The following is a 112,282-nucleotide window of genomic DNA, read 5'->3' as shown; positions in this document are numbered from 1 at the left end:
TTGGCGCATCGGCTGCTTGCGACGGGCAGATCCTCGTCTGCGACGACATGCTGGGCATATTCGAGGATTTCACGCCGCGCTTCGTCAAGCGCTTTGCGACCCTCGCGCCGCAGATTTCCGATGCAGCCAAAACCTATGCGCAGGAAGTAAAGGCCCGGAGCTTTCCGGGGCCGGAGCATGTCATGGGAGCCAAGCCCCGTTCGTAACAGCAAAAAGGGAGGCCGATGCCTCCCTTTATTTATTCATTCATTGGCCGGGCTTATTTTTCGACAAAAGCCTTTTCGATCACATAGTGACCGGCAGAACTCTGGCTGCCTTCCTCAAAGCCGCGTTCTTCCAGAATCTGCTTGGTTTCCGCCAGCATATCCGGGCTTCCGCACAGCATCATGCGGTCGTCTTCATGATTGAATTCGGGTATTCCGACATCCTTGAAAAGCTGCCCCGAACGGATGAGGTCGGTCAGGCGACCGCGATTGCGGTAAGGCTCGCGCGTGACGGTCGGATAATAGATGAGCTGCTTCTTCACCATTTCGCCGAGGAATTCATCCTGCGGCAATTCGGTGGAGATGAAATCCGTATAGGCAAGTTCAGCAACCTGACGCACGCCATGCACGAGAATGATCTTCTCGAAACGCTCATAGGCTTCCAGATCGCGGATGATCGACAGGAAGGGCGCAAGCCCGGTGCCGGTCGACAGCAGCCACAGATTCTTGCCGGGCTTGAGATTGTCATAGAGCAGCGTGCCGACCGGCTTCTTGCTCATGATGATCTGGTCGCCTTTCTTGAGGTGCTGAAGCTTGGAGGTCAGCGGGCCGTTGGGCACTTTGATCGAGAAGAATTCCAGTCCGTCTTCGTAAAGGCTCGATGCAATCGAGTAAGCGCGTGTCAGCGGCTTTCCGTTCACTTCCAGCCCCATCATGATGAACTGCCCGCTCTGGAAGCGAAAGCCCGGATCGCGCGTGGTGCGGAAGGAAAACAGCGTATCGGTCCAGTGATGGATGTCGGTGACGGTTTCCTGAAGAAAATTGCTGCTCATTTTGGAACTGTCTCTGTTTCGCTTTTTCACGGCTGCGCGCAACATAGGCTATTGCGCAACGAACTGCTTTGATCGCAATCAAGTGGATTGCCGAATGGATTACATGGGAGCGGCGCGCATTCGACCGCCATGCATATCGGGAACGCCTGCGGATGCGTGGTTGGCCGGATGGCTGAAGAAACCCGTCAGACAATCCGATCGATGATTACGGCCAACGAGATAATGATTATATTTCAACACATCAAGCCCCTATCCGGCATAGCTGGTGTGCAATTAAAATGAATTTGGTTGCACCAGCAAGGAACCGCTTTCTAATTCGCCGCAGCGTGAGGGTAGATTTTCCCGTTCGGCGTCTCAGCTTCTGCGCACAAGGGCGATGGCCGAGAGCAGCGCCAGTGCCGACATGAGGGCAAAGCTGCAAAACAGCCAAAGGGCTGCATTGGAAGCGCCCGCAACGCCGCCCGGATGGCTCAGCCCCGCCAGATTTGCGGCCATGCCCGCAAGGGCTGCACCCTGCGCGGTGGTGAAAAGCTGCACCATGGTGATCGATGCGGAAGCAAGATTCTGGTCTTCAGGCTCCGCGCGCTTGAAAATACGGGTGAGAAGATGCGGCCATGTCATGCCCACACCAAGCCCCACGACCGCCATGGCAAGGCAGATCGGCAGCAGGTCCTGCCACTGGCCGGTGCTGCCGGGCGGAACCAGAATGGCCAGCACGCCCATGCCCGCAATTCCCATGACGGGTGCGGCAAGGATGATGCGGTCGGCGCGCCTGCCCATAAGTCCCGATGAGCCGATGGAACCAAATGTCCAGCTCGCGCCCATGATGGCGGCAAGATAGCCTGCGACAAGCGGCGACTGGCCATGCAGCACCTGAAAGAACAGCGGCACGAAAACTTCCGAACTGGTGACGGAAGCGCTCAGCAAGCCCATGGTCAGATAAAGCGCGCCGAGCCGGTGCAGCCGGAATGAACCTTTGGGCATGATGCGCTTGGCCGAGCGCCGCTCGACGCGCACAAGCAGGACCAGCATGGCGAGTGCTGCTGCAACGCCCGCAACATTGAGGATGCCTTGCGTTGAGATGCTTGCAGCCGAAACCGCCAGCACCGATCCCGTCAGCAGCAGAAGCTGCCGCCATGCCAGGCGGTCGGTGCTGCCTGCGCCCGGTGCGCGAAGCGGCAGGATCGCCGTTGCCAGCAGCGCGAACAGGCCGATCACCGGCACCAGCGACCAGAAGGCCGCACGCCACACGCCCAGCTCCGCGAAAATGCCGCCCACGGCGGGGCCGACGAGCGTGGCCACGCCCCACATGCCCGAGACCAGCGCAATGGCGCGCGGCCATAGCCTTTCATCGAAGACGATGCGGATCATGGCATAAGAAAGCGCAAGCATCATGCCGCCGCCCAGCCCCTGCACGACGCGTCCGGCCAGCATGGCCGGCATGGAGGGCGCAAAGCCACAGGCAAGCGTCCCGGCTGCGAATATGGCTGCCGCCAGCAGATAGGCATGGCGCGGCCCCGTGCGCGAGAGAAGATTGGGCACCAGAGCGGAGCCCAATATCGAGGCGGTCACGAACAGCGCCGTGTTCCATGCATAATAATCCATGCCGCCAATATCGCGCACCACGGTCGGCAGGATCGTCGTCGCGATGAAGACATTGATCGCATGCAGTGCAACGCCGCCAACCAGCGTCAGCGCGCGTATAGCGTTCCTGCCTGCAAACAGTTCGCCCCAGCCTGCCGTGCCCCCGGTGGATGCCCCGGTGGATACATTGCTGGCCGGTTTCTGCTCCTGCATCTGTCTGTTCCTTTGTATCGCGCCGGGGCGCGCCGCCTTCACATTGCCCTGCAAAGCCCTATATGGGGCAATAAGGCGGATACGCTTTGTAGAAAAATTTGTCCAATTGCGTGTGACGGATTTGTGTTTCTGTCACAAGCTTCCTATAAGCCTGTCTCAACAGCAGCTTTTAAAGCTCGATAGTGAACCGGCCAGCCTTGCTGGTACGGTACGACTTCCCCCTGAATTGCACCGGAACGCTCATGATCCAGACGCCTTATTATCTGATCGACAAGACCAAGCTCAAGCGCAACATGGAAAAGATCGCCTATGTGCGCGAGAAGTCCGGAGCCAAGGCGCTGCTGGCGCTCAAATGCTTCGCCACCTGGTCGGTCTTCGATCTGATGAGCGAATATATGGACGGCACCACTTCGTCCTCGCTCAATGAGGTGCGTCTGGGCAACGAGAAATTCGGCGGCGAAACCCACGCCTATAGTGTCGCCTATGCCGATCACGAGATCGATGAAGTGATCGCCAATGCCGACAAGATCATCTTCAACTCCATCGGCCAGCTTGAACGCTTTGCCGATAAGGCCGCCAATATCACCCGCGGCCTGCGGCTCAATCCGGGTGTTTCGACCTCCAGCTTCGATCTGGCCGATCCCGCGCGCCCGTTCAGCCGCCTTGGTGAATGGGACGTGGCGAAGGTGGAAAAGGTCATGGACCGGATCACCGGCTTCATGATCCATAATAATTGCGAGAATTCCGATTTCGGCCTGTTCGACCAGATGCTGGATCAGATCGAGGAGAAATTCGGCTCGCTTCTGCATCGCGTTGAATGGGTGAGCCTTGGCGGCGGCATTCATTTTACCGGCGACAATTATCCCGTCGATGAATTTTGCGCCCGCCTCAAGGCATTCTCGGAAAAATTCGGCGTGCAGGTCTATCTGGAGCCGGGCGAAGCCTCGATCACCAATACCACGACGCTGGAAGTGACCGTGCTCGACACGCTGTTCAACGGCAAGAATCTGGCCATCGTCGATAGTTCCATCGAAGCCCATATGCTCGATCTGCTGATTTATCGTGAGAGCGCAAAGATGGAACCGAATACGGGCGAGCACCGTTACATGGTCTGCGGCAAATCCTGCCTTGCGGGCGATGTGTTCGGCGAATTCAATTTCGAGCGTGAATTGAAGATCGGCGACCGGCTGTCCATGCAGGATGCCGCCGGTTATACGATGGTCAAGAAAAACTGGTTCAATGGCGTGAGAATGCCTGCGATCGCCGTGCGCGAGCTTGACGGCACCGTGAATGTCGTCCGTGAATTCACTTTTGCGGATTTCGAGGGTTCTCTCTCCTGAACCCAACTCAATCAGGAAATAAGTAAGTTAACAAGAAAATGCGGGAAACCGCTGAAAGAGGAAGCATCGACATAAAATGAAGAAGAACGTTCTCATTATCGGCGCCGGTGGCGTAGCACAGGTCGTGGCGCATAAATGCGCTCAAAACAGTGATGTATTGGGAGATATACACATTGCGTCCCGCACGGTAGAGAAATGCCGCAAGATAGTCGATTCCGTGCACGAAAAGAAAAGCCTCAAGACTGACGTGAAGCTTGAGGCCCATGCGCTCGATGCGCTCGACATCGAGGCCACCAAGGCCCTGATCGAAAAAACCGGCACGCAGATCGTCATCAATGTCGGCTCGCCCTTCCTCAACATGTCGGTGCTGCGCGCCTGCATCGATACCGGCACTGCCTATATGGACACGGCCATTCACGAAGATCCCAAGAAGATCTGCGAGACGCCGCCATGGTACGGCAATTATGAATGGAACCACCTGAAGGAATGCGAAGAGAAGGGCATCACCGCCATTCTCGGCATCGGCTTTGATCCGGGCGTGGTCAATGCCTATGCGCGCCTTGCCGCCGATGATTATATCGATGAAGTCAAATCCATCGATATTGTCGACATCAATGCCGGCTCCCATGGCCGCTGGTTCGCCACCAATTTCGACCCGGAAATCAATTTCCGCGAATTCACCGGCCGCGTCTATTCCTGGCAGAACGGCCAGTGGCAGACCAACAAGATGTTCGAGATCGGCAAGACTTTCGATCTGCCGGTTGTCGGCCCCAGCAAGGCCTACATGACCGGTCATGACGAGGTGCATTCGCTCGCCAAGCATTATCCCGATGCGGATGTCCGCTTCTGGATGGGCTTTGGCGACCACTATATCAACGTCTTTACCGTGCTCAACAATCTGGGCCTTCTGTCCGAACAGCCCATCAAGACCGCCGAAGGGCTGGAAGTCGTGCCGCTGAAAGTGGTCAAGGCTGTGCTGCCCGATCCGGCTTCGCTTGCGCCCGATTATGAAGGCAAGACCTGCATCGGCGATTTCGTCAAGGGCACGAAGGACGGCAAGGAGACGGAAGTCTTCATCTATAATGTCGCCGACCACAAGGAAGCCTATAACGAGGTCGGTTCGCAGGGCATTTCCTATACGGCAGGCGTCCCCCCGGTCGCAGCCGCCATCCTGATCGCTTCGGGCGAATGGGATGTGAAGAAGATGGTCAATGTGGAAGAGCTCAACCCCAAGCCTTTCCTGCACATCCTCAACCAGATCGGCCTGCCGACCCGCATCAAGGACGAGAACGGCGACCGTCCGCTCGATTTCAGCTGATCGATCCCGATGAAAAGAAAACCCCGCAATCTGCGGGGTTTTTTGTTTTAGAAATTCTTTTTCAGCCGGGTTGTTTCTTTGCCCAACTCTGCTATCCATTCAGACAGAATTTGTGATCCCGGAACACATGAATAATTTCGGGACAGATCATTAATATATATGTGCAGATCGATGCGCAGCCCGCTTGGCTCCGGATCAATTTCAGGAACATCCACAATGTTCCCCGTCGAAATTGAGCAACCCGAAAAGCTGGGGCGTCATTACCCGCTGCGGTAATGAAAGGCCCTTAGCCGGCATGGGACGGTCGATGATCGTATGACACGCCATGCTCTCGGATCGACACGCTCTCTGACATCATGGCGCGAAACTTTCAGGATTATGAAGCATCCGGGGCCGATGGCCACGGCTGTTTCAGGAGCATGATGTGAACACGACAATGGATGCGGGCTTTCCCCGGCCCGATGAAACCGGCGCGAAGCGCTGGAGCACGGAAATCTTCAAGGCGCTCAAGCTGGGCTGGCCGCTGATTTTCACCAATCTTTCGCAGGCCGCACTCACTGCGACCGATGTGATCTTCATCGGGCGGCTGGGCGCCGATACGCTGGCTTCGGGGCTTCTTGCGACCAGCCTCTATCATACCGTGATGATTTTCTCGATGGGCCTTGTTTCGGCGGTCATGCCGATGATCGCCATCACGCTGGGCCGTCATCGCCATTCGGTGCGCGATGTGCGCCGCACCGTGCGGCAGGGCATGTGGACGGCCATCATTATCGTTATTCCGATCTGGGTTCTGCTCTGGCACGCAGAAGAAATCTATCTGCTTTTGGGCCAGCGCCCCGACATTGCCGCCCGCTCGACGGATTTCATGCACACGCTGCAATGGGCGCTGCTGCCCTATCTGTTTTATATCGTGTTGCGTTCGTTCTTCGCGGCGATGGAAAAGCCGATGTGGACATTGCTGGTTGCAGCCCTTGCCATCGGCTTCAACGCGCTTGCAGGCTGGACGCTGATCTTCGGCCATTTCGGTTTTCCCCGCATGGAACTGCATGGCGCGGGCATCGCCACCACCGCATCAAGCATGATGATGTTTCTCGGCCTTGCCTTCATCACCCTGCGCCATCGCCGCTTCCGCCGCTATCACCTCTTCGGGCGCTTCTGGCGTCCCGATTGGCCGCGCCTGATCGAACTTTGGCGCATCGGCCTGCCTATGGCGCTGACCTTCGTCTTTGAAACATCGATCTTCTATGCCGCGGTGATCATGATGGGCCTGATCGGCCCCACCGCCATGGCTGCCCATGCGGTGGCAATCCAGATCGCCTCGCTCACCTTCATGGTGCCGCTCGGCTTCGGGCAGGTGGCAACCGTGCGCGTGGGCCGGGCTTTCGGTCGCGGCGATCCTTCCGCAATCGCCTATGCGGGCTGGAGTTCCTATGCGCTCGGCGTCGGCTTCATGGCGCTGATGGGATTGCTGATCATTCTTTTCCCGCGCATGTTTATCGGCATATTCCTTGATCTGGGCGATCCGCAGAATGCCGCCGTGATCGAACTGGCCGTCGTCTTTCTGGCGCTCGCCGCCCTGTTCCAGATCGTGGATGGCGCGCAGGCGGTTGCCTCGGGCATGTTGCGCGGCCTGCGCGACACGCGAATCCCGATGTATCTGGCGCTGCTGGGCTATTGGGGTGTCGGCCTGCCGCTGGGTGCGCTGCTGGCCTTCTATTTCGATTTCAAGGGCGTGGGAATCTGGTGCGGCCTTGCCGCAGGTCTTGGAATGACCGCGGTGCTGATGACGACGCGCTGGCGCCGTCATCTGGCGCATATCACCGTCTCCGCCCAACGGGGCTGAGCGGCTATTTTGTCAGCGCGACGATGCGGTCGAACGCGGCACCGAAGCCTTTGAGCGAAACCTTGAAGGCAACGGGCTGGCTTGGGCTGAGTGCCGTGGTGGTGACGTTGAGATTGGAGCCGGTCTTGAGCGCTGCGACCTGTTTCGCGTCAAGGCTTACCGGCGTCAGGCATCCTTGCGGCAGGCAGGTGGAGAAAGCCAGTTGCGGGCCGTCAGCCTCGTCGATTTTGGTCGCAGCCCCCTTGGCAAGATCGAGGCCGAACGGCATCAGCAGAACGCCGTCGATCTTGCCGCCATCGACATTGCGAAATTCCGCCGTCAGAACGCGCTGCCCCGTCTGGGCGCTGCTCTGGTCCTGACGCATGGCGCAAACGGCATTGTCGTTCTGCGTCTGGCAGGTGACGGTCCAGTCCTGATAGGTTTCCTGAAGCGTATTTGCGCCGCCCGGAAGCGGAGCCGCAAATGCCGGTACGAAGGAGATTGCAGTAAAGGCAATGGCAAAGCCGATAGAATGATATTGTTTCATAAATATATTCTCTTTGAAGTGACAATTCTTAAAGTCGGCACGCCGCTGCGCCCGCCCGGACAATTGAGCATGGATCAATATATGGTTCAACCGCCAATATTTATATAAATCCCTTATATTACAGGGATTTATATAACATTCTCCGAATATGAAAATAATCGTCCGGGACCAAATCGTTTCGCTTAACGCGAAAGCTTCATATGACGATTGACATCCTTGTAGAGCAGATAGCGGAACCGGCCCGGACCGCCCGCATAACAGGCTTGCGGGCAGAAGGCGCGCAGCCACATGAAATCGCCCGCTTCCACTTCCACCCAGTCCTGATTGAGCCGGTAGACCGCTTTGCCTTCAAGCACATATAGCCCGTGCTCCATGACATGGGTTTCGGCAAAGGGAATGACGCCGCCCGGCTCGAAAGTCACCACGGTAACATGCATGTCGTGGCGCAGGTCTTCAGGATCGACAAAGCGCGTCGTCGCCCATGCGCCATTTGTGTCGGGCATGGGGGTGGGCGCTATGTCCTTCTCGTTGAGAAACAGCGCTTCGGGCACGTCAAGACCATCGACATATTCATAGGCTTTGCGAATCCAGTGAAAACGCGCAGTCTCTGTCCCCTCATTGCGCAAGGTCCAGCCGCTCTTGGGCGGCAGATAGGCATAGCCGCCTTCGGTGAGAACATGTTTTTCGCCGCCAAGCGTGACCGTCAATTCGCCTTCGACAACGAACAGAACGCCTTGCGCGCCCGCATCAGGTTCCGTCCGCTCGCTGCCGCCGCCCGGCTGCACTTCCATGATATATTGCGAGAAAGTCTCAGCGAAGCCCGAAAGCGGGCGCGCGATCACCCACGCCCGCGTTTTCTCCCAAAAGGGCAGATAGCTTGTAACAATGTCGCTGAACGTGCCTTTCGGGATGACCGCATAAGCTTCGGTAAACATCGCGCGATCGGTGAGAAGCTGCGTCTGCGGCGGCAATCCGCCCTTGGGTGCGTAATAGGTGCGATTCATGATGGGTCCAATCCGTAAATCACGAGGCTTAAAGTGTTTCCGGCAATATGTCCTTGAGGCGCAGCAGCGCGATGCGCTCGACCTGCGCGCAGGCGGTCGCAAATTCTGCATCCCTTTCATTGGAAAGGCGGCGCTCGAAGGCATCAAGGATTTCCTGTTTCGAGCGGCCTTTCACCGCGATGATGAAAGGAAACTTGAATTTCTGCATATAGGCTTCGTTAAGCGCGGTGAATTTCTGCCGTTCTTCGTCGGTCAGCGCGTCAAGTCCGGCGGAAGCCTGTTCAGCAGTCGATTCGGCTGTGAGGCGCTTTGCCTGCGCAAGCTTGCCCGCCAGATCGGGATGGGCGAGCAGAACGCCCAGTTTCTCGTCATTTTTCGCGGACCGAAAAACATGAACCATGGCCGCATGAAGCCCGGAAGCCGTATCCTGCCCGGCGCTCAGGCCGCCATCATGGGCGCGTTCGGCAATCCATGGCGAATGCTCGAAAATGCCGCCATAGCGCGCGACGAATTCGGCCCGCCCGGCTTTGGAGGGGATAACAGAAGCTGCGATCGGCTTGTGATGTTCATGCCAGTGCCGGGCAATATCGATGCGTCTGGCGACCCATACTTTGTCATGGCTTTGCACATAATCGAGAAAGCGCTCAAGTGCTGCCATGCGGCCCGGACGCCCGACAATGCGGCAATGCAGCCCGATGGAAAGCATTTTCGGCGCGCCTTCGTCACCTTCGCGGTACAGCACGTCAAAGGCATCCTTGAGATAGGTGAAGAACTGCTCGCCGCAATTAAAGCCCTGCGGTGTGGCAAAGCGCATATCATTGGCGTCGAGCGTATAGGGCACGATCAGGTGCGGCCCCTTCGGGCCTTTGACCCAATAGGGCAGTTCATCGGCATAGGAATCGGCGGAATAGAGAAATCCGCCTTCCTCCATCACAAGCTTCAGCGTGTTGTCGGATGGCTTGCCCTGATAAATGCCCAAGGGGCGCGAACCGGTGATTTCCGTATGCAGCCGCACCGCTTCGCGGATATGCTCGCGCTCGACCTCTTCGGGAAAGTCCTTGTATTCGAGCCAGCGCAAGCCATGGCTGGCGATTTCCCAATCGGCTTCCTTCATGGCTGCGACCGCTTCCGGGTTGCGCGCCATGGCGAGCGTCACGCCATAGACGGTGACGGGCATGTTGCGGCGCGTGAAAGCGCGCCAAAGCCGCCAGAAACCGGCGCGCGCGCCATATTCATAAATGGATTCCATATTGAGATTGCGCTGGCCCTGCCAGGCTTGCGCGCCGACGATTTCGGAAAGCAGGCATTCGGAAGCGGGATCGCCATCAAGAATGCAGCTTTCGCCGCCTTCCTCGTAATTGACGACGAATTGCACGGCGATATTGGCGCTGCCCGGCCATTTGGGGTCGGGCGTGTTGCGGCCATAACCAACGAGATTGCGCGGATAGTTCATACGGTTTCCCCGATTCTGCTTTTGTCCTATGATAGTAGGAGATTATCGGCTGTATTCCCCCTCATATTTTTGAAAGACATCCAAGGATAATTGTCTTTCACAACGCGCGCGAGGGGGAAATACTTGAAGCTGGCTCGGGGGAGGAGGAACAATTATGGCGCAGCATATGCGGGTCCGGCAAGCGATCCGCTTTCTACTCAATGGCGAGACGGTCGAACTTGACCATCTGTCGGCCACTGAAACATTGCTCGATTATCTGCGTCTTTCAGCAAGGCTGCGCGGCACCAAGGAAGGTTGCGCCGAGGGCGATTGCGGTGCCTGTACCGTGCTGGTGGGCAGGGTTGCAGGCGGCGAGCTGATCTATGAAAGCGTCAATGCCTGCATCCGCTTCATGGGGTCGCTTGATGGCTGCCATGTCGTGACCATCGAGCATCTGCGCGGCGCTGATGGCGGCTTGCATCCGGTGCAAAAGGCGATGATCGATTTTCACGGCTCGCAATGCGGCTTCTGCACGCCGGGCTTTGTCATGGCGCTTTATGCCTTGTGGATGCACAATCCGAAGCCCGCCGATCCGGCGATTGAAAAGGCGTTGCAGGGCAATCTGTGCCGCTGCACCGGCTATGAGGCGATTATCCGCGCGGCGCGCGCCATCTCCGATTATGGCAGCGTGGCGCAAGACCCGCTTGCAGTGGAGCGCGCGCAGGTTCTTGAGAAACTTTCCACCTTGCGCGACGGCAAGCGCGTGGAAATGGGTGAGGCGGGTGACCGCCTGATCGTTCCCGCCGATCTCGATGATTTCGCAAATGTGCTGGCGGCTGAACCCAAGGCGACCATCGTTGCAGGCTCCACCGATGTGGGCCTGTGGGTGACGAAGATGATGCGCGATATTTCGCCGGTGGTCTTTATCGGCCACCTTGAGCAATTGCGCGCCATTCGCGAAGAAAACAACATCGTCACCATCGGCGCGGGCGTCACCTATACGGAAGCCTTTTCCTTCCTCGCAAAGCATATTCCCGCTTTAGGGCAACTGATCGACCGCATCGGCGGCGAGCAGGTGCGCAATATGGGCACTATCGGCGGCAATATCGCCAACGGCTCGCCCATTGGCGACACGCCGCCGCCGTTGATCGCGCTCGATGCAAGGCTCACATTGCGCAAGGGTGACGAGCGCCGCACCATCGCGCTTGAAGATTATTTCATCGCCTATGGCAAGCAGGACCGTGCGCCCGGCGAATTTGTGGAAGCCGTGCATGTGCCGATCCCGCAGCCGGACGCGTATTTCGCAATCTATAAAATCTCCAAGCGTCGCGAGGAAGATATTACCGCAGCCCTTGGCGCATTCCATCTTTCCCTCGATGCGCAAGGCAATGTCGCTTCCATCCGCATCGCCTATGGCGGCATGGCAGCAACGCCAAAACGCGCCAGCGCGGTTGAAGCAGCGCTTATTGGCAAGCCATGGAACGAGGAAACGGTTGAAGCAGCGCTTGCTGCCTATGCCGCCGACTACCAGCCGTTGAGCGATATGCGCGCCAGCGCCGATTACCGCCTTATGGTGGCGCGCAATCTGCTGCGCCGCTTTTTCATCGAGACACAAGGCAGCGCTGAACCCGGCCTCGCCCGTATCGAAGCGGCATAAGGGGGGATGAGATGAACAAACATCCGGCAAACCCGATGAAGGCTTCGCGCATCAAAGGCGGCGTCGCCACCGACCAGAAGCATGATTCCGCGCACAAGCATGTCACCGGCACGGCGGTCTATATTGACGACATGCCCGAACCCGAAGGCACGCTGCATATCGGCATCGGCTTTTCGACGCTCGCCCATGCGGCCATCAAATCGATGGATTTTTCCGCCGTGCGCGCGGCTCCGGGCGTGGTGGACGTGCTCACCTGCAAGGATGTGCCGGGCGATAATGACGTCTCTCCTTCCGGCATGCATGACGATCCGATCCTTGCCGATGGCAAGGTGGAATTTCATGGCCAGCCGATCTTTGCCGTCCTGGCAAAAACCCGCGATCAGGCGCGCCGCGCCGCCCGTCTTGCAAAAATTGAATATGAGGAAATGCCCGGTATTTTCTCGATTGACGGGCTTGATGGCTATAAGGACCGGCTCGTTTTCACCCCCCTGACGCTCAGCCGCGGCGATGCGCGTGGGGCAATCGATCACGCGCCGCGCAAGATAAAGGGCCGCATGAGCCTTGGCGGGCAGGACCACTTCTATCTTGAAGGACAGGCATCCCTCGCGATCCCCGGCGAGGATGAGGATGTGACCATCTATTGCTCCACGCAGGGGCCGAGTGAAACGCAGCATCTGGTGGCCAATGCGCTTGGTGTGCCAAGCCATAGCGTCACGGTTGAAGTGCGCCGCATGGGCGGCGGCTTTGGCGGCAAGGAAACGCAGGCCAATCAATGGGCGGCGATTGCGGCAATCGCCGCCAAGAAACACCGCCGCGCGGTCAAGATCCGGCTCGACCGCGATGAGGACATGGCCTCGACCGGCAAGCGGCATGATTTCAAGATCGATTATGAAGTCGGCTTCGATGATGAGGGCAATATTCTGGGCGTGGACTTCATGTTCGCGCTCAATGCCGGTTTTTCCGCCGATCTTTCCGGGCCGGTGGGCGACCGGGCGCTGTTTCACTGCGACAATGCCTATTTTTACCCGGCTATCCATGCGCAATCCGCCCCGCTTTACACCAACACCGTGTCGAATACGGCGTTTCGCGGTTTTGGCGGCCCGCAGGGCATGATCGGTGCCGAGCGGGTGATTGACGAGGTGGCTTTTGCCGTGGGCAAAGACCCGCTCGAAATCCGCAAGCTGAATTTCTATGATGCGATGGGCGCGGAAGGCACCCGCAATATCACGCCTTACCACCAGAAGGTGGAAGACTGCATCATCCAGCGCATCGTAGCGGAACTGGAGGAAAGCGCAGATTATGCAAAGCGCCGCGAGGCGATCCGCGCGTTCAACGCAAAAAGCCGCTATATCAAGCGCGGCATGGCGCTGACGCCGGTTAAATTCGGCATTTCCTTCACCAAGACCGAATCCAATCAGGCCGGCGCTCTCGTGCATGTCTATAATGACGGTTCGGTTCACATGAACCATGGCGGCACGGAAATGGGGCAGGGGCTTCATATGAAGGTGGCGCAGGTCGTGGCGGAAGAATTCCAGATCGACATCGACCGGGTGAAGATCACCGCCACCACCACCGCCAAGGTGCCGAACACGGCTCCCACCGCAGCATCATCCGGTGCCGATCTCAACGGCATGGCCGCGCAGGATGCAGCCCGCCAGATCAAGAAGCGTCTCATCCATTTTGCCGCGCATCAATATCAGGTGCCGGAAGATCAGGTGGTCTTCCTGCCCAATCGCGTGCGCGTCGGCAATCAGGAAATCAGTTTCAACGATCTGGTGAAGCAAGCCTATATCGGGCGCGTGCAGCTTTCGGCGGCGGGTCATTACAAGACGCCCAAAATTCATTGGGATCGCGCCAAGGGGCGCGGCCACGCCTTCTATTATTATGCCTATGGCGCGGCCTGTTCGGAGGTTTCCGTCGATACGCTGACCGGCGAATATGTGGTGGAGCGCACCGATATTCTCCATGATACCGGTCGTTCGCTCAATCGCGCCATCGATATTGGACAGGTGGAAGGCGGCTTCATTCAGGGCATGGGCTGGCTGACGACGGAAGAACTCGTCTGGGACGATAAGGGGCGGCTGCGCACCCATGCGCCCTCGACCTATAAAATCCCGCTGGCTTCCGACCGCCCCCGAATTTTCAATGTGGCGCTCACCGATTGGTCGGAAGCCTATGAGCCGACCATCCACCGTTCCAAGGCGGTGGGCGAGCCGCCTTTGCCGCATGGCATGTCGGTGCTGCATGCGCTTTCCGATGCCGTTGCCAGCGTGGCCGATCACAAACATTGCCCGCGTCTTGATGCCCCTGCAACGCCGGAGCGCGTGCTTATGGCCGTCGAACGGCTGCGCGCCTTGAAGGGTTAGGACCATGCGGCGCGCGCGCGACGATATAAGGGCTTTTCTCAGCCGCTCTTCCAGTTGCGTGCTGGTGGAGGTTGCGCGCGTGAAAGGCTCTGCGCCGCGCGATGCAGGCGCGTGGATGCTGGTTTCGCGCGACGCGATTTTTCGCACTATCGGCGGCGGCCAGCTTGAATATATGGCCATCGATCACGCCCGAAAAATATTGGCTGGCGGCAGCAATGATCCGATGGACGTGCCCCTGGGGCCGGAAATCGGCCAATGCTGCGGCGGTCGCGTGGGGCTTGATTTCAGGCTTGTTGACCAAAGCCTGACCGCCGAACTCATTGGCCGCATCGATGCGGAGATCGCCACTCGCCCCCATGTCTATGTGTTTGGCGCGGGCCATGTCGGCGATGCGCTCGCTTATGCGCTGTCGCTGACGCCGGTGCGCGTGGTGCTGGTCGATACGCGCGAAAGCGCATTGATCGCCGTTGATGCGCCGGGAGTGGAAACCTGTCTTGCCGCCATGCCCGAAGAGGTGGTGCGCTCGGCTCCGCCCGGCAGTTCCTTCATCATTCTCACCCATGACCATGCGCTGGATTTTCTGATTGCAGCAGAAGCATTGCAGCGCCGCGATGCGGCCTATGTCGGCATGATCGGCTCGAAAACCAAGAAGGCCACCTTCAGAAGCTGGGCCAAACGCGAGATGGGCAGCGATACCCTGTTTGAAAATCTCGTCTGTCCTATTGGCGGTGCTGCTGTGAAGGACAAAAGGCCCGAAGTCATTGCCGCCCTGGTGACGGCGGAAGTGCTGGGCGCGGCCCTCAACGGCGCAAGAATGTCTCAAACCGCCTGAAATCCGGTTTTCAATCCAATATTTCGCGAATCAGCCGCTGGCAGCGCTCTGCCATGAAATCAATGATGAGCCGCACTTTCGGGTCCTGAAAGCGCTTATGCGGATAGATTGCCGCAAGCTGGATCGGCGCGGGCGGCGTCTGCTCCAGAATGGGCACCAGCCGCCCTTCGCGGATATAGTCCTTCACGTCGAAAAGCGGCTTGTTGATGATGCCGCGCCCGCCAAGCGCCCATTGCGTGAGCACATCGCCATCGTCGGAATCATACGGCCCCGTCACTTCGAATTTGCGCAGGCCCGCAGGCGTCTGCAAGGTCCAGTAATATTCCTTGGAACCGGGAAAGCGCAGCAGCAGGCAATGGTGCTTTTCGCCCAGAAGCTCTTCCGGCGATTGCGGAACCCCATGCTTTTCCAGATATTCGGGAGCAGCGCAGATGACGCGCTCGCAATTCATGATGCCGCGCATACGCAGATTGGAATTTTCCAGAACCCCCAATTTGAAGGCGACATCGACGCCTTCACTCATAATATCGATCTCGTGATCGGACAGGCGCAGCCGCACTTCAATATCGGGATATTTGTCGTGAAATTCCGGAATGCCGGAAGCAATAAGCCGCCGCCCGATGCCCAGCGGAGCGGTGATGCGAATCGATCCTCTGGGATTTTTGGCAAGCTCCGCGACCGCCGCTTCGGCCTCTTCCACTGCTTCGAGAATTTTCAGCGCCCCGTCATAAAACAACCGGCCATGTTCGGTGGGGGTGAGCTTGCGCGTGGTGCGGTTGAAGAGGCGTGCGCCCAGATGTTTCTCCAACTCCTTGATACGATTGCTTGCAACCGCCGGAGAAACGCGCTGGTCGCGGCCTGCCGCCGAAAGATTTCCCAATTCGACAACGCGCACGAAAACCCGCAGATTATCCAGATATGACATAGGCCCCTTGCACCATTGTCTAGATTTTTTTGAAAGTGATGGGCGTGATGTAATGTTCCCTCGACCAAGAAGCTTTGGCACATAATATACAAGCAAACAATGGGAGCGCCTGATGTATGATTTTGCCGTGGCCTGGGACTGGCTGGGCTTCGCCGCGCGATGGCTGCATGTGATCACCGCCATTGCGTGGATCGGTTCGTCCTTTTACTTCATCGCGCTCGACCTCGGGCTTCGCCAGCGTCCCGGCCTGCCGGAAGGCGCGCATGGCGAGGAATGGCAGGTCCATGGCGGCGGCTTCTACCACATCCAGAAATATCTGGTCGCGCCCGCGCATATGCCTGAGCATTTGATCTGGTTCAAATGGGAATCCTACGCCACATGGCTGTCGGGCTTTGCGCTTTTGTGCATCGTCTATTATGCCGGTGCTGATCTCTATCTGATCGACCCCAATGTGCTCGACGTTTCGGCGCCCGTGGCCATCGCGCTCTCGATCGCCTCGCTGGCGCTTGGCTGGCTTGCCTACAACACGATCTGCAACCTGATGCTTGGCAAGAGCGACACGCTTTTGATGGTGCTGCTTTATGTCGTGCTGGTCGTGGTGGCCTGGGGCTATACGCATTTGTTTACGGGCCGCGCCGCCTTCCTGCATCTGGGCGCTTTCACCGCGACCATCATGTCGGCCAATGTCTTCATGATCATCATTCCCAATCAGAAAATCGTGGTTGCCGACCTGATTGCCGGACGCAAGCCCGATCCCAAATATGGCAAGATCGCCAAGCAGCGCTCGACGCATAATAATTATCTCACCCTGCCTGTCCTGTTCCTGATGCTTTCCAACCATTATCCGCTGGCTTTTGCGACGGAATATAACTGGATCATCGCATCGCTGATGTTTTTGATGGGCGTCACCATCCGCCACTGGTTCAACACCCGCCATGCGCGCAAGGGCAACCCGACATGGACATGGCTGGCGACGGTCATTCTTTTCATCCTCATCATCTGGCTTTCGACGGTGCCCAAAATTCTGACCGGCGAGCCGGAAGAGCAGAAAATCTCCGCGCTCCAGCAGGGCTTTATTTCCGATCCGCATTTTGAAAAAGTGCGCGACACGGTGCTGGGGCGCTGCGCCATGTGCCATGCCAAAGAGCCGGGCTGGGAGGGCATTATCGTAGCCCCCAAGGGCGTCGTCCTTGAAACCGACCGCGAGATCGCGTCTCATGCGCGCGAGATCTATTTGCAGGCCGGGCGCTCCCATGCCATGCCGCCTGCCAATCTAACCGGCGTGACCGATCAGGAGCGCGAGCTTCTCGCCTCCTGGTATGAATCCGCCGTTTCTGGAGCAAAGTAAGAATGAGCAGACTTCTCATCCGTGGCCGCGTGCTGAGTTTTAACGACGAGCCGCAAAGCCTGGAGGACAGCAATTCCTATCGCTATATCGAAGATGGTGCAGTGCTGGTTGAAAATGGCCGCATTGCGCGTCTTGGCACCTATGCTCAAATCAGCGCGCATTCAGGGGCCGATGTGCCGGTCGCCGATCATCGCCCGCACCTCATCCTGCCGGGCTTTATCGATACCCATATTCATTATCCGCAAAGCCAGGTGGTTGCGTCCTATGCCGCCAATCTTCTGGAATGGCTCAACACCTATACATTCGTCGCCGAACAGAAATTCGCCGACGAACAGCATGCCGAATTCATCGCAGAACGTTTTCTCGACGAACTCATTCGCCACGGCACGACCACCGCTGTCGCCTATTGCTCGGTGCATCCGCAAAGCGTTGATGCCTATTTCCGCGCCGCGCAGCATCGCAATATGCGTATGCTCGGCGGCAAGGTGATGATGGATCGCAATGCGCCGCCCGCACTCTGCGACACCGCGCAATCAGGCTATGACGACAGCAAGGCGCTGATTGCGCGCTGGCATGGCAAGGACCGGCTTGATTATGTGATCACGCCGCGCTTCGCCATCACCTCGACCCCGGAACAGATGGAAGCCAGCGGCGCGCTGGCGCGCGAGCATCCTCAATGTTTCATCCAGACCCATCTTTCGGAAAATCACGACGAGATCGCCTTCACGAAGTCGCTTTACCCCGATGCGCCGGATTATCTAGGCATTTATGAGCATTACGGGCTGCTGGGCGACAAGACGCTGCTTGGCCATTCCATCCATCTGGAAGAGCGCGAAGTCAAGGTGATGGCGGAAACAGGCTCCGTTGCCGTATTCTGCCCCACCTCCAACCTGTTTTTGGGTTCGGGCCTGTTCGACCGCGACCGGTTGAAGGCTGAAGGCGCGCGCATGGCGGTTGCAACCGATATTGGCGGCGGCACCAGCTTTTCCATGCTGCGCACCATGGATGAGGGCTACAAGGTCTTGCAATTGCGCGGACAGCGCCTGAACCCGTTCCAGTCTTTTTACATGATGACGCTGGGCAATGCGCGCGCGCTTTCGATGCAAGACAGGATCGGCACGCTTGATGAAGGCACGGAAGCCGATATTGTGGTGCTTGATTCATCCGCCACCTCGCCGATGCGGCTGCGCATGGCGGCGGGAGCCACACTGGAGCAGGAACTGTTTTTGTTGCAGACGTTAGGCGATGACCGTGCCATAGTCGAAACCTATATCGCCGGAAAGCCGCTCAAGGCGGGACTTTTATAGCCATCGGAACAAAATGACCGTAATCGCCGATCCGAAGAAATTCCTCACCAGCCTTTTCGATGCGGCAGTCGCCGCAGCAGACCCCGAATTGACCATCCGCGCCAACCTGCCGCAAAAGCCCAAAGGCCGGACCGTGGTGATCGGCGCGGGCAAGGGATCGGCGCAAATGGCCGCGGCCTTCGAGAAGGCGTGGGCCGAAAAACATACGGATGCACCGCTGGAAGGCGTGGTGGTGACGCGTTATGGCTATGGCGCACCCTGCGAGCGCATCGAAATCATCGAAGCCTCCCATCCGGTGCCGGATGCGGCGGGGCAGGAAGCAGCGAAGCGGCTTTTTGCGGCCGTCTCCGGCCTCACGCAAGACGATCTGGTGGTGGCGCTGATTTCCGGCGGCGGTTCGGCGCTTCTGCCGTCGCCGCCCGAAGGCATGACGCTGGAAGATGAAATCGCGCTCAACGAAGCACTGCTTGCATCCGGCGCGCCGATTTCGGCGATGAATGCCGTGCGCAAGCATCTCTCCACCATCAAGGGCGGCAGGCTGGCCGCCGCCGCCCATCCGGCGCGGGTGTTTTCGCTGGTGGTTTCCGATATTCCCGGCGACAATCCCGCTTTTGTCGCATCCGGCCCGACCGTGCCCGACGCAACCGATCGCGACGACGCGCTGAAATTCATCGAACGCTACCGGCTTGATCTGCCGCAGGCAGTCCTTGCCCATATCAAAGGGGAGAACTGCCATGCGCCGAAGCCGGATGATGCGGTTTTTGCCAATAACGAAGTGCGTGTGATCGCATCTGCCGCCGTGTCGCTTGAAGCGGCTGCGAAAGAGGCAAGGCGTCATGGCGTCGAGGCGGTGATCCTGTCGGATGCCATGGAAGGCGAGGCGCGCGAAGTGGCGCATGTCCATGCCGCAATCGCGCGCGAAGTGGCGGAGCGCGACCGTCCGTTCAAAAAGCCGGTGGTCATCCTTTCGGGCGGCGAAACCACCGTCACCATTCGCGAAAAGGGTGGCAAGGGCGGGCGCAACAGCGAATTCCTGCTCTCATTTGCGCTCGATATTGACGGCTATGCGAATATTCACGCGCTTGCCGCCGACACTGACGGCATCGATGGCTCTGAAAATAATGCCGGGGCCTTTGCCGATGGCGCGACGGTTTCACGTTTGCTGGAGGCTGGTGAAGAAGGTGCTGCACGGCTTGACGCCAATGATGCATGGACGGCTTTCAACGCGATCGGCGATCTGTTCGTACCGGGGCCGACCGGCACCAATGTCAACGATCTTCGCGCGATTCTTGTTCAGGACTAGAATCGTCGTCGAGCAATATGCGATTGGCCGCGCCGTCGAGATCTTCATACTGGCCGCTTTTCAGCGACCAGAGAAAAGCGCCAAGCCCCAGCGCGCCTAAAAATAGTGCGATGGGAATGAGGAACAAAAGTCCGCTCATTCAGCAGCCTCCTGCATGAGAGCGGCTGGTGTGGGCTTTGGCGTCGTGCGGGCGGTCTTCCGGCCCGCCCTGAGCCGCAGCGCATTGGAAATGACGACAATCGACGAAAACGACATCGAAAGTGCGGCGACAAGCGGCGTCACATAGCCGAAAATCGCAATCGGCACGGCGATCATATTATAGCCGATGGACAGCGCGAAATTCTGCCTGATCAGCCTGCCTGCTTCGCGTGAGACCGCAAGGGCAAGGGGGACTGCGGCAAGGCTTTCACGCAGGAACACGAAGTCGGCGGCGTTGCGGCCAATATCCGCAGCCGTCGCGGGCGCCATGGAAACATGGGCTGCAACCAGTGCAGGCGCATCATTGAGGCCATCGCCGACCATCAGCACCTTGCCGCCATCGCTGGCAAGCTCCTGCACCAGCTTCGACTTGTCGGCAGGCAGAACCTCGCCGCGATAATTCTCAACGCCGAGATAGCTGGCAAGCTTCTGCACTGCTGGCAGCTTGTCGCCCGACATGATGCCGAGCTTCACGCCCTCGCGCTTCAACGCGCCAAGCGCTGCCGCCGCATCCTCACGCGGACGATCCTCGAAATGGAAGGTCTCCACGAGCCTGCCGTCGATGGCAAGACAGGTCTGCGGCCCGGAAGCGACAATGGCATCGCTTTCCCCGCAGGCCCATTCGCGCTTGCCAAGCCGGTAGACAGTGCCATCAAGTTCCGCCTCGATGCCGGAACCGGGCACTTCCTCGATGCGGGTGAAGGCGCTCATCGGCTTGCTGCCGGAGAAGGCGGCAAGCGCGCGCGACAGCGGATGGCGCGAATAAAGCGAAAGCTCGGCTGCAATTTCAAGATGCTGCGGGTCGATGCTTTCCAGATCGATCAACCTCGGCTGTCCGAGCGTCAGCGTCCCGGTCTTGTCGAAGATCGCCGTATCGATCTCGGCCATGCGCTCCATTGCCGAGCCGTCCTTGATCATGATCCCGTTTTCAAACAGGCGGCGCGCGGCTACCACCTGCACGATAGGCACTGCCAGCGCCAGCGCGCAGGGGCAGGTGATGATGAGCGTGGAAATCGCGATATAGATCGAGCGATACCAGTCGCCGCCCGTATAGACCATCCAGCCGGCAAAGGCGAGAAAGGCGATGGAATGCACCAGCGGCACATAGAGTTCGGATGCGCGGTCGGCGAGGCGGCGATAGCGCGCGCGTCCGCCTTCGGCCACATCCATGAGCCGCACCATTTCGGCCAGAAACGAATTTCTGGCTTCTGCGGTCGCGCGAATGGTAAGCGGCGCGGAAAGATTGAGCGTGCCTGCGCGAATATCCGACCCCGGGCCGACCGGCACGGCATCGCTTTCGCCCGAGGCGATGGCGCAATCAAGTTCCGAGCGGCCTTCCTCGACGCGCGCATCGACCGGCACCCGTTCGCCTGCCGCCAGAATGATGCGCATGCCGGGGCGGATTTCATTGACCGGCAGGTAATTGCGTTCGTCGTTTTCGCCGATCACCACCGCGCCGCGCGGGCTGAGTTGCGCCAGCCCGCGCACAGCCGAGCGCGCCCGCTCGCGCATCATGTAATCGAGCGTGCGACCGATCAGCAGGAAGAACAGCAGCGATACCGATGCATCGAAATAGGCGTGCTCGCCATGATGCATGGTTTCATAGACGCTCATGGCGAAGGCCAGCGAAATGGCGAGCGCGATGGGCACGTCCATGTTCACGCGCCGCGCCCGCAGTGCGTTCCATGCGGATGAATAGAAAATACGGCCTGAAAAAATCAGCGTCGGCAGGGCGATCAGCCCGGAAATCCAGTGAAACAGATCGCGCGTTGCCGCATCCGCCCCCGACCACACGGCAACCGAAAGCAGCATCACATTGGAAGAGGCGAAAGCCGCAACGCCAAGTGCAATCAAAAGCCGCGTGAAGGTCGGGTCCTTCTCCTGCGCCATGTCGAATATATGCGCTTCATAGCCGATCTTGCGTAGCTTGTTGACCACATCCGGCGGCGTTTCGCCGTCCTTCCAGCGCACCGAAACCCGCTTGGACGTGAGGTTGACGCGCGCATAGACAAGACCCGGAACGTCCTTCAGCCCGTCTTCGATGGCCTTGATGCAAAGCCCGCAATGCACATCGGGAACCGAAAGTTCCAGCTGGCGCAGCCCATTGCCCAACACGCGGCTTGAAAGCGCCATTTCATCCGTTGAGACCGCCTGTGCGGCGACCGCTAGCTGGGCATTGTTGGCACAGCAGCTCATAGCATTCTTCCATTGCGGATGATGATGCGCAGAACATGGCGATAGGGATTGTCCAGCCCGGCATCGGTGTTGACTTCCATGATCCAGCTTCCCTCGCCAAGCTCGACGGGCGCGCGCAGCACACCTTGATCGATCACGGCCAGCTCGACCACCGTGTCATGCGCATCCCCCACCGGCCGCTTGAACTCCACCGTCGCGCCGGTGGCGGCAACCGCATTGCCGTCGCGGTCGGAGAGCCGGTAGGTGAAGACGCCGTTTTCATAGCTGGGCTTTGCCTGCCATTGCAGCGCTGCCTGCTCCTTGCCGGTCGCCGCTTTCGCATTGAACTCCTGGCTGGCGACATAGGTATTGGGAACCACCAGTCCGCTCCAGCTGTTGACGGCATTATAGGCCATCACGAGATTGACCGCGATGATGACACCGAAGAATGCCAGCATGATGCCCAGCATGTGCCAGCCGGTGAAGGTGCCTGAAGTTTTCGTTTTGACCGACATCATTTCTTCTCCGGAGCTATGAAAATTGCCTTGTAGCTGGCGTTTTCCGAGCCGTCATCGCTGCGCACTTCAATCCTGAAGTCGGAACGATGATCATGAATAGCATCTTGCGGCATGGTGACAAAGACGCGCAATGTCTTCAGGCGGTCGGGGTCGACCGGCACTTCATAAGTTTGTCCATCCGGTCCGGCATTTTCATCCTGTACCGCCAGGCTTGCCTCGGGCAGCCCGTCGATGGACAGGTGGAAGGTGCGCGGCGTCGGGATCATGTTGAGCAGCTTGACCGTATAGCCGTTACGGATCGATCCGTCGGACAAAAGCACATATTGCGGCGTGCGGTCATGCAGCACGTTGATGCCGATACGCTGGCGCATATTGAGCGAAACGACCAGCGACAGGCCGACCAGCGCCCAGATGATGAAATAGATCAGCGTGCGCGGACGCAGCACTTTCTTCCAGGACAGCGATTGTACCTTGTCCGAAAGCCTGTTGGGCGCTTCATAAACGCGGGCCGGATCGATGGACGCCGTGCCATTATTGGTGGCGAGCGCCATATTGGCGCTGTAGTCGGAAAGCGTCGCATAGGAAATCAGGCCGCGCGGCTTGCCGATCTTGTCCATGACGGAGTTGCAGGCATCGATGCACAAGGCGCAGGTGATGCATTCAAGCTGCTGGCCGTCGCGAATATCGATGCCCATCGGGCAGGCGGCGACACAGGCATTGCAATCCACGCAATCGCCCACCGTCTCGCCTGCGGCTATGGCCTTCTTGGAATGACGCGAACGCGGCTCGCCGCGCCAGTCATTATAGGTGACGGTCAGCGAGTTCTCGTCCATCATCGCCGCCTGGATACGCGGCCATGGGCACATATAGGTGCAGACCTGCTCGCGCATCAGCCCGCCGAAAACATAGGTCGTCCCGGTCAGGATGGCGACGGTGAAATAGGCGATCGGCTCGGCATGGCCGGTTACGAAATCCACCAGCAGCGTCGGCGCATCGGCGAAGTAGAAAATCCACGCACCGCCGGTAAGAACGCCGATGGCGATCCAGATCGAATGCTTGGTCACGCGCTTCCACAGCTTGTCGAAGGACCATGGCGCCTTGTCGAGCTTCATGCGCGCATTGCGGTCGCCTTCGATGGCGCGCTCCACGACCAGATAAAGATCGACCCAGACGGTTTGCGGACAGGTATAGCCGCACCATGCCCGTCCTGCGGCGGAAGTGGCGAGAAATAATCCCAGCCCCGCCATGATGAGCAGCCCCGCCACATAATAGAATTCCTGCGGCCAGATTTCGATGAAGAAGAAATAGAAGCGGCGGTTCGCCAGATCGATCAGCACCGCCTGATCGGGCGCATAGGGACCGCGATCCCAGCGCAGCCACGGCGTCAGGTAATAAATGCCGAGCGTCACGAGCATGACGAGCCACTTGAAGCGGCGGAATTCGCCCTTGACCCGCTTCGGGAAGATTTTTACGCGCGCCGCATAAAGCGACTGGCGCGTCTTGGGGGAATTGACTGCCTGAACGTCAATCCGTTCGACATCGTCTGTCATTGCCTTGCTCCTACCGCATCGGCCTGAGAGACGCATCGTTGTTGCCGTTTACAGACGATGCGTCTGTTATCGTGCCTACTGAAAAAACTGAAATTTCAGAACAGAAATTCCCTCTCAGAAGGCGTTTGGGTGAAAGACCCCGCGCAGGCTTGCCTCCACACATGCGCGGCGGCTCGATGTGCCGTGAGCTTCAATCGTGCTGAGGCACGATCAGCGCCGGTCCTTGTTCCAGTTTTCTCATGCCCCATTTCGGTACCGATATAAGGCTTGTGCAGTCGGGTTTCGAGCCGTGCGACCTTTCTGCACGCTAACATAACATCCCGCTCCGCTTGTTCGCGGAGCGGGATGCGATTATTCACCGCCACCCAGCGAGTGGACGAAAATGGCCAGCTGCTTGACGGTGGCATCGCCAAGGCGCGCTTCCCATGCGGGCATGACGCCGTGCTTGGGGCGGGCGACCTGACGCGCGATGGCGTCTTCGCCCGAACCGTAGAACCAGATCGCATCGGTGAGATTGGGAGCGCCGAACTCGCGCAGGCCCTTGGCGTCATCGCCATGGCAGACCGCGCAATTTTCTGCATAGACCTGCTTGCCGTCCGGAACCATTGCCGGATTGTGCGGCGTGCCCGAAAGGCTCACCACATAGGCTGCGACATCGCGAATCTGCTGCGGCTCAAGCACGTCGGCAAAGGCCGGCATTTCCGAAACGCGGGTTTCCCCGTCGTCGGTCGAACGCACGCCGTGGCGTATCGTCGCCAGAATATCGTCGACCGAACCGCCCCACAGCCAGTCGTCATCATTGAGGTTCGGATAGCCGGGAGCGCCTTGCGCGCCGGAGCCGTGACATTGCACGCAATTGACGCGGAAGGCGGCAGCGCCGCCCGCAATGGCGTATTGGCGCAGATTTTCATCGGCCAGGATTTCATGCACGTCCTTGGCGTTGATCTGGTCGATAATACCCTGACGCTCATTGTTGATCTGGGTGTTTTCCGCCCAGAAGGCGCCGCGGCTCGACCAGCCCAGCATGCCTTCCGTGGAACTGGATATGAGCGGCCATGCCGGATAGGCGATGACGTAAAGAAGCGACCAGAAGATCGTTGCATACCAGGTCCACAACCACCAGCGCGGCATAGGGTTGTCGAGTTCCTTGATGCCGTCCCATTCGTGACCGGTGGTCGAGACGCCGCTGACTTCATCAATCTGTTTTTCACTCATCTTTATCGTCCTTGAACGGGATATTCTTCGCATCATCCGCCTTCTTCTTGCTTCCGGGTCGGAAGGCGAAGAGAACTGCGGCGATAAAGAAGATCACCATGGCCAGAAGGCCCCAGCTATCGGCGAAAGTGCGCATGGTGTTGTAATCCATAGCCGCGCTCCGTCTTATCGTGCCTGGGGCGATTGGTCGTAGGTCGAGAAATCAACCAGCGTGCCGAGCATCTGCAAATAGGCGACCAGCGCGTCCATTTCGGAAATCACCTGCGGATTGCCGTCGAAATCGCCGACCCTTGCCTTGGGATAACGTTCCTCGACGCCGGATGTGTCGGCATTCGGGTCCGCCTGTGCCTGAAGATCGTTGAGCGCATTGTCGATCATGTCCTGCGTATAGGGCACGCCCACGGTGACATTGGCCTTGAGATTGGCGGCGATGTTGGACGCATCAAGCGGCTTGTTCATCAGGAATGCATAGCTTGGCATGACCGATTCAGGCACCACGTCGCGCGGGCGGATGAGATGCTGTACGTGCCATTCGTTGGAATAGCGTCCGCCCACGCGCGCAAGGTCCGGCCCCGTGCGCTTGGAACCCCACTGGAACGAATGGTCATACATGGATTCGGCAGCCAGGCTGTAATGGCCGTAGCGCTCCACCTCGTCGCGGAAAGGCCGGATCATCTGGCTGTGGCACAGATAGCAGCCTTCACGCACATAGATGTCGCGCCCCGCCAGTTCCAGCGGCGAATAGGGGCGCATGCCTTCCACTTTCTCGATGGTGTTTTCGAGATAGAAGAGCGGCGCGATTTCAACGATGCCGCCCACCGTGACGACCGCGAGCGAAGCGATCAGCAGCAAGGTGGCATTCTTCTCCAGTTTGGAGTGTTTATCCAGTACAGACATAAATCACACGCTCCTTATTCGGCAGGCTGGACAGTTGCGCCGGAGATTGAACGAGCGCCGCCCATGGGGGCCTCGCTGCGCAGCTCGCCGCGAATGGTCTGGTAGACGTTCCACGCCATCACCAGGCCGCCGGCAAGATAGAGCAGGCCGCCAAGCGTACGGATGACATAGTAAGGGAACATCGCAAGCACGGTTTCCGCGAAGGAATAGACGAGGAAGCCCTGATCGTCATATTCGCGCCACATCAGGCCCTGCTGGATACCGGCAACCCACATGGCGGCGGCATAGAGCACGATGCCGAGCGTCGCGAGCCAGAAGTGCCAGTTGACCATGCGGATCGAATAGAGCCGCTGGCGGTTCCACAGCCGCGGCGCAAGGTAGTAGACGGCGGCGAATGTGATCATGCCGTTCCAGCCCAGCGCGCCCGCATGAACGTGACCGATGGTCCAGTCGGTATAGTGCGACAGCGAGTTGACGGCCTTGATCGAGAGCATCGGGCCTTCAAAGGTCGCCATGCCGTAAAAGGCGATTGCCGCGACCATCAGGCGGATGATCGGATCGGTACGGACCTTGTCCCATGCGCCCGAAAGCGTCATCAGACCGTTGATCATGCCGCCCCAGGAAGGCATCCACAACATGATGGAGAAGACCATGCCCAGCGTCTGCGCCCAGTCGGGCACGGCGGTATAGTGCAGATGGTGCGGGCCTGCCCAGATATAGAGGAAGATGATCGACCAGAAGTGCACGATGGAGAGCCGGTAGGAATAGACCGGACGTTCCGCCTGCTTGGGCACGAAATAATACATCATCGCAAGGAAGGGCACGGTGAGGAAGAAGGCGACCGCATTATGCCCGTACCACCATTGCGTCACCGCATCCTGAACGCCTGCGAAAGCCGAATAGCTCTTCACGCCGAGGAAGGAGACCGGAACCGCCAGGTTGTTGATGATATGCAGCATGGCGATGGTGATGATGAAGGACAGGTAGAACCAGTTCGCCACATAGATATGCGGCTCCTTGCGTCGGAACAGCGTTCCCATGAACACGATGAGATAGGCGACCCAGACGATGGTGAGCCAGATGTCGACATACCATTCCGGCTCCGCATATTCACGCGATTGCGTGATGCCGAGCAGGTAGCCGGTCGCAGCCATGATGATGAAAAGCTGGTAGCCCCAGAACACGAACCACGCCAGATCACCGCCGAAAAGGCGCGCGCGACAGGTGCGCTGCACGACATAGAACGACGAGGCGATCAGGATATTGCCGCCGAATGCGAAGACCACGCCGGACGTATGCAGCGGGCGCAGACGGCCGAAATTGAACCAGGGTTCGAGATTGAGGTCGGGGAAAGCGAGCTGCGCCGCAATCAGGACACCCGCCAGAAAACCGACCACGCCCCAGAAAACTGTCGCAATCACACCATAGCGGATCGGTCCATCCAGATAGGTGGACTGATCGACTTTTTTGGGTGCCAGGCCGTAATCGGCATTGCGCATCAGCAAAATGGTGAAGATCGCAAGTGTTGCGAACAGAATCCACATATGGGTTCTGAACAGTTCATCATGAGAAAATCCGGCCAGAAGCACTGCGAAAAGTGCTCCAAGACCGGAAATGACGGTTCCAGCGGCGTAGTTCATGAAATCCCCTCGCAGCGCATGACAAAGGCTGCCCGACCGGACAGCAGTACAATAACTCCATATCCGCGATCAGCGAATATCTGTCATTGATCTAAATCAAATAGAACAAAAACGGAATGCGACCAAATGGATGCCTGAACGGGATTGCCATGTCGTAATTGCACAAGCGAATCAGATGGCGGGGCTGCTTGTCAGGCCGGAATCTATGGCCGGGCAGGGGGATTGAGTTCTGAAACAGCCATCGACGGGCCGGGTTGAACCCGGCCCGTTCTGGCCAGTGCTGGCCAGTACTGGGAGGAGCTTGACCCTTGCTGCCACCCGCACGCTGGATAGTGCAGCGGTCAAGTTACGCAACCCCGGTATCGGCATAAGAGTCCGGCTCCGACGCAATATGCCGGTGTGAAATATACCGGGTTGAAGCGTAGCGAATTATCACGGCTTTTTGCAAATAGTTCGCAATTGCATAATAAGGAAAAAGGCGCACCAGTCAACAGGAATATGGGTGGGTTCAGGCGCATTCCGAAAAGCATGAAGCGCTTTCGCAATAAAGCGTCCCCGCTGATTGGGGGAAAAGGAAAAGATTCTACAGGGGCTGGTTGGGAATGCTCAGCACCGCCAGCAATCCGCCTTCGGCACGATTGCTCAAATGCACGCCCCCGCCCATGCGCTTTGCCGCCATGGCCACGATGGCAAGCCCCAGCCCGCTGCCGCTGTCGTTTTTATTGGCGCCGCGAAAGAAACGCTCGGTGACATGCGGCATGTCTTCGGGTGCGATGCCGGGGCCGTCATCTTCGACGATGAAGGCCAGTTTTTCCCCGCCTGCTTCGAGCCTGCATCGCACACGGCCATCGGGTGGCGAATGGTTGACCGCATTTTCGATCAGATTGCGGGCGGCAATCATGAAAAGATGCGGATAGGGCAGGGAAAGCGGCGGCGGGTTCTCCGGTAATTCGATGGAAACATTGCGCTGTGCGGCCAGCATGCGCATATCCATCGAGATCGCTGCCAGCAGCGCGCCCGCAGGCTCGCTTGCGCCCGGTTCCATTTCATCTTCGGCTTCAAGCGCTGCCAGATCGAGCAGCTGGCTGACGAGGCGGCTGGTGCGGTCGACGCCCGCCGCAATCTGCCTTACGGCATTGTCACGGATATTTTCATCCGCGCTTCCAGCCGCAATCTGCGCCTGCGTCTTCAGCCCCGCAAGCGGTGTCTTGAGTTCATGCGCGGCAAAAATTGCAAAATGGCGTTCGCGTTCGCGCGCTTCCTCCACGCGGTGAAACAGCCCGTTGAGCGCCGTAACCACCGGGGCGATTTCAGATGGCAGCCTGTGTTCGGACAGGGGGCTCAGGTCTTTTGCCTCGCGCCTTGAAAGGATGGCGGCAAGGCGGCTGAGCGGTTGCAAGCCGCGCCGCACGCTAAGCCAGATCAGGATTGCAAACAGCGGCAGCATCAAAAGCGCTGGCAGGCCGACGCCTGTCACCACCGTCTGTACCAGCCTGTCGCGCACTGCGAGACTGTCGCCCACCATGACGCGCATGCCAAGCTGCGTGTTCTCGACGGCAAAGACCCGCCAGCGCTGGCCTGCGACGACGGTGGTGGAAAAGCCGTTGCCCGCCTGCGTCAGCTGATCGCCCGGCGCATGTTCGGACCGTCCCAGAAGCTTGCCGTCCAGCGACCATATCTGGCAGAAAAGCTGCCGGTCATAGATCGGAAAACCCGGCAATGGCTTGAGCGAAAGCTGTGCGCCGTCGCCATCCGGCGTGACACCCACGCGGCGTTCGGTCAGCAGCGAATTGACCATGCGCGCGGCTTCCATCAGCCGCGCATCGAGCACTTTTTCAAGCTGCGACTGTGTGCTTGCATGAATCCAGACCACGGCAAACAGCCACACCAGGCAGGTAATGCCGATCAATATGCCGGTTAGACGACCGCGGATCGAATTCATCTCTATGCCCTTGCAAGCCGGTAGCCGACCCCGCGCACCGTCTCTATGAAGCCTGCGCCGAGCTTGGATCGCAAATGATGGACATGCACTTCCACGGCATTGCTTTCCACTTCCTCCTGCCAGCCGTAAAGCGTTTCCTCCAGCGTGGATTTGGAGATTGTCGCTGTCGGACGCTCCATCAGGGCGCGCAGGATGGAAAACTCGCGCCGCGTCAGCCGCAGCGTTTCGCCATGCAGGCGCGCGGACATCTCCGCCGGATCAAGCTCCACGCCGCGCCAGTTCAGCGTCGCGCTGGCGCGCCCCGTGCCGCGGCGGGCGATTGCCCGCACCCGTGCCGCCAGCTCATGCAGGTCGAAGGGCTTGCCGACATAATCATCCGCGCCCGCATCCAGACCGGCAATGCGCTCGGACACCTGGTCGCGTGCAGTCAGCAGCAGCACCGGCGTTTCGTCGCGCGCCTGCCGCATGGATTTGAGAACATCGAGGCCCGAACCATCCGGCAGCATGAGATCGAGTACGACGGCATTATAAGTCTGCGCGGCAATCGCTGCTTCCGCATCGCTGCAACTTGGCACCGTATCCACCGTGAATCCGGCCAGCCCGAGGCCGACGCTCAAGCCATCGAGCAGGATTGGATCATCTTCGATCACCAGAATGCGCATAGGTTTCCGTTCCAACTCACTTGAGCGTGAAGTCTCTGAAAAAGACCGTTCCGGCGGTTTCTCTCCCTGCCAGCTTAAGACTGCCTTAAGGTGGCGGCCTTATCCGCGATTTACAACCGTCCTGTTCTTGCGGCCGCGCGAATCGACTAAGAGCGCGCGAGACTGATATTCGAAATTTCACCATGACAGGCTTTTTAAATGACCGGCTGGGGGCATCCATTGCACGCTGCAAACAAGACGAAAACAACCCGCATTGGAGCGGCCCGGCTCGCTGTGATCCTCGGCCTGCCATTTCTCGCAGCCGCCTGCACGAGCGTCCCCGTGGTGGAAACCGTTCCCGTCATCATGCCCCAGCCGGTCGCAGCAGCCCCCGCGCCGGAACCCGTAATTGAAGCGCAGCCGGAAGTTCATACCGCAAAAAGCGAATATGAAGTGATGTATGGCGCGGTCAATGATGGCGGCAATCATATTCCAGCGCTTGACCTCGACAAGATAGCCGACCGCAATCTGCGCAGGCAGGTCAGCTACAATACCCATTATCCGGCGGGAACCATCGTCGTCGATCCCCATGCGCGCTATCTTTATCTGGTGCAGCCGGGCGGCAAGGCCATGCGCTATTCGATCGGCGTCGGGCGCGCCGGCATGGTTTTCACCGGCGAGGCGGAAGTCGCCTACAAGGCGCGCTGGCCACGCTGGACCCCGACGCAGAACATGATCAAACGCAATCCCGAGCATTACGCGAAATATGCCAGGGGGCTTGAAGGCGGCATCCGCAATCCGCTTGGTGCGCGCGCGCTTTATCTTTATCGTGACGGTAAGGATACGCTCTATCGCATCCATGGCACCAATGAGCCGTGGAGTGTGGGCAAGGCCGCATCCTCGGGCTGCATCCGCCTTTACAATCAGGATATTCTCGACCTGCACAAACGGGTTTCCAACGGAAGCCGCGTGGTCGTTCTAAGCAAGTCTCAATCGGGACAGGGGGCAAGCTGATGATCGCTCGCCGCCAGATATTGCTTGCCGGTGCCGCCGGCGCCGCCGCATTGGCCTTCGGCCCCCATAAAAGCCTTGCCCAGCGCTTTCCGGGCGTGGCGGAAGTCCTTTATGATCCGGAAAACCCCGTGCTGGGCAATCCTCTTGGCGATGTCACCATCGTCGAATATTTCGATTATCAATGCTCTTATTGCAAAAGCGGCCATGCCGGTCTGATGCAGGTCGTCAAGAATGACGGCAATGTCCGTCTGGTCTTGAAAGACTGGATAATCTTTGGCGAGAATTCCGCCTATGCATCGCGGCTGGTTCTGGCCGCTGAAAAATCCGGCAATTATATCAAGGCGATGGAAGCCTTGATGCAGACGAAAGGCCGCCTTTCCAAAGAGCGGGTGCGCGCGGCGCTGGAAGAGGCGGGGCTGGATCCCGGAAAGCTGGAAGCCGATTACGGGGCGGATTCAGAGCGGATCAACGATCTTCTGAGCCGCAATATGGATCAGGGTGAAGCCTTCAACTTCAGCGGGACGCCGTCTTTCGTGATCGGCACGCGACTTTATGGCGGCGTGATGCGCGAGCAGCAATTGCTGGATGCGATCCGCGCAGCGCGCAAGGCGTGAACGACAATAAATTTGAAAGCAGGCAGCGGAGTGCGCACATTATTGTGTTGAATTAGGTTTTCTTCATAGTGATTATGAGGATAACGGACATGAACCTGATGACGACACATAAGCACGAACTGGGGCACGATCTTGACGAAAGCCGCTGGCAGAAAGTGCTGGCGCGCGATCACGCATCGGATGGCGAATTCGTCTATGCGGTGCGCACCACCGGCGTCTATTGCCGCCCATCCTGCCCGTCGCGGCGGGGAAAGCGCGAAAATGTGCAGTTTTTTCAATGTGTTGAAGAGGCAAGGCGCGCGGGCTTCCGGCCCTGTATGCGCTGTCATCCTGATCTCAACTCAACGCTTGCCGCGCAGAACAATGCCCGCCACGCCGATATGGTCGCAAGCGCCTGCCGTTTTATCGAAGCTGCGCAGGAAATACCCGCATTGGAGGAAATCGCCAGCGCCCTCAACACCAGCCCCGCGCATTTGCATCGTATTTTCAAAGGCTTGACGGGCTTGACGCCCAAAGCCTATGCGGATGCGCACCGCGCCGGTAAAATGCGCGCAGCACTCAAAACCCCGCAGACGAGCGTAACCGAGGCCATCTATGATGCAGGCTATAATTCCTCCAGCCGCTTCTATGAAGCTTCCGATAAGATTCTGGGTATGAAACCAAAGGCTTATAAGTCAGGCGGCGACAATGAAACCATTCGCTTCGCGATCGGCCAGTCCTCGCTTGGGGCGGTGCTGGTGGCGCAAAGCGATCACGGCGTCTGCGCCATTCTGATGGGCGACGAGCCGGAAGAACTCATCCGCGATCTCGAAAAACGTTTCCCAAAGGCCGAACTTGTCGGCGCCGACCGGGATTTCGAGGATCACATCGCGCAGGTGATTGGTTTTGTCGAAAATCCCCGCATCGGGCTTGACCTGCCGCTCGACCTGCGCGGAACCGCATTCCAGCAGCGCGTCTGGCAGGCGCTGCGCGAAATTCCCGCAGGCGAAACCCTGAGCTATAGCGAACTTGCGCAAAAGCTTGGCCTGCCGAAATCCACCCGCGCGGTCGCCGGAGCCTGCGCCGCCAACAAGATCGCAATCGCCGTTCCCTGCCACCGCGTGGTGCGCAATGATGGTGGCTTGTCCGGCTATCGCTGGGGCGTCGAACGCAAGCGCGATTTGCTGGAAAGGGAACGAAAAAGCTGAAAAACAGAGCCGCAAAATGCGCATTTTTGCACTTCAGAAGCCCGTTTTGAGATAAATCAGGCTCGATTTTCCAAAAACGCCATGCGCAATTGTGCAAATTTTGTGGCGAAGCCGCTTTGCGTCTATAGAGTCTCCAATCGCGGAATCATCAAAGGAGAGTTCTCATGCGCGTGACCATCTATGGCATCAAAAATTGCGACACCATGAAAAAGGCGCGCAACTGGCTGGATGATCACGGCATTGAATATGCCTTCCATGATTACAAAAAAGATGGTCTCGATGCAGACACACTCGATGGTTTTTTGAAAAATATCGAATGGGAAAAACTGCTCAACCGGGCAGGCACCACCTTCAGAAAACTGCCCGAAGAAGAGCGTCAGAATCTTGATGAAGACAAGGCGCGTGAACTGATGCTGGCGCAGCCTTCCATGGTCAAGCGCCCGGTGCTCGAAAAGGACGGTGCAATGACGGTTGGCTTCAAGCCGGATCAGTATGAGGCCTTTTTCAAGTCCTAGAACATTTCCAGCAAAAGTGTGAAACACCTCCGCAGGAAAATCAGTTCACTGGACTGATTTCTCTTCCTGCTTCGATGTGTCAGGATAATGCGTGAAAACAAATATCTTGAGAACGCCCATGCGCCAGCGATTGAACAAGGTTTTTCAGCAATGGTCGGTTAGCTGGCGCGATTCACTGGTCGCAGCGGTTGCGGGCGGGGTGGCGTGGCTGCTCTGCCAATGGATGCTTGGCCAGCCGCGACCGGTCTTTGCCATGGTGGCGGCGGTGGTGTGCCTGGCGCCAAACCTGCCCAATCATGGCAAGCAGGCCATCGGCATCATCATCGGGGTAACGACCGGGGTGTTGGTGGGCGAGCTTTCGCTTTTATTACCCGAAACGACGCCCGTTCTGCATATGAGTGCTGTAACCTTTGCGGCGATGGTGCTGGCCACGACTTTCGGCCTGGCCCCGGCTATTGCCATCCAGTCGGGCATTTCGGCCATACTGGTTCTGGCACTGGGGCCGCAGGCGGCGGGTGTGACGCGCCTGATCGATGTGCTGGTTGGAGCAGGCGTGGGGCTGTTATTCAGCCAGATTTTGCTGACCCCCAATCCGGTGCGGGTGATCGACCGGGGCGTCCGCGGCCTGACGGACAGAATCGTCTCGGGCCTGAAGCAATGTGCCATCGCACTTGAAAAACAGGATATGGTGCGTGCGCAAAATGCCGTCAATCAGTTCGCAAGCGCCCAGCAGGCGGTCGTCGCGCTGGGTGAGGGTATTGCGCTGGCGCGCTCCAATGCGCGCTGGTCGCTGCGCGGCCGTCTCATTGCACGCGAGATCAGCGAAATGGCCGGGCGCTATGACCGGCGCGGCATTCGCCTTTATGCCTGTGCCTTGCTGTTTGGCGAAGCGGTTGGCAATGCCTTGCGCAAGAAGGAAACTCCGCCGCCGGAATGGGTTTTGCGTTCGTTGCGGATAGTGATCGACAATTGCGCGGTGGAGGAAAGCGAGGCGGCGCAGCGTCTTACACCCATGCCGGAGAATATCGCTTTTGGCTGGCGTGACACCGCTTTCCGGCTGCAAGCGGTCAATGAGGCATTGCTGCATTTCCTCCATTCGGCCCACCCGGACAGTATGACGGTGCCCGAACGCAAGGCATAGTCGGAATGAATATTCCGATCAGAAAAATTCAATTGCCCACGAATAGGCGAGGCGTATGTTGCCGCCCATGAATCAGATATACGCCTCACAAGACCCGCACCAGACCGCCTTTCAATATGCCTTAGGCGGATTTCTCACCATGGCGGCGGCCATGGGCATCGGGCGCTTCATCTATACGCCGAGCCTGCCCGGCATGATGGCCGATATAGGCTTCAATGCCGCCGATGCGGGTTTCATCGCTTCGGCCAATTATATCGGCTATCTGCTGGGCGCGATCGCGGCAGGCTATGGCTGGTCGGCGGGGATCGAGCGCGCAACCGTGATTACCGGTCTCGCCGCAAGCGCGCTTTTATGTCTTGCAATGGCCTTCTTCAATGATGTCTGGCTGTTTTCCGCAATCCGCCTTGCCGCAGGTTTCATCAGCGCGGTCACCATGATCCTGTGCACCGCCATCGTTCTTGGCCATGTCGCGACCGCGGGACGGACAGGATTGGGGGCGCTGCATTTTGGCGGGGTCGGCTGCGGCATCGCGCTTTCCGCCATGCTTGTCGCAGGCGGCAGCTATGCCGGGCTGGGCTGGCGCGCGGACTGGATCGGATCGGCGATCCTCACCGCACTGATTATCGTGCCGGTGGCCTTGCTGGTCAAAAGCGGACCGGTCGGTGGCAAGAATGGCACGCGCGAGCCAAAATTGCCCAAAAGCTTCGCTTTCAATGCGCTGGCGCTGGCCTATGGCATTTTCGGTTTCGGCTATGTGATTACCGCGACCTTCCTGATCGCAATCGTCCGTTCCAGCGAGGGCGGGGCGACGATGGAAGCCGCCGTGTGGATCGTGACCGGCCTTTGCGCCGCCCCATCCATCTGGCTGTGGTCGCCATCGGCGCGAAAACTGGGCCTGTTCACCGCATTTGCCCTGACGGCCATACTCGAAGCCATCGGCGTTGCCGCAAGCGTGGTGCTGCCGCCACCCATCGGCCCTCTGGTCGGCGGCGCGCTTTTAGGCGGAACCTTTATGGCATTGACGGCTTTCGGCCTTCAGGCCGCGCGGGTGCTGGCGCCGCTTTCGCCCAAAAAAGCCCTGGCGCGCATGACGGTATGTTTCAGCATCGGCCAGATCATCGGGCCGCTGGTGGCGGGCTTGATGGCGCAATATTCCGGCTCGTTCACATTGCCCAGCCTCGTTGCGGCCTTCTCGCTGGTGATCGCGGCCATGATCGGCCTTGCTGCGGGCCGTAAACGATAATTGATTATGAACGATGCGGCTCGCCTGCCTGCTGGTCGATGCTGTCAAGATAGTTCTTGTAAGTCGTGCATTTGACATCGGCCATGGTGCAGACTTCTCCGACCAGCCGTTCCATGGCGCGCCAGTAAGCGCCGTCATTCATCAGCACGAAATGAAAGCCGAGTTGAAGCGGCACGCGCTCGCCCGCATATTGTTTGTCGAAGGCTGCGCGGAACGCCCTATAGGTGCGCTCCTCGAATTGCGCCGATTGCAGCGGCGCTTCCTTGCCCTTGGAATGGCGCACATAGAGATTGTAATCCATGCCGATAATGGGTCGCTGCGAAGGGCCTTCGGGAATGAGCGGCAAGCCGAAAGAGGCAAAGCTGCCAGAAATTTTGGGGTGTTCCGGCCCGCTTGTCACGGCGGAAGCCTGATAGCGGAAGCCGCTGGCTTTCAGCGCCTCCTGCACCGGCCTCGCGCTGGCCAGATAGGGCGCGCGAAACCCCTCGATGCCGTTGCGAACGAGCGCCTGCCAGCCTTCCGGCTCGCCCTTGATGCCGTTGTTGCGATAGGCCCCGGCCATGATACGGCGAAATTCCGCGATTTCCTTGCTCCAGTCGGCGGTGGACCACTCGGAGCCGTCGAAATGGCCGCAGCCATGGCTGGCCATTTCATGGCCTTCCAGATGCGCCTGCCAGATATTGTCGAGCCGGGTTACGACTTCTTCATGGCTTAAGGCAAAGCCGACATTGGAGGCTCCCGCCTTTCTGCGCGGCGGCTGATAATCGCGGCGGTCCTTTTTGGTCATCAGAAAGACGCAGGACAGGAAATAGGTGAAATGCGCGTCATGTTTCCTTGCAAGCTCGCGCGAGCGTGTCCACAGCCTGTTGTCATGCGCACCATCAAATGAGATGAGCACATATTGCGGCTTGGCCGTCTGCGCCTGCGCCTGCGCCGGATGGGCGGCAAAAGCAAGGACGGAGGCAACAGCAAGGATGGACCGAATAATACGCATGGGAAATGAACGCCGGGCTGGGGGAAAGATTGCTTTGTGTATCTTGAATGTGGCGAAGGTCGGACAGAAATGCATATTGTATGGCCGCTGGCTGCTTATTTCGCGCTCGGGTCTTACATATGGCGCGAATTACGACTAAAAGCGCCGGAATAGACCTATCCAAGATCAACAGAATGGCGGACCATGGCAGACGACAGTTTCATTCGCGAGGTAAACGAGGAACTCCGTTCAGAACAGATGAAATCGATCTGGCGGCGTTTCGGGCCGATTCTGATGGGCGGTGCCGTTGCTCTGGTTCTGGGAACCGCGGGCATGGTCGGCTATCAGCATTGGTCCGACAGCAGGGCGTCGGCTTCGGGCGACAAGTTCCTTGCAGCGCTCGATCTTGCCGCAGAAGGCAAGAACGACGAAGCGCTGGCGGCTCTCGATGATCTGGAAAAGACCGGCTATGGTTCCTATCCGGTGCTGGCGCGTCTGCGCGCGGCTGCGGTTCTGGCCGAAAAGGGCGATGCGGCGGCAGCGGTTGCGGCTTTCGACAAGGTTGCTGCGGATAATGGCGTGCCCTCGCAATTGCGCGATGTCGCGCGCCTGCGTGCGGCCTATCTGCTGGTCGACAGCGGTTCTTACGAGGATGTGGCAAGCCGCGTCGAGACGCTTTCGGCGGACGGCCACCCGATGCGCGGCAGCGCGCGCGAGGCGCTGGGGCTTGCGGCATGGAAGGCCGGACGTTTCGACGATGCCTTCAAGCTGTTCGACCAGCTTGCCAATGATAATCTGGTGCCGGCGAATATTCGCCAGCGCGCCAACACCATGCTCGATCTCATGCGCGGCGCAGGCGTTGCCGCGCAAGGCTGAGATCGGACGATCCGAATTCTGGAGTCACTTCGTTTCATGGGTATTCAATGAGTTTCACCCTCGCCATCGTCGGGCGTCCCAATGTCGGCAAGTCCACGCTGTTCAATCGCCTCGTCGGTCGCAAGCTGGCGCTGGTGGACGATCTGCCGGGCGTCACGCGCGACCGGCGTATCCATGACGCAAAGCTTTACGACCTCAAATTCGATGTCATCGACACGGCGGGTCTTGAAGAAGCCGCCAATGACAGTCTGGAAGCGCGTATGCGCGCCCAGACCGAAGCGGCCATTGCCGAAGCCGACGCCATTCTTTTCATCATCGACGCCAAGGCGGGCGTAACGCCCGCCGATGGAACTTTCGCCGAATTGGTGCGCCGTTCCGGCAAGCCGGTGGTGCTGGTCGCCAACAAGGCCGAAGCACGCGGCGCGCATAGCGGCCTTTATGACGCCTTCCAGCTCGGCCTTGGCGAACCATGCCCGATTTCCGCCGAACACGGACAGGGAATGCCCGATCTGCGCGACGCCATTGTTGAGCTTCTTGGCGAAGAGCGCGTCTTTGCGCATGAGCGCGAAGAGGAAGAGGCGGATGCAGCCTTTGCGCCCGCCGCCGTTGGCGCGCTGGTCGGCGACGACATCGAAGACCCGGATGAGGAAGTCATTCCGGCCTATGATGCAACCAAGCCGCTGCGCATCGCCATTGTCGGACGCCCCAATGCGGGCAAGTCCACCATGATCAACACGATGCTGGGCGAGGACCGCCTGCTGACCGGGCCGGAAGCAGGCATCACGCGCGATTCGATCTCGGTCGATTGGGAATGGCGTGGCCGCAAGATCAAGCTGTTTGACACCGCTGGGCTGCGCCGCAAGTCGCGCGTTCAGGAAAAGCTCGAAAAGCTTTCCGTCGCCGATGGCCTGCGCGCCATCCGCTTCGCCGAAGTGGTCATCATCGTGCTCGATGCGACGATTCCCTTCGAGAAGCAGGATTTGCAGATCGTCGATCTCATCATCCGCGAGGGCCGCGCGCCGGTCATCGCGTTTAACAAATGGGATCTGATCGAAGATCGACAGATGGTGCTGGCCGATCTTTACGAAAAGACCGCACGCCTTCTGCCGCAGGTGCGCGGCCTGCGTGCCGTGCCGATCTCTGGCGAACGCGGGCAGGGCCTCGACAAGCTGATGGAAAATGTGGTGGCGACCCATGAAATCTGGAACCGCCGCATTTCCACCGGACGCCTCAATCGCTGGCTGGAAGGGGTGATCGCCCATCAGCCACCCCCGGCGGTATCGGGCCGTCGCCTGAAGGTGAAATATATGACGCAGGTCAAGACCCGCCCGCCGGGCTTCGTGGTTTCCTGCTCGCGCCCCGATGCGATGCCGCAATCCTATGTGCGCTACCTCATCAACGGGTTGCGCGAAACTTTCGACATGCCCGGCGTGCCGATAAGGCTTTCCTTGCGCACCTCCGACAATCCCTTTGCCGGACGCGCCAAAAAGCGGAAATGATAAAAGCCCGGATTTTCCGGGCTTTTCTATTAGTGGCACAATGCTTTTAATCAAAAATTAATCAATCTTTTCAAATAGTAAACGCTTATCTGTTAACCAGTCATCAAGGTTAATACTCCATTATCGGGACAGTAAGTATCCCAGTTTCGAGTGGAGTTTCCGGTGCGCCTTGTATCCATACGAGGGCTGTTTGGCCGATCAAAAGCGGTTGCCGAGCCGGTATGGCATTATCCTGTCACGGGCTATTGCCCTGAGGATGGTCGCTATTATGGCGTGCGGGCAAGGCCGCGCCAGTTGCGTCGCAAGCATCGGCTTGCGCCTTTGCTGATCGCGTCCGTCGCCTGGATTTCCAACTCCGGCACGATCGCCTTGCAGGACATGGCAAGCCTTGTTCCCGCCGCCGATATTGCCGGTCATCGCTGGACGGCCTTTGTCGCAAAAGCCCCGGTCGGCTCGCTGCATCAGGCGGAGATGCCCTTTGTCGATGCAACGACCGTAACGGGCAGCATCGCCACCGCGGGCATCGAAGTGCCGGGCATCGGTCGCGTGGCGCTTTCGGGCGGGCATAAAAATGGGAAACTGGGCATCGATGATCCCAACCCTGACGAAAACCGCATCAATCGTTCCGACAAGACCAGCCGTATCGTCTCGGTAAAACCCAAGGCTCCGGCGCGCGCTTTCAGCGCGGGCAGCATGTTTGAAAAAATCAGCATGATCACCCATCCGCAGGAAAAGACCGATGCGCTGATGGCTTTCACCAATTCCGACATCGAGGGCAAGGAAGTGCAGATCGCGATGGCCTTCCATGCGATCAAGCGGCAAAAACCCAAGGCCGACCTGCCGGTGCAACTGGCAAAACTGGTCAATAATCCTCAGCCCGACGTGCTGGCGCTCGGTTATGCGCCCGCAAAGCCCGATTACGGCAAGACCTCTCCCTTTGAAGCCATTCTTGAACCCGAAGCCGATGCGGGCCGTTTTGTGCCGCCCATCGGCGAGGAGGATCATGCCTGGGCTGCAACACCGCTGCCCGCCGAATCATTCGGCAAAAAAGAACAGCAATGCCTGGCTGAAGCGGTTTATTATGAAGCGCGCGGCGAAACGGTCAAAGGGCAGGTGGCCGTGGCGCAGGTGGTGCTCAACCGCGTGCGCAACCCTGCCTATCCCGGCACGATCTGCGGCGTCGTCTATCAGAACCGCAACTGGCGCAATGCCTGCCAGTTCTCCTTCGCCTGCGACGGGCAGAAGCATCGCATCACCGAACGGCCGCAATGGCGCATGGCGCAGCAGGTCGCAAAAACCGTCACCGCCGGACAAATCTGGCTGCCGGAAGTAGGCTCCGCCACCCATTATCACGCCACCTATGTCCGCCCCTTCTGGGCGCCGACCATGGAGAAGCTGACCAAGATCGGCCTGCATATCTTTTATCGCACCTATGGCGGCGGCTGGAGCTGATGGCCGCACACGAATATTTGTCCATCCGGGCGCTTGAAGCCGCTTGCGATTGGTGAATCTATGGGTGAGCGTGCCGTGAATTGATTCCAATTTTTGCCCCTATCGTGTGGCACTCATGCGACTCTGGCCGGAAAATGAGTCGCACTATCGGCTAAGCATCTAATTTTCCATGATAAAAAACCTCTTGCAGCAATTGCTTGAGCGCCTTGACTAGCGCGCACTGTGTCAATATGTTGCGCGCAACTTGGAAATGGGGTCGATGCCCTGCATTTCTTGCAAAAAGGAGCTGACATGGCGCGCGGGACTGAACCCGGAAAGCCATCCGGAGCCGGTAAGGATGCGGACAGGAAACCCGTTTCAGGGGAGCTGGACCAGCGTTTGAATCGCCTTGAGACCGAACTGGTCAAAAAAGGCGTTTTAAAGGTGCCGGCCCCTCAAGAGGAGCGATCAGGATCATCGGCTTCGATCGCGCAGGCCATGAAGCTGTCCAGCGAATTCATCGCGGGCATCGTGGTCGGGGCGCTGATCGGCTGGGCACTTGATCGTTTTGCCGGAACGAAGCCTTGGGGATTGATCATATTTCTCCTTCTGGGTTTTGCTGCCGGCACCCTCAATGTGCTGCGATCGTCAGGATATATTGCCGAACAGGGCAATATTAAGTCTGACGGGGAAAAGCACGATAAGGATTAAGTCTTCGCGGACAGGCGCAAAATGTTCGCGTATAGACACATGAGACAACGGGACGCTATGTCCAGAGTGAAACGCCTTCGGGCAGGCAATTGCCTTTCGGCAGGCCGATTGCCTACCGGCAGGGATGACAGACGAGGTTAAGGTGGCGAACGATCCGATCCATCAGTTCCAGGTTTCCCGGTTGATTCCCATCGATGTAGGTGGTCTGGACCTCTCGTTCACCAATGTTTCGGCCTTCATGGTCGCAACCGTGGTGCTCGCATCAGGCTTTCTTTATTTCACCTCGACCAGTCGCGGCCTCATTCCGAGCCGTCTTCAGTCGGTTTCGGAAATGGCCTATGAATTCGTGGCGACCAGTCTGCGGGATTCGGCGGGTTCGAAGGGCATGAAGTTCTTCCCCTTCGTCTTCTCGCTGTTCATGTTCGTGCTGATTGCGAATTTCATCGGTCTGGTGCCCTATTTCTATACGGTCACGAGCCAGATCATCGTGACTTTCGCGCTCTCGCTGCTCGTCATCGGCACGGTCATTTTCTATGGTTTCTTCAAGCACGGCCTGGGCTTCCTCAAGCTTTTCGTGCCGCAAGGCGTGCCGGGCATCATCGTGCCGCTGGTTGTCGCCATTGAAATCATCTCGTTCCTGTCGCGTCCGATCAGCCTCTCGGTTCGTCTTTTCGCCAATATGCTCGCAGGCCATATCACGCTCAAGGTCTTTGCGGGCTTTGTGGTCTCGCTGGCTGCGATCGGCAATGTCTGGGGCATTGGCGGCGCTGTGCTGCCGCTGCTCATGACGGTCGCGATCACGGCGCTCGAATTCCTGGTGGCGTTCCTCCAGGCATACGTCTTTACCGTTCTCACCTGCATGTACATCAACGACGCGGTACATCCGGGACACTGAGTTCTAACCGGCGGGCGACCGCCAGAACAGAAATCCGCACTTATTTCTATCCAGAAGGAGCTTAACATGGAAGCGGAAGCAGCAAAGTACATCGGCGCCGGTCTCGCCTGTTTCGGTATGGCCGGTACGGCTCTCGGCCTCGGCAACATCTTCGCAAGCTATCTCTCCGGCGCCCTGCGCAACCCATCCGCCGCTGACAGCCAGTTCGGCCGTCTGGTGTTCGGCTTCGCCGTGACGGAAGCTCTGGGCATCTTCTCGCTGCTCATCGCGCTTCTGCTCCTCTTCGCCGTCTAATATAACGGCTGCAAGGAACTGGCCTGCCGCGAAGCGCTTTAATGGGTGCATAAGCGGCTGGCCTTTGCATAAGAGACGTCTGAGTAAGGCATGATCCCGACAAACCGGAGCCGGTTTACGGACAAGGCCATGTCTGATTGAAGGGGAAATCTGGATGTTCGTGTCCACGGCGTTCGCCCAAACCGCCACCGAATCTCAACCGGCCAGCGAGCAAGGCACTGTCCCTGCCACCGGTGAGGTGCACACCGAAACCGGGGTTGCGCAAGAGGCCGGGCACGGCAGCGGCGTATTTCCTCCGTTTGATTCCACCCATTACGCTTCGCAGGTTCTCTGGCTTGCGATCACGTTCGGGCTTTTCTATCTGTTCCTGTCGCGCGTGGTCCTGCCGCGTATCGGCGGCGTGATCGAAAGCCGTCGCGATCGTATCGAGCAGGATCTCGAACAGGCTGCCCGGCTCAAGCAGGATGCGGACAACGCCATCGCTGCCTATGAGCAGGAATTGGCTGCCGCGCGCGCCAAGGCTTCGTCAATCGCCGAAGCTGCCCGCGAAAAAGGCAAGGGCGAAGCCGATGCCGAACGCGCTTCTGCCGAAGCGCAGCTTGAGAAAAAACTCAAGGAAGCCGAAGAGCGCATCGCCGAAATCAAGACCAGGGCCATGAGCGACGTCGGCGCGATCGCCGAGGAAACCGCGGCCTCGATCGTCGAGCAGATTCTCGGAACCAAGGCCGACAAGTCCGCGATCACCGCGGCTGTCAAGGCATCGAACGCCTGAGGAGAAGACAATGGACGCTACATTCTGGGCATTTGTTGCTCTCGTCATCTTCATCGCGATCATCGTTTATATGAAAGTTCCGGCCATGATCGGCCGCTCGCTTGACGAGCGTGCGGACAATATCCGCAAGGAACTGGAAGAAGCGCGTACGCTGCGCGAGGAAGCACAGCAGCTTCTGGCGGAATATCACCGCAAGCGCAAGGAAGCCGAAAAGGAAGCGGGCGACATCGTTGCCAGCGCCGAACGCGAGGCAAAGGCGCTGCTTGAAGACGCCAAGCGCGCGACCGAGGAATATGTCACGCGCCGCAACAAGCTTGCAGAGCAGAAGATCGCGACTGCGGAAGTGGACGCCATCAACGCGGTTCGTTCCTCTGCCGTCGATCTGGCGATTGCCGCAGCCGGCAAGGTCGCTTCCGACAAGATGGACGCAACGCTTGCCAGCAAGCTGTTCAAGGATGCGCTCACACAGGTCAAGTCGAACCTGAACTGACGTGCCCTTATAAGATCACAAAACGCCGCCCATCGGGCGGCGTTTTGCGTTATGGTATTTCAGATATTGAAGCGCCCCTTGATGGGGGAAAAGCTGTAACGATGAATGCCCGGCACAGGACCGTCATTTTCAATGGCGGCACGGTGCTTTGCGGTTCCATATCCGGCGTGAACCTCAAGCCCGTAGAGCGGATGGGCAAGCCCTGCGCGGATCATCATGCGGTCGCGGGTAACTTTCGCGACGATGGAGGCGGCGGCAATGGAAACCGAGCGCTGATCGCCCTTGACCAGTGCCGATCCGGGACAGGGCAGGCCGGGCGGCACGTCGCGACCGTCGATGAGGGCATGGCAAGGCTGGCGGGTAAGGCCGGTAACGGCGCGGCGCATGGCTTCGAGTGCGGCCTTGCGAATATCGCTTTTATCGATGCTGCGCGCGCTCAGGCTGGCGATTGAAACGGTGATGGCTTTGGCAAGGATCGTGTCATAAAGCGTTTCACGCCTCGCCGCCGTAAGCCGCTTGGAATCATCCAGACCTTCGGGAAGATCATTGCCGTCGAAAATCACCGCTGCCGCAACCACCGGCCCCGCCAGCGGGCCGCGACCAGCCTCGTCAATGCCTGCGATATACTGAAGCCCCTGCGCCAGCCGCCGCCGCTCTTCAGAGAAATCGGGGGCGAGCGGAATATCGAAAAGAAGCGGAGAATCAGAAGCGGAGCGGGTCATGGGTGTAATGCTCGCATTGCTTCGGATTCTCCGCAAGGGTTCCTGCCTGAGGATGGCGGCGTGGAGCAGGAAACCCCGATGCGTGAACGAGAAATCACGCGGAAGTGATGGTTACAATTCGCGCCTTTACGAAACGGGATCAAAAAAGCGAAAGCTGTTTGCCGCCCTTTTCGACCGGCGCGAACAGATCGGTGCGCAGCGCCGTGCGTCGCTTGTTGAGGCCCAGCTTGCGCGCCGCGATCTCGAAGCGCCGTCCGATCTGCCATGCATAAGGCCCGGTGCCGCGCATGCGCTTGCCCCATTCCGCGTCATAATCCTTGCCGTCGCGCATGGAACGCACCAGCGACATCACATGGCGATAACGGTCGGGATAGTTGCGCAGCAGCCAGTCCTTGAACAAGGGGGCGACTTCCAGCGGCAGCCGCAGCAACACATAGCCTGCCTCGCGCGCGCCCTGCGCATAGGCCGCGTCGAGAATGCGTTCGATCTCATGATCATTGATGCCCGGAATGACTGGCCCCATCATGACGCTTGTGGGAATGCCCGCATCGTTGAGCTTGCGGATCGCCTGTAGCCGCAGGGTAGGGGTTGCGGCGCGCGGCTCCATGCTGCGGGCAAGCTTCGCGTCGAGCGTGGTGACGGACAGCGCGACCCTTGCCAGCCCTTTTTCGGCCATGCGGCCCAATATATCGATGTCCCGCACCACCAGCGCCGATTTCGTGACGATGCCGACCGGATGATTGGCCGCTTCCAGCACTTCGAGTATCTCGCGCATGATGCGCCATTGCTTCTCGATGGGCTGATAGGGATCGGTATTGGTGCCGATGGCGATGGTTTTGGGCTGATAGCCGGGCTTGGCCAGCTCGCGTTCCAGCAGGCGCGGCGCGTCGGGCTTGGCAAACAGCCGCGCCTCGAAATCCAGCCCCGCCGAAAGCCCCATATAGCTATGGGTGGGCCGGGCGAAACAATAGATGCAGCCATGCTCGCAGCCGCGATAGGGGTTGATCGAGCGGTCGAAGCCGATGTCGGGCGAATCATTGCGGGTGATGATGGTGCGCGGCTTCTCCACCTGCACTTGCGTTTTAAAGGCGGGCAGTTCTTCAAGTGTCGCCCAGCCGTCGTCAAACTCCTGCCGTGTGACTGGCTCGAACCGGCCCGTGGGATTGATGCCCGCACCGCGTCCGCGCCGTCTTGCGTGGTCGATACGCAATCCGGCCTCGCCGATCATCGCATTGGCATATTCCGCCCGGTTCGTTCCGGTCGCGGGTCCGAATGCCACCTTGTCTGCCTGCTGGATGATGTCCATGTCCGATTCTCTCGTTGCTGAATCTATTCCTATCGCAAGGCACAGAACAAATCAAGAACATTTAAATTGCGGACAAAGAAAAAGGCGAAGCCGAAGCTCCGCCTTTGGTCATGTCAGGCAGTTTTACCTGATTAGTTCTGGTAGCTCGAAGGCGATGCATCGCCAAAACGATGCGCCGAGCCGTCGCTGAAACCGGCTTCGCCGATGGATGCAGGCGCGGTGTAATCGACGCCCTGTGCGGCAACCGGCGTACGGTCGTTTGCATAAAGATCGGCTGGTTCGCCGACATATGGGTTTTCAGCGAAAGCGGCACCGGCACTCAGGGCAACAGCAACGGCGGCAAGAGCAAACTTCTTCATTTTTCATCTCCTTGATCGCGTTTCCATCCAAAGTGGAAATCGGCTTGTTGTGGATCGGCGTTTCTTTCTGCCGTCCCGATGCACAAGAGATAGGCTTTCCTTGTCGCCGGGCATAGCCCCGGTTTGGTTCACAGATTGTATGCCATATTGTGAACGATAACCGGCAATATGGATGAAAAAGGCTGGAAGGTGGGAATAAACAGCAGGATCGTTAAACAATAAAGGGCAAAGAATCAGCCCTGGGAGCCTGTCGTCCGGGTGGCGGCGATGAACCAGCCGGGATGTTTCGACCGCAGCGCCATGGCGGCTTGTTCTGCGTCTTCCTGCGTGGCGAAGATCGCAAAGCATGTCGCGCCGGAACCCGACATCTGCGCATGAAGCGCCTGATGGCCGCGCAGCATATCGAGCTTTTGTGCAATATGCGGCGCAAGCGTCAATGCGGCGCCAAGCAGGTCATTGCGGGTGGCGCGCAGATAACGGCACAGGCTTTCGAGAGAATGAAATGCGGGCTGCGGCATTGCGGGATTGTCGCGGCTTTGCAGCGCGCGGAAAACCTCGGGCGTCGAAACGGCGGTGCCGTCATTGACAAGCAGCATCGAGAGCGCGGGCATATGAGCAACCGGGCTCAACTCTTCGCCGATCCCGCGCGCGACAAGCGGCGTGCCGGAGGCCGCGCCATGCAGGCACATGGGCAGATCGGCCCCAAGCGCGAGGCCGAGGGCTGCAAGTTCGTCAAGGCCCAGCCCCAGTTCCCAAAGATCGTTGAGCGCGAGCAGCGTGGCTGCGGCATCGCTTGATCCGCCGCCAATGCCCGACGCGATGGGCAGGTTCTTTTCCAGATGAATGGTGACGGCAGGCAGGACGCGCCCGAATTTTTCGCGCAGCGCATCGCGCGCCTTGAGCACCAGATTGCCACTGTTAAGCGGAACGCCATCCTTATAGCGCCCGCTTACGTAAAACTGGTCTGCTTTGCTCTTTTCAATATGGATCAGGTCGCCGGTATCGGCAAAGGCCACCAGCATGTCGAGCAGATGATAGCCATCATCCCTGCGGCCCGTCACATGGAGCGCCAGATTGATCTTGGCCGGGGCAAGCCGGGTGACGCTCTGCCCATCCATGGCCGCAGCCGGTTTGGCGTCCATAAGAATATTCGTCATCGATGCGAAGCGCGTCAGTCTTTTTTGACGTAATATTCGCCGGTCTTCGGGTCCTGAACCAATGTGCCATGGGCACGGTTCTGCGCTTCTTTTTCGGCCCGCCGCACGCGTTGGGTAACGCGCACCGCCTCGCGCTTGAACGAGCGGTAGCCGTACCAGGCGGCGGCGATGATCAGCAGCAGGAATATGAGCTGGGGCATGGCCTGTGTCCTTCGGCTTGCACATGGCCCCGAATGCCTTTCCGGGATCATGATCTGAAAATTCATGCAAATGGCAATGGATGCCTGTCTGCCTTGACAGCATATCATGGTCAAACCATGAAATTCAAAGCCCGTAACGCGCCCAGAGGGCTTTTTCTTCCGCGACCGACAAAAGACCCGCGCCGATATTGGCCCCCAAGCCCTGATCAAGCGCAAGCTCGACGCCCGGCATCTTGCGGCCCAGCATACTGCGCTTGGGCTCGACCAGCTTGAGTCGCACCTTGCTGCCATAGAGTTTGCGCAGAAAGCTGCGCATATCGCCAAGCCCGTCGATCAGGCCGAGTTCCTTCGCTTTGGTGCCGGTCCAGAACAGGCCGGTAAACAGGTCCGGATCGCTGGCAAGCTTGCTGCCGCGCCGTTCCTGCACCATGTCGATGAAGGTCTGGTGGATTTCCAGTTGCAGGGTCTTGAGCCGGTCAATATCGGCTTCTTTTTCGGGCTGGAACGGATCAAGCGAAACCTTGTTCTGCCCCGCCGTATAGACGCGCCGCTCCACACCGATCTTTTTGAGCAGTTCGGGAAAGCCGAAAGAGGCTGAAACGACGCCGATGGAGCCGACGATTGATGAGGAATCGGCGATGATTTCATCGCCCGCCAGCGCGATCATATAGCCGCCCGATGCGGCTGCATCCTCGACAAAAACAAAGACGCGCTTGTTGTGCTCATCGGCCAGATCGCGAATGCGGCGATAGATCAGCCGCGACTGCACCGGCGAGCCGCCGGGAGAATTGAGCGATATGGCGACCGCTGGTGTTTCCTTGTCGCCAAAGGCTTTTTCCAGCACTTCCGCGCTGCTGGCAAGCGACAGCATCGGTCGCAGCGAGGTGCCGCCGGTCATGATCGCGCCATGCAGGCGTACGACGGGGATCTCGATGAATTTGGGGCGGAAGCGGCGCGGAATGAAGCGGTTTAAAATGCCGAACAAAATGAACTCCGGTTTCAAAAAACATGTTGAAACCAATGTAGGAAGCAATCAGGGCAATAGAAAGAGAAATGCCCGGAAATTATTCCGGGCATTTAAGGATCAGATATTGATCAGGCTTTTTTCGGCCGCGACAACATCCGCAGCATGACATAGCCGCAAATGGCGGAAATCGCCGAACCGGTCAGCACGCCGATCTTGGTTTCCGCCTGAAGCAGATCGGAGTCGAACGACAGCAGGCCGATGAAGATGCTCATGGTGAAGCCGATGCCGCACAGGATCGCAACGCCGTAAAGCTGCGCCCAGCTTGCGCCCAGGGGCTTCTGCGCAAGGCCGGACTTGATCGCAAGCCACGCCGCGCCGAATACGCCAAGCTGCTTGCCGACGAAAAGGCCGAGCATGATGCCCAGCGGCAGCGTATCAAGCATGATGGAAGGCGTCATGCCGGTAAAGGAAATGCCCGCATTGGCAAAGCCGAACAGCGGCACGATGAAGAAAGCGACGGGCTTTGCCAGCGCATGTTCGAGCCTGTGCAGCGGCGAACTCATATCATCGGGTTTTGCCTTTGCGGGTTTGAGCGGGATCATGAGTGCGGTGACGACGCCCGCAACCGTGGCATGAACGCCGGAATTGAGCACGAAGAACCACAGGAATATGCCGCCGATCAGATAGGGCAGCAATTTTGCAACCCCCATACGGTTCATGATGAACAGCACGATTGCCGTGGCAAAGGCCGCGCCCAGATAGCCCATCGACAGTTCCGCCGTATAAAATATGGCGATAATGACGACGGCGGCGAGATCGTCGAGGATGGCAAGCGTGGCGAGAAAGATTTTCAGGCTGGATGGCACCCGCGATCCCAGCAGCGAGAGCACACCCAGCGCAAAGGCGATGTCGGTGGCCGAGGGCACGGCCCAGCCATGCACCTTTTCAGCGTCCTGATAATTGAACGCGACGAAGATGATGGCAGGCAGGATGACGCCGCCTGCGGCTGCGATGCCGGGCAACATGCGGTTGGGCCAGCTTGCAAGCTGGCCGTCGAGAAATTCGCGCTTGATCTCCAGCCCGACCAGGACGAAGAAGATCGCCATCAGCGCGTCATTGATCCAGTGCGCGACGCTGAGCGGCCCGATATAAAGATGCAGGGTCGCAAAATAGGTGTCCGCCAGAGGCGAATTGGCGACGATCAGGGCGAGCGCCGCCGCGATCATGAGAACGATGCCGCCTGCCGATTCGCTATCCAGAAAACGACGCATGACGGATACGGGGCGAGCGGGCTTCGGGCTATAGTTCATTGATCTGCATTGGCTCTTTTCTGGAAGGCTTGGTTAGCCCTCGATTGGCGTGTGGGTGCAGGAATATTGGCTTGATCGCGCCGCTGCAACCAAAATCGGTCAGAAAAGCCCACTCTGTCCGTTATTGATGGCATCCGCGCGCGATGTAAAGCCATTGCCTTCATCCCTGTGCAGGATGAGGGGCGGCATCAGCGTCAGCGCCGCGCGGCTGCCGCGTATGCCGGTAATGACGATGCGGATGGCGGCACTTTGCGCGCGCGGCTGGACGGCCACGATCTTCAATCCGCCGAAGCGTCCCTTGAGGGCATCGAGTATCTGCGCGATGGATGTGGGCCGGGCGATGATGCCGACGCCGCCACCCGGCCTGACGATCGCCGCTGCCGTCCGCAGCCATTGCTCGAACATGCCTTCGGGCATGACATGGGCTTCTGCCTTGAGCGGATCGGGCGTGCTGCGGTCGCGCGGCTCGTTGAAGGGCGGGTTCATGATCGCGAAATCGAAATTATTATCGGCAAGCCCCGCAAAGACGCGCGCCTTGCCGACCAGCGCGACATCCGCTTCGATTATATCGACGCGCCCGGCCAAAGCCTTATTGAGCGGATGGGCGAGGGTCTTGCGGGCAAAGCCCGCCATCAGGGCGGAGCGCTCGACAAGGGCAATGCGCGATTGCGGGCAGCGCGCAGCCACCGCCAGCCCCGCAGCACCCGCGCCGCTGCCAAGATCGGCCAGCCGCCCGGCAAAGCCTTGCGGCACGCTGCTGGCAAGGATCATGGCATCGACCCCGGAACGATGCCCCTTCATGGCGGGCTGGACGAGATGGAACGCCCCGCGATGAAATACATCGAGCGTCTCTTCGATCTCTTCGGGGGCGGATGGATTATTTGCCGACATCGCGTAATTCGTGTCCCAGTCCCGCATCGACCAGATAGGTACGGGCTTCTTCCAGCCTGTCGTCTTCGACCAGAAAGCGCCGCGGCAGGATGCCGAGCGACCCCTCGACGATGCTCATATTGGTATCGGCAATGAAATATCCGATTCCCGCCTCTTTCATCAGGGATTCGGCAACAGACAGCAAAACGGAATCATTTGTGCGCATGAGTTCGATCATCCCGACACTGTGTAACCAATAGACCGCATTGACAACTGCTTCCTTCAATGATGAACAGGCGTCGGAATAATCGGCTTCACAGGTGTTTGAGAGCATATGCGTCTTGAGCAATCCGATCCGGTTAAATAGTGTGGCCCGGTCCGGGATCGGAATCGGTCGATGCATGGTTTACATCTGTGCCGCCATGCACTGAATGCGCTAGCTTCGGAGAAATGATATTGGGTGTCGTGCTGAATCTTGACGGGAAAGAGAAACGGGAAGGATCGGTGCAGCCGCTGGTCGACCTGACGAAGGCCGATATGGGTCGGGTGAACGAGATGATCCTTTCGCGCGCCGGTTCCGACGTCGAAATGATCCCCGAAGTGGCCAATCATCTCATTTCGTCCGGCGGCAAGCGCCTGCGCCCGATGATGACGCTCGCTGCGGCGCGCATGTTCGGCTATGAGGGCGACGGCCATGTGCGCCTCGCAACCGCCGTTGAATTCATGCACACGGCCACATTGCTCCACGATGATGTGGTCGATGAAAGCGACCTGCGGCGCGGCAAAAGCACGGCGCGCATGATCTGGGGCAATCAGGCCAGCGTGCTGGTGGGTGATTTCCTGCTCGGTCAGGCTTTCAAGATGATGGTCGATGTCGGCTCGCTTGCAGCCCTTGACGTTCTGGCGACGTCCGCTTCGGTGATCGCCGAAGGCGAGGTGATGCAGCTTGCCGCCGCCAAGAACATGGAAACCACCGAAGACGAATATCTCGCCGTCATCAAGGCCAAGACCGCAGCGCTTTTTTCGGCTGCTGCCGAAGTGGGGCCGATCATTGCCGATGCGCAGGATTCCGATCGCGCGGCCCTGCGCGATTACGGGCTTTATCTGGGCCTTGCCTTCCAGCTTGTCGATGACGCGCTTGATTATGGCGGCTCGGCGGTGGATCTGGGCAAGAATACCGGCGATGATTTCCGCGAAGGCAAGATCACGCTGCCGGTTATTCTCAGCTATAGCCGCGGCAGCGAAGAAGAACGCGCTTTCTGGAAACATGCCATCGAAGATGGCGCAAGCGATGATGCATCGCTGCAAAAGGCCATCGGACTGATGGCGCGCCATGGTGCGATTGCCGATACGGTGCAGCGTGCGCGCGACTTTGGCGAAATGGCGCGCAATGCCTTGGCGCCGCTTGAGGCGAGCGCTCAGAAAGATGCGCTGGTCGAGGTTATCGATTTCTGCATCAGCCGCGTTAATTAATGTGTTTTCCGCTTTGCCATCCCACAAACGCCATGCTTGGGGTGCCTTGTTCCAGTGGAGGAAAGCGATACTCGCCGGGGTCGCCAAAGGAATAAAACGCAAGAGGAATGGAAGGACAGGCTTTATGCGGCAAGGAACGAAATATCGCTCCATTTACGGTTTGCTGCTCGCGCTTGCGGCGGGGATGGCGCTGCCGGCAGGCGGCGCGCAGGCGAAAACCGCAGCCGAGCCTGCAACGCAGGTGCGCGCGGGTTCTTTCGCCGGGGCCTATCTTGCGGCGCGCACTGCCGAATCCGAGAATGATCTTGGCGCGGCGGTGGATTTCTACCGTCAGGCCATGGCTTTCGATCCGAAAAATGAAACGATCCGGCAGAATCTGCTGCTTGCCCTGCTGACGGAGGGCCAGTTCCAGGACGCCCTGCCGCTGGCGGAAGAACTCAAGAACATCCCCGAAATCGAGCGCTTTTCGCGCGTGGCGCTCGCCATCGACGCTATTTCCCGCAAGCAGTACCGCAAGGTCGGGCCGCTTCTGATGCTTTCGCTGCAATCGGACATGGACATGCTGGCGACATCGCTGATGGCCGCATGGGTCAAGGTCGGGCAGGGCAATCCGAAACAGGCGCTGGCCGATGTGCGCGCCATTCAGGGTCCTGAATGGTATGCGCTGTTTCGCACCTATAATGCCGCTTTGATTGCCGATATTGCCGGTGAGAAGCAAAATGCGCGCAATTTCTACCAGCAGGCCGTCGATGACCGCCCCGGCGGCGGGGCAGCCCCCGACACTTATGAGCGCATCGTCATGGCCTATGCCTCGTTCAAGCTGCGTCAGGGCGACAAGGACGGCGCGGTCAAACTTCTGCGTGAGGCGGAAGAATTGCTCAATGGCCGCATGACCATCACCGAAATGCGCGAGAAGATCGAGGCGGGCGAGAAATTTGGCCGTCTGGTCCAGAGCGCGCAGGACGGGGTGGCCGAAACGCTCTATATGCTGGGCACTGCGATCAATCGCGGCGGCGCGGAGGCTTTCGCCAAGCTTTACTTGCAGATGTCCATGCCGCTGCGTCCCGATTATGATGCGACGCTCTATCAGTTGGGCGATATTTCCGCAAAATTGCGCCAGCCGGAAAAGGCCATCGAATATTACGGCGAGGTGCCTGAAAAATCGCCCTACCGGCGCGATGCGGAAATGCAGCGTGCGCTCAACCTTGCCGATAGCGAGCAGACGGATGAGGCGATCACGCAGCTCAAGACGCTTCTGGAACGCGACAAGACCGACATGCGCACCTATCTGGCGCTGGGCGGCGTCTATGCGCAGGACAAGAATTTTGCAGAAGCGGCCAAGGTCTATGACGCTGCGGTGGAGCAGATCGCGACGCCTGAACGCAAGGATTGGCCGCTGTTTTATCAGCGCGGCATCGCCCATGAACGGCTGAAGGAATGGGATCAGGCGGAACCCAATTTCAAGAAGGCGCTGGAGCTTTATCCCGATCAGCCGCAGGTGCTCAACTATCTGGGCTATTCCTGGGTCGATATGGGCATCAATCTTGATGAAGCGCTCGATATGATCCGCAAGGCGGTCGAACTGCGCCCGCAGGACGGCTATATCGTCGATTCACTGGGCTGGGCCTATTACAAGCTCGGACGCTATGACGATGCCGTGGTCGAGCTGGAAAAAGCGGTGAAGCTGCGCCCGGAAGACCCCACCATCAATGATCATCTGGGCGACGCCTATTGGCGTGCCGACCGGCAGCTTGAAGCGACCTTCCAGTGGAAGCACGCCATTGCAGGCAAGCCGGAGCCGGAAGAACTCGCCAAGATCGAGGAAAAGCTCAAAAAGGGCCTTGAGCTGGAACCCGCGCCGACAAAAGCCGAGGCGGTCAAGCCGGATACGGACTGAACGGGCCGGATAGAGCGGATTCTGTCGCTTGTCGCGGCTCCGCGCTTGACCCTGCGGGGCTGACAAATTAGACCGGGCCATCATTTCAATTACGAGGCCCGCACGGTGTCCAGTTTGTCCAGCACGTTGCCAGCACATATGCATCCCACCCGTTCCTTTCAGGGCTTGATCCTGACGCTCCATAATTACTGGGCGGAACGAGGTTGCGCGATCCTGCAACCTTATGACATGGAAGTGGGCGCGGGGACTTTTCACCCGGCAACCACGCTGCGCTCGCTGGGACCGCGCCCGTGGAAGGCGGCCTATGTGCAGCCTTCGCGCCGCCCGACCGATGGCCGCTATGGCGAAAACCCGAACCGCTTGCAGCATTATTACCAGTATCAGGTGATCCTCAAGCCGTCGCCGCCGGACCTGCAGGAGCTTTATCTCGGCTCGCTCAAGGCCATCGGTCTCGATCCGACGCTGCATGATGTGCGCTTTGTGGAGGATGACTGGGAAAGCCCGACGCTCGGCGCATGGGGCCTTGGCTGGGAATGCTGGTGCGACGGCATGGAAGTCTCGCAGTTCACCTATTTCCAGCAGGTCTGCGGCATTGAATGCTCGCCCGTTTCCGGTGAACTGACCTATGGTCTGGAGCGCCTCGCCATGTATGTGCAGGGCGTGGATAATGTCTATGACCTCAATTTCAACGGGCTGGAAGGCGACGAGAAAGTCACCTATGGCGACGTGTTCCTGCAAGCCGAACAGGAATATTCCCGCTACAATTTCGAGATGGCCGACACCGACATTCTGCACCGTCATTTCGAGGATGCCGAACGCGAATGCGAAGCCATCCTGAAAGCGGGAAGCACAGGCGAGGCATCACTGCATAAATGCGTCCTGCCCGCCTATGACCAGTGCATCAAGGCATCTCACGTCTTCAACCTGATGGATGCGCGCGGCGTGATCTCGGTGACGGAGCGCCAGAGCTATATTCTGCGTGTGCGCAACCTCGCGCGCCAGTGCGGCGAGGCGTTTCTGCTGACCGCTGCCGGTGGTTTTAATTTTAAACCGTCCGCCCGCAGCGAAGCGAGGACGGACAAAGTAAATAATGTGCATGCGGAAGGCGTACGCTGATGCCTGATTTGTTGCTCGAACTTTTCTCCGAGGAAATTCCGGCTCAGCCGTCCGCCCGCAGCGAAGCGAGGACGGACAAAGTAGATAATGTGCATGCGGAAGGCGTACGCTGATGCCTGATTTGTTGCTCGAACTTTTCTCCGAAGAGATTCCCGCTCGCATGCAGCGCAGGGCTGCGGGCGATCTCAAAAAGATGATCACCGATGGTCTGGTCGATGCTGGCCTCACCTATGAAGCGGCGACCGCCTACTGGACGCCGCGTCGTCTCGCGCTCGATATTCGCGGCCTGACGGTGCGCTCGAAGGATGTGCATGAAGACATCAAAGGCCCGTCGGTCTCGGCCCCCGAACAGGCGATTGCCGGTTTTCTGCGCAAGGCGGGATTGAGCGATGTTTCGCAGGCCCATGTGCATTCCGATCCCAAAAAGGGTGATTTCTACGTCGCCCATCTGACGAAACCGGGCCGGGCTGCGGAAGAGATTATCGCGGAACTGGTGCCGCAGACCATCCGCAATTTCCCGTGGCCGAAATCCATGCGCTGGGGTGCCGCTTCCGCAAGGCCGGGCAGCTTGCGCTGGGTGCGTCCGCTGCAATCCATCCTGTGCACCTTCGGTCCCGAAACCGAAGAAACCGTGGTCGTCGATTTCGATGTCGATGGCATAAGGTCGGGCAATGTCACCTATGGGCATCGTTTCCTGAGCGACGGCGAGCCGATCAAAATCCGCCGCTTCGATGATTATATCGCAAAGCTTGAAAAAGCTTTTGTCGTGCTCGATGCCGAGCGCCGCAAGGAAATGATCGCGCAGGATGCGCGCAATCTGGCTTTTGCGTCGGGCCTTGAAATGGTCGAGGACGAGGGCCTGCTGGAAGAGGTTTCCGGCCTTGTCGAATGGCCGGTGGTGCTGATGGGCGAATTCGAGGAAGAATTCCTTGAAATCCCGCCGGAGGTCATTCGCCTGACCATCCGCGCCAACCAGAAATGCTTCGTCACCCGCAAGCAGGGTGAGGCGGAAGCGCTTTCCAACAAATTCATTCTGGTGTCGAATATCGCCGCGCGCGATGGCGGCACGGAAATCGCCTATGGCAATGGCAAGGTCGTGCGTGCGCGCCTTTCGGATGCGCTCTATTTCTGGCACTCCGATCAGGGCGATCTGCCCGATCTCGACAAGCTTTCCGCTTCGGCAGAAAAATTCAGCCTCGATCTGAAAAAGCCGCTCGACCAGCGCATGGCCCGTCTGGACGCATTGAACGTCACCTTCCATGCCAAGCTTGGCACGCAGGGCGCGCGCGTTGAACGCATTCGTTTGCTTGCAGAGCAGATCGCGCCGCTGGTCGGTGCCGATCCAAAACTTGCCGCGCGCGCTGCCGTGCTTGCCAAGGCCGATCTGCAAACCGCAGTCGTGGGTGAATTCCCCGAACTTCAGGGCGCGATGGGCCGCAAATATGCAAGCCTTCAGGGCGAAGACGAAGCGGTGGCGGCAGCGCTTGAAGAACATTACAAGCCGCAAGGCCCGTCTGATTTTGTGCCAAAAAATCCGGTTTCGGTTGCAGTCGCGCTGGCCGACAAGCTCGACACGCTGGTCGGTTTCTGGGCCATTGACGAAAAGCCGACCGGCTCGAAAGACCCCTATGCGCTGCGTCGTGCGGCACTTGGTGTCATTCGGCTGTTGCTGGAAAATGATGTTCGAATTGGGCTTGTCGAAATTTGCACCAAGGCGATGGACAATCATGCCCAGCTTTCGGACAAGGCGAAGCGTGAAGCAATTATCGCCGATCTCCTCTCCTTCCTGCATGACCGTTTCAAGGTCTATCTGAAAGACGAGGGCGCGCGTTATGACGCCATCGATGCTGTGCTTTCACCCGAGGCCGACAATCTGCTGCTGGCCGCGCGCCGCCTTGAGGCGCTGATCGTCTTCATCAATGAGGAAGACGGCAAGAATCTTCTGGCCGGCACCAAGCGCGCCGCCAATATTCTCGCCGCCGAAGAAAAGAAGGGCACCAGAATTGCGCAAAGCGTTGATGTTTCTTTGCTGAAACTCGATGAGGAAAAGGCGCTGTTTGAAGCTTCAACTCTGGCCTCCAAAGAGACTGAGGCAGCAATCGCGCAGGAAGATTTCCACGGCGCCATGCTGGCGCTCGCCCGGTTGCGCGGCCCGGTTGACAGTTTCTTTGAGCAGGTGCTGGTCAATGACGAGGATGAGAATATCCGCGCCAACCGGCTGGCATTGCTGGCGCAAATTCGCGAAGCCACCGGCAAGGTGGCTGATTTCTCGAAAATCGCAGGTTAGGACAGAAGGTTTTGGCGCGGATTCTGGAATTTGATGACAATGCTATCGCGCCCGCAGTGGAGATATTGCGCCGCGGCGGGCTTGTCGCAATTCCCACTGAAACCGTCTATGGCCTTGCAGCCGATGCATCGCATGGCGAGGGTGTGGCAGGTATTTTTGCCGCCAAGGGCCGTCCGCAATTCAATCCGCTCATCGCCCATGTCGCCAGCATCGATATGGCCGAACGCTATGTGACCTTCGATCCTCTCTCGCGCAAGCTGGCCGAACGCTTCTGGCCGGGGCCGCTGACCCTCGTGCTGCCGCTTAAAAAGCAGCAGGACACAGACCGGCCCATTCATCCGCTGGTGACGGCAGGGCTGGATACATTGGCCATCCGTATGCCGCATGGCCGCGTGCGCGATGTTATAAAGCGCCTCGACAGCCCGGTCGCTGCCCCCAGCGCCAACCGGTCGGGCCGCATCAGCCCGACAAGCGCTCAAGCCGTGGCGGGTGATCTGGGCGAAAAAATCGATATGATTCTGGATGGTGGTGCCTGCGGCGTCGGCGTGGAATCGACCATTGTGCGGGTCGAAGGCGAGAGCGTGCGCCTGCTGCGCCCCGGCGGACTGGCGGCGGAAGAGATCGAAGCGGAAATCGGCAGAAAACTCGAACGCCTTCCCCACACTGCCGCCATTCAGGCGCCGGGCATGATGGCTTCGCATTATGCGCCAAATGCGCTGATGCGGCTTGATGCGAGCGAGGTTATGCCGGGAGAAGCCCTGCTGGCTTTTGGTCCCGCTCGCGCACGAAATGCCGATGGAGCCACGGCGCAGCTTAATCTGAGCGCAACCGGCAATCTGCGCGAGGCGGCGAGCAATCTTTTCGATTACATGCGCAAACTTGACGCGACGGGTGCAAAGTCCATCGCCGTCGAACCTGTTCCTTTTGACGGTCTCGGCGAGGCCATCAATGATCGTCTGAAACGCGCGGCGGCCCCGCGCGAATAACATTCTCAAGAGAAGCACATGCTGGACCAAACACTGATTGAACGTTTTAGCGCCATCGTGGGCGAAAAGAACGCGCTGACCGCGCCGGACGATATTGCCCCCTATCTCATCGAGCAGCGCGATCTTTATCAGGGCCGCTCGGCTCTGGTCCTGCGCCCCGGCTCGACGCAGGAAGTTTCGGCGATCATGAAGCTGGCCAGCGAGACGAAAACGCCGGTGGTGCCGCAGGGCGGCAATACCGGCCTTGTCGGCGCGCAGACGCCCGATGAAAGCGGCGCGGCAATCGTGCTGGCCCTTGGCCGTATGAACAAGATCCGCAATCTCGATCCGGTCGGCAATCTGGTGACGGTCGAGGCGGGCGTCATTTTGAAGAATTTGCAGGATGAGGCGGAAAAATCAGAGCGGCTGTTTCCGCTTTCGCTCGGCGCTGAAGGATCCTGCCAGATCGGCGGCAATCTCGGCTCCAATGCTGGCGGTACGGCGGTGCTGGCCTATGGCAATATGCGCGAGCTTTGCCTTGGCCTCGAAGTGGTGCTGCCGACCGGCGAAATCCTCGATGATCTTCGTTATGTGAAGAAGGACAATACCGGCTACGACCTCAAAGACCTGTTCATCGGCTCGGAAGGCACGCTCGGCGTTATTACGGCGGCGGTGCTGAAAATCTTCCCCCAGCCCAAGGGCAAGGGCGTGGCCTATGCGGGGCTGAAAAGCCCTGAAGATGCGCTGCGCCTGTTCCAGCTTGCCACCGAACATGCAGGCCCGTCGCTGACGGGGTTTGAACTCATGCCGCGCATCGGCGTGGAATTTACGGTTGCCCATGTCGATGGCGTGCGCGATCCGCTCGAAAGCCCGCATGAATGGTATGTGCTGATCGATATTTCGTCGTCGCGCTCGGAAGAAGATGCCCGCACCACGCTCGAAACCATTCTGACGGAAGCGTTCGAGAGCGACATCATTCAGGACGCGGCCATTGCCGAAAGCGTGGCGCAGGCGCAATCCTTCTGGAAAATGCGCGAGGAAATGTCCTGGGCGCAAAAGCCGGAAGGCGGCTCGATCAAGCACGATATTTCCGTGCCGGTGGCCTCGATCCCCGCCTTCATCCATGAAGCGGATGAGGCCGTGCTGGAAATGATCCCCGGCGCGCGCATCGTCTGCTTCGGCCATATTGGCGATGGCAACCTGCACTATAATATCACGCAGCCGGTGGGCGCGGATAAGGAAGCCTTCCTTGCGCGCTGGCATGATATGAACCACCGCGTTCACGAGATCGTTGCACGCTTCGGCGGCTCCATCTCGGCAGAGCATGGTATTGGCGCTCTCAAGCGCGATGAACTGGCGCATTTCAAGTCGGGCGTAGCACTTGATCTGATGCGCCGCATCAAATCGGCCTTCGATCCGGCGGGCATCATGAACCCCGGCAAGGTGCTGTAGTTCAAGCCAAATACAATTTTCAAGGGCGGGCGAGTGATCGCCCGCTTTTGGGAAACATGTTTTAGTAAACACAAATTTAGAAGCATTGCCGAATTCTTACACCCGGTTGCAATCTGATAACCAAATGAAAAAGCAGTAAAAAGTTAACCCAACTCGTTAAGGCGACCGGTAAGGATCAGCGCCTATTCTCTGTCTCGACAAGGGCGAAAAAACAGCCCGCAGCCGCAAAGACGGCTTGATAAACAGAGAGACAGAGGCGTTGAAAATGATGAGCAAGGGACTGAGAAAGCCGGAATGGGCGGGCCGTGAATTGCGGCTTGATCCGTTTCACTTCCCGCAGGTCGTAACCTATGCCGCCGATGACGGACAGGCTGATGTAACCTTTACGATCAACGAGCGCGGCGCGGTCATCCGGCAGGTGCTGCCTTCGAGCGGCCTGCCCATGTCGCTTGCCTTGCCGATCAATGCCTTCAAAGGCGTCGCGGCGCGCGCGGTGGAAGACGAATATGGCGAAATCACCGTCACGCTGGAACTGATGCATGAGGATGCCGACCTCTCCGTGCCGCTGCTTGTGGCGCATGACCTGACCGATGTTGCCGCCGACTGGCGCGCATGGGCGCAGGCTTTCAATCTGCCGATGTTGCTGGTGGAAGAAGACGGCATTGCCCGCCCGCTTTATGAAAGCACCGGCCCCGTGCGCACGAAAGAGCCGCAGGCCCGCCGTCAGGGGCAGGAACCGCGCCGTCGCCGCCCGCGCTTTCTCGCCCGCCGCAAGACCGGCACGCTGGGCGTGCGCATGGTGATCGAAGGCCGGGAAATCATCGCCAGAAACTGACGAAAAAGGCCCCGGATGTTTTACCGCATCCGGGTTTATTTCTTGCGCGCAAAGAAATTCATTATTGCCTCGCGCGCTTCGTTCGATGCGAGTTGTGCGCCAAAATGACGGGCTTCGCGCGCAATGCGTTCTGCGACAGGTTCGGCTGGCATGCGCATCAGGGCGCGCGCGATCCGCATGGCCTCTGGCGGCTTCGACGCGATTTCATCTGCGGCCTTCATCACTTCCGCTTCAAGTTCTCCGCTTTCCACGATCCTATAGACCAGCCCCGCTTCCTGTGCCGCCTGCGCATCAAAGCCATGGCTCAGCGCCAGCAGCGCAAAGGCTTTCTGATGGCCCAACAAGGACGGGGCAAGCAGGCTGGAGGCGGCTTCCGGTACAAGGCCGAGATCGACGAAGGGCGTGCGAAACAATGCGTGGCTTGTCGCAAATGTCAGGTCGCAATGCAGATGAATGGTGGTGCCGATGCCGATGGCCAGCCCATCGACGCCGGAAATAATGGGCTTTCCGGCTTCCGAGAGTGCTGCAAGAAAATCGAGGATTTCCGGCCCCATATTGCCATCCGATGCAGCAGCCATGAAATCCTGCATGTCATTTCCCGCCGAAAAAGCGCCCGGCACACCCAAGAACACATGCACCCGAATGGTGTCGTCTGCATCGCCGCTTCTGAGCGCCTCGGCCATGGCGGCATACATGGCGCGGGTGATGGCGTTCTTTTTCTCGGGCCGGTTGAGGCGGATAAGCTGCGCTGCGCCTTTACGCTCAATCAGGATATGTTCGGTCATGGTCACGTCTCCAGCAGGGATTTTGCAGCCGCAAGGCTGGATGCGCCGCTGATGACGGTGTCTTTCAGGGAAGAGGTTTCCGCCAGCATGTTCTCGGCATAGAAACGGCAGAGGGTGGCGCGTCCGCCATCATTGTTGCCAAATGCAGTGCGCGCAAGATAGCCGCCGCCTGCGACAAGCGACAGCAGGCGCAGATAGGGCGTGGCCCCGGCCAGCGCTTCTTCCGTGCGGCCTTCCGCAACGCATTTTTGCAGAAAGCTTGTTGCCTCGCGCGCCTGCGTGATTGCCAAGGCGAGACGGCTTCCCGTCTCGCCCAGTTCCGCGCGCTTGGAAGCCGAAGCCTCGTCGGCCTCCTGCTGCAATTCATCGAGAAAGCCCGCCACATGCGCGCCATCTGCAAGCGGCAATTTGCGCATCACCAGATCGATGGCCTGAATACCGTTGGTGCCTTCATAGATCGGCGTAATACGCGCATCGCGCAAAAGCTGTGCCGCGCCGGTTTCTTCGATGAAGCCCATGCCGCCATGCACCTGCACGCCGAGCGAGGCGACCTCGACGCCCGCATCGGTGGCAAAACTCTTGGCAAGCGGCGTGAGCAGCCCGGCGCGATCCGCCCAGAATTGGGCCTCTGCGCCTTCGCTGGCACGGCTCATATCGATGGCATGGGCGCAGGCATAGGTGATGGAACGCGCCACCTGCGTCAGCGCCTTCATGGTCAAAAGCATACGCTGCACATCGGGGTGCTCGATGATGGGACTCATCGTTTCCTTTGCCCCGGCCGCGCGGCCCTGCTTGCGCTCTTTCGCATAGGCGAGCGCCTGCTGGAAGGCTGCTTCCGCAACGCCCACGCCCTGAATGCCGACAAGCAGGCGCGCATTGTTCATCATGGTGAACATGCAGGCCAACCCGCGATTTTCCTCGCCGATCAGATAGCCGACCGCACCCGCCTCCGCGCCTTTCACAAAACCGTCGCCATAGATCATGGTGCAGGTGGGGGAGGCGTGGATGCCCATCTTGTGCTCAAGGCCGGAGCAGAAAACATCGTTGCGCCGGCCGGGCGAGCCATCCTTATTGACGAGAAATTTCGGGACCAGAAACAGCGAAATGCCCCGGGTTCCGGCAGGAGCATCGGGCAGGCGCGCCAGCACCAGATGCACGATATTCTCGCTCAGATCATGCTCGCCATAGGTAATGAAGATTTTCTGGCCGAAGATGCGATATGTGCCGTCATCATGGCGCTCGGCACGCGTGCGCAAGGCACCAAGATCAGACCCCGCCTGCGGCTCGGTCAGGTTCATCGTGCCCATCCATTCACCGGAAATGAGCTTTTCAAGGTAAATATCCTTGAGCTCTTTTGTGGCGTGTTTTTCGAGTGCCTCGACCGCGCCCATGGTGAGCGTGGGCGCAATCGCAAAGGCCAGCGAGCCGGAATTCCACATCTCGCTGACAGCCACCGACAGCATCACGGGCAGGCCCTGTCCGCCATATTCGGGCGATCCGGTCAGTGCATTCCAGCCGCCTTCGATCCAGTCGCGGTAAAGCTCTTTCCAGCCCGGCGTGGTGGTGACGACGCCGTTTTCGAGCGTTGCGCCCTCACGGTCGCCGACACTGCGCAGCGGTTCGATGCGCTCGGCGGCAAATTTGCCTGCCTCTTCAAGAATGGCCAGCGCCAGATCGGCGGAGAAATCGGGAAAACGCTTTTCGGCGAGTGCTTTTTCAAGACCCGCGACCTGCATCAAGGTGTGGAAAATGTCGGAAACCGGCGCGCGATACATGCTTTCTCCTCCCGTTTTCTGGTCCGTACCCAGTGCCAGGGCATGGAATGAATGACAGGAACTGGCCACTCATTACGTAAACGTCAATATTTTTCATGCTTGTGCAAGCATTATTATTGCGACACCGATGAAATAGTTGAAGCGGGCGCATCATAGTTTAACGAAATTTTTTCAGCGTTGTGATAGATTGCGCCACGGCTCGGAGGGGGACTTGATCATGCCGCTTGTCTCGTTTTTTCTAACGGTTCATTTGACGGTCGCATGTCTTTTCGTGCTGACATTCGCATTTGTGTCTGTTCAGGAACGCGGCCATCGGGCACCGCGCTGGTTCACCCTCGCTTTCTTCAGCTCTGCCACTATGCCGCTTCTGGGCTTCTGGATACCCACGGCACCCCATCCCCATCTGATCAATCTGGCCTCCTTTGCCGCCCTGATGACGGCCTTGACATCGGTCATGATCGGCCTGTGCAGGATTTACAAGCAGACACCGAACTGGCTCTTGCTCGGATTGCTCTTTGCAGCGGCGCTCACCGGCAATGCATTGTTTGCGGAACTTCCGCGGACATCGCTGCCATCCCGTCTTGTCTATCAGCTTCCGCTCTGCCTGATCGAACTGCTGGTCATCGGGGTTATCTACCGCTCCGGCATGCCGCGCTTGCTGGACAAACTGCTGATGGTGCTGGCGATTATCTGTTTTTGCCATTTTGCATCGAAAATATTCGTGGTCGTCTGGCCCGGCGTGGATGTGCGCCCGCAAGACCAGAGCGGCCGGATACCGGTGCTGCTTTCGCTTGTGGTCGGGCTGATTATCCATGTCGCCATGGGGCTGCTTTTGCTGCTGCGGACATTGTCGCGGCTGGTGGGCGATGCCAGCGAGCAGTCCGAGATCGATGCGCTGTCGCAAATCTATAACCGGCGCGGTTTTGACCGCCACGTCTCGCGCGTGCTGGCGCGCAACATTCCCGATGCATCCTATGCGGTGATCATGAGCGATCTCGATCATTTCAAGCGCGTCAATGACACTTATGGCCATGATGGCGGCGATCGCGTCATTGCCGCCTTCGGGGGATTGCTCAAGGCGCATCTGCCAAAATCGGCCGTCGCCGCGCGCATGGGCGGGGAGGAATTCATCGCCTTCCTGCCCGATACCGATATTGTCGGTGCGCATGGGCTGGCCCAGACGCTATGCACCGCAATGGCCGCGCCCGGCTTTACCGATACGAAGGCAGGTTTAAAACCAACGGCGAGTTTCGGCGTTGCCGGGCAGATTCCCGGCGAAAGCCTGTATGAAACCATGCGCCGCGCCGATGGCGCGCTTTATGAAGCCAAGAAGGCGGGGCGCAACCGCGTTCACATGGCAGATGATCAACTAGCGGATTTCTCGCGCTCGACGGCTCTCCAGCCAATGTCGGAGCGATAAAAACCTTCCGGCCAGTCGATTTTGCGGATCGTCTCGTAAGCCTTGGCCTGCGCTTGCGACACGCTTCTGGCAACGGCGGTGACATTGAGCACGCGACCGCCATTGGCGACAAGCTGGCCGTCTTTTTGCGCGGTGCCTGCGTGAAAGACCTTGACCCCGTCAACATCTTCGAGCGCTTCAAGGCCGGAAATGACGCTGCCTTTCTTCACATCGGTGGGATAGCCCGGTGCCGCCATCACGACGGTGAGGGCCGGTTCATCCTTCCAGTCGAGTGAAACCTCATCGAGCCTGCCATCGACGGCGGCATTGATGATTTCCAGCAGGTCGCTTTCAAGACGCATCATCAGCACCTGGCATTCCGGATCGCCAAAGCGCGTATTATATTCGATGAGTTTGGGGCCGTCTTTCGTGATCATCAGTCCGGCAAACAGCACGCCCGAAAAGGGCGCGCCGATCTCGCTCATGCCGCACATCGTGGGTTCGATGAGTTCGCGCATGGTGCGTTCGACCATCTGTGCCGTCATGACCGGGGCCGGTGCATAGGCACCCATGCCGCCCGTATTGACGCCGGTATCGCCATCGCCCACGCGCTTGTGGTCCTGCGCTGAGCCAAGCGGCAGAGCGGTCTTGCCGTCGCAGATGCAAAAGAAGCTTGCTTCCTCGCCATCGAGGAATTCTTCCACCACCACTTCCGCACCGGCAGAGCCGAACGCGCCCTCGAAACAGGCATCCACCGCATTGAGCGCTTCATCGAGTGTCATGGCCACCACCACGCCCTTGCCTGCGGCAAGGCCATCGGCCTTCACCACGATGGGCGCACCCTGCTGGCGAATATAGGCTTTGGCCTTGGGCGCATTGTTGAAGCGGCCATAGGCTCCGGTGGGAATATCGAAGCGGGCGCAAAGATCCTTGGTGAAGCCCTTGGAGCCTTCAAGCTGGGCTGCGGCCTTTGAGGGGCCGAAGATGCGGATATTCTGCGCGCGAAGATCATCGGCAAGACCGGCAACGAGCGGCGCTTCCGGCCCCACGATGACCAGATCGATCACCTTTTCCTTGCAAAAGGCGATCACGGCCTGATGATCGCTGACGTCGAGCGAGACAAGCTCGGCCAGTTCCGCAATGCCCGGATTGCCGGGCGCGCAATAAAGTTTGGAAAGCAAGGGCGAGGCCGTCAGTTTCCATGCCAGCGCGTGCTCGCGGCCGCCCGAACCGATCAACAGGACTTTCATGCCTTGCTCCCTGCGCGTGATGTCAGTAAACATTTATATAACTTGGCTCTCTATTGCCCATCGCCCGTGCGGGCAAGGGTGGGTGCGCGTTTTTTTCATGGAAAGCGGGCAGAGCCGGATCATTTTCAGGAAAGCAGACGTCATGCAGCAATCTCGTCCCGGTATCGAGGGCAATTCGAATATCCAGTCGCGCGATACGCGCGGACGGGTCAAGGATGCCCCTTCCGGCCATTGGGTCTATCGTGTCTTGCCGGAAATGCTCTGGCCCTATGCGCAGCTTGCGCGCTGGGATCGCCCCATCGGCTGGCAGCTTCTGCTCTGGCCCTGCTGGTGGTCGGCAGCGCTGGTTGCCGGTGCGGGCGCAAGGCCCGGCGACGACATAATGTCGGTCATGCCTTCGCTGTGGCATCTTGTGCTGTTTTTCATCGGGGCGGTGGCCATGCGCGGCGCAGGTTGCACCTATAATGATCTGGTCGATCAGGATATTGACGATCAGGTGGACCGCACCCGTTCGCGCCCGCTGCCTTCGGGGCAGGTGACGCGCGCGCAGGCCAAGCTCTTTCTGGTCATCCAGTCGCTGGTCGGCCTTGCGGTCGTGCTGCAATTCAACTGGTTTACGATTGCGCTCGGCATGGTCTCGCTGCTGGTTGTCGCAGCCTATCCTTTCATGAAGCGCATCACCGACTGGCCGCAATTCGTGCTGGGTATGGCTTTTTCCTGGGGTGCGCTGATGGGCTGGGCGGGGGTGGAAGGCTCGCTCGCGCTGCCTCCGGTGCTGCTTTATATCGGCGCGATCCTGTGGACCATCGGCTATGACACGATCTACGCGCATCAGGACAAGGAAGACGACGCGCTGGTGGGCGTGCGCTCGACGGCGCGGCTGTTTGGCAAGCACACAAAAACCGCGCTGCTGGTGCTTTATGGCGGGGCACTGGCCTTCTTTGCCGGGGCTTTTGCGGTCGCTCAGGTGCCGATGCCAGCCTTGGCGGGCCTGCTGGCGGCAGGCGCGCATATGTATCGCCAGATTCTGGTGCTCGACATCGACAATCCCGACCAGTGCCTGCGGCTTTTCAAGTCCAACAGCTTTGTCGGCCTGCTGGTCTTCCTCGGCCTCGTGCTGGGAAGCCTCTGGGCCGTGGTCAAGCCGTTGCTATGATTAAGGCCGCTGGTATGATTAAGGCCGCTCGTATAATTAAGGGAAGAGCCGTTCCTTATTCCAGTCGCCATCCGGCTCGGGCCGGGTGAAAAGCACCCGGTCATGCAGGCGGAAGGGACGGTCGTGCCAGAACTCGATCGATACCGGGCGGATGCGAAAGCCCGACCAGTAGGGCGGGCGCGGAATATCGCCAATGGCATATTTGGCGGTATATTCGGCCACCGCCTTTTCCAGCGCGAAACGGCCTTCGAGCGGACGCGATTGCTTGGATGCCCATGCGCCGATGCGGCTTCCGCGCGGACGCGAGGCATAATAGGCGTCGGCTTCCGCGTCGCTGACCTTCTCGACCGGCCCGCGCACACGCACCTGACGGCGCAGCGACTTCCAGTGAAAGCACATGGCGGCTTTTTCGGCAGAAAGAATTTCCTGCCCCTTGCGGCTTTCATAATTGGTGTAGAAGACAAAGCCCTGCTCGTCGAAACCTTTCAGCAGCACCATGCGCACATTGGGCAGGCCGTCGGGATCGACGGTGGCGAGCGCCAGCGCATTGGGGTCGTTGGGTTCGCTTTTGCCTGCATCGTCGAGCCATTGCGCAAAAAGCTCAAAGGGATGGGCGCTTTGGGTAAAGTCGTCGCTGGAATTTGTCATTGCCGGTATTTTCGATTCGGTGCCAGATTTCATACCAGGCGGAGCTTCTTCCAATTCGCAGCCTTTGTCCATGCCGCCCGGCCCGCTCCCAAAAATGGGGGAAGATTTTTATAGGCATTGTGCCGCGATAACGTTTTGTTTACCGTGCCGCCACACCGCTTGTTAACTCCAGATTGTCATAATCCCCGCATCCAGAGCATATATCCAAGGGAAGAACGTTGGCCGCCCAGACCGCTCGCCACGAAAAGCACGATTCGACGTTGATGCCGGGCAGGGGGCTGCTGCGCGCCGCTCAATTGGCTGCGGTCGTTTTATCGCTCGCCGGCTGCGCCATGGGTGGTTTCAGCATCGACAAAGCCGTCCCCGACACCTCGACCATCACCGGCTCGGTCAAATCCGCGCAGAAGACTGAGGCTGTAACGGAGACGAACCAGCTTTCCGATCAGTCCACGATCAAAAGCATCGTGTCGGCGCTTGATTTCACTCAATGGGGCAAGAAGCCGGTGCCATGGGCCAATCCCGATACGGGCAGTCAGGGCACGATCACCACAATTGCCGAAAGCCGGGCTGGCGATGTGCTGTGCCGCCAGTTCCAGACCTCGCGCGAGGCTTTCGACGGCGTTTCCATCTATCGCGGCGAAACCTGCATGCAGCGCGGCGGCAACTGGACGCTGACCTCTTTTGCACCGATCTGATTGTTTTCATACAACATCTGGAAGTTTTGCGTTTCCGTGCGCATATTAAGATCAAAGAGTCTTACGACTGATAATACAGTCAAATTTCCTGAATGAGGATTATATGCGCGATCCCTATAGCGTGCTGGGCGTCGCCAAAACGGCGAAGCCAGAAGAAATAAAATCGGCTTTTCGCAAGCTGGCCAAGAAGCATCACCCGGATCAGAACAAGGATGATGCCAAGGCGCAGGAGCGTTTTGCCGAGCTTAATCAGGCCTATGAAATCATCGGCGACAAGGACCGCCGCGCACAGTTCGACCGCGGCGAAATCGATGCCGAAGGCAAGCCGCTGTTTCAGGGCTTTCCGGGTGGCGGCGGCGCGCATGGCGACCCGTTCGCGGGCTTTCGTCAGGGCGGCGGCGGCAGCAGCCATTTTGAATTCCGCACCGGCCCCGGCGGCACCCATCAGGGCGGTTTTGGCGGCGCGGAAGACATTCTCAACGATCTTTTCGGCGGCGCTTTCGGCAATGCCCGTGCGGGAGCGCGCACGCGCGGGCCAGCGCAAGGTCCGGCAAAGGGGGCCGATCTGTCCGCTTCCATCACCATCAGTCTTTCGCAGGCGGTGGGTGCGGAAAAGGTCGAGGCTGTTTTCCCCAATGGCAAGCACCTCAACATCAAGCTGCCAAAATATGTCGAGGATGGGCAGACGATTCGCCTCAAGGGGCAGGGCGAGCATCTTGTCGGCGGAACGCCCGGCGATGCGCTGGTCACGATCCGCTTCAAACCCAGCGCCCGTTTCCGCCTTGAGGGGCGCGATGTGCATGTGGACCTGCCGGTCGGGCTTGCCGATGCGGTGCTGGGCGGCAAGCAGGAGGTGGAAACGCTCGATGGCCGCATCGCCGTCAGGGTTCCGGCATGGTCGAGTTCCGACCGCATTCTGCGCCTCAAAGAGAAGGGCCTGCCGCTTAAAGCGGGCGGGCGCGGCGATCTTTATGTGCATATCCGCATCATGCTGCCCGAGGGCGGCGATGCGGAACTGGAGGAATTCCTGCGCAGCCGTCGCGAGGATTGAGCTGCGCAAAGCGACAATACCCCGCTTTTTATCGCCTGCTGCTTGAAGGGAATGCAAGCCTGTGCGATAGGGCAACAAGCTGATTATTTTCAATGAGGACCCTTAATGACCGCAAAGTCTGGTTTGTTGCAGGGCAAGCGCGGATTGATTCTGGGCGTAGCCAATAACCGTTCCATCGCCTGGGGCATTGCCAGGGCAGCTCACGAAGCCGGTGCTGAACTTGCATTCACCTATCAGGGCGATGCGATGAAAAAGCGGGTCGAGCCGCTGGCCGAAGAACTGGGCGCCTTCGTTGCGGGCCATTGCGACGTCACCGACGACGCAAGCATGGATGCCGTTTTCGAGGCGATTGAGCAGAAATGGGGCAAGATCGACTTTCTGGTGCATGCGATCGGCTTCTCCGACAAGGACGAGCTGACCGGGCGCTATATCGACACGACCGCTGCCAATTTCTCGAACACCATGCTGATCTCGGTCTATTCGCTGACGGCGGTTGCGCGTCGTGCGGAAAAGCTGATGAGCGATGGCGGCTCGATCCTCACGCTCACCTATTACGGCGCTGAAAAGGTCATGCCCAATTACAACGTCATGGGCATCGCCAAGGCAGCACTTGAAGCCAGCGTGAAATATCTTGCCGTCGATCTGGGACCGCAGAACATTCGCGTCAATGCCATCTCGGCAGGGCCGATCAAGACGCTTGCCTCTTCGGGCATTGGTGATTTCCGCTATATTCTCAAGTGGAACGAATATAACGCGCCGCTGCGACGCGTCGTCACCATCGAGGAAATCGGCGATGTCGGAACCTATTTCCTCTCCGACCTCTCGCGCTCGGTTACCGGCGAAGTGCACCACGCCGATAGCGGCTATCATGTCATCGGCATGAAGGCGGTCGATGCACCGGATATTTCGGTGGTCAAGGACTGAGGAAAGAGCGTGGCACGGGAAATCATCTACTTCTCGCGTCACGGCGAGACGGACTGGAATGTTTCGCAGCGCATTCAGGGGCAGCTTGATATAGACATCAACGCCCATGGCCGCGCGCAGGCGGACCGGAACGGCGATATGCTCAAATCGCTGATCGGCGAGGGCGCGGGCTTCGACTTTGTTGCAAGCCCGCTTCGCCGAACCCGCGAAACCATGGAGCGCATCCGCCTGCGCATGGGGCTGGACCCCTATGATTTCCGCACCGATCCGCAATTGATGGAACTCAATTTCGGCGACTGGCAGGGCTTCATGCTCGAAGACATCGCCCGTGAAGGCGACGTGCTGGTGAAAGCGCGCGCCCATGACAAGTGGAATTTCGTGCCGCCGGGCGCTTCGGCTGAAAGCTATATGGCGCTCTCGCGCCGCATCGGGCGCTGGGTGGAGGCGGTCGAATGGCCCACCGTCTGCGTCACCCATGGCGGCTGCATGCGCACATTGTTCTATCTTTATGGCGATATGGATGGCCACGACGCGGCCAATCTCTCCATCCCGCAGGATAAAATCCTCAAATTCGAAAATGGCAGGCTTGAGTGGGTCTGAGCCATAAGGCTCAGCCTGCTCATTCCCGGTTTCTATTCTTGTCCATTTATTTGCCATTTGGCATAAAACTGTTATAATCATGCCAGAAAGCGAGGTGCGCAATGGAGCTTCAGCCCATTATTGCCACGCCGGCAGGCGACCGGGCCACGATCAGCGATGATGAGGCGGGCGCCTTGGCGCGCACCACTGTCAATCTTTTCCGGGTGTGGAAGTTAACCGATGCCGAAGCCTGCACATTGCTGGGCGGCATGTCGCCGCGCACATGGGCGCGTTGGAAAGAGGGTTCCACCGGGCGGATCGACCGCGATCTGCGCATGCGCATGGCGCATCTGATGGGTATTCACAAAGGCTTGCGCTATCTGTTTCGCGATGCAGCGCGCGGCTATGCATGGATCAGAAAACCCAACGCGGCTTTCGGTGGCATGTCGGCGCTCGATCTCATGCTGCGCGGTGAAATTGCCGATCTTGCCACCATGCGCGACTGGCTCAATGCGGAGCGGGGTGCGTGGTGAGCGCCCCCCGGCGCACCGTCCGCTGGCCGCAGACCTATCGTATCATTCGCTCCATTCATCCACCAATCGATCTGTTCGAGGATATTGCCGACCCGCGTGACTGGGAAGCGCTGGCAGCGGTTGAAGAAAAGACCAATCCGCGCATTCGTCTTGAAATTGGCGATCTTGGCAAGGTGCCCGTCCACAGGCGGGTTTCGGGGCAGGGCGCAAGCTATGTGATGGCGCCTTTTGTTCATTGCTCGACGCAACGTCCCGGCCGCTTTAGCGATGGCAGTTACGGCATTTATTATGCTGGAAACCGCGAAGACGTGGCTTTGGCGGAAACCATCCATCACCATGAAAAATTCATGCGCGCCACGCAGGAGGAGCCGGGCTGGACCTCCGATTTCCGGGTTCTGGTGGGCAGCATCGACTGCGACCTGCACGCGGTGGGCGCTTTGCCCGGCGTGCTCGATCCTGATGACTATAGCGCGTCGCAGGTTGCAGGCCGTGCGTTGCGCGCTGCTGGCAGCGACGGGCTTTTATGGCCCAGCGTGCGGATGAGGGGCGGGCAGTGTGTCGGCCTGTTCTGGCCGGATGTCATGACGGTTCCCGTTCAGGGGCGGCATTACAGCTATCACTGGAATGGGAGCCGGGTCGATTTCGTCCGCCAATATGATACCGGCAGGGTTCTTTCGGTGAACTGAAGCGTTCTTACGGCGCTTCCTGAATATCGGTGATGAAGCGCGTATTGTCGGCAACATCATAGATGATGAAGACTTTCATGCCTTTGTCGATGGCCGAATAATCGAATTCGCCGGGCAATTTATAGACATTGCCATCGTCGAGCATGAGCGTTTCCTCATCGGGATTGATACCCGTGATCTTGCCTTCGGCATCATCCGCCATGGCGACGGTCGAAAAAAGCGAGGCGATGATGAAGAGCAGTCCCACCAGATAATGCATGGCTGTCTTCCTTCTCCTGATTCGGCGTGTCTGACTGTTGCCGGTCATTTGCGGCAACGCGATTGTGAGGTTATTTTAGTGGGTGGAATGTGTCAAAAAGAATGCGGGATAAGGATGATCCGAAGGAAATTCCTTGTTCGCGCAAGCCTTGATTTGACCATGGCTGAAAAGCCCAATAAAACCAGCCTTGTCTTGCTTGAAAAAGCGCCTCCGTAATCGGGTCTGGTAATGTCTCATAATAGTTTCGGTCATTTGTTCCGCGTAACCACCTGGGGTGAAAGCCATGGTCTCGCGCTTGGTTGTGTGGTGGATGGATGCCCCCCCGGCATCAGTTTTACGGAAGCCGAAATTCAGGCATATCTCGACAAGCGCAAGCCCGGACAGTCCAAATACACCACCCAGCGCCGCGAGCCCGATCAGGTGCGCATACTTTCGGGCGTGCTTCTGGGCGATGACGGCGTGACCATGACCACCACCGGCACGCCGATCTCCATGATGATCGAAAACACCGACCAGCGTTCGAAGGATTATGGCGACATCGCCCGGCAATATCGTCCCGGCCATGCCGATTACACCTATGACGTCAAATATGGCATTCGCGACTATCGCGGCGGCGGGCGTTCCTCTGCGCGCGAAACGGCGGCGCGTGTGGCCGCGGGCGCAATCGCCCGCAAGGTCGTGCCGGGGCTTGAAGTGCGCGGCGCACTGGTTGCAATGGGTATCCATGGCATCAATCGCAACCGCTGGGACTGGAACGAAGTCGACAATAATCCGTTTTTCACGCCCGATGCGGGTTCGGTGGAACTTTTTGCTCAATATCTGGATGACATCCGCAAGGCCGGTTCCTCGGTCGGCGCCGTGATCGAGATCGTCGCCGAAGGCGTGCCTGCGGGCATCGGCGCGCCGATCTATGGCAAGCTCGATCAGGATATTGCAAGCCTGCTCATGTCGATCAATGCCGTCAAGGGTGTCGAAATCGGCAATGGTTTCGAGGCCGCGCGCCTGACCGGCGAGGAAAATGCCGATGAAATGCGCATGGGCAATGATGGCAGGCCGGTTTTCATGTCCAATCAGGCCGGCGGCGTGCTGGGCGGCATTGCCACGGGCGCGCCGGTCGTGGCGCGCTTTGCGGTCAAGCCGACATCATCCATCCTCACGCCGCGCAAATCCATCGACAAGGACGGCGGCGAAGTGGACGTGATGACCAAGGGCCGTCACGACCCTTGCGTGGGCATCCGCGCGGTGCCGATTGGCGAGGCGATGGTTGCCTGCGCGATTGCTGATCATTATCTGCGCCATCGCGGACAGACGGGACGCATCTGAATTATCGAGGTCGATATGAGCTATAATCAGAAACAGGTTGTCGATGCATTGCGCGCTTTCGAGCGCGGCGAAATCGTTGTGGTCATGGATGATGACGGGCGCGAGAACGAGGGCGACCTGATCGTCGCCGCCGTCCATTGCACGCCGGAAAAGATGGCCTTCATCGTGCGCCACACCTCCGGCATCGTCTGCACGCCGATGACGCGCGAGGAAGCAAAGCGGCTTAATCTCGCGCCGATGGTTGCGGAAAACGAATCCGCCCACACCACCGCTTTCACCGTCACCGTCGATTATCGCCATGGCACCACCACCGGCATTTCGGCGGAAGACCGCACGCTGACCGTGCGCAATCTGGCCAATCCCAATGCGGGCGCGTCGGATTTTGTGCGTCCGGGCCATATTTTCCCGCTGGTGGCGCGCGAAGGCGGGGTGCTGATGCGCTCCGGCCATACCGAAGCCGCTGTCGATCTGTGCAAGCTTGCCAACCTGCCGCCCATCGGCGTCATATGCGAACTGGTCAATGATGACGGCAGCGTCATGCGCGGCCCCGATGTGACGGCTTTTGCGGAAACTCATAAGCTCCACCGCGTGACGGTTGCAGACCTCATCGCCTATCGCCAGCGCAAGGAAACGCTGGTCAAGCGCGTCGCGGAGGCCGAAATCACCACCTGCGCCGGGCAGGCGCGCGCCAATACCTATGAACTGCCATGGGAGCCCATGCAGCATGTGGCCGTTGTTTTCGGCGACATCCGCGATGGCGAGGAAGTGCCGGTGCGGCTGCATCGTGAAGACGTGCTTAGCGACGTGTTCGGAAAGGGCGGCAACGATCTTGACGCGATCATGCGGCGCATGGGCGAAGAAGGGCGCGGCGTGCTGGTTTACCTGCGCGAAGGCTCGGTCGGTGTGCGTTCCGATCACCACGATACGCGCACGCGCGATGCATTGGTGGGCGATCATGAAAGCCATGCCGAAGCGGTCGCGCGCGAAGAGGAATGGCGTCAGATCGGGCTTGGCGCGCAGATTTTGAAGGATCTGGGCATCTCTTCCATCGTGCTGCTTGCCTCGCGCGAGCGCCATTATGTCGGTGTTGAAGGCTTCGGCATCCGCATTGCGCGCACCGAAATCATCTGACGGTTCAACCGGAAGCGGAACCGCTCTATACTGACGGTATGACGACACGGCTTTACTGGCACGAAATCTATCTCGAACATCTTGCGCCGCCCGGCCATCCCGAGCGGCCCGACCGCATCCGCGCGCTGATGAGCGAACTGGAAGGCCCCGACTTCTACCGGCTTGATCGGGTGGAAGCGCCGCGCGCCGATGAGGCCGCGATCCTGCTGGCCCACCCGCAAGAGCACCTGCGCGCCGTCCTTGCCGCATTGCCGGAGCCAGTGGAAGAAGAGGACGCGCCGCAGCCCATCGTCCGGCTTGATGGCGATACTTATTTAAGCCCGAAAAGCTGGGATGCGGCGCTGACGGCAATCGGTGCCGCGACTGCCGCCGTCGATGATGTCTTTACCGGCGCGGCCAATAATGGGTTCGTGGCGGCGCGCCCGCCCGGCCATCATGCCGAACGCAGCACGGCCATGGGCTTTTGCCTGTTCAACAATATTGCGATTGCCGCCCGCCATGCGCAGCGTGTACATGGGGCCGAGCGCGTCGCGATCGTCGATTGGGACGTGCATCATGGCAATGGCACACAGGATATTTTCCAGTCCGATCCGGGCGTGCTTTTCTGCTCCACGCATCAATATCCGCTTTTTCCGGGAACGGGGGCGAAGGATGAAACGGGTATCGGTAATATCGTCAATGCGCCGCTTTCGGCCCACACCGGAAGCCGCGAATTTCGCGAGGCGTTCAACAGCCGCATTTTACCGGCGTTGGACAACTTCCGGCCCGATTTGATCCTTATCTCGGCGGGCTTCGATGCGCATTATCGCGATCCGCTGGCACAGATCAATCTCGACGTGGCGGATTTCGACTGGGCAACGGGCAGGCTCATGGAGCGGGCAGAAAAATTCTGTGATCATCGCCTGGTGAGCGTGCTGGAGGGTGGATATGATCTTGAGGGCTTGTCACAGTCCGCGTCTGCGCATATTACGCGGCTGTTGAAAGGATAAATTATGGTAACCGAACCGTCCAACGCCGATATTGCAGTCATGAGCTTCGAGGAAGCACTCAAGCAGCTTGAGAAGATCGTTGACGATCTGGAGCGTGGTGACGTGGCTTTGGAAGAATCCATTCGTATCTATGAGCGCGGCGAAGCGCTGAAAAAACATTGCGATACGCTTCTGAAATCGGCGGAAGACAAGGTGGAGAAAATCCGTGTCGGACGCGACGGCCAGCCGGCAGGCACCGAACCGCTCGACGCGGAATAATCAGAATAAGGATTTAAGCTGCGCGGCATAAGGCGCGAGAATGCCGCTCAGCAGATAGGGGCCGAGGCCCCAGACCAGCGTCCATCCGGCGGCGCCCACTATATTGGCGCCAAGAAAATGCAGCGGGTTCATTTTCACCGTACCCGCGACGATGCCGTTGAGTTGCCGCAGCAGCACGACGAAGCGCGCCGTTGCGACCACGTAAATCCCCTTGCGCTCGAATAAGTCTTCGAGCTGCTTCAATCGCTCCGGCGTCAGTTTCACCGTGCTGCCATAGCGCAGGATCAGCCTGCGACCGCCGAAACGCCCGATCATATAGCCGGTGCAATCGCCAAGCACCGCGCCGATGAAGACCGCAATCAGCACCGCCTCGATATGCAATGTGCCATGCAGCGCCAGCAGCGAACTTGCAATCAGTGCGCTTTCTCCGGGAAGTGGCGCGCCGAAAGATTCAAGATAGATGATCAGGAATAATGCCAGCGCTCCATAGGCCGCGATGTAAGATTCCACGAAGCCCATCAAGAACGCATCCTGAAAAGTGAAAATGTATTTTTGTTCAAGATGCGCTATAATCCATCAGAACAGGGAAACAAAGACCTGTGAAGCGGACCGGATGACAGGTTCGAGAGGCTCTGCTTCAGCCGATTGAGCGTTTGCCGGTAATCTTGTGATAGGCCCACAGGACGATCACCGACCCGATAATGGCAATGATCAGGCTGAACGGATCGAAGGCTCCCGTGACGCCGCGTCCAAACAGGAAGGACGATAATACGCCGCCAACGATTGCACCGACAATGCCCAGCGCAATGTCGAAGAATAGTCCCTGGCCGCTTTTATTGACGATCTTGCTGCCGATGAAGCCGGCAATAAGGCCGAGGATGATCCAGCTTATAATAGACATCTAATATCTCCTGTCGCGCATATACAAATTTTCTATCACCAGTTAGAAAATATTCACAATAGTTTCGATTTTGCAAGGTATAATGCTTGTCAAACTGGCAAACCTATTTAAATTCAACTTATTGCATGTGGGTAAACATCCAGAGAACAACAGGGAGTATTGTGGCATGGTAAATTCCGACGACAGTTCGAATAATTCACCCATCCCCGGCGGCAGTCTGGCAAAGCCCGTCCTCATCGCATTGGGCGCGCTTCTGGTCGGCAGGATGCTCAAGGGCAATAGTGACGAGCCGGAACAACCCGCATCCATTCCGGGCCAGCCGCAGGGGCAGGAGGCAGGCGGCGGCTTGCTGGGCAATATTCTCGGTGGCCTTGGCGGCCTGCTTGGCGGTGCTGCCGCAGGCAATGCATCGCCCGCTTCGGAAGCTGCACCTGCGCCCGGTCCGTTGAGCGGCGGGCTTGGCGGCCTGCTGGAGCAGCTTGCACAGGCCGGTCATGGCGACAAGGTCGATTCATGGCTCGGGCAGGGCGATAATGCGCAGATCGAACCGGGCCAGCTTGGCGATGCTCTGGGCCAGAAGACGCTGAGCGAAATCGCCCAGCATGCCGGTATTGACCAGCAGGAACTGCTCAACCAGCTTTCGCAGGTGCTGCCCGGACTGGTGGACAAGCTCACCGCAGGCGGCAAGGTGCCTGATACGAGCGAACTCTCCAGGCTGTTGCAGAACCGCTGACCGGGCATCATATTAGTCCGGTGATTATGGTCGCGCCGGTGGGTCGCCTCACCGGTGCGCTTTCATTTGCAGGCGCTGTGTCCCAAAGCTGGAGTGTCCGATGAGTTTCTTTCCTTGCCCCGATCCCGTTCTTGGTGACAAGACTTCGGTCGATGCCATCGAAACGCTGGTCATTCCGCGCACCAGCGATATTGGCGGTCTGGAAGTGCGCCGCGCGCTTCCCACGGTCCGCCGCAGGCTGGTGGGGCCGTTCATCTTCTTCGACCGCATGGGCCCGGCAATATTCCGCGATGACGAGGCGCTCGATGTGAAGCCGCATCCGCATATCGGGCTTTCGACCGTAACCTATCTGTTTGACGGCCATATTCGCCATCGCGACAGTCTGGGGACGCAAATGGTGATCCAGCCGGGCGACGTGAACCTGATGACGGCAGGCCGCGGCATCGTGCATTCCGAGCGCTCGCCGGAAGAAGAGCGCAGCGGGCCGAGGCCGGTTTCGGGCATCCAGACATGGCTTGCCCTGCCCAATGCGATGGAGGAAATGGACCCCGCCTTCTTCCACACCATTGCGCCCGATCTGCCGGTGATGGAAGATCGCGACTTCAGGGGCCGTCTCATCATGGGCTCGCTGCATGGGCTGACCTCGCCCGTGGTGCAGCATGCCGAAACGCTTTATGCGGATATTGCGATCAATCCGGGCGGGCGTTTTCATATTCCGCCCACCACCGAAGAACGCGCGATCTACACGCTTGAGGGCAATGTGGGCATTGGCGGCGAAGTCTTTCCGCCCGACCGGCTGCTGGCTTTTCGCGCCGGAGACGACATTATAGTTGAAGCGGGGCCGGAAGGCGCGCATATCATGTTGTTCGGCGGTGCCGCCCTTGGCTCGCGGCGCTATATCTGGTGGAATTTCGTGTCGTCATCGAAAGAGCGCATCGAGCAGGCCAAGGAAGAATGGCGCACTGGCCGTTTTGATATTGTGCCGGGCGATGAGGAAGATTTCATACCTTTGCCGGAATAGGCGTCTATTCCGGCCAAGCTTGATCTTCGACCCCGGATTGTTATAGGGCCTTTCATACTGCCGTTCGGTTCAGGTCCCAATAAACAGATAGGCTAAACGAATGTCCCGACCCATAACCCCCTTGCTGGATAAGGCGCCCACACCGGAGCGCCTGCGCGCCTTGCCGGAATCGGACCTGCCGCAACTGGCGCGGGAATTGCGTGAAGAACTGGTCGACGCCGTTTCCACCACGGGCGGGCATCTGGGCGCGGGGCTTGGCGTGGTCGAACTCACCATTGCGCTCCATCACGTCTTCGATACGCCGCATGATCGCATTATCTGGGATGTGGGCCATCAGGCTTATCCGCACAAGATCTTGACCGGACGCCGCGACCGCATCCGCACATTGCGGCAGGAGGGCGGTCTGTCAGGCTTCACCAAGCGCGCCGAGAGCGAATATGACCCGTTTGGCGCGGCCCATTCCTCGACCTCGATTTCCGCTGGTCTTGGCATGGCCGTGGCAAGCGCGCTTTCCGGCAAGAAGCGCAATGTGATCGCCGTGATCGGCGACGGCTCCATGTCGGCGGGCATGGCCTATGAGGCGATGAACAATGCCGGTGCGCTCGATGCGCGCCTGATCGTCATCCTCAACGACAATGACATGTCGATTGCCCCGCCTACGGGGGCTATGAGCGCCTATCTGGCGCGCCTTGTTTCGGGCCGCACCTACCGCACCATGCGCGAAGCCGCCAAGCAGCTTGCCAAAAAACTGCCGAAATTCCTGCAGGACAAGGCGCGCAAATCGGAAGAATATGCGCGCGCTTTCTTCACCGGCGGCACGTTGTTCGAGGAACTGGGCTTTTATTATGTCGGTCCCATCGACGGGCATAATCTCGACCATCTGCTGCCAATCCTCAAAAATGTCCGCGATACGCAGGAAGGCCCGGTGCTGATCCATGTGGTCACGCAGAAGGGCAAGGGCTATGCGCCCGCTGAAGCTGCCGCCGACAAATATCATGGCGTGAGCAAGTTCGACGTCATCACCGGCAAGCAGGCCAAGCCACCGGCAAATGCGCCGAGCTATACCAAGATTTTCGGCACCAGCCTGATCGAGGAAGCCCGCCACGACGGCAAGATCGTGGCTGTCACCGCCGCCATGCCCACCGGCACGGGGCTGGACCTGTTTGGCGAAGTTTTTCCAAAACGCGTTTTTGATGTCGGCATTGCCGAACAGCATGCCGTGACCTTTGCCGCCGGTCTTGCCAGCGAAGGCTACAAGCCGTTCTGCGCGATCTATTCGACCTTCTTGCAGCGCGGCTACGATCAGGTCGTGCATGATGTTTCGATCCAGAACCTCCCCGTGCGCTTTCCCATCGACCGCGCCGGTCTGGTGGGGGCGGACGGCCCGACCCATGCCGGTTCCTTTGATACGGGCTTTCTTGGCGCGCTCCCCGGTTTTGTGGTGATGGCTGCATCCGACGAGGCGGAACTGCGCCATATGGTGCGCACGGCTGCCGAATATGATGAAGGCCCGATCTCGTTTCGCTATCCGCGCGGTGATGGTGTCGGCGTCGATCTGCCCGAACGCGGTTCGGTGCTGGAAATCGGCAAGGGCCGCATCGTGCGCGAGGGCACCAAGGTCGCGCTTTTGTCCTTCGGCACGCGTTTGCAGGAATGTCTTGCTGCGGCGGAAGAACTGGGCGCTGCCGGGCTTTCGACCACGGTCGCCGATGCGCGCTTTGCCAAGCCGCTCGATCATGATCTGATCCGCCGCCTTGCGCGCGAGCATGAAGTGCTGGTGACGGTGGAAGAGGGCGCGGTTGGCGGCTTTGCCGCCCATGTGCTGCAATTCCTGAGTTCCGACGGGCTGCTTGATCGCGGCCTCAAGGTGCGCGTGCTGACCCTGCCGGACGTCTATCAGGATCACGGCAAGCCGGAAGCCATGTATGCGGCAGCGGGGCTTGACCGGGCAGGCATCGTGCATACGGTCTTTGCCGCCCTTGGTCGCGAGGAAATGGGTCGCGCGGAAATCGCCACACCCTTTCGCGCATGAGTGAGGCTGCCGAGAGCCGTCCGCGCCTCGACCAGTTGCTGGTGGAGCGCGGCCTGTTTGCCACGCGCTCACGCGCACGCGATGCAATTGCGCGCGGCACGGTCAAGGTGGATGGCAAGCCCGTAACCAAGCCGGGGCAGACGGTGGCGCGCAATGCAGCCATTGCCGTGGACGATCCGGCAAGCGCCTATGTGTCGCGCGCAGCGCTCAAGCTGATTGCAGCACTTGATCATTTCAATCTTGATGTGACAGGCCGCACGGCGCTCGATATTGGCGCATCGACCGGTGGTTTCACGCAGGTGCTGCTTGAACGCGGCGCAAGCCATGTGATCGCCATCGATGTCGGCCATGAGCAACTGCATGAAAGCCTGCGCAGTGACCGCCGCGTGACCAATAAGGAAGGTCTCAATGCCCGTTCGCTGGCAATCACCGATCTCGACGGGCGCGCTGTCGATTGCGTGGTGTCGGATGTCAGTTTCATTTCGCTGAAACTTGCTCTGCCCCCGGCATTGGCGTTAGCGCAAAAAGATGCTATCTGCGCGCTTCTCGTAAAGCCGCAATTTGAGGCCGGACGTGAGGCCATAGGCAAAGGCGGCATTTTGCGCGATCCCGCGCAGGGTGAACGCATTGCGCAAGAACTCCGAAACTGGCTGGATCTGCTGCCCGGTTGGCGCGCTTTGGGCATTTGCCCGTCGCCCATCGAAGGCGGCGACGGCAATCGTGAATATTTGCTGGCAGGAAAGAAAGACAAATGACGCCGAATATGGGGCAAGTAACGATCCGCGCAATGGGCGCGGGCGGCGATGGCGTCGCCAATCTTCCAGACGGCCAGATATATGTGCCGTTCACGCTGCCCGGCGAAGTGGTCAATGTGGCGCGCGAAAAGAACCGCGCGACGCTGATGGCGTTGCTTCAGGCCTCGCCCGAACGGCAGGAGCCTGCCTGCCAGCATTTTGAAAGCTGCGGCGGTTGCGCGCTGCAACATTGGCAGGATGAACCCTATCGGGCGTGGAAACGCGATCTTGTGGTGCAGGCGCTCAAGGGGCGCGGCATCGATGTGGAAATCGCCCCGCTTGTCGCATGCAACCCGCGCTCGCGCCGCCGCGCCGTTTTTGCCGCGCGCAAGACCGAGCGTGGCCTGCTGCTCGGCTTCAACCGGCATCTGAGCCATGAAATCATCGATATTGCCGAATGCCCGGTCACAACGGATGAAATCACTGCGCGGCTTGATGATCTGCGCGAAGTGGCAAGCCTGCTCGCCCCCGGCTCCAAGCCTTTCAGGCTTGCGGTCACGCTGACCGAATCTGGCCTCGACCTTGCGGCAAGTGATTGCGGCAGATTGACCGACGATCAGCGCCAGGCGCTGACGGCGCTGGTCATGAAAAAGGGCTTTGCGCGGCTTTCCCACGAAGGCGAGATCATTGTCGAGCCGAAAAAGCCGCTCATCCATTTTGGCAAGGTTCCGGTGCCGGTGCCGCCCGGCTGCTTCCTGCAGGCGACCAGCGAAGCCGAAGAAGCGATGGTTGCGCTCGTGCTCGCCCACACCGGCAAAGCCAGGCGCGTGGCCGATCTTTTCTGTGGCGTCGGCACTTTCGCACTTCGCATGGCTGAAAAAAGCGCGGTCCATGCCATTGAAAACGATGCGCCGGCTCTCGCGGCCCTTGATCGCGGCATTCGCCATGTGCAGGGCTTGAAGCCCGTCTCGGTCGAGCGGCGCGACCTGTTCCGCCGTCCCCTGCTGCCGCGTGAGCTTACGCCGTATAACGCGGTCGTGTTCGATCCGCCGCGCGCAGGCGCTGAAGAACAGGCCATCGAGCTTGCCAGATCGAAGGTGGAAAAGGTGGTCGCGGTTTCATGCAATCCGGTGACGCTGGCGCGCGATCTTTCCATTCTGGTGAAGGGCGGTTATCGCATCACTCGCGTTACGCCCATCGACCAGTTTTTATGGTCGTCGCATGTGGAAACGGTCGCGACGCTGGTGAAGAGGTAGGGGAATAGGGGAATAGGGGAATAGGGGAATAGGGGAATAGGGGAATAGGGGAAGAAAAAGCTGTGGCAATAATGCTGTCAAGCATAATCTACTCCCTTACTCCCTTACTCCCTTACTCCCTTACTCCCTTACTCCCTTACTCCCTTACTCCCTTACTCCCTTACATCTTCTCGATGATCGCCAGATCGCCTTCGCGCGGCCTGCCATTGACCTTGAGGATAGCGGGAACCACGTCTTCGGCGCGGTCGATCACCAGCGGCTGCACCTGATGGGCGGTGTGCAAAAAGCCTTCCGCACGCATATGGTCGAGCAGCGCCAGCATCGGCGCCCAGAAATTGTTGATATTGGCAAAGACCATTGGCTTGCGATGCTTGCCAAGCTGCGCCCATGTCATCATTTCCACGATTTCTTCCACCGTGCCGATACCGCCGGGCAGGGTGACGAAAGCATCCGAGCGCTCGAACATCAGATGCTTGCGCTCGTGCATGTCGCCCACCACGATGAGTTCACTCAGCTCTTGCGCCTTCTCAAGGCTGGCTTCCTTGTCGAGCAGGAAGGTCGGGATGATGCCGGTGACTTCGCCGCCAGCCTCCATCACGCCCTGCGCCACCGCGCCCATGATGCCGCGCGTGCCGCCGCCATAAACAAGGCGGATGCCATGCTGGGCAATCGAGCGGCCAAGGGCCAGCCCGGCCTCGCGATAGATGGGGTTCAGGCCCGTGGAAGAGCCGCAATAAACGCAGATGGATCGAATCTCGGACATGATGTTTTTTGAGCCTTTCCCGCCTCCGCGTCAAGCACCGGCTGGCCGCAAATCGGCATATGCGGGTGGACATTCCGGCTGGAGCCTATATTGGAGAAAGAGGGTTTTGACAGGAGACGAATGGATATGAAAAAGTGGATTTCACTGCTCGCTTTCTCACTGGCCGCCTCGACGGCCATGGCCGGAGAAATCACCATTGCACTGCCTGACGACGTGGAAGTGAGCGTCAATTCTGTCCTTTATAAATGCGGCGAGCAGAACATCTCCGCCACCTATTACAATGCGGGCGAGATTTCGCTGGTCGAACTGGAAATGGAAGAGCACTCGGTCGTCGCAGCCAATGTCATTTCAGGGTCGGGCGCGCGCTATGCGGGCGGAATCTATATCTGGTGGACCAAGGGTGAAACCGCCGATCTCTACAATCTGATGGATGATCCGGAGCAGGAAAAGCCGCTAAGCTGCACGGAAGAGTAAGATTCACGCAGATTTCTTGTCGGTTGAACAAAAAAGAGATAAAGCCGATAATATAATAATCTGATGTGGATTTCGGAACGAAATGCAAAAGTACCGCTATGGGTTGCTCGGCTTTCTGCTCGTCCTCGTGCTTGGGGGCGGCGCACTCTACTGGTCTGCGCTAGAACCGCAGGACGAAGCCGCTAAAGGACAGGTGGCGGCGTCCGTCGCCGTGCCCGCGCAACCCCTGGCCCAAACCGCTGAGCAACCCGTCGACCAGACGCAGAAGACGCAGGAAAAGCCCGAGCCTGCGCAGGCAGCGCCCACGCCCGCCGGGCCGCAAGATCCTGCCGCGCAGCCGCAGGATGCAGCCCCGGATCAGGCTTCGGACAAGGCTTCGGACAGGGCTTCGGACAGGGCATCGGTTCCCGTTTTCGATATTCTGCGTGTCGAGCCGGATGGTTCGGTGGTGATTGCCGGGCGTGCCGCAGCCAATGCCGAAGTCGACGTGGTGGCGGGATCGAAAATTCTGGGTTCCGCAAGGGCAGGCCAGAACGGCGATTTCGCCATTGTTCTCGACCGCGCCTTGAAACCGGGCGATCACCAACTCGTCTTGCGGGCCAGCGGCGCAGGGGCCAATGTCGCCACCTCGTCGCAAACGGCGATCGTATCCGTGCCGGAAACATCCGCCGGTCAGGTGCTGGCTCTGGTGGAAGAACCCGGACAGGCGAGCCGCCTCATCACAAGGCCGGAAAGTCAGGCGCCAGCTGCATCCGCGCCTGCGACCGACGAGGCGGAAGAGGCAAAGCCTGCGCCTGAAGCGCCAGCCGCAGCCGATGCGCCCCTCGCAATCGAGGCGGTGGAAATCGAAGGCCAGTCGGTCTTCGTGGCAGGCAGCGTGAAGGCGGCAAATGACAAGGGCAACAGCGTGGCGGTCAAGGCCAATGAAATAGCGCTCGGCTCCAGCGTGGTTTCGCCCGAAGGCCGTTTTCTGGTGCAAAGCCAGAAGCCGCTTGCGGTGGGCGATTATATCATCCGCGCCGATCTGCTCGACAGCACCGGGCGTGTGATTGCGACCGCGCGCGTACCGTTCCGCCGCGTGGCGGGCGAAAATATCTCGGCGGTAGCGCCGGGCATGGCCGCTGCGACCCCCGGACCGGCTGCACAGGGCGAAGACCCCACATCCCCTTCCGCGCTGCAAAAGGTCGAAGGCTCGGTCATCATCCGCCGCGGTGACAATCTCTGGACCATATCCCGGCGCACCTATGGCCATGGCACGCGTTATACGACGATCTATCTTGCCAATCGCGATCAGATCCGCAATCCGGACCTGATCTGGCCGGGACAGGTCTTCGTCATGCCGCAGGAACCGCTCGCCGATGAGGAAGTGCAGCGTCGGCTGAATGGACCGGCACAGTGACCGGCGCATTGACTGGCGGCAAGTGCGAAAAAAACTCCGCCGGATATTGATGCCCGGTGAATAATCGTATATCGTCGATATACGATGAATAAGCCGGTAGAAAAGCGATCCGACGCTCTCGCCATGGTTCCCGAAGGCGAACCATGCGCGATGAAAGGCGATGAGAAGGCCGCACGCGTCTATGCAGCGCTGGGTCATCCTGTGCGGATTGCCATTCTCAGGCAGCTGATTCTCGAAGAGGCTTGTTGCTGCAAGGATATTGTCGGGCGCGTCGACCTTGCCCAGTCCACCGTTTCGCAACATCTCAAGGTGCTGGTGCAGGCAGGGCTTGTCGATTACAGGCCGCAGCAGCGGACTTCGCGTTACAGCGTCAACCGGCTTCAGCTTCATGCCATTTGCGACCATTTGACTGCGCTCACAACCGATTGCTGTAGCGCTGTTTGACTTGAAAGAATAAATCATGAGTTCCCCCAAGACGGTTTCAGCCGAATCCGGCGAGACGTTCAAAACCCTGCGCAATCTCTGGCCCTATATGTGGCCATCCGAGCGCCCCGATCTGCGTATGCGCGTCGTCTGGGCGACGGTTTTCCTCGTTCTTTCCAAGATCGTCCTGATCCTCGTTCCCTATTTTTTCAAATGGGTGACGAATGCGCTCAACGGCCAGTTGGACGCGCCCGATTACATCCCGCTGTTTCTCATTGGCGCGGTCATGCTTGTGCTGGCCTATAATGGCGCCAAGATCGTGCAGGCGGGGCTTAACCAGTTGCGTGATGCGCTGTTTGCCAGTGTCGGCCAATATGCGGTGCGCCAGCTTGCCTACAAGACCTTTGTGCATATGCACCAGCTTTCGCTGCGCTTTCATCTGGAGCGGCGCACGGGCGGTCTTTCGCGCGTCATCGAGCGCGGCACCAAGGGCATTGAAACCATTGTCCGCTTCACCATTCTCAACACGCTGCCGACCATTCTGGAATTTGCGCTGACGGCGGTGATTTTCGCCTTCGCCTATGGCATTTCCTATCTGCTGGTGGTGGCTGCGACGGTGTGGGCCTATACGTGGTTCACCATCAAGGCGAGCGACTGGCGCATCAATATCCGTCGCGAGATGAATGATTCCGACACCGATGCCAACACCAAGGCCATCGACTCGCTGCTCAATTTCGAGACGGTCAAATATTTCGGCAATGAAGCCATGGAAGCCAAACGCTTCGATGCTTCCATGGCGCGCTATGAAAAGGCGGCAACACAGACCTGGACCTCGCTGGGCTGGCTCAATTTCGGTCAGGCGGTGATTTTTGGCCTCGGCATGGCGGCAGTCATGGTCATGTCGGCGCTGGAAGTGCAGAAAGGCACGCAGACGCTCGGCGATTTCGTGTTCATCAACGCGCTTTTGATGCAGCTTTCCATCCCGCTCAATTTCATCGGCTTCATCTATCGTGAAATCCGTCAGGGCCTGACCGACATCGAGCAGATGTTCGATCTTCTGGATGTGAAGCAGGAGGTCGTAGACAAGCCGGGCGCGCCGGATTTGCGGGTGGACAAGGGCGCAATCCGCTTTGACGACGTGCATTTTGCCTATGATCCCAACCGCCCGATCCTCAAGGGGATCAGTTTCGAGGTTCCCGCTGGCAAGACGGTGGCCATTGTCGGCCCGTCGGGCGCGGGCAAATCCACCATCTCGCGGCTGCTGTTTCGCTTTTACGATATTCAGTCCGGCGCGATTACCATAGACGGGCACGACGTGCGCGATGTGCGGCAGGAAAGCCTGCGCAAGGTCATCGGCATGGTGCCGCAGGACACGGTACTGTTCAACGACACCATCGCCTATAATATACGCTATGGCCGCACCGATGCGAGCGAGGAGGAAGTGGAAAAGGCTGCCGAGTTGGCGCAGATTTCCGGCTTCATCAGCCATCTGCCCGAAGGCTATCAATCCATGGTCGGCGAACGCGGGCTGAAGCTTTCGGGCGGCGAAAAACAGCGTGTGGCCATTGCCCGCACCATCCTCAAGGCCCCGCCCATCCTTATTCTCGATGAGGCGACTTCGGCGCTCGATACGGCGACGGAGCAGGAAATCCAGTCGGCGCTTGATATTGTCAGCCGTGGCCGCACCACGCTGGTCATCGCGCATCGCCTTTCGACCGTCATCGGGGCCGATGAGATCATCGTGCTGGAAGGCGGACGGATCGCCGAGCGCGGCACCCATCGCGAATTGTTGCAGCATGGGGGGCTTTACGCTTCCATGTGGGATCGCCAGCGCGAGGCCAGCGAGGCGGAAGAGCGTCTGCGCAAGGTGCGCGAGGACGACGATATGGGCGTGGTCATCCGCGGCACGCCTGCGGCAGAATAAATACGGAAAAGATCACGCCGTCTGACAGTCGTGAATAAATTGCGAAACCGTTTTTGATTTCGGGCGGGATAGGGTAAAACCGGCGAAACTCAAAGGAAGAGCGATGAGCCTGTCTGACACTATCCGTAATACTTTTGTGCCGATCCACCGCGAAGGCTATCCGTTTATCGCGGGCTTTTTCGTGGTTTCGCTCATTCTGGGCTGGCTGTGGGAGCCGCTGTTCTGGATCGGTCTGGTTCTGACCGTCTGGTGCATCTATTTCTATCGCGATCCCGAACGCGTGACGCCCATAGATGACGACCTCGTCATCAGCCCTGCTGATGGCAAGGTTTCCTTTGCCGGCCTCGCGGTGCCGCCTGCCGAACTCGATCTGGGCGTCGAGCCGCTGATGCGCGTTTCGGTTTTCATGAACGTGTTTTCCGTTCATATCAACCGCGCGCCGGTGCGTGGGCGTATCGAAAAGGTCGTGCATCGCCCCGGCAAGTTTCTCAATGCCGAGCTTGACAAGGCCAGCACCGATAATGAGCGCAACAGCGTCTTGATCGACGCCACGCATGGCAGGATCGGCGTGGTGCAGATCGCAGGTCTGGTGGCGCGCCGCATCGTCTGCTGGTCGCGTGAAAGCGACAGCCTGTCAGTGGGCGAGCGCTTCGGCCTCATCCGCTTTGGTTCCCGCGTCGATGTCTATCTGCCTGCCGGTGCCGCTGTGCGGGTCGCGGTGGGCCAGACGGCGGTTGCGGGCGAAACCGTGCTGGCTGAATTTGGCAGCGAGCGCGCTGAACCCATTGTGCGGATTGCCTGAGCCGATGGAAACGCCTTTTCCGCCCTTCGAGCCCAATGGCCGCGCCGATTCCTCGCGCGGCCCAAGATTGTCGCAGATACCCCTGCGCATCGTCATTCCCAATGTCATTACGGTCCTTGCGATCTGCGCCGGGCTGACCGGCATCCGTCTTGCCTTCGAGCATCGCTTCGAGATGGCCGTCGTCATGGTGCTGGTTGCAGCCTTCCTTGATGGCGTCGATGGCCGCGTGGCGCGCATGATGAAAGGCTCGTCCAAGTTCGGCGAGCAGATGGATTCGCTGGCCGATATTGTCAATTTCGGCGTGGCGCCAGCGCTGGTGCTTTATGCCTTCGTGCTCGATGAAGCGCGGTCCTTCGGCTGGATCGCAGCGCTGCTTTACGCCATTGCCTGCTGCCTGCGTCTGGCGCGCTTCAATGTGATGCTGGAAGACGCCAACCGCCCTGCCTGGCAGAATAATTATTTCATCGGCGTGCCTGCGCCAGCGGGCGCGATGCTGGCACTGTTGCCGGTCTATCTTGGTTTTCTGGGGCTTACGCCGGGCAAGGGCGTGGCCTATGGCGTTGCGATCTATACCGTCGCCATCGGCTTTTTGCTGGTCAGCCGCCTGCCGGTCTATAATGGAAAGACGGCGGGAAGCCTGATCCGCCGCGATTTCGTCGTGCCGCTGATCCTGCTTGTGGTTGCCTATGTGGCTTTCCTGATGAGCTTCACCTGGTACACGCTGACCATTACCGCACTCACCTATGTCGCCTTCCTGCCCTTCAGCCTGCTGGCATGGAACCGCCGCGAGGCGGCAGACCGCAAGGCGGCGCAAGCATCTGCTTCAGATGAAGGCTGACGACCAATATTTCCCTTTTGCCCTAAAGCGTGTCGCGATCTTTCAGATTCGCTCCTTACGCTTTAAGTGGTTTTTTTTTTCATGTCGTTATCCCGAAACCGGTTCCCACTTTCGGGCGACATGCTTCCGAATAGCTTAATCAAAGTGATGGGGGAGCAGAAGCAGCAAGCGCCCAGCCAGCGGGCGCGTCGGGGAGGATGAGCCGCCCCGACCTTAGAGCATTTCCAGCAAAAGTGTGAAACGGTTTTGCGTCCGGATAATGCGTAAAAACAAATAGATAGAGCGGTTCCGACGATTCCGTTTAAACAGGAACCGCTCTAGGCAAAGGCTTTGCTCTTTCTTCGGAGGTGAACGATGTGGCTGATACCCATCCGGTTCACGCTTAGAATAAAGAAAACCCGCACAGGCTGGCAAGCATATGTGCGGGTAAAATTCTTTATCTAAGTACACGGCGGCTGGAGTTCACGCTTCAGTCGCCAATCCGAATATAGCGGTTTGGGACCGGATTTTCAATCCGGCATGTGATAGTCGAGGAAGCGGTCCTGACGCACATCGAACAGCTTGCCGCTGACATCGAGCGCCGGATCGGCGAGCCTGACGATCTTTTCAGCCACCGATTGCGGGGTGGGCAGGGTATCGGGGTCTTCGCCGGGCATGGCCTGCGCACGCATGGCGGTGCGGGTGGCACCCGGATTGACCGAATTGACCTTGAGTTTCATCTGCCTGGTTTCTTCGGCCCAGCTTCGCGCCATCACTTCGACCGCAGCCTTGGAAGCGGCATAGGGCGCCCAGAACGCACGGCAGGAATGAGCAACGCCTGATGAAAGCAGGATTGCGCGCCCCGCATCGGACAAGCGCAGCAGCGGGTCGGTCGAGCGGATCAACCGCCACACGCTGGTGACATTGACATTCATGACCTTCTCGAAAGTCTTGGCTTCGACATGGCCGATGGGCGAAATCGTGCCGAGCACGCCCGCATTGGCGACCATGATGTCGAGCTTGCCCCAACGCTCATGAATGGAGCCGCCAAGCCGGTCGATGGCTTCCATATCGGTGAGGTCGAGCGGCACCAGCGTGGCGCTGCCGCCGATCTTGCGGATTTCGTCATCGAGTTCTTCCAAGCCCCCGACCGTGCGCGCGACCGCGATCACATGCGCGCCGCGCTTTGCCAGTTCAAGCGAAAGGAAATAGCCGATGCCGCGCGATGCGCCCGTTACCAAAGCCAGCCGGCCCGTAAGGTCGATAGTCATTTCTGTCCCCGGATTACCTGTTGAAAAGACGAGGCGGCCTTTGGGGCCGCCTGCGTGAAGGATGGTGATCAGCCATTGGAGGCGAGAAGCGACAATGTATGCACATTGCTTTCGCCTTGCTGATCGAGAAGACGGGTCGGATATTCGCCCGTAAAATAATGATCGGTGAAGGCGGGAGCCTTGGGATCGCGCGGCGCTCCGCCAACAGCCCGGTAAAGCCCGTCAATGGAAAGGAAAGCCAGCGAATCTGCACCGATATAGCGGCACATGGATTCAAGGTTTTCATGCTGATTGGCGAGCAGCTTGTCGGCATGAGGCGTATCGATGCCGTAAAAATCCGGATGATAAATCATCGGGCTTGCCACACGGATATGCACTTCGCGCGCGCCCGCATCGCGGATCATCTGCACGATCTTGACCGAGGTGGTGCCGCGCACGATGGAATCATCCACCAGCACCACGCGCTTGCCCTCGATCATGGCGCGATTGGCCGAATGTTTGAGCTTCACGCCAAGCGCGCGGATCTGCTGCGTCGGCTCGATGAAGGTGCGGCCCACATAATGATTGCGGATGATGCCATATTCAAACGGAATGCCGCTGGCCTGCGCATAGCCGAGTGCAGCCGGTGTGCCGCCGTCAGGCACCGGCACGATGACATCGGCCTCGACGCCTGCTTCCTGCGCCAGATTCATGCCCATATTCTTGCGCGCCAGATAGACGCTGCGGCCGCCCACGACCGAGTCGGGACGCGCGAAATAGACATATTCGAACAGGCAGAGCCGTTCGGGCTGCGGATTTTCCGGCTTGATGGATTCGGTGGTGATGGAGCCGTCCTGCTGGATTTCGCAGACGATGACCTCGCCATTCTCGACGTCGCGCACATAGGTCGCGCCGATAATATCAAGAGCACAGGTTTCCGAACAGAAGATCGGCTTGCCGTCAAGCTCGCCCATGACGAGCGGGCGGATGCCGATGGGATCGCGTGCGGCGATCAGCTTGGTGCGGGTCAGCGCCAGCATGGCATAGCCGCCCTCCACCTGCCGGATCGCCTCGACAAAGCGGTCGGTCGAGGAGGAATGGCGCGAACGCGCGATCATATGCAGCACGACTTCGGTGTCCGAGGTCGCCTGAAAGATCGCGCCCGAAGCGATAAGCTCGCGGCGCAGCGTCAAGCCGTTGGTGAAATTGCCATTATGCGCAATCGCGATGCCGCCCACTTCCAGTTCGGCAAAGAGCGGCTGCACATTGCGCAGGATCGTCTCGCCGGTGGTGGAATAGCGCACATGACCGATGGCGCGATTGCCGGGCAGGCGGTGCAGCGTGGCGGGATCGGTAAAATGATCGCCGACCAGTCCCATATGCCGCTCGGAATGAAAACGACGATGATGATAGGAAACGATGCCTGCGGCTTCCTGTCCGCGATGCTGCAAGGCATGCAGCCCCAGTGCGGTCAACGCTGCTGCATCTTCATGGCCGAGAATGCCGAATACGCCGCATTCTTCATGCAGCGTGTCATCGTCCAGCGAAAAGGACGTCTCATCATGCGATTGTTGGAACATTGTCCGCAAGGCCTTTCGATTGCGGGTTGTTAAAAGCAACCTTTACATGAAAGGGCGCTTTTTTGAAAGCAATCCCTTGCACGCGGCATGGTTTCACCCGCTATATAAGACTTATTGAGGCTAAAAACAGACATAACCGGCAGCTTGCGCTGCCGGTCGGTAAAATTACATTTCAGATCAGTTTGCAGCCGGTGTGTCGTCGGGCACGGGCGTTTCAGCCTGGCCGTCAGGCGCAGCAGGGGTCTCTTGCCCCGGCTTGAATTTCTTGAGCGCCGATTCCGGATCGGCAGGCAGCAGGTCGATCAATTGCTGGCCGAAGGAATCGAGCATCGGCTTGGATTTGGCATTGGAGACCCATGCCGGCTGATTGGCCGGAACGAGCCAGTTGAAAAACAGCATGGCGACGACGACCAGAAGAACACCGCGCGCAGCCCCGAACAAAAAGCCCAGCGTGCGGTCGAGCGCACCGATACGGCTGTCGATGATGAAATCGGCGATCTTCATGGTGATCAGCGAGACCACGATGAGCACCACGAGGAAGACCGCGCCTGCGGCGGCGATCTTGGCGATGGTCTCATTGCTGATATAGGGCTGGATGAAGGGCAGCACCGGCATGTAGAACAGATAGGCTGCAACCGCCGCCGCAGCCCACGAGACCAGCGAAAGCACTTCGCGCGAGAAGCCGCGCACCATCGCCAGAACGGCCGAAACCAGCGTTATTCCAAGTAAAATTCCATCAAGCATGGTGATTGGCATTCTGGCCTGTCCTCAATCTGGGGGCGTCCGGCATGTTTCGCTCTGCCGGGCGGTCAAACTTGGCGGAATCTAACATCGGAAGGTTGACGAAATCTTCCATTGTAAAAACCCATTAAATTCAACACTTAATTCAGGGATCTGCGACTGTTCAGCCACAGATTATGCTCATTTCCTGCCCGGACCCGATGCCGCAATGCGCGCGACGAGATCGGGCAGGGCAGTGGTTTCCATAAGGCCGAAATCGCGGTCTTTCCACAATTCCCGGCTCCCGCCGGGCACCACTGCTTGCCGGAAGCCGAGTTTTTCAGCTTCCTTGAGCCTCTGTACCGCATGTGACACTGCACGAACAGCACCTGAAAGGCTGATTTCGCCGAAATAAACACAATCTGCGGGCAGGGCAATACCCGCCATCGATGAAACCAGCGCCGCAGCCACGGCAATATCGGCTGCCGGTTCGCTGATGCGATAGCCGCCAGCCACGTTGAGATAGACATCATGCTGGCCAAAGCGCACCCCGCAATGCGATTCCAGAACGGCGAGGATCATGGCAAGCCGGCTACCGTCCCATCCTACCACCGCCCGGCGTGGCGTGCCCAGCGATGAGGGCGAAACCAGCGCCTGTATCTCGACCAGCACGGGTCTTGTGCCCTCCATGCCCGCAAAGACGGCAGCGCCCGGCGCCTTGGCGTTGCGCTCGCCCAGAAAAAGCTCGGACGGATTGGAAACTTCGCGCAAGCCCCCATCCGACATTTCAAACACGCCGATTTCGTCGGTCGGGCCGAAACGGTTCTTTACCGTGCGCAGGATGCGATATTGATGCCCGCCTTCGCCCTCGAAATAAAGCACGCCATCAACCATATGCTCGACCACGCGCGGCCCCGCGATCTGCCCGTCCTTGGTGACATGGCCGACCAGCACCACGGCAGCGCCCGTCTGCTTGGCGTAACGGATCATCGCCTGCGCCGAAGAGCGCACCTGCGTCACCGTGCCGGGGGCTGAATCCGCCATATCCGTCCACAATGTCTGGATGGAATCGATGATGACGAGATCGGGCCGCTTGCCATCGGAGACAGTGGCAAGAATGTCTTCGACATTGGTTTCGGCGGCAAGCTCCACAGCACTCGACGCCACACCAAGACGCTGCGCGCGCAGCCTGATCTGCGCCACCGCCTCTTCGCCCGAGACATAGACAATGCGATGGCCCTGATTGGAAAGGGCGGCTGCGGCCTGTGTCAGCAGGGTGGATTTGCCGATGCCCGGATCGCCGCCGATCAGCACTGCCGAGCCGCGCACGAAGCCGCCGCCGGTCACACGGTCAAGCTCGCTGATGCCCGAAATGATGCGCGGCGCGTCCTCTATGTCGCCCGAAAGCGAGGTGAGCGCCACTGCGCGGCCCTTGCGCTTGCTCAGCATCGAGCCGGGGCCGGAGCCGATGCCGCTATTGGTGCCTTCCTCGACAAGCGTATTCCACTCGCCGCACGAATCGCACTTGCCTGCCCAGCGCGAATGCACCGATCCGCAATTCTGGCAGATGAACTGAATGCGCGCCTTGGCCATGCTTCTCCGTTCCTGCTTGATGCATCCGTGGTAGAATAGAACAAAACGGGAATCAAGCCACACTGCACATTCACCCTCATTATTGTTCAGGACAAGCGCGCGCAGGCCCGCTATAGCGGGCGCATGAAAAAGGAATTTCTCTCAGGCATGCGCGTGATGTTCCCGCTGATTGCGGCGGTGATTCCCATTGGCGCAATTTATGGTGCGGTGGCTGCGGGCAAGGGGCTTTCGACGCTCGAAGTGGTGTTGATGAGCGCGCTGGTTTTCGCAGGCGGTTCTCAATTCGTGGCGATGGATATATGGACCCATCCGGCAAGCTGGACGGCAGTGGGTTTTGCGGCCCTGCTCGTCAATCTGCGCCTCGTTCTCATGTCGGCTTCCATCGGCCCGCATGTCGGCCAATTCACCGGCTGGCGCAAATATGCGGCGATCCTGTTTCTGACCGATGAAATATGGGCGATTGCTGAATTGAAGGCGCGCGAAGGCAGGCTGACGCCGATCTGGTATGCGGGTATCGCCCTGCCGTTTTATGCCGCATGGGTGCTGTCGTCGCTGTTTGGCGCGCTCGCTGGCAACACGATGGGCGATCCTGCCCTGATCGGGCTGGATTTCGCCTTTCCGGCGGTCTTCATCGTTCTGATGATGAGTTTCTGGAAGGGACGGCGCACGGGTGCGGTGCTGCTTGCCAGCGCCATTGCGGCAATCACGGCCCATCAATTGCTTGGCGGCGTCTGGTATATCGCCGCCGGTGCGCTGGCGGGTCTTGCTGTTGCCATGGCCCATGGACCTGCCGCAGAGGAGAAAAGCGCATAATGACGCTCGATCTTTCCACCTTGGCTGCCATTCTCGCCATGGCGATTGCAACCGCGCTGATCCGGCTTTCGGGGCTCGTGCTGATCCGCTATGTCAAATTATCGGCGCGCGCCCGCGAGGCGCTGACGGCCATTCCGCCCGCTGTGCTGATGGCAGTCGTCGCGCCCACGGCGCTGATGACGGGCGTTGCCGAAACGATCGGCTGCGCGCTTACGGCATTTGCGGCCTTGCGCCTGCCCTTGCTCGGCGCAACCGCCATCGGGGTGGCCTGCGTCGCCCTGCTGCGGCTTGCGGGGCTATGATTTAGCCTGCATTCTTCCTTGTCGCATTATCCGAACGCATCGAAGCAGGAAGAGAAATCAGTCCAGTGAACTGATTTCCCTGCGAAGGCGTTTCACACTTTTGCTGGAAATGCTCTATTCATATTGCTCCGGCAGATAGGAACCCTCGGCCAGATCGGCAAAGCGCGTGAATTCGGCCTGGAAGGCGAGCTTGACGGTGCCGGTCGGTCCGTGGCGCTGCTTGGCGATGATGACATCCGCCGTGCCGCGCACTTTTTCAAACTGCTGCCGCCATTCCTCATATTTCGGATCGAACTCGTCGCGCGGTTCGAGATTCTTGACGTAATATTCCTCGCGGAACACGAACAGCACCACGTCGGCATCCTGCTCGATGGAGCCGGATTCGCGCAGGTCCGAAAGCTGCGGGCGCTTGTCGTCGCGGCTTTCCACCTGACGCGAAAGCTGTGAGAGCGCAATGATGGGAACATTGAGTTCCTTGGCCAGCGCCTTCAGCCCGGTGGTGATCTCGGTGATTTCCTGCACGCGGTTCTGCGATGACGCCTTGGACGAGCCGGTCATGAGCTGCACATAGTCGATCACCAGCACATCGAGGCCGCGCTGGCGCTTGAGACGGCGCGCGCGCGCTGCAAGCTGCGCAATGGAAATGCCGCCGGTCTGGTCGATATAGAGCGGAATTTTCTGCATGACCTGCGAACAGGCCACCAGTTTCTCGAAATCGGTTTCGGTGATGTCACCGCGCCGGATCTTGGATGAACTGACTTCCGTCTGCTCGGAAATGATACGGGTTGCAAGCTGTTCCGCCGACATTTCCAGCGAGAAGAAACCGACCACGCCGCCATTCCTGGCCTTGATGGAGCCGTCGGCCTGCTGCTCGCCCTCATAGACGCCTGCAATATTGAAGGCGATATTGGTGGCAAGCGAAGTCTTGCCCATGCCCGGACGCCCGGCCAGAATGATGAGATCGGAAGGCTGCAAGCCGCCCATCTTGCCGTCGAGCGCATGGATGCCCGTGGAAATGCCCGACAGATGGCCGTCGCGCATGAAGGCGGCATTGGCCATGTCGACGGCGGTGGTCACGGCATCCTTGAACGGCTGGAAGCCACCATCGTAACGGCCCGTTTCGGCAAGTTCGAACAGGCGGCGTTCGGCATCCTCGATCTGCTCTTGCGGGGCGTTGTCGACCGGCGCGTCATAGGCGACATTGACCATGTCCTCGCCAATGCCGATCAGCGCGCGGCGGGTGGCGAGATCATAGATCGCGCGGCCATAATCCTCGGCATTGATGATGGTGACGGCTTCGGTGGCAAGGCGCGCCACATATTGAAACACCGTTAGGTCGCCGATCTTGCCCTCATTGGGCAGGAAGGTCTTCATCGTGACCGGATTGGCCATCTTGCCGACGCGGATCAGATCGGTCGCGATTTCGTAAATGCGCCGATGCAGCGGCTCGAAGAAATGGGTCGGCTTGAGAAAGTCCGAGACGCGGTAGAAGGCGTCATTATTGATGAGGATCGCGCCCAAAAGCGCCTGTTCCGCCTCAATATTGTGGGGTGCCTCGCGATAAAGCGTATCCTTCTGATCGCGCATATCGTCGAGTTTGCGTAATGCCGCTTCCGCCATGATTCTCTGATCCTGTCCCTGATCCTTTCAGCTAGCGCCTAAGTGACGGCAAAGGCAACGCTGCGTTGCCCCGGTTTCGCAGAAAGCGGCCAAGCATACCATGATTCACAGCCATCCACAGCGAGAAGGAAATTACGCACAACTTGTTCTTGACGCATTCCCGCGCAAATCAGAGTTTCACGCTTTTCCGTGCCGATTCTGTCTCGCTATTGGCGCCCTTGGGGGCGCTGTCGAGGCGCTTGAGGCGCTTTTCCTCCGCTTCGATATAGTTGCGGGTGAGGGGCACTGCTTCCTGCTTGTGGGCGATCTGGATATGGAAGACCATCATGTTCTGCCAGCGGAAAGCACTCTCCGAACCGGCAAGATAAAACTCCCACATACGGCAGAAACGTTCATCATAAAGCGCCTTCGCCCGGTCGCGATTGGCCATGAAGGCCTTGCGCCATTCTTTGAGCGTCTCGGCATAATGCAACCGCAGGATTTCGATGTCGGTGACGTAAAGCCCGGCCTTTTCGATATGCGGCAGCACTTCTGAAAGCGCGGGAATATAGCCGCCGGGGAAGATATATTTGCGAATGAAGGGATTGGTGGCACCGGGACCATCGGCCCGGCCGATGGCATGCAGCATAAAGACGCCGTCGGGCTTCATCAGCCGCGCCGCATGTTCGAAATATTCCGCGAAATGCCCCACGCCGACATGCTCGAACATGCCGACCGAGACCAGCCGGTCGAATTTGTCGTCGATCTTGCGATAATCCGTCAGTTCGAATCTGGCGCGTTCAGCCAGCCCTTCCTCGGCGGCGCGCCGGTTGGCGATGGTATATTGCTCTTCTGAAAGCGTAACCCCCGTCACATTGGCCTTGAGATAGCGGGCGAGATAAAGCCCCATGCCGCCCCAGCCGCAGCCGATGTCGAGCACCCTGTCTCCCTCATTGACCAGAAGCTTTGCCGCGATATGGCGCTTCTTGGCAAGCTGCGCCTGCGCCAGCGTTGCATTGGGCGGATCGAAATAGGCGCAGGAATATTGCTTGTCGGGATCAAGGAACAGATCGTAAAGCTCGCCCGAAAGATCATAATGGCTTTTGATATTGCTGGATGAACGGGCAATGGTGTTCATCTGCTGGAAGCGGCGAAAGAAGATGCGCAGCGAACCCAGCATGCGCATCCACGGCTCTGTCGCAGCCGTGGGACCGGTATTTTCAAAGACGATCTGCAGCAATGTGTAGATGTCGCCTTCCAGAAAATCGAGCTCGCCATCCATGAAACATTCGCCGAGCTTGAGTTCGGGATTGAAGGCGATTGCGCGCTCGGCACGGGCATTATTGAAGCGGATATGGACAGGTATGCCGGTCCTGTCGCCAAAGCGGCACTGCCTGCCGCCTGAATCGGTGACCGTCAGATCACCGGCTTTGATCATATGGTTGAGAACAATACGCAACATCCTGTTCATTGCCCGCCTCCTCCTGGGGATCAAAACAATGCGCATGTCCATGCCGTCGCGTTCAGGCAGTCGATTGTCTGCGGATGAAGCATCTCGAACAAAGCCGCCGGAGCATGAACTTTATCGTCTTCACTGTTTCAATCTGAACATAAAATAGTCCTGATATGGAGAATAGGCACTTTTCCGGTTCTGGAAAGAGGAAAAGCCCGGCGGATGCCGCCGGGCTTGATCATATAAAGTTTACCGCCGTTGGAAGCTTGGGCGCGAAAAAGCCGATCAGGCCTGTTCTTCGCCTTCAGCTTCTTCGTCTTCGTCGAAATATTCTTCAGCAAGCGGCTCTTCTTCGATGCCGTAAATGGCTTCGATCGAGGTGAGGTCTTCGCCCTTCGCCTGACGTTCGGCTTCTTCGGTCGAACGCGCGATATTGATCGAAATGGTCACTTCGACTTCCGGATGCAGCGAAACGACGATCTGGTGCAGGCCGATGGTCTTGATCGGATGGTTCAGCTCGACCTGGTTGCGGTGCAGGCTGAAGCCGTTCTCGGTGACGATCTCGGCAATGTCGCGGGTCGAGACGGAGCCGTAGAGCTGGCCGGTTTCACCAGCCGAACGCACGACGATGAAGCTCTTGCCGTCGAGCTTTTCAGCAACGGCGTCGGCTTCCTTCTTGCGTTCGAGGTTCTGCGCTTCGAGCTGTGCGCGCTGGCCTTCGAACTTCTTCTTGTTGGCTTCGTTGGCGCGCAGCGCCTTGCCCTGCGGCAGCAGGAAGTTGCGGGCATAGCCGTCCTTGACCTTGACGGTTTCGCCCATCTGGCCGAGGCGGCCGATACGTTCCAGAAGAATGACTTCCATTGGAGTTTCCTTTCGAGTTTTAATTCTGTTTACTGATTATCGGCTTCGGGGATTTTTGACACCGGCGCACCGCGCGACGTGTCGAAAAGCCCGAAGACGAGGAAGAAAAAAAGCAGGAATGCGAAAAAGAGAATCGCCGCATAGACGAACCACAATGCCATCGCGCGCCACGGCTTGCCGCGCGTGCGCTGATGGAAGATCGCAAGTCCCGCCATTATGAAGCCCGCGCTCAGCGCCCCGGCGAAAACGGTTGCGACGACCCCGGCAGTGCCGGGCAGGAATGCGAGCGCAAGCGCAACCGCAAAGACCAGCAGCGCCTGACGCGGCATGCGCAAGGTCGCAGGCCAGTCGTCGCGTGGACGCCTCAGACGGCCCGACATCGCACTCAGCCGCAATGCGAGGTAGAAATTGCCGACCAGAATGACAAGGCAGGTTGCCGGCTGGATGGCAGGCAAAGCCACCATCAAAAGCGCGGTCAGGCTCTGGCGCATGCTCTCATCGGGGGCGAATTGCGGATCGGCTTCCGAGATACGGTCGATCAGCGCACTTGCCAGTTCACCGACCATATCCGGCCCAAAGCCGATAATGGCGCCGATAATGACAAAGCTTATCGCAACCATCAGGGCCAGACGGAAGACGATGTCCGAAACCGGATACCATACCATCACGTCTGTCGGTCCGCCCAGTTCCCTGGCGGGGCGGGCAAGCCCGGAGAGATAGGCGCCGGTTGCAGCCGGAATGAAGCTTGTCAAGGCCATGAGCAGCGCCGCCATGGGCACCGCGAAAATCCCCACCGCAATCGTGGCGATGGCCGCGGCCAGGATACCCGCACCCGATCCCCAGCCAAGGGCTGCGGCAAAAATCGGCAATGGCGTGAGGAAATAGAGAACCATCGCCAGACCCGACTGGGTAATGACGCCGGACGACATCAGCGCCGAGGCAAGCCCCGCTACCATGCCGACACCAATGATGGCTCCGTTGAATTTCATGATTTCGCTGTCCTGCTCCGGCTGGCCGGTTTTGCAGTTAGAGGCGGCGATCAGTCGCTTCGCCCCAACTTAGGCTTTGATTACGCTCCACTGCGCCCATCGCAACGGAGGAGACAGGAGGCGGCAAACCGCCCCCTGCATTTTTCTTACTTCACAACGTAAGGCAGCAGGCCGAGGAAACGGGCGCGCTTGATCGCCTTGGCGAGTTCGCGCTGCTTCTTCTGGCTGACAGCCGTGATACGGGAAGGAACGATCTTGCCGCGTTCGGAAATGTAACGCTGCAGAAGCTTGATGTCCTTGTAATCGATCTTCGGTGCATTGGCGCCGGAGAACGGGCACGTCTTGCGACGGCGATGGAACGGACGACGGGTCGGGATCTGATTGATGTCAACCATGATTATGCTCCTTCACCAGCTTCGTTGTCACGCGGGCGGCGTGGGCCGCGATCACCGCGGTCGCCCCGGTCACCGCGATCGAAACCGCCTTCACGCGGGCGGCGCGGGCCACGGTCGTCGTCGCGGTCGCGACGGTCGTCACGGCGCGAAAGCATGGCCGACTGGCCTTCTTCAAGCTCTTCCACGCGAACGGTCATGAAGCGCAGAACGTCTTCATTGATGCGCATCTGGCGTTCCATTTCGGCAACGGCGGCAGCCGGAGCGTCGATGTTGACGAGCGTGTAATAAGCCTTGCGATTCTTCTTGATGCGGTAGGTGAGGGGACGCAGGCCCCAGCTTTCGACCTTGCCGACTTTGCCGCCATTAGCTTCGAGAACACCCTTGAACTGTTCGACGAGAGCGTCGACCTGCTGCTGCGAGATGTCCTGGCGGGCAAGAAGCACATGTTCATAAAGAGCCATTGGCTTTGCCTTTCTTCTGTTTCATTATGCCGGCACCAACGGCTAAGCCTCTGCGACTTCTCTTTTGCCGGAAAACCGGAGAAGAAAGGGCGCTCATTGAGACGATCGAGAGCGGAGACACGGGAGGCTGAAGCGCTTTCGGCTTCTCGGAACAGGTCCGGCCCTCCGTTCAGCCCCCAGCTGGTGCCGAACACGAACGGGCGCTCATTACGTGTTTTTCCCCTTGTTTGCAAGCCGCATATCGCGCAAAAACCGACAAATACTTGACTTTCCAACCCTGACTGGGGCACATCGCGCCAGATAATTGCGAGAAACGAGGCATTCATGGCGGTAGCATTCACCTTTCCCGGACAGGGCAGTCAGGCAGTGGGCATGGGCAAGGCTCTGGCCGAACAGTTCGCGGAGGCGCGCGCCGTTTTCGATGAAGTGGATGCGAGCCTGGGCGAAAAGCTTTCCGCCACCATGTTCGAAGGCCCCGAAGACGTGCTGACGCTGACCGCCAATGCGCAGCCTGCATTGATGGCCGTTTCCATCGCCATCCTGCGCGTGCTGGAAGCGCGCGGCTTTTCGCTCAAAGACAAGGTTTCCTATGTCGCGGGCCATTCGCTTGGCGAATATTCGGCGCTTTGCGCGGCGGGCACCTTCTCGCTGGCCGATACCGCGCGCCTGCTGCGCATTCGCGGCAATGCGATGCAGAAAGCCGTTCCCGTAGGCGAGGGCGCAATGGCCGCGATCATCGGGCTTGAGCATGGCGATGTCGAAGCCATCTGCATGGAAGCAAAAGCTTCCGGTCCGGTCCAGATCGCCAATGACAATGGCGGGGGCCAGCTGGTGATTTCAGGCGCAAAGGCAGCCGTTGAACTGGCCGCTTCGCTTGCATCTCAAAAGGGTGCGAAACGCGCAATCATGCTGCCCGTTTCCGCTCCCTTCCATTCGAGCCTGATGACGCCTGCCGCAGACGCCATGCGCGAGGCGCTGGCAAATGTGGAAAAGCGCGATCCCGTCGTGCCGCTGATCGCCAATGTGCGCGCGGCTCCCGTCACCGACGCCAATGAGATCGCCGATCTTCTGGTCGAGCAGGTAACGGGGCAGGTGCGCTGGCGCGAAACTGTCGAATGGTTCGCGGCCAATGGCGTCACGACGCTTTATGAAGTAGGCTCGGGTAAGGTTCTGACCGGCCTTGCGCGCCGTATTTCGAAAGATGTTTCCGGCGTAACCGTTGGTTCGGCTGAAGAAATCGATGCAGTGCTGGCTGCATTCAATCACTAAAGAGGTCCTTATGTTTGATCTGACCGGCCGCAAGGCTCTCGTTACCGGCGCCACTGGCGGTCTTGGCGAGGCGATCGCCCGCGCATTGCACGCGCAGGGTGCGATTGTCGGCCTGCACGGCACGCGCGAGGAAAAGCTCAACGAACTGGCGGCGAGCCTTGGCGAGCGGACATTTGTCTTTCCCGCCAATCTGTCCGACCGTGAAGCCGTCAAGGCTCTCGGCCAGAAGGCGGAAGAGGAAATGGGCGGCGTCGATATTCTGGTCAACAATGCCGGCATCACCCGCGACGGGCTTTTCGTGCGCATGAGCGACGAGGACTGGGATGCGGTCCTCAACGTCAATCTGACATCGGTCTTCAACCTCACGCGCGAACTGACCCATCCGATGATGCGCCGCCGTCAGGGCCGCATCATCAACATCACGTCGATCGTCGGCGTGACGGGCAATCCGGGGCAGGCAAACTATTGCGCCTCCAAGGCGGGGCTGATCGGTTTTTCGAAATCGCTGGCGCAGGAAATCGCAAGCCGCAATGTGACGGTCAATTGCGTGGCTCCGGGCTTCATCGAATCGGCCATGACCGACAAGCTCAACGACAAGCAGAAAGACGCCATCATGGGCGGCATTCCCATGAAGCGCATGGGCGTGGGCGGCGATATTGCCGCAGCCGTGGTCTATCTGGCGAGCGATGAAGCGGCCTATGTGACGGGCCAGACCCTGCATGTGAATGGCGGCATGGCGATGATCTGACCACCCTCAACCCCCTCATTATGGTAAAAAATGCCTTAATGCCGGGGTTTGAATGGGAAAATGCGCTTTGCCTTGTTCAAGAAGCATGGTAATGCGCCCGACGAGAATTGCGGCATTTGAAGAAATATGCCGCGATCCGGTTCCGAAAGGAATATCCACAGGATGGCTGGCAAGGCGGGGCTACTCGCAACCTGGCAGGCATCTTATAACTTGATTACAATCCTGCATGCCGCTAACCAAGGCAGAGCAACAAACAAACAGGTCGAGGTTCCGACATGAGCGATACCGCAGAGCGCGTCAAGAAAATCGTTGTTGAGCATCTGGGTGTAGATGCCGACAAGGTCACTGAAGGCGCAAGCTTCATTGATGATCTTGGCGCAGACAGCCTCGACACCGTCGAGCTGGTCATGGCTTTCGAAGAAGAATTCGGCGTTGAAATTCCTGACGACGCTGCAGAGACGATCCTCACGGTCGGCGACGCTGTGAAGTTCATCGACAAGGCTTCTGCCTGATCTGAACTTGCGGGGCTGGGATTGTTTCGATCCCGGCCCTGTCTGTCTTGAATTATTGAGCGGTCGCATGACGACCGTATTATGAATCTGCCGGAGCGCGGGCGTTGAAGCCGCGCCGCATCTTTTTGCAAGCTCCGGTCATATCGATTGGAGCATCATCCCTTCAAAAGCCGGACAAGGCTTCGGGTCGATGTTCGCAACCAGTCTTTAAGGGGTGAATATGAGGCGTGTCGTTATCACCGGTCTCGGTCTGGTGTCGCCACTGGCCAGCGGTGCCGAAGAGACCTGGAAACGGCTTATTGCCGGTGAAAGCGCGGCTCGCCGCATCACGGAATTCGAAGTCGATGACCTGGCCTGCCAGATTGCCTGCCGCATTCCCGTCGGCGATGGCAGCAACGGCACCTTCAACGCCGATCTTCATATGGACCCCAAGGAACAGCGCAAGGTCGATCCCTTCATCGTCTATGCGGTCGGTGCTGCCGATCAGGCTCTCGAAGATGCGAACTGGCATCCGCAAAGCGATGAAGACCAGATTCGCACCGGCGTTCTCATCGGATCGGGCATTGGCGGCATCGAAGGCATTGTCGAGGCGGGCTATACGCTGCGCGACAAGGGCCCGCGCCGCATTTCCCCGTTCTTCATTCCCGGACGCCTGATCAATCTCGCCTCCGGCCATGTCTCGATCAAGCACAAGCTGCGCGGCCCCAATCATGCTGTGGTCACGGCCTGCTCCACCGGCGCGCACGCCATTGGCGATGCAGCCCGTCTCATCGCTTTCGGCGATGCGGACGTGATGGTGGCTGGCGGCACGGAATCGCCGGTGAGCCGCATTTCGCTGGCGGGCTTTGCGGCCTGCAAGGCGCTTTCCACCCGGCGCAACGATGATCCCACGGCGGCATCGCGCCCCTATGACGAAGACCGCGACGGTTTCGTGATGGGCGAGGGCGCTGGCGTTGTGGTGCTCGAAGATCTCGATCATGCGCTGGCGCGCGGCGCAAAAATCTATGCCGAAGTGATCGGCTACGGCCTTTCGGGCGACGCCTATCACATCACCGCACCGACCGAAAACGGCGAAGGTGCGCAGCGCTGCATGGAAGCCGCCATCAAGCGCGCGGGAATCACGCCCGACCAGATCGACTACATCAATGCGCATGGCACATCGACCATGGCCGACACTATCGAGCTTGGCGCCGTCGAGCGCGTGGTCGGCGATGCGGCATCGAAGATTTCCATGTCGTCCACCAAGTCGTCCATCGGCCATTTGCTGGGTGCGGCAGGTGCTGCGGAAGCGATTTTCTCGACGCTGGCAATCCGCGACAATATCGCGCCTGCCACGCTCAATCTCGATAATCCGGCGGTCGAAACGAAAATCGACCTGGTGCCGCACAAGGCGCGCGAGCGCAGGATCGATACGGTCCTGTCGAATTCGTTTGGCTTCGGCGGCACCAATGCATCGCTGATTCTGCGTCGCTACGCGTGAACATTGCGGCAATAACGTCTGGTGAGAATAAAAACGCGGGGATTTCTCCGCGTTTTTGCCAAAATAAAACCGGATGCGATGTTTAAATTCGCCGACAAGGTTTAGTGTAGCCGCGATTCAAAAGAGCCAGCAGGTTTCAACCCGGCTCGATAGCATGGCAAGCCCCGTATGAATGACGCCCTGAACATTCGCATTGAACGTTCACGGGATCGCAGGCGGGGCAAGCGACAGGACGAGGTGATGGAGTGAGTTCAGAGGAAAAGCCCGGAACCAATCCTGCTGGAGAACAGCCGCATCCATCTGCGCCTGAACAGGCTGCGGAAAGCAGGCCTTTCGTGCCGAAATCGGCGTCGGAAGCCCTGCGGCCTGAACCGGGAACACCGCCGCCGCGCATGCGCAAGCGCTCGCGCCATGCGCGCAGCCAGATCGTGGTGTTTATGAATTTCATGCTCTCGCTGGTCGTGCTGGTGCTGCTGGGCGCTTCGGCCCTGTTTTATTTCGGCAAGCTTCAATTCGATGCCGCAGGCCCGCTGACGGCGGAAACGACCTTTCTCGTCAAGCGTGGCGCTGGAATCGCGGAAGTTTCCAATAGTCTCGAAAATCGCGAAATCGTCTCGGATGCACGCATTTTCCGCTATGGCATGCGCACGCTCGGCCATGAAAACGATCTCAAGGCCGGTGAATATGCCATTCCGGCAGGGGCGACGATGCGTGACGTCATGAATATCCTCATCAGCGGAAGATCGATCATGTATCCGCTGACCATTCCCGAAGGGCTGACCGTCAAGCAGATATTCGACCGTATCGAGGCCGATCCCATTCTGGTGGGCGAAATGCCCAGGGAAATGCCGGCTGAGGGCGCGCTGTTCACCGATACGCTCAATTTCACGCGCGGCACGTCGCGCACGGAAATCATCGATCGCATGGTCGCCTCGCAGAAAAAGCTGATCGATGACATTTGGGAAAAGCGCCGTCCCGACCTTCCGATCAAGGACAAGAATGAATTCGTCACGCTGGCTTCCATCGTCGAGAAGGAAACCGGCATCGCCTCGGAACGCCCGCATGTCGCATCCGTCTTCGTCAACCGGCTCAACAAGGGCATGCGCATCCAGTCCGACCCGACGATCATCTATGGCCTGTTCGGCGGCGCGGGCAAGCCGCCGGAGCGCCCGATTTTCAAATCGGACATCGAAAAGGCGACGCCCTATAATACATATATCATCAACGGCCTGCCGCCGACGCCGATCGCCAATCCGGGCAGGGCGGCGCTGGAAGCCGTCGCCGACCCGCTCGACACCGACGATCTTTACTTCGTCGCCGATGGAACCGGTGGCCACGTTTTCGCCCCCACCTTGCAGGAGCACAATGCCAATGTGCGCAAGTGGCGTGCGGTCGAGCGCGAAAAAAGCCAGCAGCAACAGCAAAATGCGGTTCAATAGGCCTATCGACCGCTTAACGGCCACCTGAGGAGAGGAAAGCATGGCGCTCCAGAGCATGACGGGATTTGCGCGCCACGCGGTACAGCATGGCGCGGCGGGGCCGGATGGCAGCAAGGGCGAGACGCGCATCGTCTGGGAAGTGCGCTCGGTCAATGGCAAGGGGCTGGATATCCGCCTGCGCCTGCCGCAAGGGCTGGAATCGGTCGAGCATCCGGTTCGTTCGCTGCTTGCCCGTTACTTTTCGCGCGGCAATTTTCAGGCGACGCTAAGCATCGAACATATGCAGGCGCAGGCGGGCTTCACCGTCAACCGGCCAATGCTTGAAGAAGTGCTGAAACTCGGTGCGCAAATTCAGGCCAGCCATGGCGTCGCGCCTGCCAGCGTGGATGGAATTTTTTCGCTGCGCGGCATTCTGGAACAGCGCGAGGTGAGCGAAGACGAGGAAAGCCGTGCGGCGCTGGAAGCGGCGATTATCGCAGGCTTCGAGGGTGCGCTCAAATCAATCGCGCAGGCGCGCGAGCATGAAGGCAAGGCGCTTTTCACCGTTCTTTCCGGCCATGTCGATACGATCGAACGTCTTGTCCTTGCGGCACGCAACGACCCTTCGCGCAGTCTTGAAAGCATCAAGGCGCGGCTTGCGGCGCAGGTTTCGCTGCTGCTGGATGCGGTTCATGATCTTGATGAGGTGCGGCTTTATCAGGAAGCGGCTTTCCTTGCGACCAAGGCGGATATTCAGGAAGAGCTTGACCGGCTGGAAATGCATGTGGCATCGGCGCGCCAGTTGCTCGCCGGTGGCGGACCGATCGGCCGCAAGCTTGATTTTCTTTCACAGGAATTTAATCGCGAGACGAATACCTTATGCGCCAAGTCGAACGCGGCCTCGATCACGGCCATTGGTCTTGAGCTGAAGGCCGTCGTGGATCAGTTTCGCGAACAGGTACAGAATCTGGAGTAACGGGAACATGGCCATCATTTCCGTCGAAAATGGCATTGCGCGCAGGGGTCTCATGGTGGTGATCTCGTCACCATCGGGCGCGGGGAAATCCACCATTGCCCGGCAGTTGCTCAACGATCCCGACATGAATTTGTCGCTGTCGATCAGCGTGACGACGCGCCAGCGCCGGCCCAGCGAAATCAACGGCGTGCATTATCATTTCATCACGGCACGCGAATTCGAGCGGCTGCGTGACAGTGACGAACTGATCGAATGGGCGGAAGTGCACGGCAATTTCTACGGCACATTGCGCGAGACGGCGGAAATCGCCCTTGCCGATGGTCAGGACATGCTGTTCGACATCGACTGGCAGGGCGCGGAGCAGTTGCAGGCCAAGATGCCCGCCGATGTGGTGTCGATCTTCATTCTGCCGCCGACCATGCATGAATTGCAGCAACGCCTCAATCGCCGTGCGGAAGACGCGGCGGATGTGATCGAGACACGCTTGCAGAATGCCCGTTTTGAAATCCAGAAATGGGTTCAATACGACTATATCGTCATCAATGAAGACCTTGAGCGCTCCTATGCGGGGATCAAGGGCATCATCACGGCGGAACGCCTGCGCCGCGACCGTCGCCCCGGCCTGTTTGATTTCGTCACCGGCCTTCTTGAAGAAGAGCCGGGGCATGAGTGAGCTTGGCGATATTTATGAAGACTATATTGAATGCCTGAACGGGCAGGACTGGGAGCGGCTGGGAGAATTCGTGCATGAGGACGTCGTGCACAATGACAGGCCGCTTGGTCTGGCCGGTTATCGCGCGATGCTGGAAGGGGATTTTGACGCCATCCCCGATCTTCGCTTCACCATGGAATTATGCGTCTGCGAACCGCCCTTCGTTTCAAGCCGTCTCTGGTTCGACTGCGCGCCCAAAGGCGAGTTGTTCGGGCTTGCTGTCAATGGCCGGAGAATCCGGTTTGCCGAGAATGTCTTCTACAGGTTTCAGGCGGGACGGATCGTGCAAGTGTGGTCGGTCATCGACAAGTCTGCGATTGAAGCTCAACTTGTTCGTGCTGCCCGACCGCAACAGTAAGATTTATCAAACCGCCGTGCCGCCCACCGTCACCTGATCCATGCGCAGATGCGGCTGGCCGACGCCGACCGGCACCCATTGCCCGCCCTTGCCGCAATTGCCATTGCCGGTATCGAGCTTCATGTCGTTGCCGATCATCGAAATGCGCTGCATCGCGTCGGGGCCGTTGCCGATCAGCATCGCGCCCTTGATCGGCGCGCCGATCCTGCCATCCTCGACCATATAGGCCTCGGTGCAGCCGAAGACGAATTTGCCCGATGTGATGTCCACCTGACCGCCGCCGAATGAAACCGCGTAAATGCCCTTTTTCATCGAGGCGATGATCTCTTCCGGCGTCTTGTCGCCTGAAAGCATGAAAGTGTTCGTCATGCGCGGCATCGGCGTATGGGCGTAGGATTCGCGCCGTCCATTGCCGGTCGCCTTCATGCCCATCAGCCGCGCATTCTGCCGGTCCTGCATGTAATTGACCAGCTTGCCGTCCTCGATCAGAACGGTGCGGTTGGTCGGCGTGCCTTCGTCATCGATCGTCAGCGAGCCGCGCCGCTCGGAAATCGTGCCGTCATCGACCACCGTGACGCCCCTGGCTGCGACCTGCTGGCCCAGAAGCCCCGCGAAAGCCGACGTCTTCTTGCGGTTGAAATCGCCTTCAAGCCCATGGCCGACCGCTTCATGCAGCATCACGCCCGGCCAGCCATTGCCGAGCACGATGTCGAAAGTTCCCGCCGGGGCCGGTATGGCGTCGAGATTGACCAGCGCCTGACGCAATGCTTCATCGGCCGCATGCTGCCAGCTTTCGGTTGTGAGAAAATCGCCGAATGCCCTGCGCCCGCCAATGGTATGTGATCCCGACTCCTGCCTTTCGCCATTGCCTGCGACCACCGATACGCTCAGACGCACCATCGGGCGAATATCGCGCACGAAATGCCCGTCGGCGCGCAGAATCTCGACATGCTGCCAGGATGCGGCAAGGGAGGCGGAAACCTGACGCACTTTCGGGTCTTTCGCGCGCAGATAGGCGTCGATCTGTTGCAGGAGCTGAACCTTGGCGTCAAATGAGGGCGAGCCGATGGGGTTCTCGTCGGTATAAAGGTGGCGGTTGGTAAGCGCGGGCGCTGCGGCATAGCTGCCGCCATGGCCGCTCGATGTGGCGGATACGGCGCTCGATGCGCGCTTGAGCGCTGCAAGCGAAAGCTCGCCCGCATGAGCATAGCCGATTGCTTCACCGGCAACAGCGCGCAGTCCAAATCCCCGATCCTGATTGAAGGAGCCCGTCTTGAGACGCCCATTGTCGAAAACCAGCGCCTCCGCCTCGCGATGCTCGATGAACAATTCACCATCGTCGCTGCCCGAAAGGCTTTCTGCAACGAGGCGTTCAATATCGTTGCGGCTGGCGTCGAAACTATCGATAAGGCTTTTCATAAAAACAATCCTGCGGCAGGGGTCTGTCGCAGGATGTAAGCGTAAACGCTCCCGAGAACAACCTCGGCGCGCTCACAGTTTAGGGCAGGGCGTCGAAACCTTCGCCAAATCCGTTGAGATCGACGGGAATGCCGACGCCTTCTTCCGGCGTCTGGAAGACGATGAAGGTCGCTGACTTGCCGGAGCGGAACGTGTCGAGCAAGGCGTCTTCGAGGATGACCTCGGCATAGCAGCCATCTTCAAAGCAGCGCACGAAATAGGCGCGGCCAATATCCTTGCCGTCGACATTCAGGCCAAGCCCGTTGGGCAGCAGAACGCCGAGCGGGGCGAGAACCCGCAAAATCCGCGCCTTGTTGTCGGCGGTCTTGAGAACCACGACCGAAAGCCCCAGTTCGGGCCGCTTGGCGGCGACCACGTTCTGGATCAGCGCGCATTGTTCCGTCTTGGCGCCCGCAGGCGTGTCGCACAGGATCGACCACGCGCCATGCTGCGATTTCAACGTGCCGCTTTGCTGCGGCGTGGATGAGGATTGCGGCTGGGCGGGTGATTCCTGCGGAGCGGGAAGCTGCGCGGGCGCTTCTTGCGCATTGGCAGGCATCGCGATGGCGACAAGCCCCATCATGGCTGCGCCTGTGGCGAGGCAGGTCAGGTGCTGGAACATCGGGCGTCGAAAAATCGGGCGTCGGGCAGATATGCGCAAAATCATGAAATCTCCAGATCGAATCACCGGGACGTTAACGCGCAAGGCGGACGGTGAAAAGCGCTGCTCGCCTCCATTTCACCCTCACCGGAGTGATACCGTCTGTTGCAGTCATTGTCACGCGGCACGTTAAAGGAAACGTCCGGCGCAATCATGGCTTCATTATGGGTTTCCCCGGTTTTCAGGGTTTTTCCCGAATATTTGTGATCGGGGTGGAAACCGGGTGGGCGAGGAGGGCTGCGGCAGATGTGCGCCTCTGACGCAGCGCCGCGCGCAAAAATGCCGCACAGGAAGATATTCGCCTTCCTTGCGGTGTGCGTTAAGGTGTGATTGAACGCCGCTGGGGGATGCGGTCGTCGCGACGTCCGGCGTCCGGCCTGGAAAGGCGAAAAGGGAGAGAGTTCTGGTGGATAAGATTTTTGCCACGACAAGGAGTGCAGCGGCAGGTGCCCTTGCGCTGCTGTGGATGGGCGGTGGCGCGCTGGCGGACCAGCCGCGTCCCTGGGAAATAAGATTTCAGGATGCTGCGACGGGTATTGCCGAGCAGATCCATTGGTTTGAGCGCTATACGCT

At 59.0% G+C, this 112,282-nt stretch carries 111 protein-coding genes (2 of these 111 cut by a window edge); 65 read left to right on the top strand and 46 right to left on the bottom strand.

What is annotated here, in order from left to right:
* Positions 1 to 206: the final stretch of a 3-methyl-2-oxobutanoate hydroxymethyltransferase gene (panB, locus tag DKP76_RS01115; RefSeq protein ID WP_109704587.1), read on the top strand. 622 nt of this gene lie to the left of the window's left edge; the window shows 206 of its 828 coding nt (coding positions 623-828); its start codon lies beyond the left edge, outside the window; its stop codon occupies positions 204 to 206.
* A gap of 53 nt (positions 207 to 259) precedes the next feature.
* On the opposite strand, the gene DKP76_RS01110 is transcribed toward panB, so the two are convergent.
* Positions 260 to 1,036 (bottom strand): ferredoxin--NADP reductase, encoded by a 777-nt coding sequence (locus tag DKP76_RS01110; RefSeq protein ID WP_109704586.1) that lies wholly within the window; start codon positions 1,034 to 1,036, stop codon positions 260 to 262.
* A gap of 354 nt (positions 1,037 to 1,390) precedes the next feature.
* Positions 1,391 to 2,833 carry an MFS transporter gene (locus DKP76_RS01105; protein ID WP_109704585.1) on the bottom strand — a complete coding sequence of 481 codons (1,443 nt, stop codon included), beginning with the start codon at positions 2,831 to 2,833 and terminating at the stop codon, positions 1,391 to 1,393.
* 242 nt (positions 2,834 to 3,075) lie between these two features.
* Between DKP76_RS01105 and nspC the strand changes: the two genes are divergently transcribed.
* The 3 genes from nspC to DKP76_RS01090 all read left to right on the top strand — a co-directional run bounded on the left by nspC (position 3,076) and on the right by DKP76_RS01090 (position 7,334).
* Positions 3,076 to 4,173, top strand: a complete 1,098-nt coding sequence (gene nspC / locus DKP76_RS01100; protein ID WP_109704584.1) for a carboxynorspermidine decarboxylase — start codon at positions 3,076 to 3,078, stop codon at positions 4,171 to 4,173.
* Positions 4,174 to 4,249: 76 nt separating this feature from the next.
* Positions 4,250 to 5,491 carry a saccharopine dehydrogenase family protein gene (locus DKP76_RS01095; RefSeq protein ID WP_109704583.1) on the top strand — a complete coding sequence of 414 codons (1,242 nt, stop codon included), beginning with the start codon at positions 4,250 to 4,252 and terminating at the stop codon, positions 5,489 to 5,491.
* Between the two features lie 424 nt (positions 5,492 to 5,915).
* Entirely contained in the window at positions 5,916 to 7,334 is a 1,419-nt protein-coding gene (locus DKP76_RS01090; RefSeq protein ID WP_109704582.1) for an MATE family efflux transporter, read from the top strand.
* 4 nt (positions 7,335 to 7,338) lie between these two features.
* On the opposite strand, the gene DKP76_RS01085 is transcribed toward DKP76_RS01090, so the two are convergent.
* The 3 genes from DKP76_RS01085 to puuE form a co-directional block, all read right to left on the bottom strand.
* Entirely contained in the window at positions 7,339 to 7,860 is a 522-nt protein-coding gene (locus DKP76_RS01085) for an invasion associated locus B family protein (protein ID WP_109704581.1), read from the bottom strand.
* Positions 7,861 to 8,042: 182 nt separating this feature from the next.
* A complete protein-coding gene (locus tag DKP76_RS01080; RefSeq protein ID WP_109704580.1) occupies positions 8,043 to 8,864 on the bottom strand; it encodes a bifunctional allantoicase/(S)-ureidoglycine aminohydrolase in 822 nt (273 codons plus the stop codon).
* Positions 8,865 to 8,892: 28 nt separating this feature from the next.
* Positions 8,893 to 10,317, bottom strand: coding sequence for an allantoinase PuuE (gene puuE / locus DKP76_RS01075; protein WP_109704579.1), 1,425 nt, complete (start codon positions 10,315 to 10,317; stop codon positions 8,893 to 8,895).
* Between the two features lie 154 nt (positions 10,318 to 10,471).
* Between puuE and xdhA the strand changes: the two genes are divergently transcribed.
* From xdhA to xdhC, 3 genes are read left to right on the top strand one after another with little or no spacing between them, the layout of a single operon-like run.
* On the top strand, positions 10,472 to 11,953 hold the full coding sequence (gene xdhA, locus DKP76_RS01070; protein WP_245410108.1) for a xanthine dehydrogenase small subunit: 1,482 nt from the start codon (positions 10,472 to 10,474) through the stop codon (positions 11,951 to 11,953).
* Between the two features lie 11 nt (positions 11,954 to 11,964).
* Complete coding sequence (gene xdhB / locus DKP76_RS01065; protein ID WP_109704578.1) at positions 11,965 to 14,319, top strand: xanthine dehydrogenase molybdopterin binding subunit; 2,355 nt, start codon at positions 11,965 to 11,967, stop codon at positions 14,317 to 14,319.
* Between the two features lie 4 nt (positions 14,320 to 14,323).
* Positions 14,324 to 15,151 (top strand): xanthine dehydrogenase accessory protein XdhC, encoded by an 828-nt coding sequence (gene xdhC, locus DKP76_RS01060; protein ID WP_109704577.1) that lies wholly within the window; start codon positions 14,324 to 14,326, stop codon positions 15,149 to 15,151.
* Positions 15,152 to 15,161: 10 nt separating this feature from the next.
* Here the strand turns inward: xdhC and DKP76_RS01055 are convergent, their stop codons facing one another.
* On the bottom strand, positions 15,162 to 16,076 hold the full coding sequence (locus DKP76_RS01055; protein WP_109704576.1) for a LysR family transcriptional regulator: 915 nt from the start codon (positions 16,074 to 16,076) through the stop codon (positions 15,162 to 15,164).
* Between the two features lie 112 nt (positions 16,077 to 16,188).
* Between DKP76_RS01055 and DKP76_RS01050 the strand changes: the two genes are divergently transcribed.
* Genes DKP76_RS01050 through DKP76_RS01040 form a run of 3 tightly spaced genes read left to right on the top strand, consistent with a single transcriptional unit; the run spans position 16,189 to position 20,034 of the window.
* A complete protein-coding gene (locus DKP76_RS01050; protein WP_109704575.1) occupies positions 16,189 to 17,424 on the top strand; it encodes a urate hydroxylase PuuD in 1,236 nt (411 codons plus the stop codon).
* Between the two features lie 2 nt (positions 17,425 to 17,426).
* On the top strand, positions 17,427 to 18,731 hold the full coding sequence (gene guaD, locus DKP76_RS01045) for a guanine deaminase (protein WP_109704574.1): 1,305 nt from the start codon (positions 17,427 to 17,429) through the stop codon (positions 18,729 to 18,731).
* 13 nt (positions 18,732 to 18,744) lie between these two features.
* Positions 18,745 to 20,034, top strand: coding sequence for a glycerate kinase type-2 family protein (locus DKP76_RS01040; RefSeq protein WP_109704573.1), 1,290 nt, complete (start codon positions 18,745 to 18,747; stop codon positions 20,032 to 20,034).
* Here DKP76_RS01040 and ccoS read toward each other — a convergent pair.
* The 10 genes from ccoS to DKP76_RS00990 form a co-directional block, all read right to left on the bottom strand.
* Positions 20,000 to 20,173 (bottom strand): cbb3-type cytochrome oxidase assembly protein CcoS, encoded by a 174-nt coding sequence (gene ccoS, locus DKP76_RS01035; protein WP_109704572.1) that lies wholly within the window; start codon positions 20,171 to 20,173, stop codon positions 20,000 to 20,002. The two genes, DKP76_RS01040 and ccoS, sit on opposite strands and share 35 nt — an antisense overlap.
* Positions 20,170 to 22,428 carry a cation-translocating P-type ATPase gene (locus DKP76_RS01030; protein ID WP_109704571.1) on the bottom strand — a complete coding sequence of 753 codons (2,259 nt, stop codon included), beginning with the start codon at positions 22,426 to 22,428 and terminating at the stop codon, positions 20,170 to 20,172. Before DKP76_RS01030 ends, ccoS begins: the two co-directional genes overlap by 4 nt.
* Complete coding sequence (locus DKP76_RS01025) at positions 22,425 to 22,922, bottom strand: FixH family protein (RefSeq protein WP_109705116.1); 498 nt, start codon at positions 22,920 to 22,922, stop codon at positions 22,425 to 22,427. The genes DKP76_RS01030 and DKP76_RS01025 overlap by 4 nt, the downstream gene beginning before the upstream one ends.
* A complete protein-coding gene (gene ccoG / locus DKP76_RS01020; RefSeq protein ID WP_109704570.1) occupies positions 22,922 to 24,475 on the bottom strand; it encodes a cytochrome c oxidase accessory protein CcoG in 1,554 nt (517 codons plus the stop codon). The genes DKP76_RS01025 and ccoG overlap by 1 nt, the downstream gene beginning before the upstream one ends.
* A gap of 351 nt (positions 24,476 to 24,826) precedes the next feature.
* Positions 24,827 to 25,690, bottom strand: coding sequence for a cytochrome-c oxidase, cbb3-type subunit III (gene ccoP, locus DKP76_RS01015; protein WP_109704569.1), 864 nt, complete (start codon positions 25,688 to 25,690; stop codon positions 24,827 to 24,829).
* The gene (locus tag DKP76_RS01010; RefSeq protein WP_109704568.1) at positions 25,683 to 25,841 is read right to left on the bottom strand and encodes a cbb3-type cytochrome c oxidase subunit 3; all 159 of its coding nucleotides are present in this window, start codon (positions 25,839 to 25,841) and stop codon (positions 25,683 to 25,685) included. Before DKP76_RS01010 ends, ccoP begins: the two co-directional genes overlap by 8 nt.
* Before the next feature lie 14 nt (positions 25,842 to 25,855).
* Entirely contained in the window at positions 25,856 to 26,587 is a 732-nt protein-coding gene (gene ccoO, locus DKP76_RS01005; protein WP_109704567.1) for a cytochrome-c oxidase, cbb3-type subunit II, read from the bottom strand.
* A gap of 14 nt (positions 26,588 to 26,601) precedes the next feature.
* Positions 26,602 to 28,227, bottom strand: a complete 1,626-nt coding sequence (gene ccoN, locus DKP76_RS01000) for a cytochrome-c oxidase, cbb3-type subunit I (protein WP_109704566.1) — start codon at positions 28,225 to 28,227, stop codon at positions 26,602 to 26,604.
* A gap of 583 nt (positions 28,228 to 28,810) precedes the next feature.
* Positions 28,811 to 30,169 (bottom strand): ATP-binding protein, encoded by a 1,359-nt coding sequence (locus DKP76_RS00995; RefSeq protein WP_109704565.1) that lies wholly within the window; start codon positions 30,167 to 30,169, stop codon positions 28,811 to 28,813.
* A gap of 2 nt (positions 30,170 to 30,171) precedes the next feature.
* Positions 30,172 to 30,831: a response regulator gene (locus tag DKP76_RS00990; protein ID WP_109704564.1), complete on the bottom strand. Its 660-nt coding sequence runs from the start codon at positions 30,829 to 30,831 to the stop codon at positions 30,172 to 30,174.
* 198 nt (positions 30,832 to 31,029) lie between these two features.
* Here DKP76_RS00990 and DKP76_RS00985 point away from each other — a divergent pair, with 198 nt between their 5' ends.
* The 6 genes from DKP76_RS00985 to DKP76_RS00960 all read left to right on the top strand — a co-directional run bounded on the left by DKP76_RS00985 (position 31,030) and on the right by DKP76_RS00960 (position 36,524).
* Positions 31,030 to 31,824: a L,D-transpeptidase gene (locus tag DKP76_RS00985; protein WP_109704563.1), complete on the top strand. Its 795-nt coding sequence runs from the start codon at positions 31,030 to 31,032 to the stop codon at positions 31,822 to 31,824.
* Positions 31,824 to 32,438 (top strand): DsbA family protein, encoded by a 615-nt coding sequence (locus tag DKP76_RS00980; RefSeq protein WP_109704562.1) that lies wholly within the window; start codon positions 31,824 to 31,826, stop codon positions 32,436 to 32,438. Before DKP76_RS00985 ends, DKP76_RS00980 begins: the two co-directional genes overlap by 1 nt.
* Positions 32,439 to 32,527: 89 nt before the next feature.
* The gene (ada, locus tag DKP76_RS00975) at positions 32,528 to 33,625 is read left to right on the top strand and encodes a bifunctional DNA-binding transcriptional regulator/O6-methylguanine-DNA methyltransferase Ada (protein ID WP_109704561.1); all 1,098 of its coding nucleotides are present in this window, start codon (positions 32,528 to 32,530) and stop codon (positions 33,623 to 33,625) included.
* Between the two features lie 164 nt (positions 33,626 to 33,789).
* Positions 33,790 to 34,140, top strand: a complete 351-nt coding sequence (locus tag DKP76_RS00970) for an ArsC family reductase (protein ID WP_109704560.1) — start codon at positions 33,790 to 33,792, stop codon at positions 34,138 to 34,140.
* A gap of 118 nt (positions 34,141 to 34,258) precedes the next feature.
* Entirely contained in the window at positions 34,259 to 35,281 is a 1,023-nt protein-coding gene (locus tag DKP76_RS00965; RefSeq protein ID WP_109704559.1) for an FUSC family protein, read from the top strand.
* Positions 35,282 to 35,348: 67 nt separating this feature from the next.
* Positions 35,349 to 36,524 (top strand): YbfB/YjiJ family MFS transporter, encoded by a 1,176-nt coding sequence (locus DKP76_RS00960; protein WP_109705115.1) that lies wholly within the window; start codon positions 35,349 to 35,351, stop codon positions 36,522 to 36,524.
* A gap of 4 nt (positions 36,525 to 36,528) precedes the next feature.
* Here the strand turns inward: DKP76_RS00960 and DKP76_RS00955 are convergent, their stop codons facing one another.
* Positions 36,529 to 37,518 (bottom strand): polysaccharide deacetylase family protein, encoded by a 990-nt coding sequence (locus DKP76_RS00955; RefSeq protein WP_109704558.1) that lies wholly within the window; start codon positions 37,516 to 37,518, stop codon positions 36,529 to 36,531.
* A gap of 183 nt (positions 37,519 to 37,701) precedes the next feature.
* On the opposite strand from DKP76_RS00955, the gene DKP76_RS00950 reads away from it, so the two are divergent.
* From DKP76_RS00950 to DKP76_RS00915, 8 genes are all read left to right on the top strand, one after another.
* On the top strand, positions 37,702 to 38,373 hold the full coding sequence (locus DKP76_RS00950) for a tetratricopeptide repeat protein (RefSeq protein ID WP_109704557.1): 672 nt from the start codon (positions 37,702 to 37,704) through the stop codon (positions 38,371 to 38,373).
* A gap of 47 nt (positions 38,374 to 38,420) precedes the next feature.
* On the top strand, positions 38,421 to 39,872 hold the full coding sequence (der, locus tag DKP76_RS00945; protein ID WP_109704556.1) for a ribosome biogenesis GTPase Der: 1,452 nt from the start codon (positions 38,421 to 38,423) through the stop codon (positions 39,870 to 39,872).
* Positions 39,873 to 40,034: 162 nt separating this feature from the next.
* On the top strand, positions 40,035 to 41,324 hold the full coding sequence (locus DKP76_RS00940) for a cell wall hydrolase (RefSeq protein ID WP_109704555.1): 1,290 nt from the start codon (positions 40,035 to 40,037) through the stop codon (positions 41,322 to 41,324).
* 291 nt (positions 41,325 to 41,615) lie between these two features.
* A complete protein-coding gene (locus DKP76_RS00935; protein ID WP_109704554.1) occupies positions 41,616 to 42,014 on the top strand; it encodes an AtpZ/AtpI family protein in 399 nt (132 codons plus the stop codon).
* 142 nt (positions 42,015 to 42,156) lie between these two features.
* A complete protein-coding gene (locus DKP76_RS00930; protein ID WP_109705114.1) occupies positions 42,157 to 42,909 on the top strand; it encodes a F0F1 ATP synthase subunit A in 753 nt (250 codons plus the stop codon).
* Between the two features lie 66 nt (positions 42,910 to 42,975).
* Entirely contained in the window at positions 42,976 to 43,203 is a 228-nt protein-coding gene (locus DKP76_RS00925; protein WP_109704553.1) for a F0F1 ATP synthase subunit C, read from the top strand.
* A 154-nt stretch (positions 43,204 to 43,357) separates the two neighbouring features.
* Positions 43,358 to 43,975: a F0F1 ATP synthase subunit B gene (locus tag DKP76_RS00920; protein WP_109704552.1), complete on the top strand. Its 618-nt coding sequence runs from the start codon at positions 43,358 to 43,360 to the stop codon at positions 43,973 to 43,975.
* A gap of 10 nt (positions 43,976 to 43,985) precedes the next feature.
* Positions 43,986 to 44,465: a F0F1 ATP synthase subunit B gene (locus DKP76_RS00915; protein WP_109704551.1), complete on the top strand. Its 480-nt coding sequence runs from the start codon at positions 43,986 to 43,988 to the stop codon at positions 44,463 to 44,465.
* Positions 44,466 to 44,524: 59 nt separating this feature from the next.
* Here DKP76_RS00915 and DKP76_RS00910 read toward each other — a convergent pair whose 3' ends face one another.
* The 9 genes from DKP76_RS00910 to DKP76_RS00870 form a co-directional block, all read right to left on the bottom strand.
* The gene (locus DKP76_RS00910; RefSeq protein ID WP_109704550.1) at positions 44,525 to 45,187 is read right to left on the bottom strand and encodes a ribonuclease HII; all 663 of its coding nucleotides are present in this window, start codon (positions 45,185 to 45,187) and stop codon (positions 44,525 to 44,527) included.
* A 139-nt stretch (positions 45,188 to 45,326) separates the two neighbouring features.
* Positions 45,327 to 46,493 (bottom strand): PA0069 family radical SAM protein, encoded by a 1,167-nt coding sequence (locus DKP76_RS00905; RefSeq protein ID WP_109704549.1) that lies wholly within the window; start codon positions 46,491 to 46,493, stop codon positions 45,327 to 45,329.
* Between the two features lie 131 nt (positions 46,494 to 46,624).
* Positions 46,625 to 46,852, bottom strand: coding sequence for a hypothetical protein (locus tag DKP76_RS00900; RefSeq protein WP_109704548.1), 228 nt, complete (start codon positions 46,850 to 46,852; stop codon positions 46,625 to 46,627).
* A 233-nt stretch (positions 46,853 to 47,085) separates the two neighbouring features.
* On the bottom strand, positions 47,086 to 48,009 hold the full coding sequence (locus DKP76_RS00895) for a 4-(cytidine 5'-diphospho)-2-C-methyl-D-erythritol kinase (RefSeq protein WP_425349354.1): 924 nt from the start codon (positions 48,007 to 48,009) through the stop codon (positions 47,086 to 47,088).
* A gap of 14 nt (positions 48,010 to 48,023) precedes the next feature.
* Complete coding sequence (locus DKP76_RS00890) at positions 48,024 to 48,209, bottom strand: membrane protein (protein WP_024896122.1); 186 nt, start codon at positions 48,207 to 48,209, stop codon at positions 48,024 to 48,026.
* A 124-nt stretch (positions 48,210 to 48,333) separates the two neighbouring features.
* Entirely contained in the window at positions 48,334 to 49,194 is an 861-nt protein-coding gene (locus DKP76_RS00885) for a S49 family peptidase (protein WP_109704547.1), read from the bottom strand.
* 110 nt (positions 49,195 to 49,304) lie between these two features.
* Positions 49,305 to 50,486 (bottom strand): Na+/H+ antiporter NhaA, encoded by a 1,182-nt coding sequence (gene nhaA, locus DKP76_RS00880; RefSeq protein WP_109704546.1) that lies wholly within the window; start codon positions 50,484 to 50,486, stop codon positions 49,305 to 49,307.
* Positions 50,487 to 50,585: 99 nt separating this feature from the next.
* Positions 50,586 to 51,377 carry a tRNA1(Val) (adenine(37)-N6)-methyltransferase gene (locus tag DKP76_RS00875; RefSeq protein WP_109704545.1) on the bottom strand — a complete coding sequence of 264 codons (792 nt, stop codon included), beginning with the start codon at positions 51,375 to 51,377 and terminating at the stop codon, positions 50,586 to 50,588.
* Positions 51,364 to 51,594, bottom strand: coding sequence for a putative signal transducing protein (locus tag DKP76_RS00870; RefSeq protein ID WP_109705112.1), 231 nt, complete (start codon positions 51,592 to 51,594; stop codon positions 51,364 to 51,366). The genes DKP76_RS00875 and DKP76_RS00870 overlap by 14 nt, the downstream gene beginning before the upstream one ends.
* 218 nt (positions 51,595 to 51,812) lie before the next feature.
* On the opposite strand from DKP76_RS00870, the gene DKP76_RS00865 reads away from it, so the two are divergent.
* The 7 genes from DKP76_RS00865 to DKP76_RS00830 all read left to right on the top strand — a co-directional run bounded on the left by DKP76_RS00865 (position 51,813) and on the right by DKP76_RS00830 (position 61,381).
* Positions 51,813 to 52,829: a polyprenyl synthetase family protein gene (locus DKP76_RS00865; RefSeq protein WP_109705111.1), complete on the top strand. Its 1,017-nt coding sequence runs from the start codon at positions 51,813 to 51,815 to the stop codon at positions 52,827 to 52,829.
* A 124-nt stretch (positions 52,830 to 52,953) separates the two neighbouring features.
* On the top strand, positions 52,954 to 54,726 hold the full coding sequence (locus DKP76_RS00860; protein ID WP_109704544.1) for a tetratricopeptide repeat protein: 1,773 nt from the start codon (positions 52,954 to 52,956) through the stop codon (positions 54,724 to 54,726).
* A gap of 138 nt (positions 54,727 to 54,864) precedes the next feature.
* On the top strand, positions 54,865 to 55,842 hold the full coding sequence (locus DKP76_RS00855; RefSeq protein ID WP_245410129.1) for a glycine--tRNA ligase subunit alpha: 978 nt from the start codon (positions 54,865 to 54,867) through the stop codon (positions 55,840 to 55,842).
* A gap of 112 nt (positions 55,843 to 55,954) precedes the next feature.
* Positions 55,955 to 58,129 carry a glycine--tRNA ligase subunit beta gene (gene glyS / locus DKP76_RS00850; protein ID WP_109704543.1) on the top strand — a complete coding sequence of 725 codons (2,175 nt, stop codon included), beginning with the start codon at positions 55,955 to 55,957 and terminating at the stop codon, positions 58,127 to 58,129.
* A gap of 11 nt (positions 58,130 to 58,140) precedes the next feature.
* Positions 58,141 to 59,115: an L-threonylcarbamoyladenylate synthase gene (locus DKP76_RS00845; RefSeq protein ID WP_109704542.1), complete on the top strand. Its 975-nt coding sequence runs from the start codon at positions 58,141 to 58,143 to the stop codon at positions 59,113 to 59,115.
* Between the two features lie 18 nt (positions 59,116 to 59,133).
* Positions 59,134 to 60,546 (top strand): FAD-binding oxidoreductase, encoded by a 1,413-nt coding sequence (locus tag DKP76_RS00840; RefSeq protein WP_109704541.1) that lies wholly within the window; start codon positions 59,134 to 59,136, stop codon positions 60,544 to 60,546.
* A 265-nt stretch (positions 60,547 to 60,811) separates the two neighbouring features.
* On the top strand, positions 60,812 to 61,381 hold the full coding sequence (locus DKP76_RS00830; RefSeq protein WP_109704540.1) for a DUF6101 family protein: 570 nt from the start codon (positions 60,812 to 60,814) through the stop codon (positions 61,379 to 61,381).
* A gap of 35 nt (positions 61,382 to 61,416) precedes the next feature.
* On the opposite strand, the gene DKP76_RS00825 is transcribed toward DKP76_RS00830, so the two are convergent.
* Complete coding sequence (locus DKP76_RS00825; RefSeq protein WP_109704539.1) at positions 61,417 to 62,166, bottom strand: crotonase/enoyl-CoA hydratase family protein; 750 nt, start codon at positions 62,164 to 62,166, stop codon at positions 61,417 to 61,419.
* 2 nt (positions 62,167 to 62,168) lie between these two features.
* Positions 62,169 to 63,941, bottom strand: a complete 1,773-nt coding sequence (locus DKP76_RS00820) for an acyl-CoA dehydrogenase family protein (protein ID WP_109704538.1) — start codon at positions 63,939 to 63,941, stop codon at positions 62,169 to 62,171.
* A 217-nt stretch (positions 63,942 to 64,158) separates the two neighbouring features.
* Here DKP76_RS00820 and DKP76_RS00815 point away from each other — a divergent pair, with 217 nt between their 5' ends.
* Entirely contained in the window at positions 64,159 to 65,361 is a 1,203-nt protein-coding gene (locus DKP76_RS00815) for a GGDEF domain-containing protein (protein ID WP_109705110.1), read from the top strand.
* Here the strand turns inward: DKP76_RS00815 and purD are convergent.
* Entirely contained in the window at positions 65,307 to 66,590 is a 1,284-nt protein-coding gene (gene purD / locus DKP76_RS00810) for a phosphoribosylamine--glycine ligase (protein ID WP_109704537.1), read from the bottom strand. The genes DKP76_RS00815 and purD overlap by 55 nt on opposite strands.
* A gap of 142 nt (positions 66,591 to 66,732) precedes the next feature.
* Here purD and ubiA point away from each other — a divergent pair, with 142 nt between their 5' ends.
* Positions 66,733 to 67,746 (top strand): 4-hydroxybenzoate octaprenyltransferase, encoded by a 1,014-nt coding sequence (gene ubiA, locus DKP76_RS00805; protein WP_109705109.1) that lies wholly within the window; start codon positions 66,733 to 66,735, stop codon positions 67,744 to 67,746.
* A gap of 36 nt (positions 67,747 to 67,782) precedes the next feature.
* On the opposite strand, the gene pdxH is transcribed toward ubiA, so the two are convergent.
* The gene (gene pdxH / locus DKP76_RS00800) at positions 67,783 to 68,394 is read right to left on the bottom strand and encodes a pyridoxamine 5'-phosphate oxidase (RefSeq protein ID WP_109705108.1); all 612 of its coding nucleotides are present in this window, start codon (positions 68,392 to 68,394) and stop codon (positions 67,783 to 67,785) included.
* Positions 68,395 to 68,612: 218 nt separating this feature from the next.
* Here pdxH and DKP76_RS00795 point away from each other — a divergent pair, with 218 nt between their 5' ends.
* The 6 genes from DKP76_RS00795 to DKP76_RS00770 all read left to right on the top strand — a co-directional run bounded on the left by DKP76_RS00795 (position 68,613) and on the right by DKP76_RS00770 (position 72,862).
* On the top strand, positions 68,613 to 69,089 hold the full coding sequence (locus tag DKP76_RS00795; protein ID WP_245410107.1) for an RT0821/Lpp0805 family surface protein: 477 nt from the start codon (positions 68,613 to 68,615) through the stop codon (positions 69,087 to 69,089).
* A 103-nt stretch (positions 69,090 to 69,192) separates the two neighbouring features.
* On the top strand, positions 69,193 to 70,140 hold the full coding sequence (locus DKP76_RS00790) for a DnaJ C-terminal domain-containing protein (RefSeq protein WP_109704536.1): 948 nt from the start codon (positions 69,193 to 69,195) through the stop codon (positions 70,138 to 70,140).
* Between the two features lie 105 nt (positions 70,141 to 70,245).
* A complete protein-coding gene (gene fabI, locus DKP76_RS00785) occupies positions 70,246 to 71,064 on the top strand; it encodes an enoyl-ACP reductase FabI (RefSeq protein ID WP_109704535.1) in 819 nt (272 codons plus the stop codon).
* Positions 71,065 to 71,073: 9 nt separating this feature from the next.
* Positions 71,074 to 71,664 carry a histidine phosphatase family protein gene (locus DKP76_RS00780; RefSeq protein ID WP_109704534.1) on the top strand — a complete coding sequence of 197 codons (591 nt, stop codon included), beginning with the start codon at positions 71,074 to 71,076 and terminating at the stop codon, positions 71,662 to 71,664.
* A gap of 101 nt (positions 71,665 to 71,765) precedes the next feature.
* On the top strand, positions 71,766 to 72,176 hold the full coding sequence (locus DKP76_RS00775; RefSeq protein WP_109704533.1) for an MbcA/ParS/Xre antitoxin family protein: 411 nt from the start codon (positions 71,766 to 71,768) through the stop codon (positions 72,174 to 72,176).
* A complete protein-coding gene (locus tag DKP76_RS00770; RefSeq protein WP_425349358.1) occupies positions 72,146 to 72,862 on the top strand; it encodes an RES family NAD+ phosphorylase in 717 nt (238 codons plus the stop codon). The genes DKP76_RS00775 and DKP76_RS00770 overlap by 31 nt, the downstream gene beginning before the upstream one ends.
* 7 nt (positions 72,863 to 72,869) lie before the next feature.
* Here DKP76_RS00770 and DKP76_RS00765 read toward each other — a convergent pair whose 3' ends face one another.
* Positions 72,870 to 73,121 (bottom strand): DUF1344 domain-containing protein, encoded by a 252-nt coding sequence (locus tag DKP76_RS00765; protein WP_109704531.1) that lies wholly within the window; start codon positions 73,119 to 73,121, stop codon positions 72,870 to 72,872.
* A 228-nt stretch (positions 73,122 to 73,349) separates the two neighbouring features.
* Here DKP76_RS00765 and aroC point away from each other — a divergent pair, with 228 nt between their 5' ends.
* The 4 genes from aroC to DKP76_RS00745 are packed head-to-tail and all read left to right on the top strand — an operon-like array spanning position 73,350 to position 76,822.
* Entirely contained in the window at positions 73,350 to 74,444 is a 1,095-nt protein-coding gene (gene aroC, locus DKP76_RS00760; RefSeq protein ID WP_109704530.1) for a chorismate synthase, read from the top strand.
* A 15-nt stretch (positions 74,445 to 74,459) separates the two neighbouring features.
* Positions 74,460 to 75,575, top strand: a complete 1,116-nt coding sequence (gene ribB / locus DKP76_RS00755) for a 3,4-dihydroxy-2-butanone-4-phosphate synthase (RefSeq protein ID WP_109704529.1) — start codon at positions 74,460 to 74,462, stop codon at positions 75,573 to 75,575.
* Between the two features lie 38 nt (positions 75,576 to 75,613).
* Positions 75,614 to 76,564, top strand: coding sequence for a histone deacetylase family protein (locus tag DKP76_RS00750; RefSeq protein ID WP_109704528.1), 951 nt, complete (start codon positions 75,614 to 75,616; stop codon positions 76,562 to 76,564).
* A 3-nt stretch (positions 76,565 to 76,567) separates the two neighbouring features.
* Positions 76,568 to 76,822: an exodeoxyribonuclease VII small subunit gene (locus DKP76_RS00745; RefSeq protein WP_109704527.1), complete on the top strand. Its 255-nt coding sequence runs from the start codon at positions 76,568 to 76,570 to the stop codon at positions 76,820 to 76,822.
* On the opposite strand, the gene DKP76_RS00740 is transcribed toward DKP76_RS00745, so the two are convergent.
* Together DKP76_RS00740 and DKP76_RS00735 are read right to left on the bottom strand one after the other, a co-directional pair.
* Positions 76,823 to 77,341 (bottom strand): DedA family protein, encoded by a 519-nt coding sequence (locus DKP76_RS00740; protein ID WP_109704526.1) that lies wholly within the window; start codon positions 77,339 to 77,341, stop codon positions 76,823 to 76,825.
* 118 nt (positions 77,342 to 77,459) lie between these two features.
* Entirely contained in the window at positions 77,460 to 77,723 is a 264-nt protein-coding gene (locus DKP76_RS00735; protein WP_109704525.1) for a GlsB/YeaQ/YmgE family stress response membrane protein, read from the bottom strand.
* Between the two features lie 166 nt (positions 77,724 to 77,889).
* Between DKP76_RS00735 and DKP76_RS00730 the strand changes: the two genes are divergently transcribed.
* From DKP76_RS00730 to DKP76_RS00710, 5 genes are all read left to right on the top strand, one after another.
* On the top strand, positions 77,890 to 78,456 hold the full coding sequence (locus tag DKP76_RS00730; protein ID WP_109704524.1) for a YidB family protein: 567 nt from the start codon (positions 77,890 to 77,892) through the stop codon (positions 78,454 to 78,456).
* Positions 78,457 to 78,556: 100 nt separating this feature from the next.
* Positions 78,557 to 79,477 carry a pirin family protein gene (locus DKP76_RS00725; protein WP_109704523.1) on the top strand — a complete coding sequence of 307 codons (921 nt, stop codon included), beginning with the start codon at positions 78,557 to 78,559 and terminating at the stop codon, positions 79,475 to 79,477.
* Between the two features lie 100 nt (positions 79,478 to 79,577).
* Positions 79,578 to 81,509, top strand: coding sequence for a 1-deoxy-D-xylulose-5-phosphate synthase (gene dxs, locus DKP76_RS00720; protein WP_109704522.1), 1,932 nt, complete (start codon positions 79,578 to 79,580; stop codon positions 81,507 to 81,509).
* A complete protein-coding gene (locus DKP76_RS00715) occupies positions 81,506 to 82,264 on the top strand; it encodes a TlyA family RNA methyltransferase (protein WP_109704521.1) in 759 nt (252 codons plus the stop codon). The genes dxs and DKP76_RS00715 overlap by 4 nt, the downstream gene beginning before the upstream one ends.
* Complete coding sequence (locus DKP76_RS00710; RefSeq protein ID WP_109704520.1) at positions 82,261 to 83,499, top strand: class I SAM-dependent RNA methyltransferase; 1,239 nt, start codon at positions 82,261 to 82,263, stop codon at positions 83,497 to 83,499. The genes DKP76_RS00715 and DKP76_RS00710 overlap by 4 nt, the downstream gene beginning before the upstream one ends.
* Before the next feature lie 160 nt (positions 83,500 to 83,659).
* Here the strand turns inward: DKP76_RS00710 and DKP76_RS00705 are convergent, their stop codons facing one another.
* The gene (locus tag DKP76_RS00705; protein WP_109704519.1) at positions 83,660 to 84,262 is read right to left on the bottom strand and encodes an LOG family protein; all 603 of its coding nucleotides are present in this window, start codon (positions 84,260 to 84,262) and stop codon (positions 83,660 to 83,662) included.
* A gap of 126 nt (positions 84,263 to 84,388) precedes the next feature.
* On the opposite strand from DKP76_RS00705, the gene DKP76_RS00700 reads away from it, so the two are divergent.
* From DKP76_RS00700 to pssA, 6 genes are all read left to right on the top strand, one after another.
* Positions 84,389 to 84,736, top strand: a complete 348-nt coding sequence (locus tag DKP76_RS00700; RefSeq protein WP_109705106.1) for an MliC family protein — start codon at positions 84,389 to 84,391, stop codon at positions 84,734 to 84,736.
* An 82-nt stretch (positions 84,737 to 84,818) separates the two neighbouring features.
* Entirely contained in the window at positions 84,819 to 86,135 is a 1,317-nt protein-coding gene (locus tag DKP76_RS00695) for a LysM peptidoglycan-binding domain-containing protein (protein ID WP_109704518.1), read from the top strand.
* Between the two features lie 84 nt (positions 86,136 to 86,219).
* Positions 86,220 to 86,579 (top strand): ArsR/SmtB family transcription factor, encoded by a 360-nt coding sequence (locus DKP76_RS00690; RefSeq protein ID WP_425349353.1) that lies wholly within the window; start codon positions 86,220 to 86,222, stop codon positions 86,577 to 86,579.
* Positions 86,580 to 86,595: 16 nt separating this feature from the next.
* Positions 86,596 to 88,482 (top strand): ABCB family ABC transporter ATP-binding protein/permease, encoded by a 1,887-nt coding sequence (locus DKP76_RS00685; protein WP_109704516.1) that lies wholly within the window; start codon positions 86,596 to 86,598, stop codon positions 88,480 to 88,482.
* A gap of 34 nt (positions 88,483 to 88,516) precedes the next feature.
* Positions 88,517 to 89,284, top strand: coding sequence for a phosphatidylserine decarboxylase (locus DKP76_RS00680; protein WP_280953520.1), 768 nt, complete (start codon positions 88,517 to 88,519; stop codon positions 89,282 to 89,284).
* A 4-nt stretch (positions 89,285 to 89,288) separates the two neighbouring features.
* Positions 89,289 to 90,122, top strand: coding sequence for a CDP-diacylglycerol--serine O-phosphatidyltransferase (gene pssA, locus DKP76_RS00675; RefSeq protein WP_109704514.1), 834 nt, complete (start codon positions 89,289 to 89,291; stop codon positions 90,120 to 90,122).
* A gap of 509 nt (positions 90,123 to 90,631) precedes the next feature.
* Here pssA and DKP76_RS00670 read toward each other — a convergent pair.
* From DKP76_RS00670 to radA, 4 genes are all read right to left on the bottom strand, one after another.
* Positions 90,632 to 91,372 (bottom strand): SDR family NAD(P)-dependent oxidoreductase, encoded by a 741-nt coding sequence (locus DKP76_RS00670; RefSeq protein WP_109704513.1) that lies wholly within the window; start codon positions 91,370 to 91,372, stop codon positions 90,632 to 90,634.
* 68 nt (positions 91,373 to 91,440) lie between these two features.
* On the bottom strand, positions 91,441 to 92,931 hold the full coding sequence (gene purF / locus DKP76_RS00665) for an amidophosphoribosyltransferase (protein ID WP_109704512.1): 1,491 nt from the start codon (positions 92,929 to 92,931) through the stop codon (positions 91,441 to 91,443).
* 177 nt (positions 92,932 to 93,108) lie between these two features.
* On the bottom strand, positions 93,109 to 93,687 hold the full coding sequence (locus DKP76_RS00660) for a CvpA family protein (RefSeq protein WP_109704511.1): 579 nt from the start codon (positions 93,685 to 93,687) through the stop codon (positions 93,109 to 93,111).
* Positions 93,688 to 93,852: 165 nt separating this feature from the next.
* On the bottom strand, positions 93,853 to 95,244 hold the full coding sequence (gene radA, locus DKP76_RS00655; protein ID WP_109704510.1) for a DNA repair protein RadA: 1,392 nt from the start codon (positions 95,242 to 95,244) through the stop codon (positions 93,853 to 93,855).
* A gap of 123 nt (positions 95,245 to 95,367) precedes the next feature.
* On the opposite strand from radA, the gene DKP76_RS00650 reads away from it, so the two are divergent.
* Positions 95,368 to 96,057 carry an AzlC family ABC transporter permease gene (locus DKP76_RS00650; RefSeq protein WP_109704509.1) on the top strand — a complete coding sequence of 230 codons (690 nt, stop codon included), beginning with the start codon at positions 95,368 to 95,370 and terminating at the stop codon, positions 96,055 to 96,057.
* The gene (locus DKP76_RS00645; RefSeq protein ID WP_109704508.1) at positions 96,057 to 96,359 is read left to right on the top strand and encodes an AzlD family protein; all 303 of its coding nucleotides are present in this window, start codon (positions 96,057 to 96,059) and stop codon (positions 96,357 to 96,359) included. Before DKP76_RS00650 ends, DKP76_RS00645 begins: the two co-directional genes overlap by 1 nt.
* A gap of 114 nt (positions 96,360 to 96,473) precedes the next feature.
* Here the strand turns inward: DKP76_RS00645 and DKP76_RS00640 are convergent, their stop codons facing one another.
* The 6 genes from DKP76_RS00640 to rpsF all read right to left on the bottom strand — a co-directional run bounded on the left by DKP76_RS00640 (position 96,474) and on the right by rpsF (position 102,117).
* On the bottom strand, positions 96,474 to 97,979 hold the full coding sequence (locus tag DKP76_RS00640; RefSeq protein WP_109704507.1) for a replicative DNA helicase: 1,506 nt from the start codon (positions 97,977 to 97,979) through the stop codon (positions 96,474 to 96,476).
* A gap of 169 nt (positions 97,980 to 98,148) precedes the next feature.
* Positions 98,149 to 99,429, bottom strand: coding sequence for a cyclopropane fatty acid synthase (locus tag DKP76_RS00635; RefSeq protein ID WP_109704506.1), 1,281 nt, complete (start codon positions 99,427 to 99,429; stop codon positions 98,149 to 98,151).
* 267 nt (positions 99,430 to 99,696) lie between these two features.
* Entirely contained in the window at positions 99,697 to 100,272 is a 576-nt protein-coding gene (gene rplI, locus DKP76_RS00630; protein ID WP_109704505.1) for a 50S ribosomal protein L9, read from the bottom strand.
* A 29-nt stretch (positions 100,273 to 100,301) separates the two neighbouring features.
* Complete coding sequence (locus DKP76_RS00625; RefSeq protein WP_109704504.1) at positions 100,302 to 101,261, bottom strand: DUF2232 domain-containing protein; 960 nt, start codon at positions 101,259 to 101,261, stop codon at positions 100,302 to 100,304.
* A gap of 146 nt (positions 101,262 to 101,407) precedes the next feature.
* The gene (gene rpsR / locus DKP76_RS00620) at positions 101,408 to 101,656 is read right to left on the bottom strand and encodes a 30S ribosomal protein S18 (RefSeq protein WP_006466219.1); all 249 of its coding nucleotides are present in this window, start codon (positions 101,654 to 101,656) and stop codon (positions 101,408 to 101,410) included.
* 2 nt (positions 101,657 to 101,658) lie between these two features.
* Positions 101,659 to 102,117 (bottom strand): 30S ribosomal protein S6, encoded by a 459-nt coding sequence (gene rpsF / locus DKP76_RS00615; RefSeq protein WP_109704503.1) that lies wholly within the window; start codon positions 102,115 to 102,117, stop codon positions 101,659 to 101,661.
* 324 nt (positions 102,118 to 102,441) lie between these two features.
* Here rpsF and fabD point away from each other — a divergent pair, with 324 nt between their 5' ends.
* The 8 genes from fabD to DKP76_RS00570 all read left to right on the top strand — a co-directional run bounded on the left by fabD (position 102,442) and on the right by DKP76_RS00570 (position 109,590).
* Complete coding sequence (fabD, locus tag DKP76_RS00610) at positions 102,442 to 103,386, top strand: ACP S-malonyltransferase (RefSeq protein WP_109704502.1); 945 nt, start codon at positions 102,442 to 102,444, stop codon at positions 103,384 to 103,386.
* 10 nt (positions 103,387 to 103,396) lie between these two features.
* A complete protein-coding gene (gene fabG, locus DKP76_RS00605; RefSeq protein ID WP_109704501.1) occupies positions 103,397 to 104,134 on the top strand; it encodes a 3-oxoacyl-[acyl-carrier-protein] reductase in 738 nt (245 codons plus the stop codon).
* A 275-nt stretch (positions 104,135 to 104,409) separates the two neighbouring features.
* Entirely contained in the window at positions 104,410 to 104,646 is a 237-nt protein-coding gene (locus DKP76_RS00595) for an acyl carrier protein (protein ID WP_002963616.1), read from the top strand.
* Between the two features lie 220 nt (positions 104,647 to 104,866).
* A complete protein-coding gene (gene fabF / locus DKP76_RS00590; protein WP_109704500.1) occupies positions 104,867 to 106,126 on the top strand; it encodes a beta-ketoacyl-ACP synthase II in 1,260 nt (419 codons plus the stop codon).
* Positions 106,127 to 106,371: 245 nt separating this feature from the next.
* Positions 106,372 to 107,565 (top strand): endolytic transglycosylase MltG, encoded by a 1,194-nt coding sequence (gene mltG, locus DKP76_RS00585; protein WP_109704499.1) that lies wholly within the window; start codon positions 106,372 to 106,374, stop codon positions 107,563 to 107,565.
* A 40-nt stretch (positions 107,566 to 107,605) separates the two neighbouring features.
* Positions 107,606 to 108,520 (top strand): YicC/YloC family endoribonuclease, encoded by a 915-nt coding sequence (locus tag DKP76_RS00580; RefSeq protein ID WP_109704498.1) that lies wholly within the window; start codon positions 107,606 to 107,608, stop codon positions 108,518 to 108,520.
* Between the two features lie 7 nt (positions 108,521 to 108,527).
* Complete coding sequence (gene gmk, locus DKP76_RS00575) at positions 108,528 to 109,193, top strand: guanylate kinase (RefSeq protein ID WP_109704497.1); 666 nt, start codon at positions 108,528 to 108,530, stop codon at positions 109,191 to 109,193.
* Positions 109,186 to 109,590: an ester cyclase gene (locus DKP76_RS00570; protein WP_109704496.1), complete on the top strand. Its 405-nt coding sequence runs from the start codon at positions 109,186 to 109,188 to the stop codon at positions 109,588 to 109,590. Before gmk ends, DKP76_RS00570 begins: the two co-directional genes overlap by 8 nt.
* A 6-nt stretch (positions 109,591 to 109,596) precedes the next feature.
* Here DKP76_RS00570 and tldD read toward each other — a convergent pair whose 3' ends face one another.
* The gene (gene tldD, locus DKP76_RS00565) at positions 109,597 to 111,009 is read right to left on the bottom strand and encodes a metalloprotease TldD (RefSeq protein WP_109704495.1); all 1,413 of its coding nucleotides are present in this window, start codon (positions 111,007 to 111,009) and stop codon (positions 109,597 to 109,599) included.
* A 79-nt stretch (positions 111,010 to 111,088) separates the two neighbouring features.
* Positions 111,089 to 111,715, bottom strand: a complete 627-nt coding sequence (locus DKP76_RS00560; RefSeq protein WP_109704494.1) for an invasion associated locus B family protein — start codon at positions 111,713 to 111,715, stop codon at positions 111,089 to 111,091.
* A 400-nt stretch (positions 111,716 to 112,115) separates the two neighbouring features.
* Here DKP76_RS00560 and coxB point away from each other — a divergent pair, with 400 nt between their 5' ends.
* Positions 112,116 to 112,282, top strand: the beginning of a protein-coding gene (gene coxB / locus DKP76_RS00555; protein ID WP_109704493.1) for a cytochrome c oxidase subunit II. 718 nt of this gene lie beyond the right edge of the window; the window shows 167 of its 885 coding nt (coding positions 1-167); the start codon lies at positions 112,116 to 112,118; its stop codon lies beyond the right edge, outside the window.

The sequence above is a fragment of the Falsochrobactrum shanghaiense genome, from assembly GCF_003149535.1.
Classification (GTDB): Bacteria; Pseudomonadota; Alphaproteobacteria; order Rhizobiales; family Rhizobiaceae; genus Brucella; species Brucella shanghaiense.
Note: the sequence above shows the minus strand (reverse complement) of the source record. Positions and strands in the feature narration are given on the sequence as shown.

What these genes read in the sequence shown, in the direction of transcription:
- DKP76_RS00955 (WP_109704558.1), bottom strand. Translation starts at nt 37,518, where the DNA reads ATGCGTATTATTCGGTCCATCCTTGCTGTTGCCTCCGTCCTTGCTTTT.
- DKP76_RS00690 (WP_425349353.1), top strand. Translation starts at nt 86,220, where the DNA reads ATGAATAAGCCGGTAGAAAAGCGATCCGACGCTCTCGCCATGGTTCCC.
- purD (WP_109704537.1), bottom strand. Translation starts at nt 66,590, where the DNA reads ATGAAAGTCCTGTTGATCGGTTCGGGCGGCCGCGAGCACGCGCTGGCA.
- DKP76_RS00580 (WP_109704498.1), top strand. Translation starts at nt 107,606, where the DNA reads ATGGCGCTCCAGAGCATGACGGGATTTGCGCGCCACGCGGTACAGCAT.
- DKP76_RS00765 (WP_109704531.1), bottom strand. Translation starts at nt 73,121, where the DNA reads ATGCATTATCTGGTGGGACTGCTCTTCATCATCGCCTCGCTTTTTTCG.
- tldD (WP_109704495.1), bottom strand. Translation starts at nt 111,009, where the DNA reads ATGAAAAGCCTTATCGATAGTTTCGACGCCAGCCGCAACGATATTGAA.
- DKP76_RS00750 (WP_109704528.1), top strand. Translation starts at nt 75,614, where the DNA reads ATGACGACACGGCTTTACTGGCACGAAATCTATCTCGAACATCTTGCG.
- ccoP (WP_109704569.1), bottom strand. Translation starts at nt 25,690, where the DNA reads ATGAGTGAAAAACAGATTGATGAAGTCAGCGGCGTCTCGACCACCGGT.
- radA (WP_109704510.1), bottom strand. Translation starts at nt 95,244, where the DNA reads ATGGCCAAGGCGCGCATTCAGTTCATCTGCCAGAATTGCGGATCGGTG.
- DKP76_RS00855 (WP_245410129.1), top strand. Translation starts at nt 54,865, where the DNA reads ATGCATCCCACCCGTTCCTTTCAGGGCTTGATCCTGACGCTCCATAAT.
- DKP76_RS00980 (WP_109704562.1), top strand. Translation starts at nt 31,824, where the DNA reads ATGATCGCTCGCCGCCAGATATTGCTTGCCGGTGCCGCCGGCGCCGCC.
- DKP76_RS01095 (WP_109704583.1), top strand. Translation starts at nt 4,250, where the DNA reads ATGAAGAAGAACGTTCTCATTATCGGCGCCGGTGGCGTAGCACAGGTC.
- xdhC (WP_109704577.1), top strand. Translation starts at nt 14,324, where the DNA reads ATGCGGCGCGCGCGCGACGATATAAGGGCTTTTCTCAGCCGCTCTTCC.
- DKP76_RS00745 (WP_109704527.1), top strand. Translation starts at nt 76,568, where the DNA reads ATGGTAACCGAACCGTCCAACGCCGATATTGCAGTCATGAGCTTCGAG.
- DKP76_RS00910 (WP_109704550.1), bottom strand. Translation starts at nt 45,187, where the DNA reads ATGACCCGCTCCGCTTCTGATTCTCCGCTTCTTTTCGATATTCCGCTC.
- xdhA (WP_245410108.1), top strand. Translation starts at nt 10,472, where the DNA reads ATGGCGCAGCATATGCGGGTCCGGCAAGCGATCCGCTTTCTACTCAAT.
- DKP76_RS00715 (WP_109704521.1), top strand. Translation starts at nt 81,506, where the DNA reads ATGAGTGAGGCTGCCGAGAGCCGTCCGCGCCTCGACCAGTTGCTGGTG.
- DKP76_RS00875 (WP_109704545.1), bottom strand. Translation starts at nt 51,377, where the DNA reads ATGTCGGCAAATAATCCATCCGCCCCCGAAGAGATCGAAGAGACGCTC.
- DKP76_RS00950 (WP_109704557.1), top strand. Translation starts at nt 37,702, where the DNA reads ATGGCAGACGACAGTTTCATTCGCGAGGTAAACGAGGAACTCCGTTCA.
- DKP76_RS00935 (WP_109704554.1), top strand. Translation starts at nt 41,616, where the DNA reads ATGGCGCGCGGGACTGAACCCGGAAAGCCATCCGGAGCCGGTAAGGAT.
- DKP76_RS00905 (WP_109704549.1), bottom strand. Translation starts at nt 46,493, where the DNA reads ATGGACATCATCCAGCAGGCAGACAAGGTGGCATTCGGACCCGCGACC.
- glyS (WP_109704543.1), top strand. Translation starts at nt 55,955, where the DNA reads ATGCCTGATTTGTTGCTCGAACTTTTCTCCGAAGAGATTCCCGCTCGC.
- DKP76_RS00995 (WP_109704565.1), bottom strand. Translation starts at nt 30,169, where the DNA reads ATGAATTCGATCCGCGGTCGTCTAACCGGCATATTGATCGGCATTACC.
- DKP76_RS00925 (WP_109704553.1), top strand. Translation starts at nt 42,976, where the DNA reads ATGGAAGCGGAAGCAGCAAAGTACATCGGCGCCGGTCTCGCCTGTTTC.
- ccoS (WP_109704572.1), bottom strand. Translation starts at nt 20,173, where the DNA reads ATGAGCGGACTTTTGTTCCTCATTCCCATCGCACTATTTTTAGGCGCG.
- ccoG (WP_109704570.1), bottom strand. Translation starts at nt 24,475, where the DNA reads ATGACAGACGATGTCGAACGGATTGACGTTCAGGCAGTCAATTCCCCC.
- gmk (WP_109704497.1), top strand. Translation starts at nt 108,528, where the DNA reads ATGGCCATCATTTCCGTCGAAAATGGCATTGCGCGCAGGGGTCTCATG.
- DKP76_RS01040 (WP_109704573.1), top strand. Translation starts at nt 18,745, where the DNA reads ATGACCGTAATCGCCGATCCGAAGAAATTCCTCACCAGCCTTTTCGAT.
- DKP76_RS00660 (WP_109704511.1), bottom strand. Translation starts at nt 93,687, where the DNA reads ATGCCAATCACCATGCTTGATGGAATTTTACTTGGAATAACGCTGGTT.
- DKP76_RS00790 (WP_109704536.1), top strand. Translation starts at nt 69,193, where the DNA reads ATGCGCGATCCCTATAGCGTGCTGGGCGTCGCCAAAACGGCGAAGCCA.
- ccoN (WP_109704566.1), bottom strand. Translation starts at nt 28,227, where the DNA reads ATGAACTACGCCGCTGGAACCGTCATTTCCGGTCTTGGAGCACTTTTC.
- DKP76_RS00730 (WP_109704524.1), top strand. Translation starts at nt 77,890, where the DNA reads ATGGTAAATTCCGACGACAGTTCGAATAATTCACCCATCCCCGGCGGC.
- DKP76_RS00915 (WP_109704551.1), top strand. Translation starts at nt 43,986, where the DNA reads ATGGACGCTACATTCTGGGCATTTGTTGCTCTCGTCATCTTCATCGCG.
- DKP76_RS00890 (WP_024896122.1), bottom strand. Translation starts at nt 48,209, where the DNA reads ATGCCCCAGCTCATATTCCTGCTGCTGATCATCGCCGCCGCCTGGTAC.
- DKP76_RS00740 (WP_109704526.1), bottom strand. Translation starts at nt 77,341, where the DNA reads ATGGGCTTCGTGGAATCTTACATCGCGGCCTATGGAGCGCTGGCATTA.
- ribB (WP_109704529.1), top strand. Translation starts at nt 74,460, where the DNA reads ATGAGCTATAATCAGAAACAGGTTGTCGATGCATTGCGCGCTTTCGAG.
- DKP76_RS01080 (WP_109704580.1), bottom strand. Translation starts at nt 8,864, where the DNA reads ATGAATCGCACCTATTACGCACCCAAGGGCGGATTGCCGCCGCAGACG.
- DKP76_RS01105 (WP_109704585.1), bottom strand. Translation starts at nt 2,833, where the DNA reads ATGCAGGAGCAGAAACCGGCCAGCAATGTATCCACCGGGGCATCCACC.
- fabI (WP_109704535.1), top strand. Translation starts at nt 70,246, where the DNA reads ATGACCGCAAAGTCTGGTTTGTTGCAGGGCAAGCGCGGATTGATTCTG.
- DKP76_RS00710 (WP_109704520.1), top strand. Translation starts at nt 82,261, where the DNA reads ATGACGCCGAATATGGGGCAAGTAACGATCCGCGCAATGGGCGCGGGC.
- DKP76_RS00595 (WP_002963616.1), top strand. Translation starts at nt 104,410, where the DNA reads ATGAGCGATACCGCAGAGCGCGTCAAGAAAATCGTTGTTGAGCATCTG.
- DKP76_RS00860 (WP_109704544.1), top strand. Translation starts at nt 52,954, where the DNA reads ATGCGGCAAGGAACGAAATATCGCTCCATTTACGGTTTGCTGCTCGCG.
- DKP76_RS00895 (WP_425349354.1), bottom strand. Translation starts at nt 48,009, where the DNA reads ATGACGAATATTCTTATGGACGCCAAACCGGCTGCGGCCATGGATGGG.
- rpsF (WP_109704503.1), bottom strand. Translation starts at nt 102,117, where the DNA reads ATGGCTCTTTATGAACATGTGCTTCTTGCCCGCCAGGACATCTCGCAG.
- DKP76_RS00985 (WP_109704563.1), top strand. Translation starts at nt 31,030, where the DNA reads ATGACCGGCTGGGGGCATCCATTGCACGCTGCAAACAAGACGAAAACA.
- DKP76_RS00650 (WP_109704509.1), top strand. Translation starts at nt 95,368, where the DNA reads ATGAAAAAGGAATTTCTCTCAGGCATGCGCGTGATGTTCCCGCTGATT.
- DKP76_RS00670 (WP_109704513.1), bottom strand. Translation starts at nt 91,372, where the DNA reads ATGACTATCGACCTTACGGGCCGGCTGGCTTTGGTAACGGGCGCATCG.
- DKP76_RS00725 (WP_109704523.1), top strand. Translation starts at nt 78,557, where the DNA reads ATGAGTTTCTTTCCTTGCCCCGATCCCGTTCTTGGTGACAAGACTTCG.
- rpsR (WP_006466219.1), bottom strand. Translation starts at nt 101,656, where the DNA reads ATGGTTGACATCAATCAGATCCCGACCCGTCGTCCGTTCCATCGCCGT.
- DKP76_RS00775 (WP_109704533.1), top strand. Translation starts at nt 71,766, where the DNA reads ATGGAGCTTCAGCCCATTATTGCCACGCCGGCAGGCGACCGGGCCACG.
- ada (WP_109704561.1), top strand. Translation starts at nt 32,528, where the DNA reads ATGAACCTGATGACGACACATAAGCACGAACTGGGGCACGATCTTGAC.
- DKP76_RS00840 (WP_109704541.1), top strand. Translation starts at nt 59,134, where the DNA reads ATGCTGGACCAAACACTGATTGAACGTTTTAGCGCCATCGTGGGCGAA.
- rplI (WP_109704505.1), bottom strand. Translation starts at nt 100,272, where the DNA reads ATGGAAGTCATTCTTCTGGAACGTATCGGCCGCCTCGGCCAGATGGGC.
- guaD (WP_109704574.1), top strand. Translation starts at nt 17,427, where the DNA reads ATGAGCAGACTTCTCATCCGTGGCCGCGTGCTGAGTTTTAACGACGAG.
- dxs (WP_109704522.1), top strand. Translation starts at nt 79,578, where the DNA reads ATGTCCCGACCCATAACCCCCTTGCTGGATAAGGCGCCCACACCGGAG.
- DKP76_RS00695 (WP_109704518.1), top strand. Translation starts at nt 84,819, where the DNA reads ATGCAAAAGTACCGCTATGGGTTGCTCGGCTTTCTGCTCGTCCTCGTG.
- puuE (WP_109704579.1), bottom strand. Translation starts at nt 10,317, where the DNA reads ATGAACTATCCGCGCAATCTCGTTGGTTATGGCCGCAACACGCCCGAC.
- DKP76_RS01085 (WP_109704581.1), bottom strand. Translation starts at nt 7,860, where the DNA reads ATGAAACAATATCATTCTATCGGCTTTGCCATTGCCTTTACTGCAATC.
- DKP76_RS01030 (WP_109704571.1), bottom strand. Translation starts at nt 22,428, where the DNA reads ATGAGCTGCTGTGCCAACAATGCCCAGCTAGCGGTCGCCGCACAGGCG.
- DKP76_RS00700 (WP_109705106.1), top strand. Translation starts at nt 84,389, where the DNA reads ATGAAAAAGTGGATTTCACTGCTCGCTTTCTCACTGGCCGCCTCGACG.
- DKP76_RS00825 (WP_109704539.1), bottom strand. Translation starts at nt 62,166, where the DNA reads ATGACCGAACATATCCTGATTGAGCGTAAAGGCGCAGCGCAGCTTATC.
- DKP76_RS01050 (WP_109704575.1), top strand. Translation starts at nt 16,189, where the DNA reads ATGTATGATTTTGCCGTGGCCTGGGACTGGCTGGGCTTCGCCGCGCGA.
- DKP76_RS01025 (WP_109705116.1), bottom strand. Translation starts at nt 22,922, where the DNA reads ATGTCGGTCAAAACGAAAACTTCAGGCACCTTCACCGGCTGGCACATG.
- DKP76_RS01110 (WP_109704586.1), bottom strand. Translation starts at nt 1,036, where the DNA reads ATGAGCAGCAATTTTCTTCAGGAAACCGTCACCGACATCCATCACTGG.
- fabG (WP_109704501.1), top strand. Translation starts at nt 103,397, where the DNA reads ATGTTTGATCTGACCGGCCGCAAGGCTCTCGTTACCGGCGCCACTGGC.
- DKP76_RS00920 (WP_109704552.1), top strand. Translation starts at nt 43,358, where the DNA reads ATGTTCGTGTCCACGGCGTTCGCCCAAACCGCCACCGAATCTCAACCG.
- DKP76_RS00900 (WP_109704548.1), bottom strand. Translation starts at nt 46,852, where the DNA reads ATGAAGAAGTTTGCTCTTGCCGCCGTTGCTGTTGCCCTGAGTGCCGGT.
- pdxH (WP_109705108.1), bottom strand. Translation starts at nt 68,394, where the DNA reads ATGACAAATTCCAGCGACGACTTTACCCAAAGCGCCCATCCCTTTGAG.
- ubiA (WP_109705109.1), top strand. Translation starts at nt 66,733, where the DNA reads ATGCAGCAATCTCGTCCCGGTATCGAGGGCAATTCGAATATCCAGTCG.
- ccoO (WP_109704567.1), bottom strand. Translation starts at nt 26,587, where the DNA reads ATGTCTGTACTGGATAAACACTCCAAACTGGAGAAGAATGCCACCTTG.
- DKP76_RS01055 (WP_109704576.1), bottom strand. Translation starts at nt 16,076, where the DNA reads ATGTCATATCTGGATAATCTGCGGGTTTTCGTGCGCGTTGTCGAATTG.
- DKP76_RS00970 (WP_109704560.1), top strand. Translation starts at nt 33,790, where the DNA reads ATGCGCGTGACCATCTATGGCATCAAAAATTGCGACACCATGAAAAAG.
- fabF (WP_109704500.1), top strand. Translation starts at nt 104,867, where the DNA reads ATGAGGCGTGTCGTTATCACCGGTCTCGGTCTGGTGTCGCCACTGGCC.
- DKP76_RS00815 (WP_109705110.1), top strand. Translation starts at nt 64,159, where the DNA reads ATGCCGCTTGTCTCGTTTTTTCTAACGGTTCATTTGACGGTCGCATGT.
- DKP76_RS00645 (WP_109704508.1), top strand. Translation starts at nt 96,057, where the DNA reads ATGACGCTCGATCTTTCCACCTTGGCTGCCATTCTCGCCATGGCGATT.
- DKP76_RS01010 (WP_109704568.1), bottom strand. Translation starts at nt 25,841, where the DNA reads ATGGATTACAACACCATGCGCACTTTCGCCGATAGCTGGGGCCTTCTG.
- pssA (WP_109704514.1), top strand. Translation starts at nt 89,289, where the DNA reads ATGGAAACGCCTTTTCCGCCCTTCGAGCCCAATGGCCGCGCCGATTCC.
- purF (WP_109704512.1), bottom strand. Translation starts at nt 92,931, where the DNA reads ATGTTCCAACAATCGCATGATGAGACGTCCTTTTCGCTGGACGATGAC.
- DKP76_RS00820 (WP_109704538.1), bottom strand. Translation starts at nt 63,941, where the DNA reads ATGTATCGCGCGCCGGTTTCCGACATTTTCCACACCTTGATGCAGGTC.
- DKP76_RS00570 (WP_109704496.1), top strand. Translation starts at nt 109,186, where the DNA reads ATGAGTGAGCTTGGCGATATTTATGAAGACTATATTGAATGCCTGAAC.
- nhaA (WP_109704546.1), bottom strand. Translation starts at nt 50,486, where the DNA reads ATGAACTATAGCCCGAAGCCCGCTCGCCCCGTATCCGTCATGCGTCGT.
- DKP76_RS00830 (WP_109704540.1), top strand. Translation starts at nt 60,812, where the DNA reads ATGATGAGCAAGGGACTGAGAAAGCCGGAATGGGCGGGCCGTGAATTG.
- DKP76_RS00990 (WP_109704564.1), bottom strand. Translation starts at nt 30,831, where the DNA reads ATGCGCATTCTGGTGATCGAAGATGATCCAATCCTGCTCGATGGCTTG.
- DKP76_RS00560 (WP_109704494.1), bottom strand. Translation starts at nt 111,715, where the DNA reads ATGATTTTGCGCATATCTGCCCGACGCCCGATTTTTCGACGCCCGATG.
- DKP76_RS00635 (WP_109704506.1), bottom strand. Translation starts at nt 99,429, where the DNA reads ATGAACAGGATGTTGCGTATTGTTCTCAACCATATGATCAAAGCCGGT.
- DKP76_RS00685 (WP_109704516.1), top strand. Translation starts at nt 86,596, where the DNA reads ATGAGTTCCCCCAAGACGGTTTCAGCCGAATCCGGCGAGACGTTCAAA.
- der (WP_109704556.1), top strand. Translation starts at nt 38,421, where the DNA reads ATGAGTTTCACCCTCGCCATCGTCGGGCGTCCCAATGTCGGCAAGTCC.
- DKP76_RS00965 (WP_109704559.1), top strand. Translation starts at nt 34,259, where the DNA reads ATGCGCCAGCGATTGAACAAGGTTTTTCAGCAATGGTCGGTTAGCTGG.
- DKP76_RS00625 (WP_109704504.1), bottom strand. Translation starts at nt 101,261, where the DNA reads ATGAAATTCAACGGAGCCATCATTGGTGTCGGCATGGTAGCGGGGCTT.
- DKP76_RS00735 (WP_109704525.1), bottom strand. Translation starts at nt 77,723, where the DNA reads ATGTCTATTATAAGCTGGATCATCCTCGGCCTTATTGCCGGCTTCATC.
- DKP76_RS00960 (WP_109705115.1), top strand. Translation starts at nt 35,349, where the DNA reads ATGAATCAGATATACGCCTCACAAGACCCGCACCAGACCGCCTTTCAA.
- xdhB (WP_109704578.1), top strand. Translation starts at nt 11,965, where the DNA reads ATGAACAAACATCCGGCAAACCCGATGAAGGCTTCGCGCATCAAAGGC.
- aroC (WP_109704530.1), top strand. Translation starts at nt 73,350, where the DNA reads ATGTCTCATAATAGTTTCGGTCATTTGTTCCGCGTAACCACCTGGGGT.
- DKP76_RS00705 (WP_109704519.1), bottom strand. Translation starts at nt 84,262, where the DNA reads ATGTCCGAGATTCGATCCATCTGCGTTTATTGCGGCTCTTCCACGGGC.
- DKP76_RS00640 (WP_109704507.1), bottom strand. Translation starts at nt 97,979, where the DNA reads ATGGCGGAAGCGGCATTACGCAAACTCGACGATATGCGCGATCAGAAG.
- fabD (WP_109704502.1), top strand. Translation starts at nt 102,442, where the DNA reads ATGGCGGTAGCATTCACCTTTCCCGGACAGGGCAGTCAGGCAGTGGGC.
- DKP76_RS00870 (WP_109705112.1), bottom strand. Translation starts at nt 51,594, where the DNA reads ATGATCGAACTCATGCGCACAAATGATTCCGTTTTGCTGTCTGTTGCC.
- nspC (WP_109704584.1), top strand. Translation starts at nt 3,076, where the DNA reads ATGATCCAGACGCCTTATTATCTGATCGACAAGACCAAGCTCAAGCGC.